Source organism: Collinsella tanakaei YIT 12063, from assembly GCF_000225705.1.
Taxonomy (GTDB): domain Bacteria; phylum Actinomycetota; class Coriobacteriia; order Coriobacteriales; family Coriobacteriaceae; genus Collinsella; species Collinsella tanakaei.
In genome coordinates this window covers 383,435-494,013 of sequence record NZ_JH126467.1, presented here as the reverse complement: position 1 = coordinate 494,013, position 110,579 = coordinate 383,435, and the positions used below count along the sequence as shown (strand labels likewise).

The following is a 110,579-nucleotide window of genomic DNA, read 5'->3' as shown; positions in this document are numbered from 1 at the left end:
AAGCTGGGTGGTATAGCGAAACGCTACCGTTTTGTGCGGTTTTATGGAAGGCGCTTCGTCCCAGCTTGCAGGGACGGGCGCCTTTTTGCGTCCGTGAGATGAAAGGGGTACTTGTGGCGAACGAGTACAAGAAGACCATGAACTTGCCCAAGACGGCGTTTCCCATGCGCGCCGGTCTGGCCAAGTCCGAGCCTGTCCGCCTGAAGGGCTGGCAGGACAACCACGTCTACGAGCAGCTCATGAAGAAAAACGAGGGGCATGACAAGTTTGTCCTGCATGACGGCCCTCCGTACGCGAACGGCCCCATCCACCTGGGCCACGCTATGAACAAGATCTCCAAGGACATCATCAACCGCTACCGCTCCATGCAGGGGTACCAGACCCCCTACGTGCCCGGCTGGGATTGCCATGGCCAGCCCATCGAGCACAAGGTCGAGGAGATGCTGGGAACCGAGAAGTTCAACCAGACCCCGGTCGATAAGATCCGCGAGCTTTGCAACAAGTTCGCCGTCGAGAACATCGACCTGCAGCGCGAGGGCTTCAAGCGCTTGGGCGTGCTGGGCGATTGGGATAACCCCTACCTCACCCTCTACCATCAGCACGACGCCGCGGACATCGAGGTCTTCAAGGAGATGTTCGATGCCGGTATGATCTATCGCGGCCACAAGCCCGTTCACTGGTGCAAGCACTGCCACACCGCATTGGCCGAAGCCGAGATCGAGTACGGCGATGAGACCAGCCCCTCCATCTACGTCCGCTTTGAGATGACCTCCAAGCCCGCCGGCCTTGAGAACTTCGACGGCCCCGTGGACTTCGTCATCTGGACCACCACCCCGTGGACCATCCCGTCCGACCAGGCGGTCTCGCTCAAGCCCGAGGCCATCTACGTCGCCGTGGAGCACGAGGGACGCGCCGAGATCATGATGAAGTCCTTGGCCGAGCAGGTCTGCGAGATCGCCGGCTGGGAGTACTCCCCGGTCATGGTCGACGGCAAGCCCTATGAGGTTCCCGCCGAGACTTTCGATCACCTGCATTACAAGCAACCCGTCTTCGACGGCGTCGAAGGCGTCGCTCTTCTTGCTGACTACGTCGGCACCGAAGACGGTACCGGTATCGTCCACAACTCGCCCGGTCACGGCGTGGACGACTATTACGTTTGCCTCAAGGAGGGCATGGACATCTGCATGCCCGTCGACGACGACGGTCGCTTCTACGTGGGCGAGGACTTCGGTACCGGCGGCCCGTTCAGCGGCATGGACACCGACGAGGCCAACCCGCACATCATCGAGTTCTTGCGCGAGCGCGGTACCCTGGTGGCAGAAAAGAAGATCACCCACAGCTACCCGCATTGCTGGCGCTGCAAGAATCCCGTGCTTTTCCGCGCTACCGACCAGTGGTTCGTCTCCATGGACAAGACCGGCCTGCGCGAGACCGCTTTGGACCAGGTGAAGAACCACGTCGCTTGGTATCCCGAGCACGCTTCCAACCGCATCGGCGCCATGGTTGAGCAGCGTCCCGACTGGTGCATCTCTCGCCAGCGCAACTGGGGCGTCCCCATTCCCAGCTACACCTGTGCGGACTGCGGCGAGAAGATTATGAATGACGACACGCTCGACGCGGTCATCAGGCTCTTCCATGAGAAGGGTTCCGACGCCTGGTTCACGGATACGCCCGAAAGCTATCTTGGCGACGCTTGCGTTTGCCCCAAGTGCGGCGGCCATCACGTCAAGGCCGATCGCGACATCTTGGACGTGTGGTGGGATTCCGGCGTCTCCTGGAAGGCCGTCTGCGAGTTCCGCCCCGAGCTCAAGTACCCGGCTGATGTCTACCTGGAGGGCTCCGACCAGCATCGCGGCTGGTTCCAGAGCTCGCTTCTGACTAGCGTGGGCGCAAACGGCGTCGCTCCGTACAAGGCCGTCATCTCCCAGGGCTTCACCCTGGACGGCCAGGGCCGCAAGATGTCCAAGTCTCTGGGTAACGTCATTGACCCCAACAAGATCTGCGACGAGATGGGCGCCGACATCGTGCGCCTGTGGGTCTCCAGCGTGGATACGTCCACGGACGTCGCCTGCGACCATGAGATCCTCGCCCGTACCTCCGACGCGTACCGTCGTTTCCGCAACACCCTGCGCTTCCTGCTCTCCGTTCTGGAGGACGATTTCGAGCCCGAGCGCGACGCGGTCTCCATCGCAGACCTTATGCCGCTCGACAAGCTCATGCTCGCCCGCTTGACCCAGGTGCAGGCAGAAGTCGATGCCGCTTACGAGCGCTATGAGTTCAACCGCGTTTATCGCGTGCTCTATGACTTTGTGGTGACCGAGCTCTCCAACGTCTACCTGGATGCTCTGAAGGATCGTCTGTATTGCGACGGCGTCGACTCCGTGTCCCGCCGCAGCGCCCAGACGGTGCTCGCCGAGCTGCTCTCCATGCTCATGCGCGACTTGCAGCCCATCTTGTCCTACACCGTGGACGAGGCCATGGCGTTCGCTCCCAGGAGCCTGGTGGACAATCAAACCTACGCCGCCATGCTCGATTGGTACCGCTCACCGCTCTCCATGGACGAGGCTTCTCACCTGCTTCCCGTCCTCGAGGCGGCTATCGAGCTTCGCGGTGTGGTCACCAAGGCGCTTGAGGATGCACGCGCCGACGGCTCGTTTACCAAGAGCCAGGAGGTTCGCGTGAAGGCTACCGTTCCCGCCGAGGCTTACGCACTCCTCACCGGCGAGCATGCCTGCGATCTTGCGGAGTTCTACATTGTTTCCGAGGTCGATCTGGAGCAGGGCGAGGACTTCTCCGCCACCATCGAGGCGGCGCATGGTGAGAAGTGCGATCGCTGCTGGAACTTCCGCGAGTCCACCGGCGCCCACGGAGGACATGAGCATATCTGCGATCGCTGCGCTGCGGCCCTGGGTTTGTAATCTCATAGTCGATACGGCGAATCGTTAGGGCTATTCTCCAAGATTCGTACGTGTTTTGCGCGGCGTCTCCGTGCTCCTCTTCTGGGGTTTCGGGGGCGCCGCTTTTTGCACCGTTTTATTCGGGTACCCTATAGTCCAGTTCGCGGTTATAAGGAAAGAGGCAGATGGAATCTACCCGTTCTAACAATAAAGGCTTTTCTAGCAAAGGCGCGCTTGTTCCCTCCATGGTATGGCGCCTGCTTGTCTCCGGGGCCATGGCATTGGTGTTCCTGGTGGTTGATCAGGTTTCCAAGATGATTGTTCGCCGCGCCGTCATGACGGGCTTTTTCAGCGTGGAGGTTATTCCCGGTGTGCTCGGCCTGGAGTTTGTCGCCAACCGAGGCGCCGCTTTTGGCCTGGGCGAGGGCATGGGTTGGGTGTTCGTTCTGCTCGCCGTGGGTGTTACTGCTTTTGTTCTTGTTTACCTTCTTCGCGCGCCTAAGATCTCACGGCTCGAGGTGCTAGGTATGGGCATGGTTGTGGGCGGAGCTATCGGCAACGCAATCGACCGTTTGGTTTTTGGCTTTGTGACGGATTTCTTTGCGACCCGCTTTATCGATTTTCCCGTTTTCAATGTGGCGGATATCGGTATCACGTGCGGCGTGGCGATTGCGTTCATCGGCTTTATGTTCTTCTCGCCCGCCGCGCGCGAGCACAACGATAACAACCTGCAGGCTGGTGCTGAAGACGGGAGTGATCGCTAATGGCAATGGATGCCCACTACCTTGTTGATGCTTCCGATGTAGGCTGCCGTCTGGATGCCTATCTGGGGTCACAAGACGGTATGCCCTCGCGCAGTGCGTGCGCGCGGCTGATTGAAGGCGGATCGGTGGCGCTTAATGGCGAAACGGTCCTGTCTAAAAAAGAGTCTGTTCAGGCGGGTGACAGAATTTCCGTCGAACTTCCGGACGAGCCGGAGCCTGGAGTTGTTGCAGGCGAGCCCATTCCGTTGGATATCCGCTATGAGGACGATTATCTCATCGTCCTTTCAAAACAGCGCGGCCTGGTGTGCCATCCGGCTCACGGGCATGACTCGGGCACGCTCGCAAACGCTTTGGTCTACCACTGCGGCATCGAGCATTTGGGCACCTTGCAGGGCGAGGACCGTCCCGGCATAGTGCATAGGCTCGACCGCGACACGTCCGGTCTCATGCTTGCCGCCAAGGACGATGATACCCAGCGCGCCCTTCAGGACCTTATTCGCCTGCGTACGCTCGACCGCCGCTATATCGCTTTGTGCCATGGCTACATCGCGCATGATGCGGGCACCATCAATACCGGCATCGCGCGTTCAACGCGTGACCGCGTCAAGATGGCCGTGACGGACGACCCCTTTGCACGTCAGGCAATCACCACGTTCAAGGTACTCGAGCGCTTTGAGGCCACGCGCGGCAACGATGGCTACACCCTTGTTGAATGCCATCTCTATACGGGGCGTACGCACCAGATTCGCGTGCATATGCGTCATATCGCGCATCCGCTTGTGGGTGACCCGCTCTACGGAAAGGGCAACGACCGCGCCAACTACGGCCTGCAGCGCCAGTTCCTCCATTCCTGGCGCGTCAAGTTCGCCCATCCGGTTACGGGGGAAGAGATCGAGCGCTTCGATGAGCTTCCTTGGGATTTGGCGGCGGTCTTGGACGAGCTCGCGCCCACCAGCCTTGGGCGGACCGAGGCGGGTGAGCGTATAGTCCCCATGCTTGGCTTGCTTGAAGATTAACAATTTGCATCCTTTGCATGTTGGCTTGCTCTGCGAGCGCAGCTCACGCGGCCTTGCAGTACACTGAAATGAATGTATCGATTCACCTAGATGATCGGGAGAGACCTTTGGCGCCCATCGTTGTTTTCAATTTTGTGATCGGTGTCCTGTTCACCGTCTGCTTCCTCTACCAGGTCATCTATATGCTTGTCGGGCTGTTTCACGGCGAGGTCAAGGTGCCCAAGGCTGCAAAGCAGCACCGCTATGCGTTCTTTATCGCGGCCCACAATGAAGAGCCCGTGATCGCCAACCTAGTTCAATCGATCAAGGACCAGGATTACCCTGCAGAGCTGATTGATATCTTTGTGGTCGCTGACGCCTGCACGGATAACACCGCTCAGGCCGCGCGAGACGCCGGTGCCATTGTCTATGAGCGCAACGACCTCGCTCGAAAGGGAAAGAGCTGGGTTATGGATTATGGTTTTGACCGTATCTTGCGTGAATACCCCGGCAAGCACGAAGCGTTCTTCATCTTTGATGCGGATAACTTGTTGTCGCGCGACTACGTATCGATTATGAACGATGCGTTCGACCAGGGTTATCTCGCACTTACCAGCTACCGTAATTCCAAGAACTTTGGCAGCTCGTGGATTTCGTCCGCTTACGCGACCTGGTTTTTACGCGAGGCCCGTTATCTCAACAACGCTCGTATGATCTTGGGCACCTCATGCGCGGTATCCGGTTCCGGCTACCTTGTTTCTTCCAAGATTATCGAGGGAATGCACGGCTGGGACTTCCATACGCTTACCGAGGATATCCAGTTCTCTACGTTCTGCGCCGTGCACGGCGTTCGCATCGGCTATACCCCCGCTGAATTCTATGATGAGCAGCCGTTGACGCTTTCCGCTTCTTGGAAACAGCGCATGCGTTGGACTAAAGGCTTTTATCAGGTGTTCTTTACGTATGGCAGACACCTGCTCAAAGCTATTAGCAAGTTCCGTCGCTTCGCGGCCTATGACCTGCTTATGACCATCGCCCCCGGCATGCTCTTGACGTTGATCTCCCTGCTTGCAAACGGCACCTTTATCATCGTCGGCATGATGTCGCATGGGTTCTTGGCTACAGATGCCGAGATTGAAATGTGCGTAGGCTCGCTTTTGCTTACGCTTGGCTTTATGTACATCACGTTTTTCGCCATGGGTCTGCTCACAACCATCACTGAGTTCAGGCATATCCATTGCCCTGCGAAATGGAGGATCGTGGCTAACTTGTTCACGTTCCCGCTCTTTATGTTTACGTATATTCCGTTGACGGTTGCAGCCTTGTTCCTCAAGGTCGACTGGGTTCCCACGCCGCATGATGTCTCCGTTACACTCGATGAAGTCATCCAGGGCGCACGCTAGCGCGGAATACATTGGGTTTTTCGAGCGCAAGCCGCACCGTGACGTTCTTTTGCTCATGGTGCGGGCGCTGAATCATTCTTCTAATCTCACTTAGAGGGCTTCATCTGCCATCGGAATCGATTGCGCCATTTGAGGCGTTTGCTGAGCGCTGAGCTTCTTGGTTTCGCTTTTCCCTTATGAGTTCATAGCGGTATCGCTCATGAAGCCATAGCCATCGTCAAAGGCGAAGTCATCCTCGTCCCATTGCGGGCCCCATGCGTCATGGTCATCCTCTTCGTAGAGATATCTGGGCACGTCAGTCGAGAAATAATAGGTGGAGAACGCGGTATAGATAAGCAGCGTGATCGCGAGCGCCAGCAAGGAGATAAGGCCCAGCACGGAAGCCGTGAGAATATATGCGAAGCGCGAGGAATTGGTTTGGGGTAGGGTGGAAGCGCTCGCGCTTTCCACGGTGCGCTGCGCGGTGATAGTTTGATACGGGTGCTCGGTCGCGTTCACGGCGCTTTGCCCCTTTCGCGATACTTAGTGTGAATGGGTACTCGACCATTATAGGCGCTCTTTATTTGGGTAACGATACATTTACGTTCTACATGCCTATGGCGAGAGGGGGAGCCATGGAAGGATTGCGCGGTATCGTTGTATTTGCGCTGGTAGGAGTGTTTGCGGCATCCATGATAGCTGCTGCGGCTATCGATGTGCGCTCGCGCAGGTTCCCCAATATCCTCGCTGCTTTCATGTCGCTTGTCGCCGTTGGCCTTGCATGGTCGCTTTATTCCGCGCCCGTCTTTTTTACCCACGTCTGTTGCAGCATTGCCTTTCTTTGCGTTCTCGTTGGGTTCGAACTTGTTTGGCGACGGGCGTCTGGACGCTCGGGCTTGGGAATGGGAGACGTCAAGGCGCTGGCGATATTGGCTTTGCTTTCGCCCTTGGCGGCGTTTGCCGCGTTTTGCATTTCCATGTTGCTGCTTTCGATTATCTGCCTGGTGCGAAGGCTTGAATCTTTGCCTTTGCTACCCCTGCTCTTGCCAGCGTTTGCATTTCTCGTAGTAATTTGCCCCTCCGTTTGGTCACGTTTGGATGGCAGCATGGTGTTTTAGGCCCCCGTTGTCCGCGCTTTGTGCGATTATGGGCAAAAGAGCTTACGAGAGGACTAGGATCATGACTCTGGTAGACAACTCCCTGCGTGCCGGGCTTGATGGCATGCCCTCCTCCCTTTCCGACGCGCTAGTCCAACGCATGATTGACGACCGCCGTCGCGGTTGGACCAACCCCTGCAAAACGCAAGACGCCGATGCCATAAGGCGCGTCGACCGCGTCCAGGACCACGGTAGCCTGTGGCGCCCCGCCTTTGTCCGAGATACCGAGAAGATCCTGCACCTGCCAGCCTATAACCGCTACGCCGGCAAAACGCAGGTGTTCAGCTTTAGGAGCAACGATGATCTCTCGCGTCGAGGCCTGCATGTCCAGCTGGTCGCGCGCATCGCAAGGGATATAGGCTACGCGCTGGGCCTCAACTGCGATCTTATCGAAGCGATAGGGCTGGGACACGATTTAGGGCACACCCCGTTTGGCCACGCTGGCGAGCGTTTCCTTAACGACGTGTATCGCGATCGAACCGGCAAGTGGTTTTTCCATAACGTTCATTCCGTTCGCGTGATGGATCGCCTGTATGGACGAAACCTCACGCTTCAGACGCTCGACGGCGCGCTATGCCACAACGGCGAGTATGAACAGCGGGTTTTCGAGCTGTCGGGTCTTTCTTCTTTTGATGAGCTCGATCAAGCGGTCGAGAATTGTTGCGAGCTTGGTGGCGCCGCTATCGGCCATCTTCGTCCCATGACGCTCGAGGGGTGCGTGGTCCGCATCTCCGACATCATCGCTTATGTTGGGCGAGACCGGCAGGATGCTATCGAGGCGGGGCTTTTGGACGAGGACGCATTCGACGACGGCCTTGGTGGCAAATATAATTCCTGGATTTTGACGCATGCGTCAGTTGACATCATTGAGAACAGCTACGGCAAGGATCGCATCGAGATGAGCGAGGCGATGTTCAAGGAGATTCGCCGTGCAAAAGCTGAAAATTACAAGAAGATTTATCGCTCAAGCGGTATCGAGGGGGAGCGCGAGGAGGTGCTGGGTCGTGCGTTCGCACTTATGTACGACTATTTCTTGCGCGATGTTTTGGACGAGGATCGCACGAGCTTCATCTTCCGTCACCATATCGACCGCATCGAGCGAGCGCTCGCCCATTACGGTAAAACCTATCGGTGGCGAGAGGATCCCCATCAAACCGTGGTGGACTACATCGCAAGCATGACTGACGGCTATTTTGCCGAGCTCGCATCCAAACTCTTCCCTGATTTAAAGTTCCCTCGCAGGACGTACATCAACGAAGTCTGCTAGGGTGTAGTGTCTCTTGTTGGGGCCGTATGTTCGATCACCCCTTTGTGAAGAATGGTTTGTATGGATACTTTGTTTTCTGAACATGAGCGTGCCACCCAGCTGCGCAACGCGCCGCTCGCCGTACGCATGAGGCCTACCAGCCTTGATGATTACGTCGGTCAGGAGAAGGCCGTCGGCCCGGGGTCGTGGCTGCGCTCCGCCATCGAGCACGACGTTATGTCGAGCGTGATCTTGTACGGTCCGGCGGGTACGGGCAAGACCACGCTCGCCCATATCATAGCCGCGCATACGCGCAGCGAGTTTGTCGAGGTATCTGCCGTGACCGGTACGGTAAAGGACCTGCGCCGCGAGATCGATGAGGCTAAGCGACGCCTGATGTCCTTTGACCGTCGTACGATATTGTTTATCGACGAGATCCACCGTTTTTCGCGCTCTCAGCAAGATGCCCTGCTCCACGCGGTGGAGAACCGCACGGTCGTCATGATCGGAGCTACCACGGAGAATCCTTACTTTGAGGTGAATTCTGCTCTGCTGTCGCGTAGTCGCGTGGTGGAGCTAGAGCATCTGCGCAACGATGACGTCGAGAAGCTCATCCGGCGCGCGTTGCAAGATCCGCGGGGGCTTGCGGGCCGGTTCACCATGGACGACGAGGTGGTGAACGCCGTCTGCATGCTGGCGGCGGGGGATGCTCGAAGTGCGCTGACCACGTTGGAGCTTGCCAGCGAGATTGCGATTACCAGGGGAGACGGCGATGGCGGCGCCATTACGCTAGAGGATGTCCGCGTCGCCAATCCTCGCCGAGGTTTGTCCTATGACAAGTCCGGGGATATGCATTACGACATTATCTCCGCCTTTATCAAGTCGATGCGCGGTAGCGATCCGGACGCCGCCGTATACTGGCTGGCTCGCATGATCGATGCGGGTGAGGATCCCAAGTTCATCGCCCGTCGCATCCTTATCGCCGCTTCCGAGGACATAGGCAACGCTGATCCCCAGGCTATTCTGGTGGCCGAAGCTGCCTTTAAGTCCGCCGAGGTCATTGGGTATCCGGAGTGCAGGATCAATTTGGCGCAAGCCGCTATTTATAACGCGCTCGCGCCCAAGTCGAATGCGTGCGAAGCCGCGATAGATGCCGCGCTGGCGGATGTGCGCTCGAGCGGTCAGCGCGAGGTTCCGGTGCATCTGCGCGACCGGCATCGTCCCGGTTCCGATGAATACGGTCCTTACCTGTATCCCCATGACTATCCAGAAGGATGGGTGGAACAGCGCTACCTTCCAGAGGGGCTCGAACGCGGGGCGTTTTGGAAGCCCGCCGGCAGGGGCTGGGAAGAATGGCGGGTGGAGCAGTCTGCCCGCGACCGTAGCGGACGCGCGCCGAAAGTCGACTAAGGACTGTTCTCCGCCGCCCGCGTTGCCGGGATCGCGGTCTTGGTCCTTCCCGTGGAGCTGGTATTGGGGTTAGGTTAGCCTGCCCTTGCATGGGGTACCATACACAGCGTATGTCGCTTGGCGGTATGCACCTGAGTATCAACCGTAACTTCTTGGAGGCAACATGGAGCCTATCCAAATCGTCCTGATTGTACTTGTCGCCGCAGGTATCTGGGCCGTGGTCGAACTCGCACTGACCATTCGCCGCGCCCGCACCACCGTCGACACTCTCGACAAGACCATGAACGAGGTTAACGAGGCCATTGGCGAGGCGCGCCCCGTCATCGCCAAGCTTGACGGCGTCGTCGATGATTTGCAGCCCGCGTTGTCCCAGGTGGAGCCTTTGCTCAAGCAGGGGAGCGTCGCTATCGAAGCGCTGTCTGCGGACTTGATTGAGATTAACGGCGTGCTTCGCGATGTCTCGCAGGTAACCGGTACGGTTTCTACTGCGTCGGACGCCGTCTCCGGGATCGCCGACGCCGCGACCGAGAAGGTCCAGCGGCTTCTGGGCAAGAAGCATCGCACGGCCTCTGCCAAGCGCGCGCTTTCTGAGTCTGCAGAACCTAAGGACGCCGACGCTTCCGATGCGCTCGCCGCAGAGGATGCGGACACTCGTGCGGATACCGAGCCCGCTCCTATCGAGGCTCCCGCTAACCGTTACTTCACCTATTCCGATGGCACCGCCGGGGAGGACTCCAATGACTAATTCGTGTCCAGTATGCTTGACCGTTCAGGCCGACCCCTCTTTTGCACGCCTGGTGCGTATGACCGCCTCTAACGTCGCTATGCTCTCGTCCATGTCCGTGGACCGCATCGAGGACATTCGCATGGCTGCCGAGGAAGCGTTCATCTACGCCTGCTCCACCGAGCCCGGTGCGGACCTTTCGATTTCCTTTGATGTTGATTCCGAACACGTGGGCATGACCTTTGAGCTTGGCGACGTTGCGTTTGCAGAGCCCTCTGAAGAGGATCCCACGTCAGCGTACGTCGACCTGATCCTTGGTGCCGTTTGCGACTCCTATGAGAAGCGGGAGGACCCCGCAACTCTAGTGCTTATGCTGAAGGCTGATGTGTAATGGCAGATACCCAACGCGCAACAAAGTCTGGAAAGGCGGCGTGGGACAAGGAAAAGACCCACGAGCTTTTCCGACGCTATAAAGAGGAGGGCGATGTCGAGGCACGCGAAAAGCTCGTGATGTCCCACATGAACCTCGTCCGCTTCCTTGCAAACAAGTTTAAGAACCGCGGCGAGCCGCTCGACGACCTTATCCAGGTGGGTTATCTTGGCCTGCTCAAGGCGATCGACCGTTTTGATCCTAGCCGTGGCCTTGAATTCACCACGTACGCAACGCCCACCATCATGGGCGAGATCAAGCGACATTTTCGCGATAAGGGTTGGAGCGTTCGAGTCCCCAGGCGCCTTCAAGAGCTTTCCGCAAAGGTAAACCAGGCTACGGACGTGCTTACAACCGAGCTTCAGCGATCGCCCAAGATCGAGGAGATCGCCGAGTATCTGGATGCGTCTGTGGACGAGGTTCTCGAGGCGATGGAGTCTTCCTCTGCCTATAGCTCCGTACCGCTCGAGGGCACCGGCAACAACGATAACGACGACGCGCCCAGCGTTCTCGATCGCTATGCTACCGAGGATTCCGCTCTGAACTTTACTGATGACCGCTTGATTATCGAGGAAGCTCTCAAGGGGTTCTCCCCGCGCGAGCGCGAGGTCATCGACCTGAGGTTCTTGCAGGGAATGACGCAGATAGAGATTGCCGAGCAGCTTGGTATCTCCCAAGTCCAGGTGTCTCGCCTGTTGCGCCGTACTCTCAAGAAGATTCAAGATAAGATCGACCCCGAAGGGGTTATGAGCAAGTAGCGCGGTTGTTCGCGCGTTTGGAGATACATGGTTCGCACACCGTCGCGCGATGACCGCGGCCGCTCTCTCAAGTCCGCATTTCTCAACGTGTGGACCGTCATCGGCTGCGTCATCATCTTCCTTATCGTATTGAACTTGTTGGGCTTGCTGAGCGGTACGCTATTGTTCCTGGCAGTCGGGTGCATCTCGGCGTTCATCGCCTCGCCCCTGGTCAACTGGCTCGAGCGACATCGCGTGCCCCGCGGCGCCGGCGCCCTGTTGGGCATCCTGGTCGTTATCGTGGCGGTCTTGTTGCTGTTCGTCATCGTTATCCCGTTGATGGCGAGCCAGCTTCTTGAGCTGCTCAGCCATTCGTCCTCCTGGCTATCCGCCTTGGGGCGATGGCTTGTCGACCTGGAGCAGCAATATGCCGTTTTCGAGCACTTCTTTGACACCGTCAAGCTCGATTCGCTCATGAGCTCTTTGGGCGACTTGTTCAACCGGCTCGCCTCCGGTCTGCTCGCATCTATCAAAGATGGAATCGTCCCCATTGTGAACAATATCGCTTCCACTACGTTTACCGTGTTTTTGGGTCTGGTGCTGGCGTACTGGCTGGCGCTCGATTACCCCAAGATCAACGAGGAGATCTGCGGTCTTCTGGGCGAGGATCGCGCGCTTGATTACCGTCTTATGGTGGCCGTGGTATCCAGCTCCGTGGGCGGCTACCTGCGTTCCACGCTCATCAACTCCCTTATTCAGGGCTTCTTGGCGTTTCTCGGCTTCGCCCTTGTGGGCCATCCGTATGCTGCGGCGATGGGCGTTCTTTCCGGCGTGCTCAATATCATCCCGGTGGTCGGCCCCAGCATCTCCGCTATCATCGCGTCGCTCATCGCGTTGTTCTATAGCCCTATGATGGCGGTATGGACCATGGTTATGGCCATGCTGTCCCAAAACGTCACGGACAACGTTATCGCGCCCAAGATCAATCAGTCCACTATGCAGGTTCATCCCGTGCTGTCGCTGACCGCGTTGGTCATCGGCTCCACTCTTGGCGGCACGGTTGGCATGATCATCGCGCTGCCCATTGCCGCCGTTCTGAAGAGCCTGTTTATCTTCTATTACGAGAGCCGCACCAACCGCCAACTTGTGTCCTATGCGGGCGCGCTGTTTCGCGGAACCCCCTTCCTGGATGAGAAGGGCGATCCCGTGCCCGCTTTCGACGCGCTGGGTAACGATATCTTTGTCGCTGACTCACAGATCATCGATGACGAATCGGTGCCCAAGGCGGAGGCGGTGCCCAAGCCCCATCTTGATAACCCTTGGTCTACCTTAAATATGTTTGAGAACATGGGTGCCACCGGCGTTTTCAAGAACCCCTTTGCATCTATGGATGAGAAGTCCAAGAAGCATAGCGATGCCGCCGCGGACGAGGATGACGGTAAGTAGACCGCCCTTCCCTTCCCAGCGCCCTTTCGTATCTTAGCTCCCTCTCAAAATTGACCCCTCATCGACTTCATGCGGGCTACTGCTGAAAACGCGGTCCAGTTGGACTTGGCGCTCTGCTGAAAACAGGCTCCAGTTCACCTCTAACGCTAAAAACGGCCTCCGGTTGGAGTTGGCGCCACCGGAGGCCGGATACGCTAGTTCCTTATCCAGCACTTTTTCTCGCGGCCTTTCGGAACCCTCCGGGCTCAAGTTCAACTGGACCGCGTTTTTAGCGTCTCCAAGTCCAACTGGACCCAAAAAGTAGATGGCGGGTGCAAACGGAGGCTGTTTTCAGCAGAAACCCCAAGTCCAACCGGAGGCCAAAAACAGAGCGTAGTCAATTCGTGCGGCTTGGTGTCCACCTTCTCCATATTCCATATGATTGGTGCCTTGGTGCGCAACGTGTTGAGCGCGCGGACGGTATTGTTGCCGCCCGCGCGCTTGTTGTTATTCTCTGACCAGCTCGATTGGCTTGTGACGCGCAGCGTAACTATAGGTATACTTATCTAGTTTGAGAAATACTGCACTACCACAGGAGACGCATCTCATGACTGCTGATTATCCGACTATGACAACCGCCGAGATCCGCTCGGCGTACCTTTCCTTCTTTGAGGAGCGCGGCAACAAGCTGTACCCCAGCTCCTCGCTGGTCCCCGATGATCCCTCCCTGCTGCTCGCCAATGCTGGCATGAATCAGTTTAAGGAGTACTACCAGGGCAAGAAGACCATGAAGGAGATCGGTGCCTGCTCGTGCCAGAAGTGCGTGCGCACCAACGATATCGACATCATCGGCGCCGACGGCCGCCATGCTTCCTTCTTCGAGATGCTCGGCAACTTCGCCTTCGGCGGCGTCACCAAGCAGCAGGCATGCGCATGGGCCTACGAGCTCATCACCGAGGTCTTTAAGCTTCCCAAGGAGCGCCTGCATTTCACCGTCTTCACGGATGATGATGAGACTTATGGCGTGTGGCGCGAGCTTGGCGTTCCCGCCGACCACATCACGCGTCTGGGCGAGGACGACAACTTCTGGGCAGCCGGACCCACCGGCCCGTGCGGCCCGTGCTCCGAGATCTATTTCGATTTGGGTGAAGAGGTTGGCTGCGGTCGCCCGGATTGCGCCCCCGGCTGCGATTGCGACCGTTTCCTCGAGTTCTGGAACCTGGTCTTTACCCAGTTCGACCGCCAGGAGGACGGCTCCATGCCCGAGCTGCCCCATCGCAATCTGGATACCGGCATGGGCCTGGAGCGCATGGCTGCCATCATGCAGCATAAGAGCTCCTTCTTCGATGGCGACGTTATGCAGAGCCTCATCAAGCTGGGCGAAGACATCTCTGGCAAGACCTACGTGGACAACGACTATACCGGGGCTTCCCGCTCCTTGCGCATCATCGCCGACCACGCTCGTTCGGTCGACTTCTTGATTTCCGACGGAGTGCTTCCCGGTAACGAGGGTCGCGGCTACGTCCTGCGCCGCCTGCTCCGCCGCGCCGTCTTCCATGGTCGCCTGCTGGGTATCGAGGACGCGTTCCTGGGTCGCTTCATCGATACCGTCAACGATGTTATGGGAGAGGCATATCCCAACCTTATCGAGAACGCCGACCTGGTCAAGGGTATTGTGAACGCGGAGGAGGAGCGTTTCTCCACCACGCTCAACAACGGTCGCGTTTACCTTGACGAGCAGCTTGCTGCCCTGAGTGAGGGAGACGTGCTTCCCGGCAAGGCCGCGTTCATGCTCCATGACACGTTCGGTTTCCCCATCGACCTCACCGTCGAGATCGCGGAAGGCTCCGGCCATGCCGTAGACATCGAGGGCTTCAATGCCGAGATGGCCGAGCAGAAGGCCCGTGCCCGCGCCGCCGCCAAGGGCGATGCCTGGGGTTCTTTCAACGACGTGTGGACCGAGCTCTCTGACGAGCTTCCCGCTACCGAGTTCGTTGGCTATGACAACGAGAGCATCGAGGGCGCTCGCGTTCTCGCCATCGTGGTTGATGGCGAGCGCGTCTCCCAGGCTTCCAACGCGGAGAAGGTCCAGGTTGTTCTCGACCGCACCCCGTTCTACGCCGAGATGGGCGGCCAGATGGGCGATCGAGGCCTCATCGACACCGATAAGGCACAGCTGTTTGTAAACGCCACCGTCTCCAAGGGTGGCCTGTATGTGCACGAGGGCACCCTCAACGGCTCGCTCTCCGAGGGCGATGTTGTCTTTGCGGGCTACGATCTTGAGTGGCGCTCCCTGCTGCGTCGCAACCACACCGCGACCCATCTGCTCGATGCTGCCTTGAAGAGTGTCCTGGGTGATCACGTCAACCAGGCTGGCTCCTTGGTTGCCCATGATTACCTGCGTTTTGACTTTACCCACTTCGAGGCCCTGAGTTCCGAGCAGATATCTCAGATCGAGAGCCTGGTCAACGCTCAGATCTTCGCCGCCAAACCGGTCGTCACCCGCGTGATGGGCATCGAGGATGCTAAGGCCTCCGGCGCCGTCGCGCTGTTTGGTGAGAAGTACGGTGACGTGGTTCGCGTTGTGTCCGTGGGTGAAGAGGACCAGCCGTTCTCCCGCGAGCTCTGTGGAGGCACCCACGTTTCCAATACCGCCGAGATCGGCCTGTTCAAGATCGTTTCCGAGTCCTCGACCGGTTCGAACATCCGCCGTATCGAAGCCGTGACCAGTACCGGTGCCATTGAGTGGCTCGAGGGTCGCGCTCAGATCGCTCTCGATGCGTCCGCTGCGCTCAAGTGCCGCCTCGAAGAGGTTCCCGCCCGCATCGCCAACCTTCAGTCCGAGCTTCGCGAGGCGAAGCAGAAGCTGAAGGCCGCGCTCACCGGCGGTTCTTCCGATGCCATCTCCAGCGCTATCGAAAACGCTGTCGATTGCGGTTCCTACAAGCTCGTGATCGCTCAGCTCGAGGGCCTTGAGGCTGCCGACCTACGAAACGTATGGGATACCGTTCGCCAGAAGGGCGGATCCGCTGTTGCTTGCGTCATTGCGACCGTGACCTCTAAGGGTCAGCCTGCCCTTCTTGCCGCGGCTACCGATGAAGCCGTCGCGGCGGGTTTCAAGTCCGGCGACGTCATCAAGAAGATCGCCCCCATGGTTGGCGGCGGCGGCGGTGGCCGTCCGCAGATGGCCCAGGCAGGCGGTAAGGACGCTTCCGGTATTCCGGCCGCGCTCGAGGCCGCTCGCGAAATGGCGACCGCGTAACGAATATGGTTGTGCTCGCGCTTGATATCGGCGAGACCAGGATCGGCATCGCCGCTTCCGACCGCTCCGGTCGCGTGGCGATGCCCGTTAAGGTCATGAATGCGGACGAGGTCATCAACCTCGCTCGTCCCTTCCGCATGCTCCTTGAAGACTACGAGCCCGAGCTTTTGGTCTGCGGGCTCCCTCAAACCATGGCGGGAGAGGAGGGCCCTCAGGCGGAGCGCATCAAGGGCGTTGCTCAAAAGCTCTCCGATGCCACTGGATTGCCCATAGCATTTGCTGATGAGCGTTTAAGCTCGCGTGAGGCGAAGAGGATCTTGCGCGAGGAGGGTCTCAGCGAGCGGCAGATGCGCGGCAAAGTCGACATGATCGCCGCATCCCTGTTCCTTCAGGCTTGGCTTGATGGACACGATAGAAAGGAATCTCGTGGCTAACGACCGACGCGACATCCGAGGCGCTAACGGCGCCCAGCCTTCATCGCGCCCCGCGGGAAAGCGCTTTAAATCCGGGGCCCCCGTGGCATCTGGAGTCCAGCGTTCCGCTTCGTCCTCGCAGGCCCGTCGGTCAGCCGTGCGCCCCCAGCCCGTTCGCCCCGCTAGACATGATTCCGGTCGAGGCGCGGCTCGCCCCTCGCGATCTCCGTATAACTCGCCCCGACGCGGACCCTCGCCGCTTATCGTCGTTATCGCGATCGTTGCCGTTGTCGCTGCCGTTGCCGGCGTGCTTCTGTTCGTGGTTCCCACGGTATCCAACTTCATCTCGCCCTCTACCTCGTCTGTTCCTGATGGACAGGAGGTGCAGGTGACCATCCCCGAGGGTGCTTCCGGCGATGTGATAGCCAGTCGCTTGTCCGAGGCCCATATCATCGATGATCCCAAGAAGTACTACGCTGCCGTCGAGAAGCTCGACGCCGCCATGTCGCTCAAGCCCGGCGACTACGTTCTCTACACGGGTATGGATCCGGAGGACGTTGTTCGCCAGCTTGTAGAGGGGCCCAATGTCGAGGGCGTGAAGCTCGTCATCCAGGAGGGCCTCACGGTTCAGCAGACCGCTGCCAACGTCGAGGCCGCCTACGGTATTTCCGTGGACGAGTTCCTCGCCCAAGCGAAGGCGTCGAATTACGTTGCCGACTATCCGTTCCTCAAGGGCGCCTACAACGACTTGCTAGAGGGATACCTCTATCCCAAGACGTACTCGCTGGGAGACGCCCCCACTGCCGATGATATTATCCGCGCCCTCCTGAATCAATTTGTGGCCGAAACCGCCGATATCGATTATTCGGCGACCTACAACGGCCTTACGTTCCAGCAGATAATGTGCATGGCCTCCTTGATCGAGCGCGAGACCGCCGTGGAAGACGAGCGCCCCCTTGTGGCGAGCGTTATCTACAATCGCCTTGATGCCGACATGCCCCTGCAGATCGATGCCGCCATCGTCTACGCCCGCGGCGGCGGCAGCCAGGGTGTTACCTACTCCGACCTCGAGATCGACTCGCCCTACAACGTGTATAAGAACAAGGGCCTTACCCCTGGTCCCATCTGCTCGCCCAGCATCTCGTCCATTAAGGCCGCGATTGACCCTGCGGATACCGATTACCTGTATTATGTGGCATCTTCTGCTATGGATGGCACGCATAAGTTCAGCAGCGATTACGACCAGTTCCTCAAGGACCGTGAGGAGTACTCGGGGTCCGCGTCATGACGTTCCTCGCCCCTAAGCGATATGTGGCCTCGGTCGATTGCATCGATTTGGACGAGCTCTATCGATCCGGTAAGCGCGCGTTGCTGGTGGATCGAGACAACACGCTCGTTCCCCGCGACGCCGCCTGCGCCCCTCCCGAGGCTCGCGATTGGCTTGACCGGGCGCGCCGACTTGGTTTTCGCGTTTGTCTTGTGTCTAACAACTGGTACCGCAGCCAGGTCGAGGCTTCTGCCCGCGAGCTTGGTATAGACCATGTTATCTGGTGCGCTATGAAGCCGGCACCCTTTGCTTTGTGGGCGGGGCTGCATAAGCTCTCGGCAACGCGCTCGGAGTCCCTTCTTGTGGGCGATCAGCTCTATACGGATGTGTTCGCTTCGCGCTTGGCGGGCATTGATTCCATTTTGGTGAAACCGCAGACGCATGTTGATATGTGGTACACCTACGCGTTCCGCTTTTTCGAGCGTCGTGCGCTTCGCGACCTTCCATGCGAGGAAGGGGGCGATGGCCTACGATGACCAAGGTTGAGAAACGAGGGTGCGACCACGTCTTCTTTATCGGTTTTCTGGGCGCCGGCAAGTCGACCCTTGCCCGTAACCTCGGCGGTATGTTCAACCGTAGGTTCGTCGATACGGATCGCATGGTCGAGCGCAAGATGCGCATGAGCGTCACCAAGATCTTCGAGACGTTTGGCGAGAAGGAGTTCCGCGCGCTGGAAACTCGAGCGCTCGAATCGCTCTCGCGCGACAAGAGCCTTTTGGTATCCTGCGGCGGTGGGGTCATAGAGACTCCCGCCAATATCGAGATCATGCACCGCCTTGGATATTGCGTGTACCTTGACGGCGACATCGATGATTCCCTGCGGCAGATCCGCCGTAGCGACACCAGGCCGGATTTTCGCTCTGCCGAGCATGCGACAGCGCTTCTCGAGCACCGTCGTCCCCTTTATAAGCAGGCGGCCGATTTCACCGTCGATATCCGCGGCAGGTCTTTTACCGATGTGTCCTATTCCGTAGCCGAGCTTCTTTTGGAGTGTGGTCTTCTATGATTCGTCGTCAACTTATCAACTTCGGTTCGCGCAGTACCGACTTCCGCGTTGGCGAGGGCGTTGTCGAGCAGCTTGGTAAGATGGTTAAATGCCTGGTCGCTACCCCCAAGCGTGCCGTTATCGTTACAGAATCCTCCCTTGCGGAGAGCTACGGTCTAGAGGTCTCGCGCGCCTTGATCGATGCCGGTTTCACGGTGAGCGACCTGTCGCTTCCAACAGGGGAGAACGTGGCGACAATGGCCTATGCCGTCCAGCTATTCGATGCTCTCGACTCTTGCGACATCACGCGCGACGACGTAATCGTTGGCCTTGGCGGCATGGGCGTGTGCTCGCTGGTTAGCTTTTGCGCCCATGCTTGGTGCGGGGAGACCCCGTTCGCCCTGGTGCCCACCACGCTTGATGCGATGACCTCGTGTGCTACAAGCATGCGACCGCTGGATACCCGTTCCTCGTCTCAAATGATATCCGTCGAGCCGCGTGCCGCTTTGGTCGCTTGTGACCTCGACTTGGTGCCCCTGTGTCCGTATGACGAGCGCATGAACGGCTACGTGATGCTTTGCGCCTCGGCCTTTATCGACAGCAGGCGTCAGTGGGACCGTTTTGAGGAGCTGGTCGAGGGCGTCCTCGATAACGCCGAAGTTCCCATGGTAGATGCTCTCTGCATGGCTCAGACCGCCCGATCCTCCGTAATCAAGGCGGCCAATCCCTCAGCTCGCAACGCTTTGGAGTTCGGCGTCACCACCGCCCGCGCCCTTCGGTCGTGCCTCGGAGATTCGATTCCCGCCTATCACCTCCTCGCCGAGGGCATGCGCTTTGAAGCCAGGCTAGCGGTCGATGCGTTTGGCTTTGATATCGACGATGTCTTTTCACTGGATGACAGGCTCGATGACCTTGGGGTGGAGGAGCTTCCCTTCGAGCTTGAGTTCGATAGGTTCTTGACCGCTCTCAAGGAGACCCGCTTCAAGCGTTCGAATCGCTTCATGTTCTCGTTGCCCCGCCACGTTGGCACCGTTCGCTATGCCACGGTGGAGGACGATGTACTCGAGCGGCATGCTCGCGCCTACCTCGCTTCGCGCGCGGAGCTTATGGACGAGCCCGCCTAAGGACTACTCTAGCCTGCCGCGGTAGGGTTACTATCGTTATCGGTACGCACACGCATAGGAAGGACTACTTACATGTCTACAGAGATTTCTGGACCCGCAGCGCGCATCGCCCGCGTTCGCGAGATGATGGCTCAGCGCGGATATGATGCCGTGGTTGTTCGCGATGAGGCCAATCTGCGTTGGCTCACCGGCGCTATGGGCGTATTTGATTACACCTTCGAGTTCCCGCACGTTGCCTTTATCTCGCGCGACCGTTGCTTTCTGCACACTGATTCTCGTTATTTCAACTCTTTTGAGGAGAACCTTCCTGCGGGCAATCCCTGGGAGCTCGATATGGACCAGATCGCTATGCCTCGTTGGGTGGCCGATCGCGCCCTCGAAACAAAAAGCTCTGTCGTCGCAGTCGAGGACGACATGCAGATCTCTTTCTACTTTGGTATCCAGCGAGGTCTAGAGGACGTCTCTATCTGCGCCAGCCTTCCCCAGATGCATGGCGATATCCAGCGCATGCGCGCGGTCAAGGACGCCGAAGAGATCGAGTTGATGCGTCACGCCCAGTCGATTACCGACGCCGCCTTTGCCCACATGTGCGAGTTTATCCGTCCCGGCCTTACCGAGAAGCAGATTCGTACCGAGCTCGAGACGTTCATGTTCAACAACGGAGCGGACTCCCTTGCGTTCTCATCCATTGTGGCCTCTGGTCCCAACACGGCCAATCCTCACGCTATCCCAAGCGACCGCATGGTCGAGAAGGGCGACTTCGTCCTTATGGATTGTGGCGCGGGGTACCGCGACTATCGCAGCGATATGACCCGCACCGTCTGCGTCGGCCAGCCGTCTGAAAAGCAGTTCGAGCTCTACGCCCTGGTCCGTCGCACCCATGAGGAGTGCGCGGCGGCCATCCATGCGGGCGCTGATGGCCATGAGATCCACATGCTCTCGAAGAAGATCATCGGCGATGCGGGCTATGGCGACTATTATGGCCACGGCTTGGGGCATGGTGTGGGCATCGATATTCATGAGCTACCCAACCTTGGTCGCACCAGCAACGTGCTCGAGGAAGGCTCTGTGGTCACCGTTGAGCCCGGTGTCTACCTTCCCGGCGTTGGCGGCGTGCGCCTAGAGGACTACGGTATCGTGACCAAGGATGGCTTCGAGCCCTTCACCAAGTCCAGCCACGATCTGGTAGTCATCGACTGCTAAGTAGGTTTTCTGTAGCGCTCATAGCGTTATGGGTCGAAAGAGTATAATTAACTATCTGTATATGTATGTTTGGGTGGCGTCTATTTGACGTCGCATGAGGAAAGGTTTTCAATGGCAACCATCTCCACCGCCGACTTCAAGAACGGCATCGGCCTGCGCATTAAGGACAAGGTCTGCACTCTCGTCGAGTTCCAGCACGTCAAGCCCGGCAAGGGCGGCGCTTTTGTCCGCTACAAGACCAAGGACATCAAGACCGGTCGCGTAGTCGAGCAGACTTGCAACGCCGGCTCCAAGTTCGAGAGCGTCCAGCTGTTCACCAAGGAGATGCAGTATCTCTACAACGACGGCGCCGACTACATCTTCATGGACAACGAGACCTACGAGCAGGTTTCCGTTCCTGCCGACTTTGTGGGCGACAACTCCAAGTGGCTTCGCGAGAACGATACCTGCCAGCTGCTCTACGCCGAGGAGGAGCTCATGGGCGTGAACCCGCCGATGTTCATCATCGCCGAGGTCACCGAGACCGTTCCGGGCGCTAAGGGCGATACCGTCCAGGGCGCCTACAAGCCCGCGACCATCGATACCGGTGCCGTTGTTCAGGTCCCTATGTACCTCAACGAGGGCGAGAGCATCAAGATCGATACCCGCACCGGCGAGTTCGTTTCCCGCGCTTAGCCCCAAACCGTTACAGTCCGCATTTTCGTAGTAGGGGAGAAGACCATGACCGAAGAGATCAAGATTGCCGGTATAGGCATCGCACCCGAGGTCCTATCCGCCATCGTTTCTCGCGCTGTCGAGGAGGTCGAGGGTATCGCAACCGTTGGCGTGCGCGATATCGCCACCAACCTCGTTTCCATGCTGAGCTCCAAGAACGTTCCCGCGGGTCCCGCTGTCGAGTGCTCGGTAGTGGATGAGAAGCTCGCGATTACCGTTCACGTCACCGTGTTCTTCGGCTATCCCTTCAAGAAGCTCGCCGAGTCTATTCGCGAGGCTACCGCCAAGGCTATCGATGCACAGGTCGGCGTCGAAGTCGAGTCTGTGGACGTTTGCATCGACGGCCTCGTATTTCCCAAGGAGTAGCGCGTGAGCTTAAAGGTTGAACGCGGACGCACCCTCGCCCGTAGCCAGGCCCTGCAGATTCTGTTCCAGGCGGAGGCGCTCGATCTTTCGGTCGATACCGTTCTCGCCGGCGATTATCTGATTTCCAAGGGCCCGCTTGACGCCTATGCCGTCGAGTTGGCTCGTGGCTGCCACGACAATATCGATCGTATCGACTATGCGCTCAAGAGCGTTTCCATGAACTGGAGCCTCTATCGTATGCCCGGCACTGATCGCAACCTGCTTCGTCTTGCTGTATACGAGATGCGATTCCTTACCGGTGACGCCGCCATCGATGATGCGGTCATCATCAATGAGGCCGTCGAGATAGCTAAGGCTTATGGCACAGATGAGTCTTCTCGGTTTGTCAACGGTGTGTTGGGACGCATCTCCCGCATGGAGACGCTTCCCGAGCCTCCGGTCGAGCAGGGCGAGGGTCAGGTTGAGTCCGAGGACGAGGCGCAGGTCGATTCATCTGAGGGGGTATTCGATATCGAAGCCCATACGGAGTCCGACGTCGAGACGGAATCCGATGCCGATGTCGAGGAGTCGATTGACGCAGTCCTCGATTCCGATTACGTGGATGGCGAGTAGCCATGGCCGATACCACCATCAAGACGTTCGATGACATCACCGATCGCCTCGATGAGATCGTTGCCGCGGTTCGCTCTAAAGACACCTCTCTTGAGCGCAGCCTCGATTTATTCGACGAGGCTATCAAGCTCGGCAGTCGCGCCGTCGATATGGTGGACCAGTTCGACCTCTCTCCGCGCGAAGCCGATCTTCTCGATTCGGACCAACCCGTCAGCACCGCAGCGAGCGCTGAAGACGGCCAAGCGAAAGGTGTTACCGGCGAGGGTAGTCAATCCTCGTCCGCCAAAGCGTAGATTGGCAGCGATATGAAACGTGTCCGTCTTGATGACGAGCTGATTTCTCAGGGCATCTGCGATAATCGCGCGGATGCCCTGCGCACATTGATGGCAGGTCTAGTCTCTTCCGGCGGTGAACGCCTGACCTCGCCCGGTCTTAAGGTGCAGCCGGGAATCGAGCTTCATGTTAAGGGGCGTATTCCCTATGTTGGGCGCGGCGGCCTTAAACTCGCCGGTGCGCTCGATCATTTCAACGTTGATCCCAGCGGGCTTTCTTGCGTCGATGTTGGTTGCTCGACGGGTGGATTTACCGATTGCCTTCTCAAGCGCGGTGCCGCTCATGTGATCTCCGTCGACGTGGGTCGGGCCCAATTCGACTGGTCCTTGCGCCAGGATGAACGCGTTGTGCTTCTGGAGCGCACCAATATGGTTGATTTACCGTCGATGGGGTATGAATCTTGCTGCGACTTGGCCGTTTGCGATGTCTCCTTCACCAGCATCGCGACCGTTCTTCCTTCAGTGCTGTCTGTTCTTACGCCTTGCGGGCGTTTTCTTACCTTGGTAAAGCCGCAGTTTGAAGCACCTTCCCATTTGGTGGGCGAGGGTGGTATCGTAAGGGACCCTTCTGTTCATCAAGATGTTCTCGCATGGGCTATCCGCCTTTTTGCAGATTCTGGTTTGTATCCTGTTGATGTGTGCGCTTCTCCCATAACTGGCGCTAAGGGTAACAAGGAGTTTTTCCTGCTTGGCGATCGCAGCCTTTTTACCCGCGCCGATGATTTGGACCTTGCCAACCAAGTTGACATGCTCGTTAGAAAGACGGTGGAACTATGAAGGTCTTTCTTGTCCCCAACTATTACAAGACGGAAGCCGTTCAAAGCGGGCTTACCCTTGAGTTATGGCTGAACCGCCAGGGCTATGATGTAGCATGGGCGGCTGACCAGCGATCGAGCCTGAACGTGCCCGCAGATATCGAGGGCAGCGTTCTTGTCATCTCGCTTGGTGGCGACGGAACCTTGTTGCGCGCCGTTCGCATCGTTGGGGATCGGCAGATCCCCATCCTGGGTTTATCCTACGGTCATCTGGGCTTTCTCACCGCCGCGAGTCCGGAGGATGTCGATATCCTATCCGTGGTTACGGACGCGCTTGCGGGCGAGATGCACGTAAGCCGCCGCGCTATGTTGCGGGCCCGCGTGTATTCCATTCTTGAGGATGGTTCGGAGGCGGTTTTGGAGCACTTCGGCCTTAACGATATGGCGCTTGCCCGCGGTCCGCTTTCTGATATGGTGGAGTTTGATATGACCGTATCGGGACATCATATTGACAGGCTTCGTGGCGACGGCGTGGTTGTTTCTACTGCTACCGGTTCTACGGGATACGCGCTTTCTGCCGGCGGCCCCATTGTAAACCCTGACTTCCCCGGTTTAATCTGCGTTCCCATCGCGCCCCATACCATCCAGGCGCGCGCGTTCATGACGTCTCCTTCTGACGTGGTAGAGGTATCGATATCCAAAAATCGTCCCAGCATTCCCGCTATCGCGGTCGATGGTCAATTTCTGGCGCCCGAGGGCGAAATCGAGCGCGTCGAGGTGTCACGTGCTCCGTTTGATACGCTGCTGCTCGATTACGGTCCAGAGAGCTTCTACGCTTCCGTTTCCCGCGTGTTTTACGGAGTGAGGCGTCATGATTGATGAGATTCGCGTAGAGAACCTCGCCCTTATTCGAGAGGCGAGCCTTGTCCCTTGCAGCGGTCTTACCGTTTTGACCGGCGAGACCGGTGCCGGCAAGACCGCGCTGCTCTCCGCTTTGAAGCTTCTTATGGGAGAACGCGCAGATGCGTCGAGCGTGCGCGAGGGCGAGGCGGGCCTTGTAGTGGAAGGGCGTTTTTTCAAGGGCGCAGATGATCCCGAGGGTTTCGGTGTTGTCCGTAGCGTATCTGCCGATGGTCGTAGCCGCGTCAAAATCGATGGTTCCATCTCGAGCGTTCGCGAGCTCGCGACGCGCGTTGGCTCCATGATCGACCTATGCGGCCAGCATGAACATCAAAGCTTGCTCGATTCTGCCAACCATGTTCGCATGGTCGACTTATGGGCAGCAGATACTATTGCCCCCATATTGGACGATTACCGTGCGAAGCTCCACGTGGCGCGAGCCGCTGCCGCCGAGCTTGCCCGCGTTACCGAAGCTTCCCGTTCAAAGGGTGCGTTGCTAGACGAGGCACGCTTCACTGTCGAGCGTATTTCCGAGGTCAACCCCTGCTTTGGAGAATATGAGGAGCTAGAGGAGTCGCTTCCCCGAGCTGAGCACGCCGAGGCGCTTGCCAGCGCTGCCAATGATGCCCAGTCGCTGCTGTCTGAAGAGAACGCCGCGCTCGACTCGCTCAATGGCGCCATCGCAGAGCTGCAACGAATGGCGGGCGTTGATAAGAAACTTTCCGAGTTTGCAGATAGTTTAGCCGAAGCGTCGATTCTTATTGAGGATGCCGCTGCGGACCTTCGTCGATATCGCGATAGCTTTGACTTTGATCCTGAGGAGCTTGCACGCCAGCAAGACCGCTTTGCCCAGCTTAAAGGGCTGTTGCGACAGTACGGTCCCACTATGGACGATGTCTTTGCTCGTCTTGAGTCTTCAAAAGAGCTGCTGAGCCTGGTTGACGATGCTGAAGAGCGAGTAAAGCGTGCCCGGCTAGAGCTTGATGCGGCTGAGAGCGATCTTGTCCAAGCGGCTCGTGCATTGATGAAGGCGCGTTCGGTTGCCGGACCGCGGTTTTGTCGCGAGGTCGTAAGGCAGATGGCGCGCCTTGAGATGGGCGGAGCCGAAGTGCTGTGGGACGAGCGCGAGCTGCCTCGTGAGCGTTGGACCGACTCCGGATCTTCTATTTGCGAGCTTCTATATAGAAGCGGGTCGGGGCTCACCCCTCGTCCCCTTAAGCGCATCGCTTCCGGTGGCGAGCTGTCGCGCGTGTTGCTTTCGGCTAAAGTGGTAATGGGTTCTGCAGACCATGCGGGCACGCTTGTGTTTGACGAGGTCGATGCGGGCGTTGGCGGTGCAACCGCCCGTTCTCTCGCGACGGTCCTTGCAGATTTAGCCAAGACGCACCAGGTTATCGTTGTCACGCATTTGGCGCAGGTGGCCGTTGTTGCGGATGCACATTACGTTGTACGAAAGGCGGATACGGGCAGCGGTATTCCCGAAACATCGCTTGTTCCCGTTGAGGGGGATGAGCGCGTGGCTGAGATTGCCCGTATGCTATCAGGCGATAGCTCGCCTGAATCCCTCGCCCATGCGCGCGCGATGCTTGAATCTTTGTAGGAAAATGCCCCGTACGACTTTTTCTGGTCGCGCGGGGCATTTTGCAATTATAGGCAAATCGCAGGGTTTTCGAGCTAGGCCTCGCTTGAGAGATGATGGGCGAGGATGCGAATCGCGTGGGCGTATCCCTCAAGACCCTCTCCGGTGACACGCTCGAAGCAAGCCATGCCGGCGTAGGATATCTGGCGAAAATCCTCGCGATCTTCCACGGCGGAGATATGGATCTCTACTGCAGGAAGGGCCACGGCCTTGAGGGCATCGAGGATGGCGACGCTGGTATGCGTATAGGCAGCCGGATTGATGACGATGCCGTCAAAAGAGCCGTATGCCTGCTGGATCTTATCGACGATCTCGCCTTCATGATTTGATTGGAAGCACTCCACACGCGTAAAACCGCATGCGCTTGCCGCTTCCTCGCAGATGGCGACAAGTGCTTCGTAATTCTGCGTGCCGTAGATGCCGGGCTCGCGAATGCCGAGCATGTTGATGTTGGGTCCGTTGATGACGAGTACATTCATAGGATGCTGTCCAATCGTGTAGGCGTTTAGAGTGCCTGGGGCTCGCCGAGACGGCGGGCGACCTCGCGCGCCGTCGCTTCAGCGCAATCAAGGGAATCGACCACCATATCCGCCCAGGCACGGTACAGCGGCATGCGCTGCTGCGCGAGCTTGTCGACGCCGTCGCGCGCGGTGATGGGTCTGCCCTTATGGGCCAGCTCGTCGATATTCCTATTGAGCATGACGATGCGACTGTTTTGGTGAAGGAGGCTGTAGTTTTCCTCGCGCGTGACCACGCCGCCTCCGCAAGAGATGACAAGCCCGCTGCGAGCGGCAACATCGGCGAGGACCTTGGTCTCTTGCTCGCGGAACGAATTTTCGCCGCGTTCAAGGATAAATTCTGCGCAGGGAGCGCCGACCATCTGCTCAAAAGCGTGGTCGAGGTCGATATGCTCTCGACCTGTGATTTGCGCCAAGCTCTCGCCAACGCGCGTCTTTCCGGATCCGGGCATTCCAATGAGGGCGATGTTTTGCTCGGTGAGCGACAGGGCATTGGTGACTTCCACGATGCGGTCGCGTGATACGGTTTCGCCTGTGTAGCGCTCTACTGCTTGAGCCGCTTGGGCTACCAGCATGAGCAAGCCGCCTACGTATGGGATGTCGCGTTCTTCAGCTTGCAACATAAGGCCCGTGCGCGCGGGGTTGTAAACGATATCGACCACAGCCTCAAGTTGAGTGAGCTCATCAAGGCTGCAGACGCTTGCGGGGCAATTGGGGAACATGCCCACGGGCGTGCAGTTGACCACCAGCGCGGCATGGCTCCATTGGGCAAGATCGCTGTAGGTAATCTCCCCCTGTCGGCTCACTACATGGGCTTCGACGCCTAAATCTTCAAGCACTTTCATACAAGTGGATCCGGCTCCTCCGTCTCCGCCAAAGACCAAGGCCACTTTGCCTGCCAGCGGTACGCCCACGCTTTCAACCAGCACTTTGAAGCCGTAATAGTCGGTATTGTCGCCACGGAGCCTGCCGTCTGCAAGGCGTGTGATGGTGTTGACGTTGCCCAGGCGTTCGGCGACGTCTGAGAGCTCGTCCAAATAGGACATGACGTCGCGCTTATATGGGATGGTCACGTTGACGCCCTCCCATTCGTCCCCTTTAAGGAAACTCTCGATGTCTTGGGGCTCGCGCTCGAACTTTCGGTAGTCGAGACCGGCGAGAGCGTGGTAGATGACGGGGGTATAGCTATGACCCAATACTCGTCCAAGAACCCCGTACGGACGCTTAGCTTCCATTTAGAGCACCTCCTGATAGCTGCCAAAATACGTGTACTGCTCGCAGACATCGTCCAAAGAATCCAGCAAGGTCATAAACGGCTGTGAACCCACCGGGCAGATGAGATCGAAATAGAACATGAAATCGAAGTCATGTCCGGGGATGGGACGGCTTTCCAGCTTGACAAGGTTGATATCCAGGGCGTAGAAGCGTTCGAGGACGCGATAGAGCGATCCGGGCTGATGGGGGAGCGTGAGCATAAGCGAGGTACGGTCCGCCCCCGGATAGATGACGGCATCTTTGGTGATGACGACGAAGCGGGTGTAGTTGTTGTCGGAATCCTGTACATCTTCTTGCAGGATTTCGAGGTTATAAAGGGCTTTGCAACTGCGGGAGCAAAGTGCTGCGATGTCGCTGCGCTCAGATGATGCGACGAACTCTGCTGCCTGCGCGGTATTGCTGGCCGTTGTCGCTTTGACGCCCATAGATTCAATGAAATCGGCGCATTGGGCAAGCGCTTGCTCGTGAGAGATGACCTCGCGGATATCTTCACGACGCGTACCGGGCTTGGCGACCAGGTTATGGTCGATTTTAAGGCGCAGCGAGCGGACGATGGAGAACCTGTACTGCGCCAACAGGTCATAGACGGCGTTGACCGAGCCCGCGGTGGAATTCTCAATGGGTAGCACACCGTAGTCGCACAGGCCGTCGCGTACCGCCCTGAACACGCCCTCGAATGTATCGAAAAACGTGATGGAAGGTACCTTGAAGAGCTTGGAGGCGGCGAGCTGGCTATAGGCGCCCTCGACCCCTTGGCACGCAACGGATGCGGTGACGGGGAACTGGGCGTCTGCGGGCAGTAGCGTGTTGATAGCGCGCTTGGATTGGGGCTTTTGATCAAGCGATGCCAGGTAGCGGTTCTGCTCGATCTTGTTCATATTCATTAGAAGCGAGAAGAGCGAGATGAGCTGCGCCTGCCTGTCTTGAGGGGCCGCCTGAGCGATACCGGCGAGTTTATCGCGCTCGCGGCCGGGGTCGAAAATGGGCTTGCCCATCTCGAGCTTCGCGTTGACAACGTGGGGGGCGAGGTCGAGTCGCTCGTTGAACAGCTCGATAAGCTGGGCGTCGATGCGATCGATATGCTCACGTACTTCTTCTAGATTCATATGCTGGGCTCCTGGGCGGGATTGGGTTTAGCGAAAGCGGGCATCGGCTTGGCAGGGCAGGACGAAAGCACCGTCTTCGAGCATGGCATCGAGTAATGCGACCGCGCAAACGGCTTCTGCTACGGGGACTGCTCGCGGAACGATGCAGGGATCGTGGCGACCGTGGATCTTGAGTTCCGCGTTCTCATGTGCTTCAAGATCCACGCTGTCTTGCTGCTGTCCGATCGACGGCGTGGGTTTTACCGCCATGTGCCAGATAACGGGCATACCGGTGGTGATGCCGCCGACGATACCGCCCGCATTGTTGGTTTGAGGTAGTACTTGGCCATCCTGCATTCGGTACGAGTCGTTGTTCTGGCTTCCCATCAGACGGGCCGAGGAGAACCCGGCGCCAAAGTCCACGCCCTTGATTGCGGGAATGCCGAAGGCGAGGCGGGCGATGCGGTTCTCGATGCCGTCGAACATTGGGTCGCCGATGCCGGCGGGAACGCCATACGCGACGCATTCGATCACGCCGCCCACCGAGTCCATATGAGACTTTGCATCGACTATGCATTCGCGCATAGAGGCCGCCGCGTGCGCGCTTACGCAGGGGAGCGGGTTAGTGGATATGGCTTTGAGCTGAACTTGGTTTGGCTTCATGGGGTCGAGCGGCGTATCGCGAATATCTCGCGGACCCAGCGCGGCGATGTGGGCGGCAATGCGGATGCCCTGGGTCTCGAGGGCCTGTAGCGCGATGCCGCCAGCGATGCACAGGGGTGCGGTGAGGCGACCGGAGAAGTGACCGCCGCCCGCGACATCATGGTTGTTCTTGTATTTGATATACGCTGCATAATCAGCATGACCGGGGCGAGGGATTCTGCGCAGGTTGGAGTAGTCTTGCGAGCGCGTGTCGGCATTTTTGATAATGCCGGATATGGGTGCCCCGCAGGTGCGGCCGTCGACTATGCCGGAGATGATATGTGCCGTATCGGTCTCCTTGCGTGCGGTCGCGGTCTCATTGCGGCCCGGCGCGCGTCTATCGAGAAAGAGCTGGAGTCGCTCCAAGTCAATGGGAACGCCGGCCGGGATGCCGTCGAGCGAGCAGCCGATGGCAGGCGAGTGGGACTGACCGAATATGCTGAGCTTGAGGACGTTGCCGGTGAAAGAAGACATGCAGACAGCCCCTATTCTTGCGTGAGCTCGACCATGCCGCCAAGCTCTTGATAATGATCGAAGAACAGCGGGTAGGACTTGTTTACGGCTTCCGCGCCCTTGATGTAGACATCGTTTTCGCAACGGGAGGCGGCGATGGCAGCCATCATGGCGATGCGATGGTCGTTGTGGGAATCGACCGTGCCGCCGATCAGTTGGGGGACGCCGTCGATGATGAGCGCGTCGCGTTTGATTTGGATCTGCGCTCCCAGGTTGCTAAGTTCTTTGGCGACGGTGGCGAGCCTATCGGATTCTTTGATGCGCAGGCGAGCGCAGTCGGTGATCACCGTGCGGCCCTCTGCAACGGAGGCGACCGCGGCGATAATGGGGACCAAATCCGGGATGTCCTTGGCACTCATCTCGAAGCCGCAGAGTTTGTCTGGACGAGAAATGGCGGCGTCGGTGGAGCGGCCTATGCGGGCACCAAAGCGCGACAGGGCTGCGAGAACGTTGCGATCGCCCTGGGCGGAAGAAAGCGAGAGCCCGTCGACCTTGATGGGCAGCCTGCCCAGAGCGCCTGCGCACAGCCAGAAGGCCGCATTGGACCAGTCACCCTCTACGGTCGCCTCATGCGGGGTGCGGTAGGTGTCGTCCTCGGTGGTGAAGACGGTGACCTCTGTGCCATCGCCCGGGGTCCTGCGATCAACGTAGACGTCGACTCCGAAGGTTTGCATGGCCTGTATGGTGAGGTTGATATAGGGCCGGCTCTCGATGCGCCCGTTCACAACGATCTCGCTGGGGTGGTCGAGCAGCGGCGCTGCGAGCAGAAGGCCGGTAATGTACTGAGAACTCACATCGCCGGGAAGCTCGAATCGTCCAGGGCGAATTCGACCAGATGTTTTGAGTGGGAAGCCGCCGAGACCCTCGAGTTCGCATCCGGCGGCGATTAGCTCCTCGGAAAGCGGGGAGAGGGGCCTTTCGCCCAAACGACCGCTTCCAATAAAAGTCGCCTCTGCACCCAGCGCGCATGCGACGGGAAGCATGAAGCGAAGCGTCGAGCCGGATTCGCCGCAGTCGAGGGTGGCATGATGCAGCGCCCTCAGCAGGCCGAAGGCGACGCTTTTGGGCATAGGCTTTACCATTAAGCCATCGTCGACCGCATCTATCTTGGCGCCAAGCGCCGTAAGGCAGCGGATGGTGGCGTCGATGTCGGCGCACGTGGTGTTGCACTTGATGTGGGTGTCGCCATTAGCGAGCGCGGCGACGATGATGAGGCGATGTGCAACCGACTTCGAGGCGATGGCCGGAATGGTTCCGGAAAGCAGGGTCGGATGAATATGGGCAATCATACATGCTCCCTTGATGCTGCGAAATGTATGTGCTGGTTACTCGTCTTCTATGTCCCCGGCGTAGGCGTGCACGCAGGCAAGGCCCACCTCAAGGATCTTTTTGAACTCATCGAGCGGTGTGGGTGCTATCGAGACCGCCCCGATTGCGCGCGGAACCACCAGATCGATCGAATTGCCTGCGCGCTTCTTATCATGAAGGGCTTCGTTATAGATGTTCTGGGCGTCGGCTTGGAAATGAAGTGAAAGCCCGTGGTTGCGTAGGAGCGCGGCAATTCGATCGGGAACATCGGGTTCGCACACTTCTGCGGTGACAGAGGCGCTGGCGATGGCCACCATGCCGATACCGACGCATGTTCCGTGTCCCAGGCGGTAGGATTCCGCCGCTTCGACGCCATGGCCGATGCTGTGACCAAAGTTGAGGAGCTTGCGCATGTTGGACTCGCGCTCGTCCGCCTCGACAACAGCTCGCTTAATATCGATGTTACGGGCGATGAGGTAGGCGACGCGAGAAAGATCCTGCTTGAGGAGCTCGGGCGTAAGCGGCGTCTTCTCGAGCTCCTCGAACAGCTCGCTGTCCGCGATAACGGCATGCTTGATTACCTCTCCGCAGCCGTCGGCGAATTGCTCGTCCGTTAGCGTGCCCAGGCAGCCTACATCGGCGAGAACCGCACGCGGCTGCCAGAATGCACCGGCGAGGTTCTTTCCCGCCTCAAGGTCGATAGCGGTTTTTCCGCCAACGGAGGAGTCGACCATGGCCAGCAGCGTGGTGGGAATCTGGATGAAGTCGATGCCTCGCATGTAGGTCGCCGCGACAAAGCCCGCGACATCTCCCACCACGCCGCCGCCAAGGGCGATGATGAGGTCGGAGCGCGTCATCTCAAAGGACGCGGCCTTCTCGAGGAGGCTGATGTACGTCTCCGCGCGCTTGTGCTCTTCACCGGCGCTGAATACGGCGAGCTCGCAGGTGTAGCCGGCAGCCTGCAAACCGGACTTCACGGGTTCCGCATAGAGCGGAGCGACGTTGGAGTCGCTGATGATGAGGGTGCGCCGTCCCGCGTTGAGCGAACGCGCGATCTCACCTGCGCGTTCAAGCAAGAAGGTGTCGATCAGCACCTGGTAGGGCTTAGATGCCTGGATATCAAGAGAGTACATGGTCCTGCCTTTCGCAGATCTTAACGCGGCATGTCATCGAGTGCGCGCTTGATCTGGTCGCCCTCTGCAAGAAGTTCGCGAAGCCCTACCCGATCGCGGTTGATGAGGGCGACGCGGTATTTATCGAGCGCGTTGATGATGATCTCGATTTCATCGGCCAGGTAGTCGGCGTCTTGGATCATCAGCTCGCTCCACATATCGGGGTTGAGGTGCGCCACCCTTGTGAGGTCCTTGTAGCTGCCGGCGGAGAAGCCATGATGGGCTTGGGCCGTGGGGCTCTTCACATACGCGTTGGAGACCACGTGGGCCAGCTGGCTGGTAAAGGCGATGACGCGGTCATGGTCGGCCGGCGTGGTGACGCTAAAGCGCCCGAAGTGGCAGGGGGAGAGCAACGTATGGGCCCTGTCGAGAAGCTCGAGGCGGGCGACATCGTCCAGCTGGGGCGGGACGAGAACCATGGGAGCGCCGACAAACATATCCGCGCTACCGTAGGCGTATCCGGAGTGCTCGGTACCCGCCATGGGGTGCGCGCCGCAGAAGGTAAATCCATAGGTACTCGCCAGGTCGAACGCGCGATTGCAGAGCGCTCCCTTGACGCCGGCGCTATCGATGACCAAAGGACCTTCCGCGCCCAGCTCGTCTAGCGTTTGGGCGCGGGACTGAAGCCATGCGATGCAGGCCTCGGGGTATGCGGAGAGAATCACCAGGTCGCAGTCTGCGAGCGAGGCATCGTCCAAGACCGTATCAACCGTGTCGATCATGGCTATAGCAAGCGTGTCCGCATCGGTATCGAATGCGGCGACGCGCCAGCCGGCAGCGTGGTAGGCGCGGGCGAAACTGCCGCCGATAAGGCCCAGGCCCAAGATGCCTACGGTGGGATTGTTTGAAGTTGCTTCTGCAGGGGTAGAGGTGTTGTCCATGGTTCCTTACGCCTCGCAGCTCTCAGTGTCGCAGATGACGGAGCGGATCTGGCGGATGCGCTCCATGGTCTGGTCGAACATATCGGGAGTCAGGGCCTGAGCGCCGTCGGACCAGGCGCGGCTGGGGTCGTCGTGAACCTCGATCTCAAGGCCGTCGGCACCCGCTGCGGTGGCGGCAAGCGCCATGGGCTCGACGTAGCGCGTGTAGCCGGTGGCGTGGCTGGGGTCTGCGACCACGGGAAGGTGGCTTAGGTAGTGCAGGACGGGCACGGCGTTGAGGTCGAAGGTGTTGCGGGTACGCGTCTCGAACGTGCGGATGCCGCGCTCGCACAGGATGACGTTTTCGTTGCCCTCGCTCATGATGTACTCGGCCGCCATCAGCAGCTCGTCGATGGTACCCGCCATGCCGCGTTTGAGTAGGATGGGGGCCTTGGTCTTACCCACCTCTTTCAGCAGGGGGAAGTTTTGGGCGTTACGTGCGCCGATCTGCCAGACCTCGATGTTCTTATTGAGGAACGTTTGGACGTCGCGCTGGTCCATAATCTCGGTGACGATGGGCATATCGAGCTCGTCGGCAGCTTCGCGCAGCAGGTCGAGGCCCTCGGGGCCCATGCCCTGGTATGCGTACGGAGAAGTGCGGGGCTTGTATGCGCCGCCGCGTAGCATGGTGGCGCCGGCAGCCTTAACACGCCTGGCGATTTTGATGAGGTTCTTGCCTTCGACCGAGCAGGGTCCGGCGATCACCTGGAAGTGGCCGCCACCGATCTTGACACCGTGTCCGCAATCGACGACGGTGTCCTCGGGATGGAACTTGCGGTTGGCCTTCTTGAAGGGCTCGGAGACGCGCTGTACGCGTTCAACGATGTCCATCGACTCAAGCAGGAAGGGATCGATCTTGGTGGTGTCTCCCACCAGGCCGATGACGGTCTCGTTCTCGCCCTTACTATAGTTAGTTTGAAGGCCCTTCTTTTCGATCCAGCTGAGTAGATGCTCAACGGCTTCGGGCGAGGCGTCCTTGCGCAGGATTGCGATCATGTGGTCCTCCAAAAGTAACTCATGCGCGTGCAAATGTATAAGTTACAGAAGTGTATACCATCCTTATTAATATTGAGGGCCATAACTCATGTCGTTACAAATGCGATAGAGGGTTTGCCTCAAAACGCCGACCTGCTTTTGGCGTACGTACAATTTCGTAGCCCGCTATTAGCTCTGAGCTAATGAAATTGAGCGCGGTGCAAACCATACTTGAGTACATGTTGCTCCAATCACTATTGAAGGGAAATTAGATATGGATGCTTCGCGGTCACATGCACCCCGCTCGGTAATGGGAATAGTCGGTCTGGTTCTTGCGATAATCGCAGCAGCTACCTCGTTCATGCCAATCGTCAACAACTTCTCGTTCTTCCTCGCCCTCATCTCGGCTATTCTTTCGCTGGTCGCCGTTATTTCCTGTGCGCGCGGTAAGAAGTCTGGCAAGGGTGTCGCCATTGCCGGGTTGGTTGTCAGCATTATTTCTATCGTGGTCGTGCTCGCCACGCAAAGCATGTATTCCGCCGCCATTGACGATGCGGTCAACGGCCCGGATGTCTCGGGAGTTAGCACTCAGCAGGGTGGCGACGATCCGTCTAAGGAAGACGATGGGGCAGGCGATGCATCCAATACTCAGAATCTCGCCGTCGGCACTTCCATTGATCTTGAAAGCGGCCTTTCGGTAACCGTCGATGCGGTCGATACCTCTATCGTGAACTACGATGGTTCCGCGCTGGTGGGCGTTCAGGTTACCTACGTGAACAATTCTGATAACTCCGCAGAATACAACATGTATGATTGGAAGGGTGAGGATGCTCAGGGGGCTCAGGAGAATTCGACGTTCTTCTCTGATGACGGCAAAGAACTCAGCTCTGGTTCGTTGGCGCCTGGCGGTACAAAGACCGGATTCCTCTATTTCAAAGAGGGAACCGTAAAGGCTCTGTATTTCTCTTCCGTCCTAAGCGATGATGCTTCCGCGTCGTGGTCTCTTGCTTAGGTGTAAAAAAAGATGGGTGCATTGAATGTCTGAGAAGCTGACAGAGGAGTTGTTGGACGAGCTGCTGGGGTCTTCTGGCGTGGACGGCTTTCTTCGCGACCGTACGGAACCAGCTATAACCCTCGCTTCCTATCTTCAGCAGCTTTTGGACGAGAAGCATTTGAAGCGCGTCCAGGTCGTGCGCATGGCGGACCTCAACGAGACCTTTGGATATCAGATCTTTACGGGCGCCCGTCATCCCAGTAGGGATAAGGTGCTGCAGATATGCTTCGCGATGGCCCTTTCGCTGAGGGAGGCCAATAGGGCGTTGGGCTACGCCGACGCCGGCAGGCTCGACTGCAGGAGCAGGCGCGATGCCATCATTATCTACTGCCTCGACAAGGGTTGTTCTCTTCAGAAGGTGAACGAAGAGCTCTATCGTTTTGGAGAGCGCACTATTTGCTAGGTCTTAGAATCCTTGTTCCCGCGTTCCGCTCGGATACCGTTGTTGTGTCCGGGCGGTTTGCTATAGTTTGGAGCTATGGATACAGATGAATTGACAGACCAGCTTGAATCGATGCTAGCCAGCCGTGAGGCGGGCTTGGATTATCGTGTCGAGCGCGTCTTAAAGGATGGCTCGCGCGAGCGCACGCAGGTGGTATATCTGCTTGGCGCGGGTGGGGGAGAATACGGTCCGTTTGTCCACAAGGTTATCGCGGCGGACCGCGGCTTGGGCACCGTATATCGCACGCTTCATGACGCCTGGCTATCAGGACGAAGGTTCGCCCACCTTCCTGAGATTTTGAACGTTAGCAGTCAGGGCGATGAGCTTGATGTGCTTATGGAATACGTAGAAGGCCCTACGCTCGAGACGTACCTCACGGCAGCCGGCTTTGATCGGGGCGTTGTTCTTCAAGCTTTTGAGGACGTGTGTCGCGCTTGTATCGAGCTGCATGCCTCTTTCGCGCCGCCCATCATCCACCGCGACCTTAAGCCCTCAAATATCATCATGGCTCAAAGTAGGTTCTCGTCCCAACCCACCGCTGTGCTCATCGATTTTGGCATCGCCAGGCAATGGCGCGAGGGAGAGTCGTCTGATACGGTTCATTTTGGGACCAGGGAGTTTGCTCCACCAGAGCAATACGGTTTTTCTCAAACCACGGTTAGAAGCGACGTGTATGCGCTGGGCATGTTGCTCGCGTACTGCCTTATCGGCTCGACCGTGCCTCGTGAGCAGCTTGTCTCTTCGCTGACGGGCGCGCACGCGAGCGCGGGGCTTATACGCGTGGTCGAGCGCGCTTGCGCATTCGATCCAGCCGATCGCTATGATTCCGCGCAAGCGCTGCTGAATGCGTTTTCTGCTGCGGTGGGCGCTGGCGACCTTCCTTCCAGCAGGCAGCGTGGGGATGCATCGAGTGGCAAAGCTGCCAAAGACTCCCTCTTTATGGCGCCGTCTTCCACCCTGACGCCGCAGGTTCCGCAGGCCCCGCGGACCGTTCGCGCGCGCTTTATCGATAATCCGATCGTACGCATACCTTGGAACATAACGGTCCTTTTCGTTGCCGTCGTTTGCGTGCAGGCGACTTTAGAGCTGGTCGCTCATCCCACGGAATCCATGAGAGATGCTTCGATTCCCGCGCTTGTCGTCATTGCTTACTTTATGGTGCTGCCGATATTTCTATTCGGCTGTTGGCTGCTTTACAATAAATCGTGGCTAAGAAAGAGATTCGCTTTCGTGGATTGGGCCATATCGATCGGTTTGCCGAGGCTTATTGCTCGTTTTGTTGCCTTGGAAGTTGCTGCTTTGGTTGCCGCGCTGCTTCTGTGGTCCGTTTAGCAGATGGCTTTGCGCGTGCCGCGGTGTATTTGATTAAGAATGAGCAGGGGGAGGACTTCTTCTTGTATAGCGACGGTGAGCTTGAATCAGCCTGTTTTACAGGTCAAATTCCGCTTCGTGCTACGTTTATTGGCGGAGATCTTGATGCGGCTAACGCGTTCTCCCTGTGGGGCATGCGGTGGGCGGAGCACCTTGGCGTCCATGAAGACAGAGGCAGGCTACCTGCTCCCAGGCCCGTGATCGAGCTCTTTGTATATTGTCCGGAGGAAAGCGTGGAGCTTGCTTACGCCGTTGCGTATCTATGTGAGTGCACCTGGGCTGATTACGGCTTTGCCGGCATGGCGCATGTTGCGACCGATCGCATCGATGCCCTTCGCGACTCTCGGGTGATTGTCGATAGCACTTCCGCGCCGTCCCATTCCAAGAGCGTCTTCAGTCTCGAGGCATATCGTTCTTCTTCGCGTATGGATGCGATGATGTTTGCGCCTCAGGCAGATCTGTATTTCATCGATGAGGGTTCGGACCCTTGGATCGCTTTGCCACACTACGATTGATTTTCGTCCTTTTTAATCCTTTTCCCTATTCGCTTCAGTCCGCAAACGGTATAAATTCATCTGTGAACGGTATTTGAAAACAAATACTTACAATTTCGCCATTGTTAGGCTATGCTTTCAGCCATAGCAAGGTTGTTACTCCTCGGGAGGCATCACTTGTCGATACGGATGTTTCCCGTAAAAGGGGACCGTCCGATTCGATCAATGAGATGCTTAGGGGAGTTTTTCATGATCATAGTTAAGAAGATCAACAACAACGTTGCCATGGCGCGCGATGATCGCGGCAACGAGTTGGTCGTTTTCGGTAAGGGGATCGGTTTTCACGAGACCCCGTATTATCTCGAAGACGAGTCGACGCTCCAAGCAGTCTTTTCAAATATCAACAACGGTATTCTCTCCATGGTTCGCACCGTGCCGTCCGAGGTTATCGATGCCGCCCTGCAGATCATCGATATGGCAAAAGCTGAGCTTGATTGCGAGCTTAATCCCAACGTTGTCCTTACCTTGGCCGATCACCTTCAGTTTGCGGTCGAGCGCCTTAAGGATGGCTGCGTTATCGAGAACCCGCTATCGGATACGGTCGAGTTTGTCTATCCGGTCGAGCATGGTCTGGGCCTTCGCGCCCTCGCGATCCTTAAGAAGGAGACCGGGTTTTCCATGCCGCGGACCGAGGCTTGCTCCATCGCCATGCACCTTGTGAATTACGAGCGCGCGGATGGTCGGGTTGACGATATGGACGAGGTCATGCGTACGCTTTCCTCAATTGACGAAGTTACCAATATCGTGGAGCGCGAGTTTGGCATCACCGTGGACCGCGCATCATATAACTACGCCCGCTTCACCACCCATCTTCGCTATCTCATCAAGAGGCTTAAGGCGGACAGGGCATCTTCCGATTCCAATGCCGATCTGTTCGCTCGAATCTCTCATGATTTTCCCGATGTCAGCGCTTGCGCCGACGCGATTGCCTCCTATTTGGAGGACCGCTTTGGCCGCGCGTGCTCCGAGGAAGAACGCCTCTATCTCATGATGTACATCAATCGGTTCCTCGCGAGCCGCTGATGGGATCTCTCGTCCAGGCGCCGGACGGGGCATCCGAACAATAGGTATTAATGAAACTATGCGGAAGGAATGATCATGGCTCAGAAAAACTATGACGAGCTGTCCCAGAGCATTCTCGACAACATCGGTGGCAAGGACAACATCAAATCCCTTGCTCACTGCATCACCCGCCTGCGCTTTAAGCTCAAGGACGTTTCCAAGGCCAATACCGAGGCCATCGAAGCGCTTCCCGGCGTCATCAAGGTTCTCGACGCCAATGGTCAGTACCACGTCGTCGTGGGTAACAAGGTTGAGGAGGTCTACGACAGCTTCGTGAAAGTATCCGGTCTACACGGTGGCGGCGAGGTCGCGGCTGATGATGACGATTCCAACGAGAAGAAGACCCCTGCCGCTATCCTCATCGACTTGATCTCCGGCATCTTCGCCCCCATGCTGGGCACCTTTGCCGCCGCAGGTATCATGAAGGGCCTGCTCGCCGCCGCGACGCAGTTCTTCCCTGAGTTCGCTACCGATGGCGCCTATACGCTGCTCTACACGGTCGCCGACGGCATGTTCTACTTCCTTCCTGTTGTGCTTGCGTACAACGCCGCTAAGAAGTTCCGCATGAGCGAGTTCAACGCCATGGCCATCGCGTTTGCTCTTGTGTATCCCACCATGGTCGCGCTGACCTCTGGTGAGGTCCTTGGTTCTGTTGACCTTGGCTTTGCGGGCACGTTCTCCTGGTACGCCACGTTCTTCGGCATTCCCATCATCATGCCCGCTTCCGGCTACACCAGCTCCGTTATTCCTATCGTGCTCATGATTGCCTTCGCTGCCTGGCTTGAGCACAAGGTCAAAAAGGTTATGCCTGCTTCCGTCAAGATGTTCTTCACCCCGCTGGTCGTCGTCACCGTCACCGTTGTTCTCGGCTATCTGTTCATCGGCCCCGTCGCTACGCTGATCACCAACCTGCTCGGCCTGCTCTTCCAGACCCTGTTCGGTCTTCCCGTCGTGGGTTCCATCCTCGGCTGCACCGTCGTCGGCGCTTTCTGGATGTGCCTGGTCATCTTTGGTTTCCATTGGTCGCTCGTCCCTATCGCGCTTGTTAACCTCACCACCCTTGGCCATGACTACATCCTCGGCGCCGTTATCGCCCACTCCTTCTCCCTGGGAGCCGTCCTGTTCGCCATGTACCTCAAGAATAAGGACCAGGATTTCCGCGGCATCTGCTTGCCCGCTATCATCTCATCCTTCTTCTTCGGCGTTACCGAGCCTGCTATCTACGGTGTCGCCCTGCCCGATAAGAAGGCGTTCGTGATCGCCTCTATCGGCTCCGCCGTCGGCGGCCTCATAATCGGCATCACCGGCGCTGTGGTCTACATCTCCGGTGGCCTGGGCGTCTTCAGCTGGCTGTCCTTCCTTCCCCCCGCGGGTGTCGAGGGAGCTAGCTTCATCGTCCCTGCCGTCATCGCCTCCCTGGTGGGCGCCGTCGTGGGCTTCGTCCTCGAGTACGTCACCTATAAGCCTGAGCAGAAGCTTGCTAAGTAGTAATCGCGTCAGCTCTTAATATGGGCTGCGCAAGATATGGGGCGCGCGGCCCGGAGCATCTCGCTTCGGCCCCGCGCCCTTTTGTTCCCTTCGTTTTCCTTCTTTGCGAAAGGATTCCCACTATGTCTTTCCCTAAGAACTTCCTATGGGGTGGTGCAACCGCAGCCAACCAATTCGAGGGCGGCTGGAACCTTGGCGGCAAGGGTCCTAGCGACGCAGATATGATGACCAACGGCACCCATACCACGCCGCGACAGATCACCCGTACGTGGGAAGAGGGCCTGTGCTATCCCAACCACTTCGCAAGCGACTTTTATCATCGCCATGCCGAGGACGCCGCGCTTATGGGCGAGATGGGCTTCAAGGTGTTCCGCATCTCCATCAACTGGAGCCGCATCTTCCCCAACGGAGATGATCTGGTGCCCAACGAGGAGGGCCTGGCGTTCTACGACCAGGTCTTCGATGAACTGCACGAGCAGGGTATCGAGCCTTTGGTAACCATCAGCCATTACGAGCTACCCTGGCATCTCACCGAGAAATACAACGGTTGGGCATCTCGCGACCTTATCGATTTCTATGTTCGCTACTGCGAGACCATCTTCACTCGCTATCGCGATAAGGTGAAGTATTGGCTCACCTTTAACGAGATCAATTGCGGTACCATGCCTCTGGGCGGCTATCTGGGCCTGGGCATCCTCAACGAGGGAACGCGTGACTTCCTCAACCAGGTGGATGACCCGCAGCTTCGTTTCCAGGGTTTACACCATCAGTTTGTTGCGAGCGCCCGCGCGGTCAAGCTCGCCCATCAGATCAACCCTGATTTCAAGATCGGTTGCATGATCGCCTATATGGCCAATTATCCGTATAGCTGCAACCCGGCTGACGTCATCGCATGCCAGCAGAAGATGGACGAGGGTAATTATTATTGCGGCGACGTTCAGGTTCGCGGCGAGTATCCTCACTTTGCCCAGAGGGTCTGGGATAAATATGGCGTTAAGCTCGATGTTGCTGAAGGGGATCTGGAGGACCTCGCAAGCGGTACCGTCGATTTCTACAGCTTCAGCTATTACATGAGCAATGCCGTGTCTACCGACCCCGCTCTCGCTTCGACCGGCGGGAACCTCATGGGTGGTGCTAAGAATCCGTATCTCAAGGCAAGCGATTGGGGTTGGCAGATCGACCCCGATGGCCTGCGTTGGACGCTCAACGAGCTGTACGGGCGCTACCGTATCCCGCTGATGGTTGTAGAGAACGGTCTCGGCGCGTTCGATACGGTTGAGGACGACGGAGCTATTCACGATAGCTATCGCATCGATTACTTGCGTATGCATATCGAAGCCATGAAGAAGGCCGTTGAGGTTGACGGGGTTGACCTTATGGGCTATACGCCGTGGGGTTGCATAGATTTGGTCTCCGCTTCAACCGGTGAGATGGGCAAGCGCTACGGCTTTGTGTACGTCGATGCGGACGACGAGGGTAACGGCACCTTCGACCGCAGTCGCAAGGATAGTTTCTTCTGGTATAAGAAGGTTATCGAGTCTAACGGCGAGGACCTGGCATAGGCCATCGAACGCGTTGGCGCTCATGTGCGAATGGCTGTGCGACGCGTGCTGCTTGCGTGCTCTTTGCGTGGTATTATTATGGCGTTACCTGCTGGTATGGCAGGTAACGTTCACTCATGAAGTGTTGTGTAAATCCTTGCGCCTTATGAGGTGGTGCGATGTTTGAATGGGGGATCCAATGGGATTTTTTGACAGGTTTAAGAAGGCGGCGGAGCCCGAGAAGCCCGCGGTGCCCGCATCCGTAACGGCTCAGGTTTCTGCTGATACGCTGTGCGCTCCCGTAAAGGGCCGCGTTTGCAAGATGGCTGATATCCCCGATCCGGTCTTTAGCTCCGAGGTCCTCGGCAAGGGTTGCGGCGTTTGGCCCGAGGGCGACGTCGTTTATGCTCCCGTTACCGGCACGGTGACCGTTACCATGGGCCATGCCGTTGGCATCCAGGGCGATGACGGCGTCGAGGTTCTGGTGCATGTGGGCGTTGATACCGTTAACATGCAGGGAGAGGGCTTTACCGGCTATGTTGCCCAGGGTGATCACGTAGTTGCCGGTCAGGCGATTCTGGGCATCGATCGCGGTAAGATCGCCTCTGCTGGTTATAAGGACGTTGTTGTGCTGGCTGTTTCCAACAGCGCTGAGTTCGCTTCTGTAGAGCTGTGCGCGGACGAGGATTCCGCTGTTTCTGCAGGCGAGGCCGTTCTTAAGGTCGCTCGCTAGCCTCCTTTTCGCTTATATGCGTGTAAGCCGCGTGCCCATTGGTGCGCGGCTTTTGTTTAGAGTTCGAGTGTGAAGCAAAAACGACGACGTCCCCTTGGAGACGTCGTCGTTTAAATTGGTGAGTTGAAGCTCTCTGTAAGCTATATCTTCTGCATCTAGACTATTTTGCATTTCCGCAGGTAGAAGGCTTGCATAAAGCGTCTGTATCCCAATTTATCCCAACGGGAGACCATTCCAACTCCACCGGATTCGCCGCGAAGGCGCGGTGGACTTCTTTTGCCAAAAGCTCCTTATCCATTTTCAAATAATGCCGTCCAGTCGTCCCAAGTCCCACGTGCCCCATCATCTTCTCAAGGATCTCGGGGCTGATTCCCCGCGTGGAGACCCAAGACCTCCACGAGCGGCGAAGCGCCCTCATCTGCTGGCGGGGGATACCGGCGCGGCCGAGCGCGGCGTAGTACTCGCGGCGCTCGATGCGCTGTGGGAGCGGGGAACCGGTGCCGTCATCGGACAAGTAAGTGCAGCCCTCAGATTCGCGCTCCGCCTTGATTTGCAATATGCGGTCGGCGAACGGCTGCGGCAGCACTGACGAGCGCGGAGACCATACGTTCTTGAGGTCTTGGTCGAGCGACACGGCGCCGCCGTCATCCACCTGCCGCATAAAGGGGACGGAAGCCATGCGGTAGCCCTCCACCTCCACCTCTTCGACCTCTGACAGCAGCGGGGCGAGCGCTTCGCCGGTGCGTGCGCCGTCGAACGCCATGAGAATGAACGCCGCTTCCGCGTAGCTCCCGTAGAGCTCGCGCCAGATGTTTGACAGCTGCCCGAGCGTGAACGTGCCATCGCCGTGGGACTTACAGGCGGTGGGCATGCGGTAGTCATATGCCGCCACGTTCTTGTCTATGACCTCGTTGAGCATACAGAAGTTGAGCGTCGATTTGAGAATCGAGATGCAGCGCTGCGCTGTCTGCTCGGTCTTCGAATCAAGCCACTGCTGCACGTCCGTGTACCGCACGTCCCCGATCGAGACGGATGCCCATCGCGGAGCGACGTGAGCCCTCCACGCGCTCTCGATCTGCCGCATGCTGGACGGCTTCAAGGTCTCGCCGCGCTTGCCCGGCTTGCCCGTGCGCTCGTACACCTCCAGCCTGGCGTGGCAGTCCGGGAGGTACCACAGCTCGTAAGCCTGTCCGACCGTCGGCATCGGAGCATCCGCACCGTGCTTCACGCGCAGCTCGGCGAGCTTGGCGTCCCCGTCGCGCTTGGTGCCCTTGATGGTCATCGTGTGGCGCACGTAGCCCCTGCCGTCGTGCTCGTCCGCCCAGTAGCGCAGGGTGCGGTATCCCTTGCGGCGCGCGGGGTTGTTGCTGCCCCATGAGTTACGAGACTGTGCCATAATCAAATCACCCCATAGAGACGGGAGGTTCCAACGTGGCCAGAGACGATATGCACGTCATCATGTACACGATCCTCAAATACCTGTACGAGTGTCTGAAATCGGGAATCGACCCTGACCCGCTCAAGTTCTCCGCCGAAGCGCTCGGCATCAACGAGAGGTACTGGACGGCCATCGTGGCAGACCTCGCCAACAGGGGCTACATTCGCGGCGTGGTTGTAGTGCATAAACCCTCTGGTGACGTGGTGCAGGTCGTGAACCCGAGCGTGACTATCGAGGGTGTCGAGTTCATGATGGAGAACTCCATGATGCAGAAGGCGCTCGATTTCGTTAAGGAAGCTAAGTCCGCCATCCCGTTCGTTTGATGGCATAATGGGTACGCCTCCAATCACGATGGCCCGTAGGCCGTTCTACAGCTGTTGTTGGTGGTGGTGACGGCCCCGTTCCCCTCGCCTGCAAGCTGATGGGGGAGCGGGGCTAATCATGTTTTCCCCGTTACTTCTGATGCTTCTTTCGCGCCGGCTTGTCCATGGGGTCCCTATCGGTGAACGATTCTTTGCCATCGACGTGTTCCATCAGGTCGCTGCTGATGGAGTTCCCCATAGGGTCAAGGATAAAGTCGATACCCTTTCTACGCGCTATCTTGGCGGCGGGAACGAAGTCGCTGTCTCCCGAAACGAGGATGATTTGCGAGACGATGCCTTCGTACGCGAGCGAGGAGATATCGAGTCCGAGTCGCATGTCCACCCCCTTTTGCGAGAACGAGATGTGGAAGTCGCGCTCATCGAGGTCTTCCACGCCGATCGCGCCCGAGCAAAGCCGCTTGACTTTTTCGGGGTCGAGTGCGAAATGCGGTCGAACGTCAGAGAGCTTGCCCATTCGCAGTGCCATCTTGCGCTTGCACTTGAGTTCATCGAAGAAATCGAGCGTCCACCGGTACGTTTCAGCTTTGCCGAAGTCGATGTTGCGCTTTAAGAGCGGATGATACACGGTCCTCTGAACCGGAGGGCAATCGTAATAGAAGATGCGGTACAGCTCGCGCTCCGATTTCCCGTCCGACTTTTCGAGGATGTGCCTGAAGACATAGCGGTTCAGTTCTTCGGCTCGCTCTTCGGGGCTCTTTTCTCCCCATAGCGCCTTCGCGCGCTTGCGGTAGAATCCGCCATCTACGAGTATCGCGGTCTTGGTCATATTTGGCTCCAAAAAAATAAAGGCCCTAGGCTTACGCACACCGCTTATCGTTGCGGGGCATCTCGCCTAGGGCCGAATCTGACACCAATTATTGTTCACTGGCGAGAAATGTCAAATTATTTTTACCAAAATACCAATAATTGAATGATGTCGCGGAGGATGCGACCGCTGGCACGCTTGCGCGATAGAAAACGACCCCGCCTGGTTCGCTCCACTTCCGTGGGTCGCGTGCGGGGTACTGTTGCTGTTCATTTAACCCCACCTTTCGGATACCGTCAACGCCATTCGCTTCCGACGCACATCATTAACACGAGCGCCCGCCAGCCATCCCCCTCCATCAGAACGATCCCCAAGCATGGTGGAGGGGGAGTTTTTTTATTTGATTCGCTTGCCGTTCGCTTTCAGATAGTCGAGCGCCATGTCGCGCGTTGCGACCACGTGTGTTACGTGTTTTCTGTCTCCGGTGGAGAACGCGAAGCGCCTGCGGTCATCGTCCACGTCTATGTGGACGCTCCACCCATCTTTTTTGTTCCTCTTCGCGTAATGAGACTGGCCGCCGTCAAATGAGACATCGCGCGTGCAGCCCTTTGACGAGCTGAGCGCCGCGCGCGCTTCGGTGACATCGGCTCCCTCGCGCTCTGCCAGATCTAGAAGCTCGGTGCCCAAGCGCTCGATTGACTCCACCGTGTCGTATCCGTCCGCCGCATGGAACGGGGTGCCCGTGACCTTGGCGGGTGCCTTCATGAAGCCTAGCAATCCCATCGCCATCATCCCTTGTCCTCAGGATCGTTCACGCGCATTTCAAGAGCCTTGCGCTCCACGTCGCGCCTAGCCTTCTCCATCGCTTCTGGCGTCATCTCCACCCTCGTATACGTGGTCTCGACTCGCTTCGTGCCGAACGGGTTGCCCGTGACCTTGGTCGGTGGCTTCTTGAACACGTCTAGCAGTCCCATTCCTATTCCTCCGATTTGTAGATCGCTGCCGCCTTCTCGACCGATGCAAGCGCCTTGTCGTTCGTGTTCACCAGCTCTACAAGCCACGTAGGAGGAGTGAAGACCATATCTCCGATTCCATTTCCCCCCGCGGCGTTCAGATACCCCTCCTTGAGCAGGGTCATGGCCTGGGCGTCAGTGCTCTTGGATGAGACGAATTCGCCGTTTGCTATGGCATGCAGGACTATCCTTTGGCGCTGATGCGGCATGTGCTCGATGGCGGCGACCATTTCCATGCGCTTTTTGAAAAGCATCTTCTCTTTGAGCTTTTGCTCCCGCCTGGCCCTCCATATGCTCTTCTGTTTCGGAACCCCGGCTTTGGATTGTCCGAAGATGTTTCCGAAAGCGAATCCTATGCTGAGCAGGACGAGCGATGCCGCGGCTGATTGCAGCGGGTATCTGATGGCGAACGCGATGACGTTGCCGTCCGCCATGAGCCAGTCGGCGAACTTCTGCATGACCCAATCGATCACGCGCTCACCCCCTCAGCGGCAAGTGGAGCAGATTCGGACACCTTTAAAGACTCGCCAGCGGCGGCAAGGGCGGTCATGGACACGTTGGTCTTCCACTGTGGCGTGCAGTTTCGGTAGTTGTCTACAAGGGTCAGCTCGTCTTGCGAGAACGGCGGAGCGTCCTGGCGGGGATGGGCGTCGTACCAGCCCATTAAAGTGTTTGGGTCAGTTCCAAGAACTACTGATATGTTCCATAGAGATTCTGCATTGGGAAACGATTCCCCTGCTTCCCACATCTTAATTGTCCTGACTGATTTGCCTATAGCTTTAGCAAGTGCCGTCTGGCTTAACCTTGCTTTATCGCGATATTCAGCGAGCGCCAACTTCATAATCAGGCCTCTTTCTCTATGTCCCAATGCAATAGCAATTATATAAAAAAATTACCCATGGTGCAAAAAATTATTGCCTTTACTATTGACGGTGCAGAAAATATCACTATAGTAAATGGAGCGGTGCAAGAAGTTGCACCATCACCAAGGAGGTGGTATCCGATGTACTTCGTCTCAACGGTGCTCATGGTCATCGCGGCGCTGTCGCCGGGGCCTTGGTCGTTCCCGATGTTCTCTATGGGCATCCTGCTCATCGGGTTCAAGCAGGGGACCGCTGCCGCGAGGAGACGGTGCGATGGAAGGTACGGGAGGCGCTAGATGATTGTCCGCTTCGTGCTGGTCTTCTTTCAGGTCTTTTGCACAGTCCTAGCGCTGGCGCAAACAGACCAGAAAGCGAGGGAGGCGCTTCTGCTTCTCTCGATGTTTCTATTCGGCACGTATCTGGGATCTATCGCGTACGACCGAACGAGAAAGGAGGCTGAACGTGAAATTCGATAACAGCGAGCTGGCGGCGAACATCCGCGGGATGCGCGGCAAGGCAGACATAACGCAGGGCAGGCTCGCGGAGCTGGTTGGGGTCAACATCACGACCATCGTGAAGTACGAGGACGGCACGACCGTCCCCGGCACGGACAAGCTCTTCGCGATGGCTGAAGCCCTCGGCTGCACGCCTAACGACCTACTCGGCTGGTCGTAAAGCAAGCCGAGGAATGCGTCCCCGAGACGCGAGAGTACCTTGAGAACAGCATCAGCCCATCGAGCACCGAACAGGGGGAGCCTGCGGGTTGCCGCCGATGGGTGGGGCTTGCCGCTCCCGTAGCAAAAGCGGCTGAAAACGAAGCATTGAGCGCCGGCAGCGCGCGGGGGTCGCACCGAACCCCTGTAGGCCGTGGATGGTTAGGCGAACTCCACGGTTATGTGTCTCCTCCATAACGCAGACGGCTCTAATCCCAACACGCGACCTTCGCGCGCTGGCGACGTGCAGTGCTTCATAAAAGTCCGCCATCGGCGCGGACTGCTCTCCGCCACCCTGGCGGGTGGTCGATTTCGCGTAAAGCCCCGTGAGACGGGAAATCCGCGACCTTTTGATTCCTGACATGCAATACCTCCATATGGCCTTCCCTTCTTTTAGTGCGACGAGATAAGACATTCAGGAGAGCAGCCCGAGCCGGTGACGGCGTGTGTATTACAAACGCAATACAAGGATGTCGGTTACATGACCTTCGACGAGATCGCGAGGGAGCTTGGCATCAAGCCCAAAGCCCTCTATCCCGTGGGCGAGGTAGCCAGAATCATGGGAATCCCGTACTCCACCTTGCTGCTGGAGCTGAAAGCTGGACGGCTGAAAAGCACGCTCCCAGCTGGTCGAAAGCGCGGCAGGCTTATCCGCCCCGAGTGGGTGGACGAATGGGTGGAGAAAGGGCGCGAAAGCTGAACATAAAAACAAAGCCCCGTCGATGCTGGAACCATCGGCAGGGCACGGTCATAGATTGGAGGACCTTATGACGAACAGAATCATACCATCCACCGACTGCTCGGACTACAAGCGTCCAACGCGCATGCAGGCCATCGCGGGATGCGCTGGGTTCGCGGCGCTCGCGTTCGTGCCGTCCATCATCGATGCGGCGCTGAACATGGTGCGTATACCAGATGCGGCGGTGCTGGCGCTTGTCGCGCTCATCCCCGTTGCGCTCATTGTCGCGGCGGCGAAGCTGTGAGCGGATTTTTCGGTTGGCAGGCGTACAGGAAGCAGGACGGCTGGTACGCGGTGAAATGCGTGGCCAAGGACGATTACAACACGACCAACTTGGTCTGGCGCAAGCATCCGCTCGACATCGACAGGGACGCGCCGAGAGACGCAGCCGAGCGGGAGATACGCAGACTGTACATGGTCGGAAGATTGAAGGACTAGGTATGGAGAACAACATCAAGGACATGCTCGCGCAGCTGGCACTCGCCGACGCGGTAAGCAAGGCGGTGGGAGAGATGACCTCCACCAAGCCAAATGACAACCTGCGAGCGCATGTGGATTCGGCGCTGCTGGATCTGTATGAAAACACAGGCGCCACCAAGATGCAGGTGGAGGTTAACGGCGAGGAGGTTGGAACGTTCTCGCTGACATTCACCAAGCCCGTCGATGAGACGGTCATCGTATGCCGCGACCCGCGCAAGCTGGTCAACTGGCTGCGAACCACCGACGAGGGCAAGGACACGCTGGACGCGGTCATCGGCAAGGCGATGGGCGATGTGCTGAAAGCGGCGAAGGGCTACGGCTTTTTTCCCGATGGCTGCGCGATGGAGCAGGTATGCGAGCCTAAGCGCGTCAAGGGCTCGGTGCTCAAGGTTGACAAGCTGAAAGTAGCGCAGGCCATGGGCAAGCAGCTGCCTAGCGCGGTCGCCGGGATGCTCGATGCAGGGGAAGTGGAGTAGATGGCCGACTACAACCAAGCCAACGGCTGCGACCTCACCATCTGCATCACGCTCGCAGAGTACCGCGGGCTTATCCAAGACGCTGAATGGCGGCGCAACCGCATCTCCGAGCTTGAAGCCCGCGTCGAAGCGCTCACGCAGGACAACCGCAGGCTGATGGGCATCGATGACGAATCGCTCGGAATCACCGACAGCGCCAAACGCGCGTTCGATGGATTGGTGGTGGAGTAGATGGGAGTAGCGGTTCTGATAATCGGGCGCTCGGGCACGGGCAAGTCCACGTCCATGCGCAACATGGATCCATCGTCGTTCGGCCTTATCAACGTGCTGGGCAAGCCACTGCCGTTCCGCGGCAAGGTGCGCTACGTGGCAACGACCGATTACGACAAGGTACGCGCCACGCTCAAGAGCGCCAAGGCGAACGCCCTCGTTGTCGATGACGCGGGATACCTCATCACCGACATGTTCATGACGCGCCACGCAGACGCAGGCAAGGGCAACGGCGTGTTCGCGCTCTACAACGACATCGGCGATTCGTTCTACTCGCTCATCCGCTTCATCGCGCAGGAGCTGCCGCCCGAGCGCGTGGTCTACCTGATGATGCACGAGGACACGGACGAGCTGGGCAGGCCGAAGCTCAAGACAATCGGCAAGCTGCTCGATGAGAAGGTAACGCTCGAAGGCATGGTGTCCATCGTCCTGCGCTCTGTATGCGAGGACGGCCACTACCGCTTCGTCACCAACGGGGACGGCATCACCAAGTCACCTGACGGCATGTTCGCGACCCAGCGAATCGACAACGACCTGCAGATCGTGGATGACGCGATTAGGGATTACTGGGGCTTCGCACCCCTCACCGATAACAAGAAGAACAAGGCCGAGAAGGCCGGAAAGGAAGATGCAAATGCGTAGCGTCAATTTCAACGAGGTAGAGGCCACTGCCGAGGGCAGCACCTACCAGCAGCTCCCCGCGGGCGCGTACGTCTGCTCCATCATGGCCATGGAGGACTTCGCAGAAAAGGAGTACGTCCGCATGATGGTAGACATCATCCAGGGCGAGCACGCCAATTATTTTTCCGACAAGTTCTACGCGGACAAGCCCTGGTCGCACTCTATCGTCCTGAGCTACAAGGACAAGGCGCTGGGCATGCTCAAGGGTCGCTTGCAGACCATCGCGGGATGCAACCCCGGTTTCGACCCCGAGGCGGCATGGAACGCCGGCAACCTCAACATGTTCGTCGGCAAGGCGGTCGGCGTGGTCTTCCGCGCCGAGGAATACCTCGACAAGAAGACGGGCGAGTTCAAGCTCGGCTCCCCGCGCCCCGACCGCATGTGCCTGCTGACCGACCTCATGGATCCTAAGAACGCCGACCCGCTGCCCAAGACGCTCAAGGACGATGTTAAGCGCCAGATGCTCAAGGATGCCGGTTTCAGCCCCGTGCTCGACAAGTCCGGCGGCGCGGCTCCGCAGGTCGATTTGTACGCCGAGGACGTGCCCTTCTAAGAGGTGGGCCATGGCTGACATGTCTAAAGAGATATGGAAAGAGGTTGCTGGCTTCGAAGGATATTACGAGGTCAGCAACCTTGGCCGCGTTCGCGGCGTTGAAAGAACGATTACTGCGACCATAAAAGGGCGAAAAGTACCTAGAAGAATCCCTCAGCGCTTGAGACCACAGCAGAAGCGCGGCAATGGTTACCTCTTTGTCGCGCTTTGCAAAGATGGAAAAAAGCACATGATGAGCACCCACAGGCTTGTAGCTGATGCGTTTATTCCAAATCCTGAAAAATTGCCGATGGTCAACCATATCGATGAGGACAAGACTAATAACTGTGTCGATAATCTTGAATGGTGCACGCCTTCATACAATTCTACTTATGGCACTGGTATGAAACGGCGAGCAGATAAGCGTGCGATACCTATTGTTGCAATTAACGATACCGGTACCGTAATAGCGCGGTTTAGAAGTGGCGCTGACGCAGAGCGAATGACCAATATTCTAAGAAGCGATATATCAAGCTGCATCCATGGCAGATCAAAGACTGCTGGCGGATATAGGTGGCAATATGACGCGAATTCAAATTGACACCAGACAGCAAGTTGGCAAGCACGCCAACATTGACAGCTGGTTCGACAGTCATGGTATCGAGTATTTCTACCAAAAACTTGACTTCGGCGATTACGCAGAGGTCGATAACGGTGGGAACATCGTTGTTGATTCAAAGCAGGACATGCAGGAGGTGGCGGGCAACGTCGGCCACGACCACGCGCGGTTCGTCCGCGAGTGCGACAGGGCGGCGGAGGCGGGGTACCGGCTCTACATCCTCGTTGAGGAGCATCCCGAATACGCCGACCGCGACCTCCTCGCCACATGGGTGAGCGGCGTGTGCCGAAGGTGCCGCAAGTGCGACCCGCTCGAAAGCAAGTGCGTGGCGCGGCGGTTCAAACCGCTGAACGGCCCGACGCTGCGCAAGATCATCGACCGAATCGAATACGACCACGGCGCGCGCTTCCTGTTCTGCGACAAGCGGGACACGGCGCGCGTCATCTGCAACCTTCTGGGGGTGAAGTACGAGGAATGAGCAGACAGACTCCGTTCGCGCGGGCCTTCGTCCCGTGGATAGCGGAATGGTCGCGCATGGGGCTTTCGGGAACGCAGGAACGCATTCTGCTTCTGTTCGTTTCCCGTATGGAGTCCGATGGGAAGGGGCGGTGGTACTCGTGGTATCCGCGAGTTGAGATGGCTGATGCGCTGGGCCTGAAAGAAGACACAGTGCGCAAAGCAATTATCTCGCTGCGGGAAAAGGGCGCATTGCAGACGTGCGGAAAGTCGTATAGCGGCAAGTGCCAGCGGTATCAACTCATGCCGAATGTAAAGGGGTGCCTGAGCGTACCCACCATTACGAAAAAAGGGGTCCCTACGGATGCCGAAAAGGGGTCCCCAGACGTGCCGAAATGGGGGGTATCTACAGGGACCCCCCTAAGAAGGAAAGAATGCGCTTCGGCTTCCTTAAGTCAGCCGAGCGCCAGAAATAGATACAAGCAGGCGGATGGAACGGACAACGCCGTCCTGTGATTGAAGGTGGTTTATGGAATTGGGAGCGCCAGGGCGTCCGCGAACCTCCTACTGGAACATCGCGGACACGATGCCCGATTACCTCGATTCGTACGAGAACGCCGTCAAGCCCGTGCCGAGCACCATCCCGGAGCTTGACGACCTGATTAAAGGCGGGTTCCGCCCCGGCATACATTTCATCGGCGGGAACACGGGCGCGGGCAAGACCGCCCTGTGCCTGTGGATGGCGCACCGCATGGCGTCTATGACGGACGAGGAGACGGGCCAGCCTACGGGAGTGACAATCATCTCGCTGGAGCTGTCAGCGGCGGAAGTCCGCGCACGCATGGGCTCGCGCTTGTCGAAGCACCTTGAGGGGTTGCAGCCGTTCGCATGGGCGGACTTCGAGGAGCACGGCGCGGAGTGCAAGGCGAAGATAGCGAGCGGAACGTACAACCCCGACGATGACCCCGTGTACTGTGCAGATCTTGAACTCGTCTCGCGGTGCCCGAACATGCGCATCGTGGACAACATCGCCAATTCGAAGGCCAACGACCTCGCCTGCATCCTCAACGAGATACAGATGACGGGTGCGGCTGGCGGCAGGGTCTGCTTCGTGGATTACCTGCAGTGCATCGATGCCGGCTTCGGTCTGGACGAGACGGAGGCCATGAAGGAGGCCGTGCGCAAGATAAACCTCGCGGGCATCCGCTACGGCGTGGCGGTCATCGTCATCGCGGCTGTCAACCGCGCCAAGGGCAGCGAGATGCGCAACAGCAAGAAGGGCGAGAACCCCGGAGCGGACATATTCCGCGGCTCGTCATGGATAGAGTACACGGGTCTCACGGCGATGGCGCTGGTACGCCATAAGAACGCGCGAAAGACGAGGAACTACGTCGAGGTCGAGCTATGCCTGGTCAAGAACAGGCGCGGGACATTCGGCGAGCCGATTGAGCTGGCTTACGACGGCGCGCACGGCGATTTCGTTACATGGGATGAAGTTACCAACTAATCGACAACCGAATAAGGGGGTTCGTTATGGATCTCGAATCAAACGGCGTGCCTACCGCCGCCGACTCGCGCTGCTGCGGCTGGTGCGAGCACTGGTCTGAGGGGTGCGGCGGATGCGGCATCTGCGCGGTGGAGGTCAGCCGACTGGACGGCGGCATAACCGGCATCAAGCTCGCCGACTGCATGACGATGTACGAGGACGGCGAGGACTGCGCGGACTACAGGGAGGTGGAGTGATGGCCGTCATGAAGAACCTCTGCTCCCTCGATGCGGTGGAGGGGAGCGCGTACGGCGCGGCGTGGCCGCGATTCGCGGACGGCGCGCCCGTGGTCATCGGCGATTGTGTCAAGGGCGTGATGTGCGATGTGCACGTGGCGTCAATCGTCTTCCGTTATGGCTGCGTACTGCTCTACGACTCGCAGATGTTCCATTACGTCAAGCTGAACGGCGGCGAACGCGCCCAGCGTCCAGACGGCACGCGGTTGGCGCTTGATTAATCGGCAAGCCCGTAGACGGCTCAAAACATGCAACGTGGGCACTGGCTAGGGGTCAACGCTCAAAACGCCCGTGCCGCCGTTGCTCTCCCTTAAAACAGCAAAATCGAATAGGAGGGTTCCCGTGAGAATCGGTAACTACGAGTTCCACCCCGCGAACCAATGGTGCTACCAGATGTACAAGGTGATGCCGGAGGGGTGGGACGGCAAGAAGAAGACCAAGACCGCATCGGACGGCAGGCGCCTGCTGACCATCGACTGCTACCCCAACGACCTTGCCGCCGCCATCCGCCGCGCAATCGAGTTCAACGAGAGCGACCAGGTGGCAATCGGCGCGGACGAATCGGAGCTGCTGGACGCGATCATCGCGATGCACGAGCAGGTTATGGAGCTTACGAAAGAGGTGGAGTAGATGGCATACACGGAGACGGAGCGGCGCATCCTCGACATGTGGCCTAAGTTCGAGGACGGCAACTACGTGCAGCTCGGCGATAAGGCCGTGGCGAACAGCGGCGAGAACGCCGGCAAGGAGTTCATCGTCCGCAACATCTACTTCGAGGGAGCACACGGCAAGCTGAGAAGCTCCGCGCTTGACGGCTGCTATTGGAACTGGAAAGCGGCAGACCCGTACGTCAAGCGCCCCGCGCCCAAGGTGCTGGACGCGGACGGCGCGCCCATCAAGGTCGGGGACGCGGTGTGGCACGAGGACGGAGCGATGCTGAGGGTCGATGGGTTCGGCGGCATCGAGGACGGCGAGACGATCGTGAACGTCCACGTCATCCGTGGCGCGACGCCGTGGAGAGAAGTGCGCAGCCTTAGCCTCACCCACACCCGCCCCGATTCATGGGAGCGCTTGAAGGCTGACGCAGCCGACATCGTCGCGAAAATCGCCCTCCACCTCGGGGACTACTCGCCGAGCGACTTCGAAGAGCGCGGGGACGGGGTGCAGGACAGGATTCTGTGCCTGGTGAGCCGCGCCAAGGCGCTCGCGGATAGGGAGGCGGGGCGATGAGCGAACTGACGGCATGCCCCATCTGCGGAAACGAGAGCTGGGACGAGACGAGCTGCAAGAACTGCGGATACGTGTGCACGACGGCGCTGGAGAACACCGTGAAGGTCAGGTACGTGACAAAGAGCGGAGAGGTTCTATACACGCGGTTCTCGAACGAATACGGATACACGTTCGAAGAGTTCTTTCGCGACCGCATGGAGCACGAGGGCGGCTTCTTCCCTTACAAGGGCGGCAGGATAAGCGTGGACGTGCTGGCGAGGATAGAGGTGGTGGAGGAATGAGCTACGACATCAACCTGTGCGACCCCGTGACGCGCGACGTGCTCGAGCTGGACGAGCCGCACGACATGCGCGGCGGCACGTACGCCGTGGGCGGCACCACGCTCTGCTGGCTCAACGTGACCTACAACTACGGCGACATCTTCCGCCGCGTGCTGGGAGACAAGGGCATCCGAACGATCTACGGCATGACGGGCGCGGAGTCAATCCCCGTGCTGCAACGCGCCGCCGACCAGCTCGGGGACGATGCGACAGGCAACTACTGGGATGACACCGAGGGCAACGCCAAGCGGGCGCTGTACAAGCTCATCGCGCTGGCGAAGCTGCGGCCCGACGGCGTATGGGACGGTGACTGACATGGGCGGCATATACCTGGACGTTTCAGCCTTCAAATGCCCTGTATGCGGCGGGGACGTGGGCGCGGAACTCGACATATGGGGCAAGCCGAAGGTGATGAGCGTCATCTTCAAGTGCCATGGGTGCGGGCGGTTTGCAGACATAGACGCGACAGACCTGCTGGGTGAAGCACAAGACTACTTCGATGACGAGCTTAAGAGGGTGGAGGGCGAATGACCGTTACAAACGTGACGATTCCGACCATCAAGGCGTTTTGCAACCTTGAGCCGAAAGCGCAGGCGCTCAAACCGCTGGAAGAGGCGGCGGAAACCTTTGCCGAATGGCAGAAATACAACTCATGCACCGACATGTGCCGGGTATGCGAGCATACGGACGAGAGCCGGGCGGCATACAACGGCCCTGCGAACAGGTACCCCGCGCCGTGCCCGTCTCGAGAATCGCTCATGGACGAGATCGCCGACTGCATCCAAGCGTGCGCGAACCTCGCCGCGATGGTGGGCGTGAGCGACATGACGCCGTACATGGAGCGCTGCGAACAGAGGAACAGGGAGCGCGGTCGCTATGGTGACTGATTACGAGCGCCGCGAGGTGGCTGGCTACATCCGGCAAATCGACTGCTCTGGCTTCACCGCGCATTCCATGGACGATGGGGACGGCAGGTCGCTTCTGTGCGCGTACATCGCCGAGGCGGCGGGAGTCGGCCACGCGCCGTACTACTTCGACGCCAAACCGCTTTGCGCCCGTCTCGCCGACCTCATCGACCCAGACCCTGACCTCACGTGCGAGCTTGAGCCGACCGCATCCGAGCGGACGAACGCGCCGGTGCGAGTGTACGAGTGCGACCATTGCGGGAGGTCGTGCGACTCGGTGTATGCGGAGGACTACGTTTACTGCCCTTATTGTGGCAGGCTCAACACAAATCGAGAGGTGGAGGAATGAGCGACCATTTCGAGGAATGGGCGGCGAACTGCACGCTCGGCCCGATGCTGACCCTGCGCAAGATGCACGGCGCCACGTTCACCGAGAGCGACCGCACAGCCATCACGGACGCGCTCCGCACGATCGAGACGGCGCTGGTGCAGCCGTTCGGGCCGACGTCTCGCGCGAGGGCGGCTGGCGGCGTTGACTGGCCAGCGTACCAGAAAGCGCAGATTATGCTGGCGCTTGGATGCTTTCAACTTAGAGACAGCGGCAAGCTCGCCGCATTGGAGGTCGATTCATATAAAGAAGCCTAGAGACCTAGCGGTGGAAGTCGTTAGCACCGCCGCACGCGTGCTCGCCGCATCGGACAGATTGGACGAGGTGCGCGGGTACTATTTCAAATCCGACTCAGCCATCGGGGGGGGGTGCTCTCATTGCTAATCGCGATAGCGGAGTGCGAGATGGCGCTTCGTGAGTTCGCGCATGCCGAGGGCTGCGATGACATCCAGGCCTACATCGATTCGATTCTAGAGACGCAAAAGGAATGCGAGGAACACGGATGGTAGACGATTCCAACGTGACCGCGCCCCCGCACTACGCCGGAGACGGCACCGTGGAGTGCCGCCGCGCCCAGCTCTCCATGAGCGCGGGATACGACCGAGCGGCATGCCCGAGCTGCGTGGCGCACTGGGCGCTGACCGCGGTCAAATACTTGTGGCGCGCACCACTCAAGAACGGCTTGCAGGATTACCGCAAAGCACGCGAGTACCTGGACTACATCATCGATTACATGGAGGATGAGCACTGATGCCACTACCTAAACGTACATCCGAGCAACGCCAGCTTGACCTTGCGGCTGCGGCTGCGGTACGCCAAGCCCGAAAGAACATCAAGCGCGACCTGAAGGAAGGCCGCATAGATCTGGAGCACGCCATCGCGCTGCCCGTCATGCGGCGCGTGCGCGTCCGCGACCTTATCCGCGCCCTCCCCGGAGTTGGCGAGGTGGCAACGGACGAGGTGATGACGCGTCTCTCAATCGCCGAGAACCGCCGCGTGCAGGGGCTGGGAGCCAACCAGCTCGCGGGGCTGCTCGAATGGTGGGACGGACGGCAGAAGAAATAGCAACGTATCGCGGGGGCGTCTAAAACGGCGCTCCCGTCTTATTTGGAGGTGGAGATATGAGCATGGAAGCGGTGATGGCGTCTCTAGCCGTGGGTCTGCTAGTCATCATCCTCTCGCCGTTCGCGCTCTTGGCGGTGGTCGCATGGATCATCTTTAGGGAGGGGCTGTGAGATGGAATGGAACGGAATCGCTGAACAACGGAGGTGGAGGATATGACGCTCGATGAATCGGTCTACCGTCTGTCCGAGTTGGCATGCGGCATGGAGATGGACGTCTACAGGCTCGGTCGCATGCCAGACGATTACAAGCCGAGGCTCCAGCAGATACGCCGAATCTGCAACAAATTGCTCATCGGCGAATACGAGGTGGAGGGCACGGACGATGCGGACGATTGAGACGTGGCTCGCCGCCAAGATCATCGCGCTCGACTTGAACCGCGCCATCGACAAAGCGGAGCGCCTGCCTTACAGCTACGAGCGGGAGAGAGTGCTGCACCACATCGCGGCGGCGCGTGACATGCTCCTCGACCTCTCTAAGAAGGCTGATACCGATGGCAGATAGGATGCGCGAGGGCGGGACTGGTGCGACCTCCGGCAAGCAGTACGGCTACGAGATGGTGGAGTACTACGCTTCCCGCATGCCGCGCTACGCGGACGGCTCGGCAATCCATCGCGGGGACACGGTGCATATAGCCGGTGATGGCGGCTGCACGATCTACAAGGTCGTGGCGCTGGACGATATAAACGGCGAGGTGCAGGTGGCCGACACGCTGAAGCGAGCCATGTGGATGCCGGCGACCGACCTTGAACATATCCCGATGACCGATAAGCAAAGGAGATAGACCAATGGCAGTAAAGAACCGCCAGATAGACCTCGACAACCACCTGTTCGCCGAGCTTGAACGGCTCGGTGACGAATCGCTCACGGACGAGCAGCTGGAAAAGGAGATAGAGCGCGCAAAGGCGGTGTCGGCGGTGGCGAAGCAGATAAACACATCGCGCGCCAACTCGCTCAAGGCTACCGAATACCTCGACAGGGCGACCGTCAACCATCCCAAGCTCCCCGAGGGCTTCTGATGGGTCGCAGGCGCAACGACCCCGCTGAGGATGAGTGGATTCGCGCGGTCTACCCCTACCACGAGGCCAAGGAGACCGCGCGGCTCTTCGAGGGTGTGTTCGGACGCCCCATCAAGCCGACCACGCTCACCGCTCGCGCCAGCGATCTCGGCGTGCACCGCGATACCGGCGCCGTGAGCTGGGCGGCGCATCCCGAGTGGTGCGAGTGGCTGGCGGCGTACATCCCCGGCCATTCCGAACAGGAGATAATCGCAGCATTCAAGGAGCGCTGGGACGTCGAGCTTCGCGTCCCGCAGGTTGCCAACTTCAAGACGCGCTTCGGCATAAAGTCCGGCACGGTCGGCGGTCGATTCTTCAAGGGTCAGGAATCATACAACAAGGGCAGGCCGCAGTCGGAATGGATGACGCCCGAAGCGATCGAGCGCACCAAGGCCACGCGATTCAAAAAGCACGGCATCCCGCACAACACCAGACCAATGGGCTACGAGCGCGTCAACGTGGACGGCTACATCGAGGTCAAGGTGCGCGAGCGACCGGATGCGGAGCACAGGTCGTGCTTCGACCTCAAGCAGCGTCTGGTCTACGAGCGGGCGCATAACGTCAAGCTGACCTCGGATGACATCATCGTGTTCCTGGACGGGGACAAGCTCAACTGCGACCCGTCCAACCTCGCGCGGCTCAGCCACGCAGAGCACGCGAAGATGACGACCTACAAGCTGACCTACTCCGACCGCGAGACGTTCGAGACGGCGCTCAAGATCATGCGCCTGAACGACCGCGTGCGCTCCATCACCGGGCGCGAGCGCGTCTGCCCCGTGTGCGGCAAGACCTTCAAGCCGACCAACCCAAACAACCCATCGCGATGCTGCTCGCCAAAGTGCGCCGGCGAGTTCAAGCGCGGAAAGCCTAGAAGCAGAAAGGAACCGAATGGAACTACACGTTAACATAGACGATGGCGCGGCTCTCCCCGCGTACTCCCGCGATGATGACGCGGCGCTCGACCTTTACGCGTCCGAGCCGTGCCGCATCCACGCGGGGCGCGTCCGCATGGTGGAGACTGGCGTACATATCGCCGTGCCGCAAGGGTACGCCGCGCTCGTCCTGCCGCGCTCGGGCATGGCGTGCCGCGACATGGTGACGGTCGTGAACGCACCCGGACTCATCGACCCGAACTACCGCGGCACCATCAAGGTCGGATTGATCAACCACGGCGACGCTGCCTACGACATCGAGCGCGGCGACCGCATCGCGCAGCTGCTAATTGTGCCGTCCCCGCGCGTGGACACGGTGGAGGTCGCGGAGCTGGACGCCACGGAGCGCGGCGCCGATGGATTCGGGAGCAGCGGACGATGAAGCGACACGAGCCATTGCATATGAAGCCCACCCCGACCGCCTTCCGCATCTTCCGCGCCTTCATAATCGGCATCACCGCCGCGCTGCTCCTCATCGCGTCCGCGCTCGCGCTCGTCATCGCCGACATCGCGATGGGGCGCATGGTCGCGGGGATGGGATGGTGAGACATGGACGAATTCATGCGGCTGGTCGGCAAGCTCATCGCGCTTCTCATCGCGCTCAACGCGCTGCTCTACCTCGCGCGCTGCACCGCTGGTCTTTTGGTTGTCTAGCTGGGCGTCCTTTGCATTACCCCCTTAGAACGTGGGATAATATGCCGACTAACGGAGGTGCGTCCATTTGACAGCAGAGGAATACTTCGAGATCGCGCGGGACACCGTGCGCCGCATCGAGCGCCACCCCTACATGGTGCAGGCGATGCTCTCGCGCGAGACGTGCAAGGCGCAGTCCTACGACTCAATCGGGCATGGCTCGGGCAGCACGGACGCACGCACGCTCACCGACTCGCGCATGGACATGGAAGAGCGCTTCCGCCGCGAGCGCGCCGACATGCTCTCCGTGGTGGAGGACGCCCGCGCCGTGTGCCGCGGGGTGCGCGCCGCCAACCCGCACCACTCGCTCTGGGGCGATGCGCTCGAGCTCTACTACATCGAGGACATGACCATCGACACGCTGGCCTGCGCGCTGTACATCTCGCGCAGCCAAGCCTACATCGAGCTTCAACGCGCCCTCGAATGGGTGGACTCCGTGGGCATCGCGCGGGCCAAGGACGGCATGGGGCAGGCGGCGCTGTTCTAGATCTATGACGGCGGCGATGGCTCCGAATTATGGAGATTACCACCGCCGCCGATATTTCTTTTTATTCGTTATTTGCATAAACCTATGCAAATGGGATTTTCTAATTGCTCTTACAGACTCTTATTCGAACTAACTAGAGTTACACGCGCTTAATCAAACATGAGCCTAAACATTTGGACGCTTCCCGCATTTGTGGAGCGCCGAAATACATCATTCTACATGGGCTTTCGTTCGATTATGGTTAAGACCAACAAGAGAAGGAGGTGAACGGAATGGAGACTCCGAAGCAGCGCTACGACAGGAAGACGCTCTACCGGATGAGCACCGTGCTTCATCGAAAGAAGAACGCCAGAGCGATAGAGCGACTGGACGAGATAGCGCGCGAAGGCGGCAGCCGTGGCGAGTTCATACGCCAAGCGATCATAGAAAAGGTCGAGCGCGAAGACCGCGCGAAGGCAGAAAAATAGGGCATCCGCCAATCCACCAAGATAATCGGATGCCCCCGTGGCAGGGTCTCGAAGACCCAGAAAGGAGCTGCATATGAATGCAGCGTCATCAATCATACCATTCGAAAATGAAGAGTTCGGGGTCATCAGGGCTCTGCGCGATGAGACGGGCGAGCCTTGGTTCGTGGCGAAAGACGTTTGCGATGCGCTTGAGCTTACCAACCCAACCGTTGCGGTCAATTCGCTTGATGATGACGAACGAGCTAAGTTCAACTTAGGGCGTCAAGGTGAAGCGAACATAATCTCAGAACCCGGCTTCTACAAACTGGTCATGCGTTCGCGCAAGCCGGAAGCCAAGGCGTTCCAGCGCTGGGTCACGCACGAAGTCCTCCCGTCCATCCGCAAGCGCGGCGGTTACATGGTGGAGGTTCCCGACGAGACGCCTGAGCAGACCATGGCGCGCGCCATCCTCATCGCGCGGGACACCATCGAGCGCTAGCGCGCTGACATCGACATGCTGGCTGGGGAGAACGCCGTCCTCGCCCCGAAGGCCGCGATGGCCGACGCGTTCCTCGATGCGGACGGAGCGTACACGATCACGCAGGCATCCGGTCTACTGCGCCAACTGGACGGCTCCATGTCGCGCCGCCGCCTGTTCCAGCTCCTGCGCGTAGACCACATGATGGAGCAGCGCACCAACCGCGCCACGGCAAGGGCGGTGGAGCGCGGCTACCTGACCAACATAGCCACGTCCTTCACCGCGCCGGACGGCGAGCGCCGCGTGCGCGACCCCTACGCGCTCGTGACGCCGAAGGGACTGGAGTGGATGGCGCGTCGATACTGCGCCCCGGCGTACCAACCGCCGCTGCAACTCGAAGTGGTCGGCTAGACCTCGCGCCCCGTGGGCATCTGCCTGCGGGGCTTTTTTGCTATCTAGCTGCGGAAATGTTGCAATTATAGCTTGCACATATAACGTCGCCGTTATATAATAGTGCCAACGGGGAGCGGAAGGCGCGACCCATGTTAGAAAGCAGGTAGATATGTGATTGAGTTTCTTGTAAGCACCGCGATAGGCGGTCTCATCGGCGGAATCTTCGGCAAGGTCGGTGAGCATCTGCTCGAATCCCTAATCGAGCGCGTCCGAAGAAGCAGGGTTCCGAGAACAGCCGGCAAGCATTTCAGGGAACCCTAGCAGTCGATGGGGGTGCCGTTGGCGCGGTGCCCCTGCACAACCATTCTAAAGCATGTATGGGGAGGAATCATGAGCATGTTCGCATTCGCCGTGGTCGCGGGCATATTCGGCGCCATCGGCTACAAGCTGGCGGACACCGTGTTGTTCAGGAAGCGGAGGTAGCCATGGCTCAATCGGAAGCCCAGCGCAGGGCGTCGGCCAAGTACGTTCGCGAGCACGTGACGCGCAAGATGGTGGCGTTCTACCCGTCCGAAGCCGACCTGTTGGCGTTCGCCGACACGCGCGGCGCGTTCGCCACATACGTCAAGCGCCTCATCCGCGAGGATATGGAGCGCGAGAACAAGAAGGCCTAGCCGACCGCCCCCGTGGAGACGCGGGGGCTTTTTTCATGCGCCGACACCGTGGCGCTGCGCGGCTATTCCCCTCCCCCCCCGTGGAGACGGGCGGGGCGCTGCGCGAAAAATAAATATTCTGGACGATTCTGAACGCGCTGGACGAATCTAGATAATCTGGCAGATGTTGGACGGCATTAAACGCGAATCGCTGATATAACTAAGGTGCGCGAGTAAGCGCGATGGTCAAAGGACGGGACGAACGGACGCACATCCGAGCCCGTCCTTTTCCATATACATAGGAGGTGGAGCTCGTGCCCGGTATCAAGTTGAGCGCGACGATAGACGTCAAGTCGCTGAGCAAGCAGCTCACCAAGAAGGGCGACAAGTACGCGCAGGCGATGAACCGCACCATCACCGACATGAAGCGCTCAGCGCCGAAGACCGTGGCCGACATCACCACGGGGCGCTACAAGATAGCCAAGGGCGAGATCAACCCCAACTCCAAGAGGTTCCAGGGCAGGTGCTCCATCACCGGGGGCGTGCGCGACTTTCAGATGACGTATCGCAGCCGCATGCTCACAGTGCTCCACTTCAAGCCCGCGCCCGCTGCGGCACCAGCGGGCGGGCGCCGATACACCATCAAGGTGGAGATCCTGAAAGGGCACAAGAAGGCGATGGCGCCAGTGGGCAAGCCGGGAAGCATGGGCGGCGCGTACTCCGCCAAGTCGCCCTACATGTACATGGGCGGCATCAAGCCACCTATGCAGCGAATCGGTGGAACGACTATGAGGGCGAAGGGCGGGAAATCCAACGGCCCCAAGGGCGGGCGCAAGTCATACGTCCATCCCGGTGCCGAGCACAAGGCCGCTACCACGCTGTCCATCCCGCAGATGGTCACCAACGAGAACATATACGGAACGACCCAGAAGGCGCTGGCGAAGCTCATGCAGGAGAAGCTGAACTACCGCTTGTCGCAATGCTGACCGTCGTTCTCGCAGGTCGATAGGTTCTGTCAGCGTGGTCGGCCCGTGCGGCGCTTTCGAGCGCAAAATAAATCGAACTTTCAAAAATTTGAAATACCCTGACTCCTACCTGCAAAGGGGGCTTTATGTCCGAGAAAGTCGGCGTGCGTAGGATCGCCCACGCGCTCGGCCTGACCGAGCGGCGGGTGAACCAGCTCGTGACCGAGGGCGTGCTGACCGCCGAGGGCAAGCCCGCCAAGTACGATTTCGATGAGACGATACAAGCGTACATCGCATTCGCGGTGGAGAACGCCAAGGGCAGGGGAGCGGGAGACGCCGAAGCCGAGAAGAAGAAGCTCCAAGCAGATGCTGACTACAAACGCGCCAAGGCAGACCAAGAAGCATTGAAGCTCGCCGAGCTGGAAGGTCGCATGCACAGCGCCGAGGACGTGGAGAGCGCGGTCACGGCGCTGGTGTACTCCGTGCGCTCGATGCTGTTGGCCGTGCCCGGGCGCGTGGCGGTGGACGCCGCGCGGTGCAAGACGGCGCAGGAGATTAGCGCGCTGCTACAGGCGGAGATGAGCCAAGTGCTCGACAGCTTGAGTGAATACGAATACGACCCCGAGGTGTACGCGCAGATGGTGCGCGAGCGGAAGGGATGGATCGCGGCGAACGATGAAGACGAGGAATCAAGCGATACGTGATTTAAACCGCACGATCTCCCGCGCGGTGCGCCACTTCGAACCTCCCGAGAACATCAGCGTGGACGAGTGGGCTGACAGACACCGTAGGTTGTCCGCCGAAAGCTCAGCCGAAGCCGGCCCGTGGAGGACGAGCCGAACCCCGTACATGCGCGAGCCGATGCGTGCGTTTTCCGACCCCAAGGTGCGCAAGGTAGTGATTGTCGCTGCATCGCAGGTCGGCAAGACCGAGGTGGAGCTTAATGCGCTCGGCTACGTCATGGATCAAGACCCCGGCACGGTCATCTTCGTCCATCCAACGCTGGATGACGCCAAGAAGTTCAGCCGCCTACGCATCGCGCCGATGCTGCGCGACTGCCCGCGCCTGAAACGCAAGGTGCATGACGTGCGCGACAGCAAGGCATCCAAGACGGTACTCCAGAAGTCCTTTCCTGGCGGCATGCTCATGCTGACAGGCTCCAACGCCCCGTCCGCCCTAGCCTCCACCCCCGCACGCTACATCTTCGGTGACGAACGCGATAGATGGGCGAAGAGTGCGGGCAAGGAAGGAGACCCGTGGGCGCTCGCCGAAGCACGACAGACCACGTTTTACAACGCCAAGAGCGTGGAGGTCTCCACCCCCACGATTAAAGGCGCGAGCAATATCGAGACCGCCTACGCTGGCGGCACGCAGGAGCGTTGGGTGGTGGAGTGCCCTCACTGCGGCGAATGGCACGACATAGATTTCGATTACATCCGCTTCGAGCCGTGGAGCGAGACGGTCAACGGCAAGAAGGTCTGGCATATCAAGGGCGGCGTTGACTGGTGCTGCCCGTCATGCGGATGCCTGTCATCCGAGCAGGAGGTGCGGGACGCGCCGCACAAGTGGAGGGCTGACAACCCGAGCGCCTACGAGGAGAAGGGCATTCGCAGCTTCTGGCTCAACGCCTTCGCGTCCCCGTGGGTGCCGTGGGAACGGATCGTTATACGTTTCCTCGAAGCCAAGGATGACCCGCAGAAGCTCCAAGTCGTTTACAACACCCTTCTCGGCAAGCTCTGGGAAGACCGTGGAGACCTCGCGTCCGATGACGAGCTGTTGGCACGCCGTGAGGACTACGGCACGCGCCCGGACGGCACGGAGGTGGAGCTGCCAGATGGCGTGCTGTGCCTTACGTGCGGCGTCGATACCCAAGACAACCGACTCGAATACGAGGTGGTCGGCCACGGCCAGTGGGGCGAAACGTGGGGCATCGAAAAGGGCGTCATCATGGGCAGGCCAGACACGGATGAGGTCTGGCAGCGTCTCGATGGCGTGGTGGAGCATGTCTACAGGTACAGGGACGGTGGAGGTATCCGCATCTCGATGACCTGCGTGGACTCAGGCGGACACTACACGCAGGAGGTCTACGAGCGGTGCCGTGCAAGGCAAGGCTCGCGCATCTTCGCCATCAAGGGCAAGGGCGGCGAGGGAATCCCATACACCTCCATCCCCACCAAGGTTGCGATACGCGACAAGCGCGCCACGTGCTGGCTGTACACCATCGGCGTGGACGCTGGCAAATCGTCCATCATGTCGAGCCTGAAGGTGCAGGAGCACGGCCCCAACTTCGCCCACTTTCCGCGCGGAAAAGGCTATGACGAGAACTATTTCAACGGCCTGCTCAGCGAACGCATGGTCTTGACCACTGGCTCCACGGGCAACCGCTGGCGCTGGGAGAAGATACCGGGGCACGAGCGCAACGAGCCGTTGGACTGCCGCAACTACGCGATGGCGGCGCTAAAGATTCTCAATCCCGACATGGACGCGCTCTTCCGCGCCCGTACGGAAACGAAAACAGACAATACGGCGCACCCCGCGCCCAGACGGAGACGGAACGGCAGAAAAACCCGCTCCGTGGATTGGTAGGTGGTGGAGGTGCAACGCGAAAGGCTGGAGAAGCGCCGCGAGGTCTATGAGAAGCGCTACGAAGCGTACCTGCAAAAGGAAGCGGACATCCTCGCTGGCGGCGTGCAGAGCTACGGAATCGGTAGCCGAAATCTCGCGCGGTACAACGCAGACCTCGCCGAGGTGCGCAAAGCGATCGCCGCGTTGGAGCAGGCATTGGAAGAGATGGACGCCCAGCTGGCTGGCGGTTCGCGCCGTAAGTCAGTCGGCGTTGTGTATAGGGATTGGTAGGTGGTGGAGATTTGAGCAAGCAAAAACGTAAACCGAACGTGCATGGCTCCACCGCCGCGCCCGTCCGCGCATCGGGCTACGGAGACAGCGGAGCCAGCGGCACGCGCCGAGCGCTCAAGGGCTTCCGCGTGTCGAGCGGCAGCGCCCAGCGCGACATCGATGACAACAACTACACGCTTCGCAACCGCGCTCGTGCGCTCTACATGGGAGCACCGATAGCCACCAGCGCCGTCCGCACAGCCCGCACCAACGTGGTCGGCACCGGCGTTGTCCCGCGCCCCCGCATCGACCGCGAGTACCTGCGGATGGATGACGCGACCGCCGATGCATGGCAGGATGCGGCGAGGCGCGAGTTCGCGCTGTGGGCTGAGGATAGAATCGCCTGCGACGCTTTGGGGCTTAACGATTTTTATGAACTCCAACAGCTCATCATGCAATCCCAGCTCATGAGCGGAGACGTGTTCGCGCTCATCAAGCACCGGAAAGCATCGCCGATGCGTCCCTACACGCTCAGGCTCCATATAATCGAAGCCGACCGCGTCTCCACCCCCGCGATGATGGGGGTGCCCGTGGCATCCTCCACCGAGGGGCGCAACCCAGACAACGGCAACGCGATCTATGACGGTGTGGAGGTCGATTCGACAGGCCGCGCCGTGGCTTACCACATCTGCAACGGCTATCCGCAGGAGTTCTATCGCGAACCGCTCCAATGGACGCGCGTGCAGGCCTTCGGAAAGAAGACAGGGCAGCCCAACATCCTCCACATCATGGAGGCGGAGCGCCCCGACCAGTACCGCGGAGTGTCCATGCTGGCTCAGGCAATCGAGCCTTTGCTGCAGACCCGCCGATACACGCAGGCGGAGCTTGACGCGGCGATCGTGCAGGCGTCCTTCTCCGCCTTCGTGAAAGTGGAGAACCCCATCGATAACCCGTGGAACGAGGTCGGCGGCGGCGAGGGCACGGACGGCGATTACGCCAGCGCCGAGCCTAACGAGTACGAGCTGGCACCAGGCACCATCAACTACATGGAGCCGGGCGAGGATGTTACGTTCGCCAACCCCGCTCATCCGAACGCTGGCTTCGATGTGTTCATGCGAGCCATGGCCGAGCAGATAGGCGCGGCGGTGGAGATTCCCGCTGACCTGCTGCTAAAGAGCTTCAATTCGTCCTACTCGGCGAGCCGTGCCGCGCTCATGGAAGCGTGGAAGGGCTTCAAGATGCGGCGCAGCTGGCTTGTCTCCGACTTCTGCCAGCCCGTGTGGGAGCTGTTCCTGACCGAAGCCGTGGCATCTGGTCGAATCTCCGCGCCGGGCTTTTTCGCAGACCCACTCATCCGCCGCGCGTACACCGCATGCGAATGGATTGGCCCGTCCGCAGGACAACTCGACCCGACCAAGGAGATAAACGCCGAGCTGTCCGCCATCGAAGCGGGCATTACCACGCGCGAAGCGGCGGCGGTGCGCATCAACGGAAGCGATTGGGATTCAAACGTGCGGCGTCTGGCGCGAGAGAACCAAGCGCTCGCGGACTCCGTCCCAACCACTGATTTAACAAAGGAGGGCGAGCATGCCCAGACTGTTCCAACCGAATAAAGCCAAGCCCATCACGCCCGTGTTCAACGTGGCGGACTTGGGCAACGGCGAAGCCGAGATAACCCTCTACGGCGAGGTGATGGAGGAATCGCCTAAGGACTACTGGTCTGGCGAATCACTCGATGGTGTCTATATCAGCGTCCAAGAATTCAACGAGAAGCTGGACTCCATCAAGGACGCGAGCCACATCACCGTCCACCTCAACAGCTGCGGTGGAGACCTCTTCGCTGGTCTGGCAATCCACAACGTCCTGAAAGCGCTTCCCGCCACCATCACCGTGAAGGTGGAGGGAATCGCCGCATCCGCCGCATCCGTCATCGCGTGCGCGGGTGACGAGGTCGTGGTCATGCCCGGATCCATCTTCATGGTTCACAGCGCCGCCGCGTTCCTGTTCGGCTACTACAACAGCGCCGACCTCACCACCATGTGCAGCCAGATTGACGCATGCAACAAGTCCATCGTCAACGTGTACGCCGCCAAGACGGGCCGCGACATCGCCGAGCTTTCCGAGCTTGTCGAAGCCGAGACGTGGCTCATCGGAGACGAGATCGTGGATGCTGGATTCGCCGATACGCTGGACGAGTCCTCTACCTCCACCACCGAGGTGGACGAGGACGGCGAGGGCATCGTGACCAACGGCCTGCACCATGACGTGAGCGCATTCCACAACCTGCCGACCGCTCGAATCGCAGCGGCCATGAAGGCAGGCAGGCCCGACACAGACAAGGTGACAACGGAGGTGGAGGGGGACAATCCCGCCGCCGCCGATGCACATATTTCAGCAGCGCCGCCACAGGCGGCAGAAAAGGAAGGAGAGGACATGGATTATGAATCCCTGACCCTCGACAACCTGCGCGCCGAGCGTCCCGACCTCATCCGCGAGGTCGAGAACGCAGCGGCCACCGCAGAGCGCGAGCGCATCGCCGCCATCGACGGCATCGCCGCGTCCGTCCCCGCCGACATGGTGGAGGACGCCAAGTACGCCAACCCCATGGACGCAGCACAGCTCGCCCTCGCCGCCATGCAGCGCGACGCCCAGGCGCGCGCGGCCTACGTGGCTGACGCCAAGGAGGACGAGGACGATAGCGGCGCGGAGGACGTTCCCGCCGCACCCGAGCCGTCCGAGGAAGAGGACGAGGAAGCCAAGGCGAAGGCTGAGGTCGCCGATGCCATCGCATACGTCAAGAAGATTGGAGCTTAACCATGGCAGCTACACGAATTGATTCCGTTGTCGGCACCCACAATTACGACGGCCTTGTCGTTGGCACCGAGCCCGCGCCGCTGACCTCCACCATCAAGGTCGCGGCCAACAAGACCCTCAAGCGCGGCACCGTCGTGTGCGCCGCCGCCGCTGGCGGTGACTGCGACGCCGTTGCCGCAGCGCTGACCAACGAGGTCGTGTACATCCTTGCCGAGGACGTCAAGACCGGCGCCGCAGCCCAGACCGCCGAAGCCTACAAGACCGGCTGCTTCGCGCGCAACAAGCTCATCACGGACGGCACTTACCAGCTCGCCGCAGCCGACATCGAGTACCTGCGCAAGTCCGGCATCCAGACCGAGGACGTTTTTTAATCAATAAACGAAAGGAGAGTGCAACATGGCACTTGACGTTTACAGCACCACACGCCTGCTCATGGCGGTGCAGGGCATCGACCCCGCCCATTCCTTCCTGCGCGACCGCTACTTCCCCGCGACCGCAGGCTCCAACTTCGCATCCGAGTCCGTCTTGGTCGAGTACCGAGACGGCGATATGCGACTGGCCCCCTTCGTCGCTCCCCGCAAGGGCGGCGTCACTTTGACCCGCGAGGGCGAGCAGATGAAGTCCTTCATGCCCGCCAAGGTCGCGCCGAAGCGCCCCGTCTCCATCGATGACATCACCAAGCGCGGCTTCGGCGAGTCCATCTACGGCGACCTCACCCCCGAGCAGCGCGCCCAGGTGCTGGCCGTCCGCGACCTCACCGAGCTCGACCACGCCATCACGCGCCGCGAGGAAGCCATGGCCGCCGAGGTCATGACCACCAACGGCTGCGTCATGAAGGCCATCGGCGATGACGCGACCAACACCATCGATTCCGAGATCCATTTCTATGACGAATCCACCAACCCCGCGACCATGACCTTCACCAAGAAGTGGGGCGCTTCCGACGCCACCATCATCGATGACCTCGCATCCATGGCGGACGCGCTGACCTCCAAGGGCCTGCCCGCCACTGACTTCGTGTGCAGCCCCGATGTGGCCGCCGCCATCATCAACAACGCGCAGGTGCAGAAGCTGCTCGACATCCGCCGCTTCGAGATGGGCAACGTCGCTCCCAGCTTTGATGACCCGAGCGCCGCGACCGTGGCCGTCCTCAACATCTACGGCCAGATGATCAACATCATCAGCTACAACAAGACCTACACCAACGATAAGGGCAAGGTCGCCCAGTACATCGCCAAGGGCACCGGTGTCATGACCGCCCCCGGCGCTGGCACCACGCTCTACGGCGCTGTTTCCCAGGTCGAGCAGGCAGACGGCGAGTTCCACACCTACACCGGCTCCCGCGTCCCGCAGTACATCTCCAGCGCCGAGGGCGGCGTCCGCACGCTGACCCTTACCGCGCGCCCGCTGCTGGTGCCCGTCAACAAGAACCCCTTCATCAGCGCCACGAGCCTGCTGGCCTAGTAAAGGAGGTGCGTGCATATGGTGCGCATCATCAAGGGCACGTTCATCTACTACGATGGTCGATTCCGCGTGCCCTATAAGGCCGGCGAGACGCTCGAATGCGACCCCGACCTAGAGCGCAGGCTGGTGGAGGTAGACCGCATCGCGGAATTCGTGAGCGCGGAACCCTCCACCCCCTCCACCACCACAGATGAGGTGGAGGAAGCGCCCGAGCAGGTGGAGGAAGCCATCGACCTCGAAGACATGACAAAGGCCGAGCTAATCGCTTACGCCGAAGCCAACGGCATCGAGGTAGAAGCGAAATCCCGCAAGGCCGAGATCATCGCCGCCATCAAGGCGGTGTAGCGCGATGTCGTTCAAGCTGGACGTGTACCGCGACCTTGCCGAGGTCTTTTTAGACATGGATGAGTTCGCGGACGTCCTGACCGTTGACGGCATCGAGATGGTCGGTGTGCTGGACGAATCCGAGCGCGATGACGGAGACCGCGATATGGGCATCCCCGCCGCCACGCATGTGCTGTACGTCAAGAGCGACCAGCTCCAACGGCGCACTCCCGTGGGCGGCAACATGGTGGTGGACGGCATCGCGTACGGCGTATCCAGCTACCGCGAGGACATGGGGCTGACCGCAATCGGCCTCATCCGTTACGAGTAAAGGAGTGGTGGAGACATGAGCGTGGTGCAGACGGTCAACACGTTGATGGACTGGCTCAAGACCGAGGTGTGTCCCAAGGTCACCCTCAAGGCCCCGCCCGACAACTCCACCAATCCCGCCATGCAGCAGAGCGCGGACGGCTACGACTACAGGCTCGTGCATCCAGCTGTCCTAGGGATGTACTGGCCCGCCGACCGCGCCCAGCTGCCACCCCAGGTGGAGACAACGCATCCGGGCATCATGGTACAAGTGCTGGACGGGGAAGAAGACGCCGCGAACATGCGGCAGACCCTCCACATCCGCCTGCACTTGGGCGTGTGGAACCCCGGCATCCACGGGCGCGACGTGTGGCATCCGTCCGAGGTCGGATACGTCCGCGGAGAGGACAGGGACTTCGCGCCGCGCTATGACGAGTGCTGGCAGGACGCGTGGAACTTCATGGACACGCTGCTCCGAGAGCTACGGACGCATGCCGCCTACGGCGAGGGCGTGACCCCCGTGCGCGGCGAGCCTATCAACTTCGGGCCATACTCCGAGCAGGGCGCAATCCTCGACCTATATCCCTACTGGTTTAGTTGGGTGGACGTGGCAGTGCAGCAAGCGACCGCCGAGAATATCGATTATCAAGACTATTTGTAAACATATATACACGCACAAGGAGGTGCGCAAATGGCAGATACCTATCTGCACGGAGCCTACGGCCACATCGATGCGAGCATCGTCAAGAAGACCGTCACGTCCGAGACGGTGCCGGTCTACATCGGCACTGCGCCCGTGGGTCTGGTGCGCGGCTACGCTGGTAAGGACGTGGTGAACAACCCCGTCAAGATTACCTCGCTGGCCGACGCCAAGGCCAAGGTCGGCTACAGCCAAGATTTCGCGAGCTACACGCTATGCGAAGCCATCGCCGCGCATTTTGACAACGGTGGAGACGGCGTAGGCCCGATCTACGTCATCAACGTGCTCGACCCCGCGCAGCACAAGAAGTCTCCCGAGACCGAGAAGACCATCGCCATGGCCAAGGGTCGCGCGAGCTTCACGAGCGACACCATCGTGCTCGACACGCTCAAGGTTAAGAACGAGGCTGGCTCAACCACGTACAACGAGGGCACGGACTACACCGTGGACTACCTCTACAACGCCACGGCGCAGACGGTCGTCATCAGCAAGGTCGGCGATACCATCGCTGACGGCAACATCAAGGTGACTTACACCGAGATGGACGGCTCCACCGTTGATTCCGCCGATGTCATCGGCATGGCGTCCGAGACCGGCGAGTACAGCGGCATCGCGGCTCTGCGTCTGGTCTACCAGAACCTGTTCGTGGTGCCCAACCTCATCGCCGCGCCCGGCTGGTCTCAGGACAAGGACGTGTACGCAGCGCTCGTGTCCGCCGCGCAGAAAATCAACGGCCACTGGGACGCCATGGTAGTGGCTGACCTTCCCGTGGTCGATTCGTCCAAGCAGGCAGTGGACACCATCGCGAAGGCGCAGGACTGGAAGGCCAAGAACGGATTCGATTCCGAGCGCTCCATCGTCTGCTGGCCCATGGCCGTGGACAAGTCCGACCGCCGCTTCCATCTGTCTTCTCTGGTCGTTGCCGCATCCCAGCAAATCGACCAAGAGCACAAGGGCGTGCCGTTCGAATCCTGCTCCAACAAGGCCGTTCCCGTGGTCAAACAGTTCTTTGGGGACAACTCCAAGAACCGCGGATTTGACCAGCAGACGGCGAATAGCCTGAACGAGCACGGCATCACCACCGTGGTCGGCTGGGCGGGGGAGTGGGTCTTGTGGGGCAGCCACACCGCAGCCTACGCTTTCGATGACCCCACCATGGACGCCCGCGCCATCTTCGCGACCTCGATGCGCATGCTCATGCACATCACCAACGGATTCCAGGCGGAATGGTCTCCCGAGATCGATGGCCCCATGACCCGCGCACTCAAAGACCGCATCGTGAACCGCGAGCAGGAGAAGCTGGACGCCTACGTGACGGTCGGCGCACTCATCGGCAAGCCGAAAATCTACTTCGAGGAAGCCGAGAACCCCGTGAGCAACCTCATGAACGGCGATTTCCGTTGGGACATGCAGGTCACGCCGACCCCGCCGCTCAAGTCCGCCACGGCCTACGTCTCCTACACGGACGAAGGCTTTTCCGCTTATTTCGGAGGTGAAGCATAATGGCATGGCTCGACATCGTAGGCGCTGTCGCTGCCAACACCGTCTACGTGGACGGTGCTCTGGTCGCGAAGAACGCCACCGTGACCCTGCCCGAGGTCACCCCCGTTACCTCCGAGCTCAAGGCTGGCGGCACGGTGGAGATCCCCATCCCCGCGCAGGTGGAGGCGATGGAGGCTACCGTGACCCTCGCTGGCCCCGACGCAGGTATGAAGAAGGCCGTGGCCTTCGGAACGCACAACGTGGAGGTGCGCTGGGCGCAGGACGTGCTATCCAACGATGGCACCTCGCGCACGGTCGGCTGCAAGGCGTTCATGCGCGCCACTCCCAAGACCATCCCAGGTCTATCCGTGGAGGTCGGCAGCGCACAGGAAAACGAGCTGACGCTTGGCGTCACCCGCTACCAGCTGTTCGTGGACGGCGAGGAGATGTTCCTCATCGACCAGCTCAACGACATCTTCCGCGCGAACGGCACGGACTACGGCAGCGCAGTGGTGGAGCTGCTCTAATCCCTCCACCACCTCATAGACCATCTGGGGCGTCTCACTTGTTCGGGACGCCCCTCCTTTTTTAAGGAGCTAATCGTGCAAACAGTCAAATTGTCCAAGCCCCTGGCCGTCAACGGCGCCGAGCGCGACCACATCGACCTCGACTTTGATTCGGTGACGGTGGAGGGCTTCTTGGCTGCCACCGATGCGGCGGCCAAGTGCCACAAGGGCAACATCGGCATCATCATGTCAGAGAACGATTCGGCGCTGCATCTGCAGGTCGCTTACCAAGCGGCCATGGCAGCCGACCAATCGCTCGACTCCACCGACCTCGACCGTCTGTGCCTTAAAGATGCGATGGCCATGTCGGCGGCTGGACGTTTTTTTACCTTGGGCGCCTTGGAGGGCCTGACGCTAGATCAGTCAGGCGAGGAGTCCGAGCCTACGCAAAATGCTTCAACGAAAGCCCCCGCGAAATAAGGCAGATGGGAATGCTCGACTTCTTCCGCGAGCTATCAGAAGCGGTGGAGGACGCCGAGGAGGAGCAGAAGCAAATCGAAAAGAAGATTAAGGCGGAGCAATCGCGGCAAAAGTTCAGGTCTCCGCGCCGCCGACATTGATAACAGCATAGGGGGTGGACGAGATGGGCAAGGGCAGGGAGCTGCAAGCCACCATCAAGCTGCTCGGAAAGATGGATCCGTCCGTTAGCGCTGCTCTCAACAAAGCCGAGAAGATGACCAGCTCGGCAAACAAGCGGCTGATGAACATGGGTGGGGCGGCGCTGAAGGTCACGGCACAGGCGGCAACCGCCGTAGCCGGAGCGGCAGCATCCGCCGCCGCCGCGATAGGCACCGCTTCTTTAAAGAGCTACGCGAGCTTCGAGCAGTTGTCGGGCGGCGTCAAGGCCATCATGGGTGACGAGATCTACCCGTATATCCAAGGGCTCGCGGACGATGCGTACGCAACCGCAGGCATCTCGTCAAACGCATACCTCGACCAGGTGACGTCCTTCTCCGCGTCGCTCATGAAGTCGCTCGGCGGTGATACGCATGCGGCGGTTGACCGTGCAGATATGGCAATCAAGGACATGTCCGACAACGCCAACCGCATGGGCACCGACATCGAGACCGTGCAGGCGACGTACCAATCGCTCATGCGCGGCTCGTACGCGATGCTGGACAACTTGCGCCTCGGCTACGGCGGCACGAAGGAGGAGATGGAGAAGCTTGTCGCTGACGCTTCGAAGCTTACGGGCGAAGCGCTCGACCCCGAGAATTTCGGTGACGTCATCAAGGCTATCCACGCGGTTCAGGAGAACCTTGGAATCACGGGTGCCACCGCAGACGAGGCGGCTACGACCATCGAGGGTTCCGTGAACTCGATGAAGGCGGCGTGGAGCAACTGGCTCACTGGTCTTGGCAACGAGGACGCCGACATGTCCCAGCTGACCGACAACCTCGTGAAGTCCATAGACAACGTGGCGAAGAACGTTCTGCCGCGCATCAACCAGATCGCGGGGCAGATGATGGAATCGCTTCCGGATATGCTCGCCGGGGCTGCTTCCAAGATAGCGCCCGTGCTATCCGAAGCGCTCGCGGGGGCTTGGAACATGGCCGTGTCGGCGCTCGGGTCTCTCGGAATACAGCTCCCGAACATCGACGCCGGCGGCGTCATGTCGGCCTTGTCCAGCGCGATGGAATCCATTAAGCCGGTCATAGAAGCCGTGGGACCTCCTCTTACGAATCTGGCTAATGCGGTTCTGCCCCCGCTATTCTCGGCCATATCGAACATCATCCCGTTGATTTCGGCGATAGCCACCGCGATACTTCCTCCGCTCATCAACTACATCACGCCTATAGCCTCCGTCATCGCGAACATCGCATCTGCCGTGCTCCCCATGCTCACGAGCGCTGTTCAGTTCCTCACGCCCGTGATCCAGGCGGTGCTGCCTATCGTCATGGGGCTGATAGGAGCTTTCAACGGCGTGCTCGGCGTAGTGAACAGCGTGCGAGGCATCTTCACAACGGTTGCAAGCCAGGTCATGCCAGCCGTCAACAGCGCTATAGCGTCCATGTACGGCCCCATCCAGTCCGCTGCCAGCTTCTTCATCGGCCTGTTCAACGCGATACAGCCGGTGTTGGGCGCTCTCGGCTCCATCATCAGCCTTGCTGGACGAGCTGCCGCGAAGCTCGCGGAAATCGGCGGAAGCATCATCGGAGGCATCGGCGGCCTGCTTGGCTTCGCAACCGGCGGATTCACGGCTGGCCCGTCCATCGCCGGCGAAGACCCGCGCTACCCAACCGAAGCGGTCATTTCGTTTAACCCCGCCTACCGTGCGCAAAACCTCAGGTACTGGGCGATGGCGGGACATATGCTCGGCGCTCGCTCCGGTGGCTCTTCCTCCACCTCCTCTGGTGGCGGTGGAGGTTCCGTCAGCTACGACCTCAGCGGTATGACGTTCTCGCCGAACGTGATAGTTCGCGGCAACGCGAGCAAGGATGACATCGTGGCCGCGATCATGCAGTGCGAGGGCGATTTCATGGACTTTGTTATGGATGCGCTCGCGCGGCGCGAGGAGGCTGCCTATGTCTAATCGCAAGGTGGAGGTCAAGGGCTACAAGGCCTACGTGTGCAGGCAAGGGGATTCATTCGACCTCTTGGCGGCGCAAGCCTACGGCACCGAGACGATGGCTCACGTCATCGCGCAGGAGAACCCCGACTACATAGACGTGCTGCTCTTCGATGGCGGCGAGACCATCCGCCTGCCGCTGGTGGAGACGGTGGAGACTCCCGACACGCTGCCACCTTGGCGGCGATAGCCTATGCAGGTCATATACGAGGGCGTGGACATCTATCCGGAGATTAGCGTAGGCCGCTGCTGGCACGACATGCGAGCATATGGCGCGATGGACAGCCTGCAAGTGGACTTCGGAGACATTAACGGCACATGGGACAAGTGGAACCCCAAGGCGGGTGACACCATCGAGATTAAGGACGGTGCCGCCCGCACTGGCAAGATGTACATCGCGCACGTCACGCCTAAGTCAAGCCAGATGCAGGTCACGGCGTACCCCGCGCCGCAGTCGATGCGCGAGCGCCGCAACAGATCGTGGCAGCGCGTCCGTCTGCTGCAACTGGTCAGCGAGATAGCGCGGACTAACGGCATGGAGTGGGAGAGCTACGGACTGGACAATCCAGAGTACGCCTACGTTGAACAGGACAACGAGAGCGATTTGGCGTTTTTGAACAGGCGCTTAACGCTTGAGAGCGCCGCGCTCATCATCTTCGACGGCAAGCTCATCGCTTACAGCGCACCGTGGATGGAATCGCAGGAATCGAACGGCGAGGTGGAGATACGCGCGGGACTTGATTACACGTTCCGCGATGACAGCAACCTCGCTTACGGTTCATGCACCGTCACGGACGGCTCCACCACCTCCACCTTCACGGTTGGACAAGGTAAGAGCCTTAACCGTGTCATCCAGGGACGGATTAGCAACGTTGCGGAAGCGTCCAGATTCGCCAAGGGTCTGCTCCGCGAAGCCAACCGCGATGCGGTGGAGATGACCATACGCACGGATAGCATGCTCAGGCAATATGCGGCTGGCTCCGTGCTGACCCTCCACGCCGACAAGGCGGCGAGCTGGGACGGCAAGGCATTCGTCAAAGCGATGCGGCACGACTACTACGACAGCCGCTGCAAGATTTGGCTCACTAAACCATTGGAAGGGTACTGATATGGCAGAAATCCCGCCCATCTTCAAGGCTCGCGTATCCACGCTGGACGGCTCGACCGCGAGCGTCCTGCCGCTGGTGGCCGATGGCGTGGTCACGCGACCGTTCCCCCTCCACTTCTCGATGCGCGGCGGCATGTGCCCGCTCAACGTCGGCGATGAGGTGGTGTGCGCCAAGTTCGCGGACGGCACGGGAATCGTCCTGTGCCGAGCGGACGGCGAGTGGTCGGCGAGCGTCCCCACGGACGTGACGATCGGCGGAGTGAGCTTCAAGGGACACACGCACTCGGGCGTCCACGGCGAGACCGGCACGCCGCATTAAACGCAACCAAAACAACCGAAATCAGCGGTTTAATCGCGTTTCAGGGCAAAAAACTGCGAAAAACGCAATTAAAACGTTCTGAAACGCCTATATCGCTTCGTTTTAGAAATCGGGAGGTGCCGCCATGGGCGTGCAAGCCGAATGGTCGGGCATACGGTGGGAGATTTCGCCCGACCAGATAAAACCGCTCGAATCAATAGCCGCCAAGCGCTCCGTGTCGGTCGAGCGCAACGAGGAGAAAGAGGGCGAGCCGGCAACGCAGACGGTGGCCTTCGACCTCATGACCATCGATGTGGACTACACCGTCAATCGCGGTGCCACGGGAGAAGACCCGCGCTCCGTGTATGGTGCATGGCGGAGGTTGGTCGGCACGTACGCGCCGTTCTATCTGGGCGGTCGCAAGTTCCTAGGCGATTTGTTCCTGCTGACCAGCGCCGATTGCAGCGACATCATCATGGACGGCTCGGGCAATTTCCAAGAGTGCAAGATTTCGCTCAAGTTTGAGGAATACGCCCAAGAAGCATCTGGACTTAAAGCCCAGAAGGGCGCGGCAACCGAACTCAAGCCCGGCATCTTCGAGCAGACCGCGACCAGCGCCGTGAGCGTAGGCCCCTCCACCTCTCAGGCGGCTGGCAAGATTCCGACCAACGCGGGGATGTGATGAGCATGCTTTCAACCGGTAACGGAAGGCCGCAGGTGTGCGCGTTGAACCTAGTCCGCATCGTGCGCGGCGAGGTGCCGTACGCGCGTGCCAAGGGCATCGACCGTGCGCTCATAGACCTGCCATCCACGGAGAGGTGGAGGGTGCGGCCTGACGCGCAGTGGGTGGTCGAATCTTACGAGCCGCGCGTTGTAGTCGATGACGTGACGCTCGATGTGCTGACCGATGGAATGGACGGGGACAACGCCGTCACGCTTTCAATCTCAGACTAAGGAGGTTTCGCATGGCAGACGAAATCAATCTCGTGGACGTGGATACCTCCACCATCTACAGCGATGTGCTGGTCAATCTGGAGCAAGGCGTTAGCGAAGCGCTCTACCCCGGTGACGAACGCCGAATCTTCGGCGAAGCGCTGGTGGCGGTTCTGGCAACGTACCTAGCGAAGGCCAATGACGCATCGCGCCAGACATTCCTGCGCTACGCTCGCGGCAAGGTGCTTGACGCGCTTGGCGAGCGCCTTGGCGTGGAGCGCATCGCGGCTACGCCAGCGACCACAACGCTCAAGTTCACGCTGAGTGCCGCGCAAACTGGAGCTATCACCATCCCCGCGATGACGCGCGTCACCACGGACGGCACGATCTATTTCAGAACCACGGCGGCATGCGTCATAAACGCGGGGCAGCTCACGGGAACCGCTCCCGCCGAATGCGAGACGGCGGGCGAGGTCGGCAACGGCATCCTCGTTGGAGATGTGGCTACGCTGGTAGACCTCCAGCCCTACGTCAAGGCCGTGCAGAACATGACCGTGACGAGCGGCGGCGATGACGGCGAGCCTTACACAACGGACGGCGATGACCGCTACCGCGAGCGCATCAAGCTGGCACCGAACAGGCTCTCCACCGCTGGCCCCGAGCAGGCGTACCGCTACCACGCGATGAGCGCCAACGCCGACATCGTGGACGTGGCTGTTTTCTCAGAGACCTACACCGACACAAAGACGTGCAAGCCGGTGAACAACCACGTGTACATAGGTGGAGACCTGCTGGAGCCTGACGAGCTTTTGACCGTCAACGGCAGGGCCACGGACTTCACGTACGTCTACGCAGATTCACTGCTAGACATCACGCTTACGGGTTCCCTCGCGTCTCAAAGCACAGTGGAGGTCGCGGTGCAGCGCCGTATGGACGGGCGAGTCAAGGTAGTCCCGCTCATGGAGGGCGGCAGGCAGCCCGATGATGACGTGGTGGAGCAGGTAGCAAACGCTGTCAACGACCGCACGGTGCGCCCCATGACCGATGTGGTGACGGTGGAGAAGCCGACCTACGTGGACTACGGAATCCAGCTCTCCTATACCACCACCGTGGAGGACGAAGCCACCGTGGTACAAGCGGTGGAGGGGGCTGGCGGCGCCATCGAGCGCTACAAGTCCGAGCAGTGCGAGGTGCTTGGTCGCGCCATCAATCCCGATGTGCTCAAGACGTACGTCATGCAGGCGGGAGCGTTGCGCTGCGACGTTAAGCAGCCCGTCCACACGGCGGTCGGCACCACGCAGGTAGCGCATTGGAACGGCACAACTAAAGCCACGCACACGGTCGAGCGCACGGCGGGGTGGTCGTGATGCGGCTCAGCGATCTAGAGATGCGGCGGCTGCTGCCGTCATGGATGCAGGCGGACGAAGCGGACATAGCGCTGGCGCAGGGTGTGGACGATTCCATAACCCGCGCCGCCCCGCAGCTGGCGAGCCTGACCATCTGGGACGCGCTGGACGTGCTGCCGGAGTCCGCGCTCGATGAGCTTGCGTGGGCGCTCGACATCCAGTGGTGGGAGGACGGCGCGAGCATCGCAACCAAGCGCGACCTCATCCGCAACAGCGACCTGGTACACATGCGGCTCGGCACGGTCGCGGCGGTCGAGAGCGTGGTCGCGTCCTACTTCGGCACGGGCAAGGTGCGCGAATGGACGGAGTACGGCGGTCTGCCGCACCACTTCAAGGTCTATACAACAGACCCGAGCGCGGTCGCGGAGAACCTCGACCTGTTCCTAACCATGCTCGAGAAGGTCAAGCGCAAGTCGAGCGTGCTGGACGGCATCGAAATTGGACTGATGGGGTCGCAGGTCGCGCACGTGGGAATCTCCACGCGCATCACGAGCGCGGACACCATCGACCTCGGTTATAGCAACCACAAGTAAAAGGAGGTGGAGATTTGAGCGGATTTGACGTCAACGCAATCACGGACGCTGGCAGCCTGCTAATCGCCAAGGTCATGGCGAGCAAGGGCAGCATCACGTTCACGCGCATCGTCATGGGTGACGGCTACATGCCATCCAGCCAAGTGCCCGAGCACATGACCGCCGTTGTGTCTCCTAAAGCGACCATGGAAATCACCAAGTGCGAGGTGACGGGCAACGGCGCGGCGGTGGTAGGCGGCAGGTACGACAACAGCGAACAATCGCAGGACTTCGAATGGCGCGAGCTGGGTCTATATGCCAAAGACCCCGACCTCGGCGAAATCCTGTATAGCTACGGAAACACCGGGGAGAGCGCCGAGACCATCCCCGCTGGCGGTGGAGCCACGGCTATCGAAAAGCTCATCGATGTGGTGACGTACGTTGGCAACGATGTGAATGTCACGGCGGAGTTCGCGCCGTACGTGGTTCCATCTGCTGACGAAATCACGATTACCAACAAAGACAACCGTCTCAGCGTCAAGGACGGCGGTCTGCAGCTCAAGCACGCCGCGATCGTTGACGCAACTGGCGGCTTCGTATCGTATGACGGCACGGATGAAAAGGTCAACGAGTTGATCGCGCAAGCCGAGGTCAAGGTTGACGGCACCACGATCTCGCGAAATGCGAGCCAGCAATTGCAGGTCAAGGACGGCGGTATCACCAGCGCGAAACTCGCGGCGAATAGCGTCACGGCTGACAAGATGGCAGACGGCAGCGTGGGCACCGCCGAGCTGGTGGCTGGCGCCGTCTCCACCGCCAAGCTTGAGAGCGGCGCGGTCACAACGGATAAGCTGGCCAATTCATCGGTCGGCCCCGCCAAGCTGATGCAGAAATCCGTCCAGCCACAGCATATCAGCGACCCCGCCGCTCACCGCAACGCGATGGGCTTGGGCAACACGCTAGCGGCGCTTGACGTGGCGCACGGCGGCACGGGGCAGACCACGATAGACGGTGTGCGCAAGGCCGTGTTCAATTTCCCAAGCAATGACGAGCTTCTGACCTACCTAGGTCTCAAATAAGGAGGTGGAGGTTATGGCGATTCAGGGTGACGAGCCGACCAGCTCTGCCAACGTCAAGGCGCTGACAGACAACCTCAAAACATGGGTGACAAGCCAAATCGACTCGGCGAAGACGTGGACGAGTTCGCAGATTACGACCGCGATTAACAACCTCAAGAAAACGACCCCGCAGGAAAAGCAGCTTTTCTACAACGCGGATGGAGCGAGCGAGGGCACGTACAACGCGAGCGGATGCAGGATAGCCCGCATCAGCTACGCAAATAAAATATCGAGCAAAACTTACCACTACTACGTTGTCGAGGTGCCGTTTACCAGCGGAGATGTGAAGATAGACGCGACCGGCATCACTACCACGCATATCACATTCAATCGTGCTGGATTCAAGTCAAGCGGCGTGAATGTTATCAGAGTTGTAGGAATCATCTAGGAGGACGCATATGCCAATCAGTGATGACCAGCCCGTATCGATCGGGAACTTGAAGGCTATTTTTGCAAAAGATAGCGGGGGGGGGTCTCATAAATAGCATGTACCCCGTGGGCAGCATCTACATGAGCGTGAACTCCACCAACCCCTCCACCTTGTTCGGCGGCACGTGGCAGCAGATTCAGGGCAGGTTCCTTTTCGCGGCTGATTCCAAGCATGCAGCTGGCAGCACTGGCGGCGAGGAGACGCATAAGCTGACGGTGGATGAGATGCCGAGCCACAGCCATACGATTAGAGGCTATTCGTTTCAAGATTCTGATTCGAGCACAATCTCATTCGGCAAGCTTAACAGTTCGGAATATCAGAGTACGGATAGCGTTGGTGGAGACCAACCCCACAACAACATGCCGCCTTATCTATCCGTGTACATCTGGAAGCGAACAGCGTAAAGGAGATATCAAATGGCAGTGTCAGACGCGCAGCCGATTAGCGCGGCTAATCTTAAAGCAGTCTTTAATCGTGGCGGGGGGGGTGCTCATAGCAAAGGAGCTTTACCACGATGAGACAGGCTCCCCAGACGTCACGCTGAGCGAGGACGTTAAAAACTTCAAGTTCATCCGCGTGTTCTTCTCGATCTCCACGAAGCGGACGGGCAAAGACCCAGACCCGTTCTACTTCCTCTCGCAGGACGTGAGCATGCCTGAGGGGGACGGCTGCGCGATATTCATCAACGGTTACAACCCTGCGGATGGTTGGGTCGCGAGTATCGATGGTAAGCGGGTCTACCACTCGACCTATTCGAGCAGCTCGAAAGAGTACGACCAGCTGCATATACACAGGGTCATAGGTTACAGATAGGAGCGAGCACATGCCAATCGCACCAGACCAACCAATCTCCACCTCCAACCTCAAGGCAGCCATGCAAGCGGCTGAAAATAAGTGGGGGGGGGTATCCCAGAAGCTAGAGTGCTCTACTACGGTGTGAAGAACAACACCTCCGGCACAATTACGAGCGGCACAAGCAGTACCGTGACGATTGATATGGAGGGGTACAGAGCCATCGTCATCGTGCCTGCAGACGCAACCATCGGAAGCGAGCTTGTCCTCAAATCAGATATGAAGGACGGCTACTACCAATGGAGGTACAACATCAATGACGGCGGATACAAGTTCACGCTGTTGCCAGACGGTAGATGGAAGATATTCAGTAACAACCGTTACGGCGGCGCTGGCTCCAAAATCGCCGCGATTATAGGAATTAAGTCATCCACCAAGATAACGGAGGTATCCACCATGTCTATCAATTCCGACCAGCCAATCAGCGCTGGCAACCTCAAGGCGGCGCTCGATGGGCTGACGGGGGGGTCGCTCCTGAAAGCTAAGCTACTAATCGAAGCCCCGAGCAACGCCGGCCGCAATTTCAGCGGGACGCTCTCCGACAGCATCGAGAACTACGATTTCATCGCATTCTTCAACATTTGTCAAAGAACGAGCAAGGGCGGCCACGACAACACGTTCTTCGCATTTCATCGCGGCAAGAAAGATATCAAATACACAAACACTGGCGTGGAAGTCACCGTTACCAACGGCACGCAGCTCACGTTCAAGGGCAGCGGGTCTAGCAGCGATTACTACTTCGTTGCCGCCATTGGCTTCAAACTCTAACCAACCAAACCAAACCAAATAAACCGGAGGTGCCAAATGGCAATCTCATCTGAGCAACCTATCAGCGCGGCGAACCTAAAAGCGGTGGTCGAGAAGCTGATGGGGGGGGGTATCTCCCTGAGACGTTGCTAGCGGACGGCAGCAACGCGTCTAGCAATGTCTCGCGCTACGGCAACTTGAGCGACTTTCAGCGGTTCGATGTGGACGTCCGTTGCATGATTGGAATGGGCAATTATAAAATCAGCAGAATGACGCTGCAAGCGAAAGTCGGAGCGACCGCGACCATTCAAGAAGACTACGGCAACGTCACCGTAACCATCAAGAACGACGTTATCAATGGATTCTCAATCGTGCTCGATGGGCAATATGCTGACATTATCCACGTTGTCGGCTACCGCTAGCACCTCCACCTCCACCAACCGAATACCTCCACCATCCGAAAGGAGCAACCATGAAACTAAACCAACTCACGCTCATCAGCTACGCGATCGACGGCGATTCCGCGTGCTTCATCCTCGACACCGACCTCGCCACGGCGGTCGCTTTGGACGGACAGGCGCTCAAGGTCACCACCGACGCGGGCGATGACGTGGCCGCGATGGACGGCCATAAGGTCGTTGCCGCCGTGAAGCAGGAGGACGGCTACATCGCGCTCCACACCGCGCGTGCCCTCGACCCCCAGACCGCCGAGAGCATCAAGGCGCTGGAGACCAACCTCGCCGTTGCAAAGAAGGCGGCTGACGCGGCGCAGGACACCGCCGACGCAGCGCAGCAGAGGGCCACCGACACCGAGGGCGCTGCCGCCGAGCTGGGCGTCATCGCGTCGCAGGCAATCAGCGACGGCACCGACACGCAGGCGGCTGTTGCCGAGCTTGGCGGCATGGTGGCTGATTTGACCGTCCGTGTAGAGGCGCTGGAAAGCGCCAAGGGATAGAAAGGATTGACCCATGAACATCGTCATCAACGCAAGCGATGATGCCAGCGTGGAGGTCTACGTTGACTCCACCGAGCGGTGCGGCGCGGACGTGGAGGGCGCGGTGGCCGAACTCGGAGCAGCCGTCTCCACCAACACCGACGCAATCGCCGAACTCGGCGCTCTGGCGTCCGATACCCAGACCGCCGCAGCCGAGCTGGGCGTGGCGGTATCCGATTTGACAAATTGCTAGGCATAGGGTCTGGCAAGCGATTTTAAGGAGTTAGAAATGGCAAAGCTCTACTACAACATGATCCACGCAGGCACTTGGACGATTGAGAAGGTGCCCAGCCTGTGGAAGAAGAAGGTCGAGGAGATGCTGGCGGCTGACAACGCCTAGCGCATCAACCAGCGACGAACGCATGCCCCCGTCATCAGCTTGGCGGGGGCTTTTTTTATCACCAACGACCCCGAGGGGAGGGATGCCAGTGGACATGGGAGACCTGGCATACCAAGTCCTGCTGATGGTGGTGTCGCTCGCGCTCGGTGCCGCCGCGCAGGGCATCCGCAACGCCAAGCGCGACCGTGAGGAGAACAAGCGCGAGCTGCAAGAAGCCATCGACGCCGAGCACTCCGTCCTGCAGCTGCTGCTCTACTACCGAATTAAAGACGAGTTTCACGTCCACATCGGCAAGGGCGAGCCTATGCGCCCAGCCGAGCGGCGCGACCTCGACCGCATGTACCACCTCTACCACGATGAATACGGCGGCAACGGCGGCGGCACGGCGATGTACAAGCGCCTGTGCGAGCTGCCGATTGAAGACTAGGAGGACATATGACTACGACTAAGAAGCAAGACCCCTCCACCACCACCAAGCTGGAGCTGCCGGACATCCCGGACGAGGTGGAGGTCAAGGACTACATGAGGTATTGGCTCCCCGCGTGGCTCTACGACGTGCTGAAGTGGCTGGGCGTGCTGGGCATCCCAGCCGTCGGCACGTTCTACGCGATGTTGGAGCTTCCGTGCGCGGACGAGGTGACGAAGGTGTGCCTGGCGCTTACCACGCTGTTCGGCTCAATTCTCGGACTCAGCGCCGTCACGGCGCGGAAGTAGGCGGAAAAGATGGCAGAGCTTACCAGCGAAGAGAAGAATCAAATCGAAGCGCAGGACTCAACGGACGTAGGAGACGTGGCAGAGGTGGAGGTGGTCGATTATGGCGAGCGCTAACAAGGTGCTGTCCATCGCAGCGGGCGAGGTCGGCTACTCCCGCTGGGATGACCCGCAGGCTGGCACCAAGTACGGGCGCGCCTTCGCCGAGAAGGTGGGCAACTCGTACTACGGCAACTCAGGCGTGCCCTACTGTTGCATGTTCGTGTGGTGGGTGCTCGACAAAGCGGGGATGACCGTCCCCGGCATGCCCACGGCGTCATGCACAACGCTCCGAAACGCGTGCGCAAACGCTGGGATGATCGTGTCCAAGATGAGCGCGCAGCCCGGCGATATCGTCATCTTCGACTGGCCCGGCTCGCGCGACGGCGCGAACGACCACGTGGGCTTCGTGGAGTTGAACAAGGGGAACTACATCCAGACCATCGAGGGCAACACGTCCAGCGGCGCATCCGGCTCGCAGGGCAACGGCGGCGTGGTCGCTCGCCGCACCCGCGATTGGTCTGTGGTACAGGACGTCATGCGCCCCGTTTACACGGGGGACAAGCCACTGCCCGACGCGCTGAAGAAGTACACCGACCTAGACGCTGAGGCATGGTACATCGACCCGCTCGACAAGGCCGTCCGCGCTGGCATCCTGAGCGGAAACGCCGACAAGCTGCGACCGAACGACACCGCGACCCGCGCAGAGGTGGCGGCGATGCTCGCGAACGCGCTGAAACTGTAGACACGATTCACCCCTCTCCACCATCGCGGTGGGGAGGGGCGTTTTTTTGTGCCGCGATTGGGTGAGCGGCATCGCGTATAATCTCCCTAGGCACGCGGCTCAACTACATGGGCCGCACCGCCACCGCCGATGACGCGCTGCGGTGGGGGCGGTAGAGCGCGAGGGTAGCAGGGACCCAGACCTGCATCGGTCGGTGGCAGACGTGCCATCGGCCGTTTTTTTATGCCGCGATTCGGTGCCGTGTTATCATCTAACCGCCGAATCCGTCGGCGTATCACCAGCCCCTGCGATGGTCGCTGGGGCTTTTCTTTCTCGCTCGATAAGTGGCGGTCGCATAAATTAAGCCCCTTCGCCGGTATGGTGGAGGGGCTGTTTTTATACATAACAGAATAGAATATATCCAAATCAACCGCCGCTAACTGGTATTAGATGTGATACCAATCAGCGGCGGTTCTAAACCTGAAAAATATCCCAAGCGTATCCCTAGCTGCTGTTTTAACTAGAGTTATACGCTCTTAAAAACGAATAACTAGAGTTAAACGCGCTTGTTGTTGTTGCGCGAACTTATTCATTAAATCTTCTGCATCTCGGAAAGCGTGTTGTTGTACCAATGGTACCAATTGGGCGGGCAGTACTTCTTAGCCGCTTGAACGCTAATCGTGTAGCCATAGCCGCGGGCAAGTCCGCGCACATGGGTATCGATGGCTTCTTCCCAGCTTGAGAAGTCGATTGCACCCCAGCCCCAGGCGTTATGCTCGCGGAAGCAATAGGCTCCCTTTGAGCTTTCGGTGTTGGAGATTGCGGGGGACCAGCGGGGGTCGACACCGTATTTCCAGGCAGCGGCTGCAAAGGTCGCGCCGTAGCCTTCGAGAGGGGAGCCTGCAAGGTAGGCATCGATGCGTGCAGACCACTTGGCAACAAAGCTGGCCTCGTCGGTGTTCCAGTTGACGCCGGACGTGTCGGGCAGGACCACTGATGAGCTCTCTTCGGTGCCGCCAGCAAGCTCACTGGATGCCTGCTGAAGCGCTGCAAGCTCGGAAGCGGCCTCCTCGTCTGCTTTCTTTTGAGCGGCCTCGCGGAGTTTCTGAGCCTCGGCAAGAGCGTTGGAGGCCGCCTTGGCCTCTGTGTCTGCCTGGGCCTTTGCCTGCTCGAGCTCTACCTTCGTCTGTTCAAGCTGCTTTTGGGTTTCATTGAGCTCTTCGAGCGCGCTGGTGTTGGAATCTTTGATCTGGTTCATGTAAGCCATCTGGGTGAAGAACTCGTCGAAGGACTGGGAGTTCAGGATGAAACTCATGAACGGATTGGATGCCTTTTCATACTTGTACATATCGCGCATGACCTGGCTGGCCTTGCGCTGCTGCTCGGGGAGCTTGGCCTCGAGCTCGGCGATAAGCGCATTGTTCTCATCAATCTGGGCCTGGAGCTTCGCGACATTCTCTGTTGCCTTGTCATAGGCGGCGGCGGAATCCTCAAGCTTTTTCTGGGTCTCGGTCAGCTGTGCCTCAGTCTCCTGGGTAACGGCCAGAGCGGTTGTAGGGCACAGCGCGGTACCCGAAAGCGCGAACGCCAACGCAGCGCCGATAACGAGAACCTTGTGAGTATGTCCATAATTGCGCATGTACGTATCCTTCGATAGCAGACAACGTGCGAAATCTTTTTGCAGGCCATAGTATATACCTGACTTCGAGTTGAACTTGAACCTTAGACTTCTTTAAGGGTCAAGTTGAAGGTTTAGGATAGTCAGCTACCTGCAAGTTTGATGAATTGTGAAGCAACTATAGAGTTTCAAGTTCACGTTTAAGGTTAGGCTCTTGGGTAGATTCTACCCTTGAGAGCGCTACAAAACCATGCGACAACCAGCGGATATCGTACATATGTCGCGCCTTGGCTTCATCCTAAATCGATACGCGCTGATACCATTGTTTAAGTGCGTGCAGCTTGGATGCAAGCGCGTGAGGATTGCGCTGCCTTCGCGGGCGAGGCTTAGTTGAAAGACAAGCGCGTGGATACCTTTTGAGATATCCACGCGCTTGAATGCGTCCTTGAGGATGCCCGGCTTATTCGAAGCCAAATGAGGTGTGGCTTGGTGATGGCCACGATGCCGGGGATTGTTATTAGTTGTTGCTGAGAAACTTCTTGCGTGAGAAGAAGTTGTACCACGTCACCAAAAACGTCGAGATGAGTTTCATTGCCTGGTAACCAATATTGAGCATGGTAACCCCGACAAACATATACAGATCGTTCAGGCCAAGCCCCACGGCTGAAAGGATGGCGAAGATAGTGAACTCGCGCTTGCGGCTCATGCCCTCGCGATGGTCGAAAACGTATCTCATACTCAGGACATAGCTGATTATCACGGAAACGATAAACGATACCGTGGTGCTGAAGAACAGGTCTGCCTCGCACGCTTCTACTAAAAACATGAGGAGCGCGTAGTCGACAGCCAGTGACGTTAGTCCAACAATGGCGAATTTGCCGAATTGCTTTGTATTTTCTTGAGTCAATGCAGCTCGCACCAAAACCCCTTACAACAGAGTGTATGTCAAGAACTATAAATATATTGTCAGCAAAAGGTAGGCTGCTCTCGGTGAAACTACAGGCGCACCACATATCGCCGCGGTGCGCTTGTAGGGTTTAGGGTGAATCTGTTGTTGCGGGATTAAGAGGCTTACTGTTTTTCTGCATCTCCTCCGGCATCTCCGCCGTCGAGGAAGATCTTCCTGGTAATGAAGTTCCATACCATCACGATTGCCGTTGCCGCGATCTTGACAATTCGGTAATCGATGGATGCGATCTCGGTGCCCGCCCACATGATTGCATCATTTATAAGCAAGCCTGCGACTGAGAGGGCGATGAAGATTGCAAACTCGCGCTTTCGACTCATATCGCTCTTGTGACTGAAGACATACTTCATGCTCGCGAGGTAGTTGAAAACAACGGAAACGATAAACGAGACCGTGGCAGAGGCGACGGGGGGTATGCTGAATACCTCAGTAAGCAGCACCATGACCCCATAATCGATGACGAAAGCGATAACGCCGACGACTCCGAATTTCATGATTTGCGTGATCAAATTCCTCATGAGTTGCTCCAAGCTTTGTAACAAGAATGGTTCAGTGATGTTAGGTGAACTCATGCTTTTACTAAGCGGGCGATGCCTGGCAAAAGCTCGATTTATATAAAAACAGCATGCCGCATGTTCAACAGCCGTAGATTTATTGAACCGCTTTCTGCAAAATATCGCTGTGCTACCATGTTTTGCGTATTTGACTGCATTTGCTCTTTGTAAGGGGTTCAATCGTGTCAACAAAGGCCAAGCTCGGAAAGAGCCACGCATCGAGCGCGCTTGCCAAAGACATCTTTATTCTCAAGCAGCTTGTAAGCAAGGATTTTAAGCTTAAATATCGACGCAGCGTCTTGGGCGTTGTCTGGAGCGTTCTTAACCCGTTGCTCATGATGGTTGTCATGAGTATTGTTTTCTCGTACATGTTTGGTGGGTCTGTAGAGAATTTCCCCCTGTACCTCATTGTCGGTAACGTTACGTTTTCCCTTATGAGCGACTCAACCAACGCCGCTCTTTGGTCGATTATCGATGCGGCTCCGCTTCTTAAGAAGGTTAAGGTCGATCGCTTTGTTTTTCCGGTGCAGAAGGTTCTCTTTGCGCTGGTCAACTTTGCGTTCTCGTTGATTGCGGTTGCGTTCGTTATGCTGTGGTTCAGGGTTGTTCCCACCTGGCATCTCGTCATGCTTCCCGTGGTTCTCGTCCTCCTCATGCTCTTCTGCATCGGTATCGGTCTCGCCATCGGTTCCCTTGCGGTTTTCTTCAGGGACATTATTCACCTTTGGGGAGTCATCATTTTGGCTTGGACGTATCTGACCCCTATCTTCTGGGATCTTCAGCTTTTGATCGATAAAGCCGCGCCCGTTTGGATCATCACGCTTGTTAAGGTGAATCCCATGTACAACTACATCACGTTCATGCGCGATATCTTCCTTTGGCAGCAGGTTCCCTCAGCTACCGTTTTTGGTCTTTGTTGTTTTTGGGCCGTTCTCGCCCTGGTTATTGGTTTGCTCATCTTCCGTAAGACCGAGCACAAATTCATTCTTTACGTTTAGGCGAGGTTTGCGCTCATGACAACTTCAATTCAAGACAATGACTACGCTATCGAGGTGAAGGATGTCTCTATGGTCTTCAATATGGCCAGCGAGCAGCTTAATAGCCTCAAGGAATATTTCATCAAGATCGCCAAGCGCGAACTATTCTTCAAAGAGTTCCGTGCTCTTGACCATATTTCCTTTAATGTGCCCAAGGGCGAGGTCGTGGGCCTTATGGGCACCAACGGCTCCGGTAAATCCACCATGCTTAAAATCATCGCTGGCGTTCTGGAGCCCACTGAGGGCGAGGTTGTTGTTCGCGGAAACATCGCCCCTCTCATTGAACTTGGTGCAGGTTTCGATCTCGAGTTGACCGCACGTGAGAACATCTACCTCAACGGTTCGCTTCTGGGCTATACCCATGAGTTTATCGACCAGCATCTGGACGATATCATTGAATTTGCCGAGCTTCGCGATTTTATGGACATGCCCTTGAAGAATTATTCGAGCGGCATGGTTGCGCGCATCGCTTTCGCTATCGCTACCGTCACGGAACCGGACGTTCTCATTGTTGATGAGACTCTGTCCGTTGGCGACGTCTTCTTCCAGGAGAAGTGCGAGCGACGCATTCAGAGCTTCATCGATTCCGGCAACGTCACCGTCTTGTTCGTCAGCCACAGCATCGACCAGGTCGAGCGCCTCTGCAAGAGCTGCGTGTGGATTGAGAAGGGCAGGCAGCGCATGGTCGGTCCGGTGGAGGAAGTCTGCAAGGCTTACCGCAACCAGTTCAACTAGCACGGCATTGCAATGGATACCCTAATAAGGGCGGGCGCGCCGCGCGTGTGCCGCAATGATCCCAATGCCGCCGCTACGACGTCCGTCGCGCCTTTTTTCTCCATCATCATGCCAAGCTATGGGGTGGAGCGCTATATCGAGGCGGCTTTGGACGATGTCCAGGCGCAAACGTTCGGCGATTGGGAGCTGATCGTGGTGGACGATGGCTCGCCGGACAACGCCGCCCAGCTAGTCCGCGAGCGCATGGCCGCTGATTGCCGCATTCGCTTGGTCCGGCACGATGCTAACCGCGGGTTATCCGCTGCACGCAACACCGGGCTTTCGCATGCCCGCGGTGCCTATGTGTGGATTCCCGATCCCGATGACAGGTATGACCGCACGCTGCTCGCGCGCGTTCACGCTGTCCTCACCGACACTGCCGCAGATGCGGTTGTCTTTGGCTGCACAGAGGAGTACTTCGACGCCAAGGGCAACCTCACCGGGTCGCGAAGCATCGTGCCTCCGGTTTCCGGCGTCGCGTCCGGCGATGCGTTGCATCGCAGCGTTCTCGACCTTGAAGAGGCGACGCTTTACGGCTACGCCTGGAACAAGGTCTACAGGCGCTCTGAGCTCTCAGACCTTGCGTTTGAAACCGTCCCGCTTATCGAGGATATCCTGTTCAACATCGCGTTCTTCCAAAACGCCAGCGTTTGCGTGTTTTTGGACGATGCCCCCTATCGCTACGCCAAACGGCTTAACGCCAACCTCACCAATAAGTTTGTGCCTGAGTACTACCAGGTTCACAGGCGCCGCATCGAGGCCCTTTTTAACCAACAGCGCGCGTGGGGGCTCGATAACCAAGAGGTGCGCAGCCGCCTGGGGTCGCTCTACGGTCGCTTTATCATGAGCGCCCTGGAGAGAAATTGCGATTCGCGCGCGCATCTTGACCGTGCGGGCCGCATCGCCTGGTGCCGCTCTCTTTTTGCGGACCCGCTGTTTTTGACCCTTATTCCCGGCGCCACCTCACGGGGTGGAAAAGTTCTTAGCTTGGGGCTTGCCGTATTGAAAACGCGCTCTGTCCTTGCTTGCTGCGCGCTCGGCAGGCTTATCCATCTGGTTCGCGGTTCTGGCTCCCGTATGTACGCGCAATTGAAGATGCAGAGGTGATGACGATGTCTTGTACGCAAACGGATGGATCCAAAGGTTACTCCAAGGTCCTTACCATCGCCATCCCTTCCTATAACGTCGAGCGCTACCTTGAGCACGGCCTTGCAAGCTACTGCTCGCCCAAGCTGGAAAGCGGGTTGGAGGTTATCGTCGTCGACGACGGTTCCACCGACGCCACCGCCCTCATCGCCGAGTCCTTTGTCAAGCGCTCTCCGTCGATCTTCACGGTCATCTCTAAGGAGAACGGCGGCCACGGATCCACCATCAACGCGGCGTTGCAGCAGGCTCGCGGCAAGTACTTCCGTGTGGTCGATGGCGATGACTGGGTGTGCACCCAGGGACTTATCGATCTGGTTGAACGTCTTAGCAGCCTTGACTGCGATCTGGTGATCGACAAGAAGCGCGAGGTCCACATGGTGACGGGGGAGAGCACGCTGTTCGAGCTTCCCGATGGCATCACGCCCGGGGACGTCCTTTCCTTTTCCTCGGTGTGCGGGGCCCATCAGGCCGCGTCGCAGATCATGATCCATACGCTCACCGCCAAGACCTCCTATCTGCGCTCTACCGGCCTTCAACTGTTGGAGCACACGTTTTACGAGGACTACGAGTACATTCTCAAGGCGAGCGCTCCCGCGCGCGATATCGTCTTTTACGATATCGAGGTCTACCAATACCTGGTGGGCAACGCCCACCAAAGCGTTAGTTTTGAAAACTACGTCAAGCGCTGGGGCGACCATACGCGCGTGGTGGATGAGGTGCTGGCCTACCTCGAGCGTTGCGAGAATGGAGAGGTCCTTGCATCCGGTACGGATGGCCCGTTGGGGACGCAGTCACTCGATTACGTACGCCACAAGGCGCATCTCATCATAGATACGCACTACAACATCGCGCTTTTGTTTGACGAGGACAGGGCTCGGGGCCGTGCTCGCGCCGCGGCGTTTAGGCAAGACCTCAAAAATCGCAATCCGGCGCAGTGGAAGTTGGGGGAGAAACGGTATAGGGTTGCATTGCTCTTCAATCGATTGGGTATCTCGTATACTCGCATGAGTAACATTCTCGGGCGCTAGGCGCGCAGGTGACATCGAAGGGACCATCATGGCTTCAAAGGGACGCATAGCGATCTTCAGCATCGACGCCAAGCTTGGCCGCGAGGTCAAGGGCGCTACTCGTTATGTCTACCTTGCCGAGCTTCTGCAGCAGTCGGGCTATGAGGTTGATTTCATCACGTCTCGCTTCCAGCATTGGGAGAAGCGCCAGCGCGATCTCGACGCGTTCGATTACTCCGCGCACTCCTTCAACATCAAGTTCATCGAGGAACCCTTCTATCCCAAGAACATGTGCCCTCAGCGTATCTGGGCTCATCATGTCATGGCGGGCCGCGTCGCCGAGTATTTCGAGAGCGACCACGCCTACGATCTCATCTATTCGCAGATTCCGCCTAACGACATCACGTTGGCCATCGGCCGGGTTGCTAAGAAATACAACATTCCCTTTGTCATCGACGTGAACGATTTGTGGCCCGAGGCGTTTCGCATCGCTCTGGACGTCCCCGTCCTCTCCGACATCGCGTTTTTCCCCTTCTACCGCCAGGCAAAGGCGGCATATAACCTCGCCGACGCGATCGTTGGTACCTCTGATGAATACGCCTCGCGCGGATTTAAGGACCGTGCTCAGGATATCCCCAAGGTTGTTGTGTACGTAGGTAACGACGTGGACGATTTCGACGCTGGCGTCGCCGCCAATGCGGACGAGGTCAATAAAGCGGACGATGAGGTGTGGGTGGCATACGCCGGCACCTTGAGTGCATGCTATGACCTTGGGACGCTTATTCGCGCCGTGGCGCGGATTCAGCGCGATAGGCCTTGGGTTAAGCTCAAGTTGCTGGGCGATGGCGTGGTTCGCGAAGATCTTGAGGTCGTTGCCCGCGAGGTTTCTTGCGATGTCGAGTTCTTGGGGTATCGCCCCCACGATGTGATGGCGGCCTATCTTTCTAAGTCCGACATTCTCATCAATTCCTTGGTCGGAAACGCTCCGCAAAGCATCCCCACCAAGATCGGCGACTATCTTGCCGCCGGTAAGCCCATGGTCAATACGTCTTTGAGTCCGGAGTTCTCGTCCAAAGTGGCTGCAGACGGTTTTGGCGTAAACGTTCAGCCTGAGGACGTGGATGCACTCACGGGCGCGCTCGTCGACTTGATCGACGACAGGTCCGTTATGGAGTCGATGGGCCAGAGGGCTCGCGCCGTGGCCCAAGAGCAATTCAATCGCAGGCGTTCCTATTTGAAGATTGTCGAGCTTATCGAACAGCTGATGAGATAAGGGCATTCCAAATCGGCAGACCATCGACCGATTTGGGCATATCTGACCAAAGAGATAGTAAAATGTTTCTAAGTGTTCGAATTGGTTTTCTGCTATCGACAGGGGGATGCCCATGAGTAGACGTGCTCGGGGCCTGCTGCTATCGACCTTCGCAGTGCTTATTGCGTTGGTGTGCGGGCCCGTATTTATCGCCGCTGGAGAAGATGTCGTTGACGGTGCGGTCATCGCATCGACTGACGAGCCTTCTGCTCTTGCTGTAGAAGGGGAGGGCTCGGCTGAGGCTACCGAAGATTCGGCGGAAGCGTCGAATGCCGTCTCGTCCAGCGAGGACGTTGCTTACTCCTGGCGCTATGAAGCCGGTGAGCTCGAGATCCAGGCCGGCGATTCCGATGTCATGCTTCTTTCTCGTCCAACGCTTCCCGAGGGCGCGGCCGAATGGGGCGTTGACGTAAGCTTTGCTCAGGGCGATATCGACTGGGCCAAGGCGAAGGCCGACGGCGTTGATTTCGCCATCCTGAGGCTTGGATACGGCGCTGGCGGTTCTGATAGGCGTTTTGTTGCAAACGTCCAGGGTTGCAAGGCTAACGGCATCAAGTTTGGCGTCTACCTCTACAGCTATGCCTGGAATGCTTCCACCGCGACCTCTGAGGCCGAGTGGACTTTGACCGTTCTGCGCAATGCCGGCGTTTCGCCAAGTGATCTTGGTCTGCCTGTTTATTATGACCTTGAGAACCAGAATCCCGCCACGGGCCGTCCCGCGGGCGTTGATGACAAGAACCAATACCATGAGATCGAGGGCGGCTCCGCAACGTTTGCCGCTATGGGCAAGGCATTTTGCTCTAAGATCGCTGCTGCCGGCTACACCCCGGGCGTCTACGCCAATCTTCGCTGGTGGAACAACTACCTTACCGATAGCGTCTTCGACAATTGGGACCGCTGGGTTGCTCAATACAACTCTACCTGTGATTACGAAGGCGACTACACGCTGTGGCAGTATAGCTCTTCCGGCTCCGTGGACGGTATTTCCGGCCGCGTGGACGTGAACTACCTTTACGATCCCGAGGGTACGCCGCAGTACATGGACAAGCTTGCTGCAGCAAATAAGGGCCTTTTCCAGGATGGCTCTTATGTAGTTGCCTTGGCTGCGGGCAATCGCCAGGTTCTCGATGTTTCCGGCGGCTCGCTCTATGCGGGCGCTAACGTTCAATCGTATGATGCCAACGCGTCCGTGGCTCAAACGTGGGTTGTGCAAACCGTCGACGGCGGATACCTCAAGATCTCCAACCTCGCCAGCGGAAAGGCGCTGTCCGTCACCCCGTCCTCTTCGCAGGTGGGAGCCAACGTTCAGCAAGAGGATTGGAGCGATACCCGTTCTCAAAAGTGGGTTGCTACCAAGCAGGGCGATGGCATCGTCCTTCGCTCTGCATTGGGTAAGCACCTTGTTCTTGATATTCCCCAGGGCGCCCATAACGGGGCGAACGCTGTGGTTGGCGAAGACGCCTCGTCCTCTTCTCAAACCTTCGTCCTCTATAGCGCCGATGGCGTCTCCTCTCAAAGCAGAACCCTGCCGGATGGAACGTATTCCTTTACCTTGAACGGACTTTCGCTCGACATCGCCGGCGCCAGCACGGCTAACGGCGCTGCCCTGCAGCTGTACACGTCCAACGGGACGGCGGCCCAGCTGTTCTCTGTAAGCTTCCACGAGATTTCCGGCGGTAAGGGCTACTACACCATCAGGCCGGCCCATTCGCAGAAGCTTCTGGATGCCGATAACGGAGCATGCTATCCCGGGGCCAGCGTTGCCCAATGGGGCGACACGGCAGGGGCTAAGCAGCGCTACTGGGTCATCGAGAAGAATAGCGACGGCACCGTCTCGATCATCAATGCCGCGAACGGCTATGCGTTGGCCGCGTCCTCTCGCGCTGCTGGTGCGCAGGTGGTCACGCTTCCCAAAACCGATAGCGGAGCCCTTGCGTTTACGTATAAGCGCTCCATTCTTCCTATCTCGCACGACGATATCGACGCCCTTGCCAAAGAGCACATCGACGAGCTGCCAGAAGGCACGTATGCGTTTGGCTCCGGTACGTCGTCCAGGCTTGTCTTTGATGTAAGCGGCGGTTCGACGGGTAGCTGCGCGAACATACAGATCTATTCGTCCAACAGGTCCGCTGCCCAGAAATGGTCGGTTGAGCGCGTCGATAAATCCAACGGTTACGTTCGTATCGTCAACGTGGGCTCGGGCAAAGTGCTGGATATCCAATCCGGTTCCAATACTCCCGGCGCGAACGTGCAGCAATATAGCTGGAACGGCAGTAGGGCTCAGCTGTGGCTCCCCGTTAAGCAGGCCGACGGCTCATATGTGTTCTATTCCGCCGTCGCGAACGCGCTGGTCCTGGATGTCTCGGTCGCTGGCGCCTACAACGGCGCGAACATCGACGTGTACACTTCTAACGGGACCATCGCACAGTCGTTTACGGCTTACAACCTTAATCCCAACGTGCCCAGCCAGGGCCGCGTTGTCGATGACGGCGTTTACACCATTGTATCCTCGTCCAATTCAAACAGTGCCGTAGCCCTTGGCGAGCCGCTTGATGCCAATGGAACGCTGCTGGGCATCGCGGACGCGAACGGCAGCTCCACCTCCCAGCAGTTCATGCTCACGTACGGCGATGACGGGTATTACAGGATTCGCTCCGTCTCCTCCCAAAAGGGCCTTGATCTAAAAGACGGCGATTTCCTTGCGGGCGCCAAGATCCAGCAGTGGGATTATTCCTCTGCCAATAAGAACCAGAAGTGGGTTGTCTCCAAGAACAGCGACGGCACTTATTCGGTGGTGTCTGCTTCCACCGGCCTTGCGTGGGATCTGTCCGGGAGCTCGCTGGTGTGCAATCCTGTCAGCTCCTCTTCGAGCCAGCGCTGGTCGCTGAATAAGTACGTTCCCGTTATCGAGGCCGGCGCTTACATCTTTAAGTCCGGCGTGGGCGATAACGTGCTTGACGTTGCCAGCGGCAGCATTCAGGGCGGCGCCAACGTTCGCATGTGGACCAACAACGGCTCCCTTGCCCAGCGTTGGTACGTTCGTAAGGTATCCGATGGCGTGTATCGCTTCCAAAATGTGCTCTCCGGGAAATATCTTTCTGCTGACAGCTCTGATAACGTCGTTCAGTCTTCGTTGACCTCACGTTGCGATTGGACCACCGAGGCTTCCCTGTTCGGCGTCGTCCTTAAGAACGTGGCGACGGGTAGGGTGCTCGACGTTTCCGGTGGCAGCAGCAAGGCTGGTGCGAACGTCCAGGTCTACTCGTCCAACGGCTCCAAGGCCCAGGCGTGGATGCTGCAGGCGAAAGAGCTTGTGAGCGAAGGCTTCTATCAGATAGCTTCCTCGATTAACTCCTCGTTTGTCTTGGACGTCCCCCAGGGATCAAGCGCTAATGGCGCCAATGTCCAGATCTATACGAACAACAGCACATCCTCGCAGAAATGGATGGTCAAGAGCGCCGGCAACGGGTGGTATAGCATCATCGCTGCCTGTTCTGCCAAGGCGCTCGATGTTGCCGGTGGATCTGCTTCCCCCGAAACCAACGTGGACCAATATGACCAAAACGGTACCGCCGCTCAAAAATGGACGTTCAGGATGGGGGAGAATGGCGTGGAGATCGTCTCCATGCTGGGTACCGTCCTGGATGTAAAGGGCGGCGAGGCGTACAACGGGTCAAATGTTCAGACTTATACGTCGAACCACAGTCGCTCCCAGCAGTGGCACCTTACGTCTATTGAGGCTCCCGGCAAAATCGGCTATCAAAATCCGTCTCAGTTCTTCCAGGTAAGCAGCAAGAATGTTCGGTTGGTGGACGCAGCGTACTCCACGCCGTATTGCTACGTGACACCTTCGAGGATCGATGTCGATGCCACGAGGGAGGAGTGCGTTGAGGCGTTTATTGCCCGTGCATTCGAGTATATCAATGCCCCCTATGTGTGGAACTACTCGCTTTCCCCCCAAAAGGGCGTGGATTGCGCTGGCCTTGTCATGCAGGCGGCGTACGCGTGCGGTATGGATTTGGGCGAGTACAACCCTTACGCCCATTGGTATGATCCCTGGCACAGCCACGATGCAAACAACATGAGCGTCGACCCGCGCTTCATGCATGTCAAGCTTGCCGACCGCAAGCGCGGAGACCTGGTCTTCTACCCCGGTCACGTTGCGATCTATCTTGGTAACGACCAGATTATCGAGGCGACCCCTCCGCGCGTAAGGACTGCGAGCGTCTTTTGGCTTGGAGCGCCCACTGCGGTGGCCCGCCCCTTTGTATAGGGACTGATTACCCTAGCGCCCGGCTGCTTCCACAGTCGGGCGCACTTGTAGTTACTGTGCTATTAGGCCCCTTGCATGGCTCATTGTATAGAATTAACTCTGTTCAACATCTGCCCGTCGCACACGCTGCGGTTGTATGCAACGTTAGGAAGGATCACCATCCCGATGACCGATACCCCGTCGATTTCACTTCTTGTACCAATCTGTAACGTCGAGCGTTACCTGCGCGAATGCCTGGACAGCGCTCAGGGGCAGACGCTGACCGATATCGAGATCATCTGCATCAACGATGGCTCCACCGACTCCTCGTTGGAAATCATCAATGAATACGCATCCCGTGATGACAGGTTCGTCGTTATCGATAAGCCCAATTCCGGTTACGGCGACTCCATGAACAAGGGCCTCTCCATCGCCAAGGGCGAGTACGTGGGAATCCTCGAGTCCGATGACTTCTTTGAACCCGATGCCCTCGAGCTTATGTATAAGGCTGCTAAGTCGGTTGACGCCCAGGTGGTTAAGGCGGACTTCTTCCTGTTCTGGTCTACGCCGGACGTAAGAAACGACCGCTTCATGTGGGTCGACTCGCGCATCGCCGGCCACATCAACCCCCAGGTTGAGCGCGAGGTCTTTTATCGCAAGCCTTCGATCTGGTCGGCTATCTATAAGCGTGAGTTCCTCATCGAGAACGATGTGACCTTCCTTCCCTCTCCCGGTGCCTCGTATCAGGATGCGGGCTTCAATTTCAAGGTGTGGTCTTCCTGCACTAATGCCGTGCTTATCGACAAACCCATCCTTCATTATCGTCAGGATAATGAGAAGTCTTCCGTCAACTCTCCGGGCAAGGTCTTTTGCGTTTGCGACGAGTATCAGGAGATGAATAAGTATCTCGATACCCACCATCTCGACAGGCCGTATCTTCGTGCCATCCTTTCCAGGATGAAGTTCGACACGTACGAGTGGAACTTTGACCGTCTTGTTCCCGAGCTGCGTGAAGAATTTGTTCCTCGCATGGTTGAGGATTTGAAGCATGATGAGGAGCTTGGACGCGTCGATCTTTCTATCTTCGATCCTGGTAAGAGGATCAATCGCGCCCTGTTGCTTCATGATCCCAAACTGTACGCCATCAAACGCGCGTCCGATGGAGTCCAGTCTCGCTCTGACCGCTTCAAAAGCTTGGTAAAGCACGGCGGTGTTCTTGCTGCGTTTAAGATTGCGCTCTTCCGCCTGACTCATTAACGATTGGTTATTGATGATTAAAGTAAGTATTATAGTTCCCGTTTACAACGTTGAGCGATATCTCGCTCCCTGCCTCGATTCCATTCGCAACCAGTCGTATTCGAATATTGAAATCGTTTGCGTCAACGATGGGTCCCGTGATCGCTCTCGCGACATCCTTGCTATGTATCAGTCGGTCGACGCCCGTATTAAGGTTGTTGATAAAGAAAACGGCGGTCTTTCATCTGCCCGCAATGCCGGCATCGCCGCCGCTACTGGTGACGTGGTGTGTTTTGTCGATTCTGATGATATGATTACCCGTGATGCTGCCGCGGTTATAGCTTCCATCTTTGAATCCACTTCCGCCGACGTTGTAACCTTTGGAGGCTCTGCGTATCCTTCGTTTAAGTCATATCCTTGGCTTGACCGAGTCCTGAGCCCTCGCGATGTCGTTTACGATACGTTCACTCCCGATATCTTTGAAAAGGAGCCATGCGATCCCTTTGCCTGGCGAACCGCCTGCCGTAGGGATTTCCTGCTTGCCCATGGGGTTGCGTTTGACGAAGAGCTTCGATTTGGCGAGGACAAGCTATTCCTGTACTCCATCTATCCGCGCTCCTCAAAGACCGTCTTCGTTTCCAACAAGCTGTATCTCTACCGGCTTGACCGCGAGGGATCTCTTATGAGCTCGCGCGCGGAAGACCGTCATCTCAGGCTCTATGATCACCTGAGGATTTTCCACGCCATTGTAAAAGACTGGTCGGATGCTGGTTTTGTCGAGTCGTATGGATCCGAGCTGCTGCATCTTGGGTGCGAATTCCTTATCGTCGACTTGCTGAGTGCTCCCAAGACTATTCGCGTGGACCTGCTCAATTTCCTTGCTGCCATTTGGACCGTGTATTTCTCTCGCGAGCAAATCGACGGCCTGCTTTCGGATCCCCAATACGGTTCCCTGGTCGATGCCGTTCTGGTAAATCGCAAGCGTGCATATGGCGTCTCTCACAAGATGATGTTCTATGCATACAGTCTGCACAGCGATCCTCGAGATTTTTTCTCCAGGGTATGGCAGCGCGTTAAGACTACCGGAATCATCGGTCGTGTCGGGCGCTCCGTCTCTTCCAGGTTGCCGCTATCCAGGCGCGCTGCTGCGGGACTTTTGGAGTCTGTTGTATTCGAACAACAAGATGCTTCGATGTGCTCACAGGCTCTCAAGATGATTCAGTTGGAATCATCTCAGGCGAATTATCGGTCTTAACAACTATCGGACTTTCACCAACCTTTGGGTGAAAGTCCGATTTCTTTTGATCGCAGCGGATTTACGGAAGCATCGATAAACTAGTGACGAAGCGCGTCGACCACTTTTCGATACGGCGTCGCAATCGATGTTCCAAATCGATACGCCTTCGAGTTAAGTATCGTTTCTATTTCCTCCTCAGCGCGCTGCAGCTTTCCCTCCACGTCTTTACGCGCTTCGGTTTCATTGTGAAGCTTTTCCTCAAGAATGGGTATCTGCGGAGCTAGCAGCGTATAGGCGTCGTAATACTTCCACCTTTCTCGTTCATTGGTACGGTTGGTTTTCCATGATAGGTCTCGCTGTGCGGTTACCTCTTGCAGCTGGGTAAAGATGAATTCATCAAAGCTCATGGCTATGGCGTTATTAATGTATGCCAGTTGGCTCGCGTTAAGGTATTCCGCCGTCTTAAGGCTTCCTAGTTCCAGCTCGGTGAAATAGCGTTCTGCAGATTCGAATACCTTAACAAAGGTTGCGAGTGTTTTTTGCGATGTGAGGTTGGCGTAGTACCCATCGATGGCATGGTTTACATAGCTTGTCTTAACGTTTTCAAAGAGGCCGAGCTTTTCCAGCTCTTCTTTAAGCGATCGAAAAGCTTCAAAGAACGCAAGCGGATCGACTTCGTTGGTCGAGGTGCTATTGGTGGTCAAGCTAATTCGGTAGTGCGGATAGGGGCGTTTGATCGTTGTAATCGAACGCGCCTTCACCAGCGCCAAGCAGGTAAAGAGAAGGTCGTCCGTTCTTTTTACCTGCTGATACCACAGCTGGTTTTCAACGATAAAGCTCCTTTTGTACATCTTGTTCCACGGTACGTTGGAGAATGTGTTGAAGATGGAGTCTTGCATGTCCCTATAGTTGAACACGTCTTTATCCGGGAGATTACCCGTCACAAAAGTCCAGTCGGTAAGATATTCCTCATGGGTGTCGTTTTCATAGGTATAGGACTGCGTAATAAGGAGATCGGCGCCGGTGGTGTCGAGCTTATCCGCCGCATCCTTGATAAACGTCTCATCGAAAAAATCGTCTGCATCCAGGCAGATGAGATAAGTTCCCCTTGAAGCGCCTATACCAAGGTTTCTGGCGGCTCCCGCACCAAGACCCTCCCCTTGAAAAACCTGGTACCTAGTGTCTGATTGCGAGCGTATCTCAAGGATTTCCGCCGTGCGGTCGGTCGACTTGTCGTTGACGCATATGATCTCAAGAGATTGCTCGGTTTGATTCTCGATGCTATCAAGGCATTCATCGAGATACGGGTCTGCATTGTAGATTGGGACGATAACGCTTACGCGCGGATCCGACATGAACTATCTCCTTGGAACAGCGTCTGGCAGCGATGAATCTGCTTGGGTTGGCATGGCGTACGGTAATTCTAGATGCGGAGATGCCGGCGGTCCGCTAAAAATCGATAACTGGCAGTCGGCATTCAGCAACATACGCTATATCAGCGTTTCAACGGCGTTTTTGACGACGTTGAAGAGCGTGGGACATTCGATATAGAGGGCTCCAAATCGGTCTGTCCCCAAAAACGTCCAGCAGTACAGGCCTATACCAACTATCGAAAGGAGCGCTATCGCCGGGTTGAGCTTCCCCTTTGGGCCATCGTTTGATGGCAGGCTCCAAAGAAGCAAGACGGTTGGGATGAGTAGCAGCCATGCGAAGTCTGCAAAATATCTCATATTGGTGCCGGACACATAGCTGGCAACAACGATGTCGAAAGAGGCGATGGCAAGGCAGGCTACAGACAACTTGAGACCTCCACGCTCCTTAAGGGCGTGGCGCGGCTTTTTTAACAGCAGTCCAAAGAGACAGAGCGTAACGGGCGTGAGGAACATGAATCCAGCGTAAAAGGGCTCGTTGGTGAATAGCATTGGGAAGCTTTTGCAGTAAGGGGGACGTATTGATGGTAGAGATGTAAGGGAAGGAGCTAATAAGCTGGAAGGGTAAAAAGAGGTATTCAAGGAATTGGATCATGATTTTCGCCGCGCTAAACGTGTACGAGGTCATGTCTCCGCCCGTGATGTTATATGAGGCTCCAAAGTTGGTCCAAGAGCCAAAGCGTGCCTGGTTGTACCATGCGATGGGGGCCAAAATGATGAGGAACGGCACGATGACAGCCAGTGTGTTCCAGATGCCGCGGACGGAGAAGAACTCACGTTGCTTAATCTCGTCAAAGAAGATGGGGAACGCCAACAAGCATGCAAGTACAAATTGCGGCCTGCAGCCCAGCGTGAGCGCTATAGAGAAGGAGCCTGCAACGAGATAGGCTTTGTTCCATGTTCGCGATTGGGCAAATTGGCGCTCCGCCTTGATCCAGAAGTAGAGGCCCATGTATGTAAAGAACAGCGCGGAGAGTATTGGGATGGGGTAAATTCTAGGTAGAAAGGCCTGCTCCAATACACCGCAGCTCAGTCCAAGCAATATAAAGCCAATAAGATACTGTCCAAGAGATATATCTTTAGCATACTTTTTAGCGAGTTCGACAAGAAGCAGTGCCGAAGCGGCAAGCGTGAGGCACGCGAACGCAACGACAACGATATCTGTGCGTAAGTGCATGCCTGTAAGCGCCTTGAAGGGCAGAAACGTCAGCAGACACGGTACTACGCCGAAATAGCAGTAATAGCTTCCGTCGTAATATGCGTAGTCCCAATAGATGGGTTCGCGAGCTTCCTTATTGAGCTGCGCTCTAAGAGCCGGGTCGTAGGGGTTTTCCATGCTATCCAAGATGGGTGAGGAGGGAAGATCAAGGCTGAGGCTTCCGCGGAGCAGCGCGTCGGCAAGGTGGTTATATTGGTTGCCGTCCTGGACGGCTTCGATTCCCTCATTGTAGACCGGGCCCTGTTCCAGCCATGCCGCTTGACCCGAAAGCTGGGAGAACGCACCCATACCCATACAGCTTATCGCGAACGCGATGCCAAGGGATACTTTTGCCCTAGCTCCCATGTCAAAAAACTTGATATTCCAGATGGCCGAGGAGGGTTTGAATATCTCGAACAGCACGTAGATAATCGCCATCACCGCAAGGCGGGCCTTAGAGATGAGAAACGGCCCGGGATTGCCAGAAATGATACCTGCCAGCGTAAGCCAATAGCGCCAATGGAATACGATGGCTTCGATTGCGAATATCGCTACGAGTGCCACGAGCACCTTCATGGCAAGCCTTGATGGAGAAGACTCGCATTTGGTCTTTATCGCCGGCATCGATTTCTTAGCGAAGTGATTGCCTGGTTTGTTCATACGATGATTCCTTTACGCCGTTCTCAAAAGTAGGACAAAGCCCGTGCAATACATGATTCTCACAATGGATGCGATTCCGTTGCTAAATGGCATTCCGATCAAGAACGGAAGCGAGCTCCATGCTATCCACCAATCGAGCGCATGCATGCAGTATATGGCCATTCCTTCTCGTCCATAAAAAAGCAGGGGCTTCTTTATGGAATAGTTAATAGCCGGATGGGAAGCTTTTGAGAGGACGGCGGCAGCCAGGCAGACCGACAGCGTTCCCGCGATGGCGGCGATAAGCGCAAGCGCTACGTTGTGATAGGCGCGCGTTGCGAGCTCGAGCGAGCTGTTGCTTGAGGTAGCGAGCCAAAGGACAACGGATATCGGCAGAGCGAGCCATTTGCTCTTGATCTTGCTAAATAGGTCAAGCTGCTTCGCCGCATATCCTACGTACATGAAGAAGATCGCCACAAGTGCGATGTCGAAGCTAAAGGGCAGGTAGATGCCAAGTCGAGCGCCCAGCGAATAGCCAAGTGCAAGGCTGGTCAAGCTGAGGATGCCCAAGGTGGCCAGCGGCTTCTTGGAGCGTTGCGCCGCGGCCGCCGCGATGTTGAAGAGGATTCTGGCGACAAAGAGGACCACGAGGAACCATGCCATTCCAACGGCGACGACCTTGGGCGTTTCCAGGTCGATGCCGGAGGCGAAGGTGTAGGTGAGTGCAAGGGACAAGATGCTTTGGTCCGTTATGGGGCCAGATTTGAGCGCGAGCATTCCGTGCCAAAGCAGAAAGACTATAGTGTAGGGAAGCAGTAGCCTTTTTGCCGACGACGCCACAAGCGGCATCAGGGGTTTTGGTTTAAACGTGTACCTAGCCAAAATGAAAAATAGGGGCATATGAAACGAGAATATGTGTCGATAGAGCGCCGACTCCGGTGATATCGTGTGGCCGACTATTACAAGAAGGCACGCGAAGCCCTTGGCGATGTCTATCCATTCGAGCCTTTGTGAAGGATGCGGAGGCACGCTGGCCGGCGTTATTACAGGGCTCGTTGTCGATTTGCTCATATCTAGTCCTTAGCAATTGCGTTTACGGTTAATTGTACTTAGCTAAGGCTCTTCTGTCATTTCCCGTTTGCATCGCGACGGTCGCTTTTTGACTGAAACGGGTGTTCTCGGTGTATCGGGGGACCGCGTGTTGGAGATTGGCCCCATCGCGCTACAATCATTTAACGTTCGTTACGGTAATGAGAGGAACATCATGTCTGAACTTGCTACAGTTGAAGACTCTCGCAATGTGATCGTTATCGGTGACCCCAATCTTGGTGTCCTGGCTCCTTCGTGGAGGCTTAAGGAGACACTTGAGATTCTTGGATATGGAGTGTTCTACTTCTCAGCACATACATGGCCGCTGCTCTTTCAAGGCGCATGGGTGCGCCTTGCGTTTTTTAAGAAACCTCATCAACCGTTGGGGCGTTAAGGCCCTTGTTCTGGCAGATGGCGTTCAGGTCGATGCAGAGCAGTCGGATGTCCTGGATAATCTTAGCGTGGTTGTCTACGCCCTCGATCAGCAGCAGTGCCGTTGCTCCCTCGATTCACTGAACACGACTGCGGATCTTGTTATCTGTGCCTCTGATATGGAGCACGAGGGTCGGTTTTCCAGCAACTTGTTGCTTCCGTTAGCTCCGGACGCGAAGCTTCGCTCCACCGTTCTTGCAAATGACATTGCCCTTTCAAGGGGATATCTTTGTTTGCAGGATTTCACGCCCGAGCGCCTTGCGTGCCTTCAGGGGCTGGCGGACAGAAACGACACCGTTGTGCGTTGCTTGGGCGACTCTTGGCCCGAGGAGATCAAGATCCGTTCGGATTATTCTTCCCTTGCTTATGCGATGGGCTTCTCCAATCTCCTCATTTACTTTGATGAGGGCGATGGCGAGCCCGCGCCACTTCAGCGTTATTTGATGATGTGCGGGTCCATCATAGGCGATGCCTCCATTCTGGTCCTTTCGAGAGACGATATGGGCTATCGCGTTGAATGCGGCGGCCCCATCTCCTACGGCGCTTTTCTGGAGCGGTATAAATGCGAGGTCGAGGATGCCGCGTTCGAGCAGTTTGTGGCTTCAGCGTTCGACAGCCTGTTCGATGGGGAGGCTTCTTTTAACCACTGCCGCATCGCGACCCTGTTTGGTTATGTTGGCAAGGGCAATTTTGGCGATGAGTACATCTTGACCACCATCGCCAAGCGCTTGAACCTAAGGTGCCCTGGAACGATTTTGCTCGCCGTGGGTGAGGATCCCTGGCATACGCTGGTGCATCGCGGCATCTACTCCATTGGACTTGAAGATTCGTTTGCGCTCGATCGGGCTCTCGAGGCCAGCTCGATTGCTCTTGTGATGGCTGGGTTGCTATTTGATCAAGGCGTTCGCTGGACCATGGGCAAGGGCGAGCTGGTTTCCACGCAGATGCATTCTGACTTGCCGGGTATCGCCTCTTTCTGTCAGGTCGCGCTGCTCAATGACACGCCGGTCTTCTTCTACGGAATCGGTGCGGGGCCTCTCGATCTAAGGGATGGAAAGCTCCTGGTTCGCTATATGGGCTCGCTTGGCGCGAGGTTCCTTGCCCGTGACGAGATGACCGCGAAGGCGGTTCTCGCGGCAGGCGTGTCTCCAGATCAGGTAGCCAGGCGCGCTGACGTTGCGTTTACCGCGACCTCTGAACCCAGTGCGTATGCTGATCAGTGGCTCATAGACCACGGTGTCGATTATCGAATGGAGAAGTTGATCGTGGTGTCGCTTCGCGATTACGAGAACGTGGTTCCCGGATTCGATAAAACCGTGGCTCGCGCTCTCGATTCCCTTGGCAAGCGATATCAAGATGCTCGTTTCTTGTTCTGCATTCTCGACCAGGACGATATCGTTCCGTCCCAAGCGGTTATCGATGCTATGGAGCTTTCCGATCGCGCCCTCATCTTTAATCCCGGCGACGACATCGATGCCATCGCGGGAATGCTCGTTCGTTGCTACGGCGGGTTGTCGATGCGCTATCACTGCTCGTTAATCTTGGCTCGAAGCGGCGTCCCCTGCGTTGGCTTGGGCTACCTACCCAAGGTTGTGTCGCTGTACCGCGAGTGCGGCCTTGGCAATCACATCCTTCGAATGGATGCTGATTCCGATGAGATCTTCAGGCATCTCGTCGATCTGTTCGAGAGGAGAGAGTTCCTTCTCTCGCGCATCGAGAAGGGCGTGGGCGCGCTTAGCGATCTTGCGAACGAGTCTGAGGATGAGGTCGTCGCGTGCTTGGAGGCCGGCACCTCGGCTGCTCGACTGCTTTCGCATGGATCCGAGCTGTATCAGCGTAATATCACTGGAAACAGCGAGCAAATCGATTACCTGCGTTGGCGCGCATGGGTTCTCGAAACCGAGCTTCAGGAAACTACGTTGCAGCTTGAGGAGAAGAATCGATATCTGGAGAAAAAATCAAGCGAGGCAGATGCGCTTCGCGCTGAAGTGGACGAGTTGAGGAACTCCACGTCTTTCAAAATCGGCTCCAAGCTCACGTACCTTCCCGGCAAGCTTAAAGCGCTTATCCAGAAGTAGCGTCTACGAGACGATATGAGTTGAACATTGGGAGCCCCTCCCCTTGCAGCTCTATCGTGGGTCGGGCGACAATGGTCGTAGCGCCAACCGTGGCCGCGCGCCACATGCGACGGAGAGGGGCCCGCCATGTCCAATTATGTCACAGCCATCGGTCTCGACGTCCACGCGAGGAGCATCTCCGCATGCGCCTTCGACCCCATGACCGGCGAGGTGTCCCGCGCAAGGTTCGGATACGACCCCGCGTCGGTCGCCGAGTGGGCACTGGGGTTCGAGTCGCCCAAGGCGGTGTACGAGAGCGGCCCGACCGGCTTCCACCTCTGCCGCGCCCTGAGGGCGCTCGGCGTCGACTGCGCCGTAGGCGCCGTCTCCAAGATGCACCGGCCGGCCGCCGACCGCGGGCGCAAGAACGACCGGCGCGACGCCGAGTGGCTCGCCAGGCTCCTCGCCTGCCGCAACGTCGTCGAGGTGTGGGTGCCCGACGAGCGCACCGAGGCCGCCCGCGACCTCTCCCGCGCCCTGGAGGACG

General features: G+C 58.3%; 135 protein-coding genes. 113 read left to right on the top strand and 22 right to left on the bottom strand.

Annotated elements, in window-relative coordinates; genetic code table 11:
• Positions 1–113: 113 nt before the first annotated feature.
• The 4 genes from ileS (at position 114) to HMPREF9452_RS02475 (ending at position 6,059) form a co-directional block, all read left to right on the top strand.
• Positions 114–2,918, top strand: a complete 2,805-nt coding sequence (gene ileS / locus HMPREF9452_RS02490) for an isoleucine--tRNA ligase (protein ID WP_009140528.1) — start codon at positions 114–116, stop codon at positions 2,916–2,918.
• Between the two features lie 164 nt (positions 2,919–3,082).
• On the top strand, positions 3,083–3,661 hold the full coding sequence (lspA, locus tag HMPREF9452_RS02485) for a signal peptidase II (RefSeq protein WP_009140527.1): 579 nt from the start codon (positions 3,083–3,085) through the stop codon (positions 3,659–3,661).
• Entirely contained in the window at positions 3,661–4,677 is a 1,017-nt protein-coding gene (locus HMPREF9452_RS02480) for an RluA family pseudouridine synthase (protein ID WP_009140526.1), read from the top strand. The genes lspA and HMPREF9452_RS02480 overlap by 1 nt, the downstream gene beginning before the upstream one ends.
• Before the next feature lie 107 nt (positions 4,678–4,784).
• Positions 4,785–6,059 carry a glycosyltransferase family 2 protein gene (locus tag HMPREF9452_RS02475; protein WP_009140525.1) on the top strand — a complete coding sequence of 425 codons (1,275 nt, stop codon included), beginning with the start codon at positions 4,785–4,787 and terminating at the stop codon, positions 6,057–6,059.
• A 174-nt stretch (positions 6,060–6,233) separates the two neighbouring features.
• On the opposite strand, the gene HMPREF9452_RS02470 is transcribed toward HMPREF9452_RS02475, so the two are convergent.
• Positions 6,234–6,557, bottom strand: coding sequence for a hypothetical protein (locus HMPREF9452_RS02470; RefSeq protein WP_009140524.1), 324 nt, complete (start codon positions 6,555–6,557; stop codon positions 6,234–6,236).
• 92 nt (positions 6,558–6,649) lie between these two features.
• Here HMPREF9452_RS02470 and HMPREF9452_RS11225 point away from each other — a divergent pair, with 92 nt between their 5' ends.
• The 21 genes from HMPREF9452_RS11225 (at position 6,650) to HMPREF9452_RS02365 (ending at position 26,760) form a co-directional block, all read left to right on the top strand.
• Positions 6,650–7,156 (top strand): prepilin peptidase, encoded by a 507-nt coding sequence (locus tag HMPREF9452_RS11225; protein WP_315968573.1) that lies wholly within the window; start codon positions 6,650–6,652, stop codon positions 7,154–7,156.
• A 61-nt stretch (positions 7,157–7,217) separates the two neighbouring features.
• Entirely contained in the window at positions 7,218–8,462 is a 1,245-nt protein-coding gene (locus tag HMPREF9452_RS02460) for a deoxyguanosinetriphosphate triphosphohydrolase family protein (RefSeq protein ID WP_009140522.1), read from the top strand.
• A 60-nt stretch (positions 8,463–8,522) separates the two neighbouring features.
• Complete coding sequence (locus HMPREF9452_RS02455) at positions 8,523–9,851, top strand: replication-associated recombination protein A (protein WP_009140521.1); 1,329 nt, start codon at positions 8,523–8,525, stop codon at positions 9,849–9,851.
• A gap of 163 nt (positions 9,852–10,014) precedes the next feature.
• Complete coding sequence (locus HMPREF9452_RS02450) at positions 10,015–10,596, top strand: hypothetical protein (protein WP_009140520.1); 582 nt, start codon at positions 10,015–10,017, stop codon at positions 10,594–10,596.
• A complete protein-coding gene (locus HMPREF9452_RS02445) occupies positions 10,589–10,966 on the top strand; it encodes an ATP-binding protein (protein ID WP_009140519.1) in 378 nt (125 codons plus the stop codon). The genes HMPREF9452_RS02450 and HMPREF9452_RS02445 overlap by 8 nt, the downstream gene beginning before the upstream one ends.
• Positions 10,966–11,763 (top strand): RNA polymerase sigma factor SigF, encoded by a 798-nt coding sequence (locus HMPREF9452_RS02440; RefSeq protein WP_009140518.1) that lies wholly within the window; start codon positions 10,966–10,968, stop codon positions 11,761–11,763. The genes HMPREF9452_RS02445 and HMPREF9452_RS02440 overlap by 1 nt, the downstream gene beginning before the upstream one ends.
• 27 nt (positions 11,764–11,790) lie before the next feature.
• Entirely contained in the window at positions 11,791–13,188 is a 1,398-nt protein-coding gene (locus HMPREF9452_RS02435) for an AI-2E family transporter (protein ID WP_009140517.1), read from the top strand.
• 586 nt (positions 13,189–13,774) lie between these two features.
• Positions 13,775–16,429, top strand: coding sequence for an alanine--tRNA ligase (gene alaS / locus HMPREF9452_RS02430; RefSeq protein ID WP_009140516.1), 2,655 nt, complete (start codon positions 13,775–13,777; stop codon positions 16,427–16,429).
• Positions 16,430–16,434: 5 nt separating this feature from the next.
• Positions 16,435–16,863 (top strand): Holliday junction resolvase RuvX, encoded by a 429-nt coding sequence (gene ruvX / locus HMPREF9452_RS02425; protein ID WP_009140515.1) that lies wholly within the window; start codon positions 16,435–16,437, stop codon positions 16,861–16,863.
• Complete coding sequence (mltG, locus tag HMPREF9452_RS02420) at positions 16,856–18,130, top strand: endolytic transglycosylase MltG (protein WP_009140514.1); 1,275 nt, start codon at positions 16,856–16,858, stop codon at positions 18,128–18,130. Before ruvX ends, mltG begins: the two co-directional genes overlap by 8 nt.
• Positions 18,127–18,645 carry a YqeG family HAD IIIA-type phosphatase gene (locus tag HMPREF9452_RS02415; protein WP_009140513.1) on the top strand — a complete coding sequence of 173 codons (519 nt, stop codon included), beginning with the start codon at positions 18,127–18,129 and terminating at the stop codon, positions 18,643–18,645. Before mltG ends, HMPREF9452_RS02415 begins: the two co-directional genes overlap by 4 nt.
• Complete coding sequence (locus HMPREF9452_RS02410; protein ID WP_009140512.1) at positions 18,642–19,175, top strand: shikimate kinase; 534 nt, start codon at positions 18,642–18,644, stop codon at positions 19,173–19,175. The genes HMPREF9452_RS02415 and HMPREF9452_RS02410 overlap by 4 nt, the downstream gene beginning before the upstream one ends.
• The gene (locus HMPREF9452_RS02405; RefSeq protein ID WP_009140511.1) at positions 19,172–20,278 is read left to right on the top strand and encodes an iron-containing alcohol dehydrogenase; all 1,107 of its coding nucleotides are present in this window, start codon (positions 19,172–19,174) and stop codon (positions 20,276–20,278) included. Before HMPREF9452_RS02410 ends, HMPREF9452_RS02405 begins: the two co-directional genes overlap by 4 nt.
• 72 nt (positions 20,279–20,350) lie before the next feature.
• Positions 20,351–21,481 (top strand): M24 family metallopeptidase, encoded by a 1,131-nt coding sequence (locus HMPREF9452_RS02400; protein WP_009140510.1) that lies wholly within the window; start codon positions 20,351–20,353, stop codon positions 21,479–21,481.
• Positions 21,482–21,592: 111 nt separating this feature from the next.
• Positions 21,593–22,156: an elongation factor P gene (efp, locus tag HMPREF9452_RS02395; RefSeq protein ID WP_009140509.1), complete on the top strand. Its 564-nt coding sequence runs from the start codon at positions 21,593–21,595 to the stop codon at positions 22,154–22,156.
• Positions 22,157–22,201: 45 nt separating this feature from the next.
• Entirely contained in the window at positions 22,202–22,561 is a 360-nt protein-coding gene (locus HMPREF9452_RS02390) for an Asp23/Gls24 family envelope stress response protein (protein ID WP_009140508.1), read from the top strand.
• Positions 22,562–22,564: 3 nt separating this feature from the next.
• The gene (nusB, locus tag HMPREF9452_RS02385; RefSeq protein ID WP_009140507.1) at positions 22,565–23,173 is read left to right on the top strand and encodes a transcription antitermination factor NusB; all 609 of its coding nucleotides are present in this window, start codon (positions 22,565–22,567) and stop codon (positions 23,171–23,173) included.
• A 2-nt stretch (positions 23,174–23,175) separates the two neighbouring features.
• Positions 23,176–23,466, top strand: coding sequence for an exodeoxyribonuclease VII small subunit (locus tag HMPREF9452_RS02380; protein ID WP_009140506.1), 291 nt, complete (start codon positions 23,176–23,178; stop codon positions 23,464–23,466).
• A 12-nt stretch (positions 23,467–23,478) separates the two neighbouring features.
• A complete protein-coding gene (locus tag HMPREF9452_RS02375; protein WP_009140505.1) occupies positions 23,479–24,282 on the top strand; it encodes a TlyA family RNA methyltransferase in 804 nt (267 codons plus the stop codon).
• Positions 24,279–25,139 (top strand): NAD(+)/NADH kinase, encoded by an 861-nt coding sequence (locus HMPREF9452_RS02370; protein WP_009140504.1) that lies wholly within the window; start codon positions 24,279–24,281, stop codon positions 25,137–25,139. Before HMPREF9452_RS02375 ends, HMPREF9452_RS02370 begins: the two co-directional genes overlap by 4 nt.
• Positions 25,132–26,760 carry a DNA repair protein RecN gene (locus HMPREF9452_RS02365; RefSeq protein ID WP_009140503.1) on the top strand — a complete coding sequence of 543 codons (1,629 nt, stop codon included), beginning with the start codon at positions 25,132–25,134 and terminating at the stop codon, positions 26,758–26,760. Before HMPREF9452_RS02370 ends, HMPREF9452_RS02365 begins: the two co-directional genes overlap by 8 nt.
• 74 nt (positions 26,761–26,834) lie before the next feature.
• On the opposite strand, the gene aroQ is transcribed toward HMPREF9452_RS02365, so the two are convergent.
• From aroQ to aroF, 8 genes are read right to left on the bottom strand one after another with little or no spacing between them, the layout of a single operon-like run.
• On the bottom strand, positions 26,835–27,278 hold the full coding sequence (gene aroQ / locus HMPREF9452_RS02360; protein ID WP_009140502.1) for a type II 3-dehydroquinate dehydratase: 444 nt from the start codon (positions 27,276–27,278) through the stop codon (positions 26,835–26,837).
• A 26-nt stretch (positions 27,279–27,304) separates the two neighbouring features.
• Complete coding sequence (locus tag HMPREF9452_RS02355) at positions 27,305–28,552, bottom strand: shikimate kinase (protein ID WP_009140501.1); 1,248 nt, start codon at positions 28,550–28,552, stop codon at positions 27,305–27,307.
• On the bottom strand, positions 28,553–29,698 hold the full coding sequence (pheA, locus tag HMPREF9452_RS02350) for a prephenate dehydratase (RefSeq protein WP_009140500.1): 1,146 nt from the start codon (positions 29,696–29,698) through the stop codon (positions 28,553–28,555). It abuts the gene before it with no gap.
• A gap of 27 nt (positions 29,699–29,725) precedes the next feature.
• Positions 29,726–30,853 (bottom strand): chorismate synthase, encoded by a 1,128-nt coding sequence (aroC, locus tag HMPREF9452_RS02345; RefSeq protein WP_009140499.1) that lies wholly within the window; start codon positions 30,851–30,853, stop codon positions 29,726–29,728.
• Between the two features lie 11 nt (positions 30,854–30,864).
• Positions 30,865–32,181: a 3-phosphoshikimate 1-carboxyvinyltransferase gene (aroA, locus tag HMPREF9452_RS02340; RefSeq protein WP_009140498.1), complete on the bottom strand. Its 1,317-nt coding sequence runs from the start codon at positions 32,179–32,181 to the stop codon at positions 30,865–30,867.
• Positions 32,182–32,217: 36 nt separating this feature from the next.
• The gene (aroB, locus tag HMPREF9452_RS02335) at positions 32,218–33,333 is read right to left on the bottom strand and encodes a 3-dehydroquinate synthase (protein WP_009140497.1); all 1,116 of its coding nucleotides are present in this window, start codon (positions 33,331–33,333) and stop codon (positions 32,218–32,220) included.
• Positions 33,334–33,353: 20 nt separating this feature from the next.
• Positions 33,354–34,253: a prephenate dehydrogenase gene (locus HMPREF9452_RS02330; RefSeq protein ID WP_009140496.1), complete on the bottom strand. Its 900-nt coding sequence runs from the start codon at positions 34,251–34,253 to the stop codon at positions 33,354–33,356.
• A gap of 6 nt (positions 34,254–34,259) precedes the next feature.
• Positions 34,260–35,288: a 3-deoxy-7-phosphoheptulonate synthase gene (gene aroF / locus HMPREF9452_RS02325; RefSeq protein ID WP_009140495.1), complete on the bottom strand. Its 1,029-nt coding sequence runs from the start codon at positions 35,286–35,288 to the stop codon at positions 34,260–34,262.
• 253 nt (positions 35,289–35,541) lie between these two features.
• On the opposite strand from aroF, the gene HMPREF9452_RS02320 reads away from it, so the two are divergent.
• From HMPREF9452_RS02320 to HMPREF9452_RS02285, 8 genes are all read left to right on the top strand, one after another.
• Positions 35,542–36,279 carry a DUF4352 domain-containing protein gene (locus HMPREF9452_RS02320; protein WP_009140494.1) on the top strand — a complete coding sequence of 246 codons (738 nt, stop codon included), beginning with the start codon at positions 35,542–35,544 and terminating at the stop codon, positions 36,277–36,279.
• Between the two features lie 25 nt (positions 36,280–36,304).
• Positions 36,305–36,724 (top strand): hypothetical protein, encoded by a 420-nt coding sequence (locus HMPREF9452_RS02315; protein ID WP_009140493.1) that lies wholly within the window; start codon positions 36,305–36,307, stop codon positions 36,722–36,724.
• A gap of 75 nt (positions 36,725–36,799) precedes the next feature.
• The gene (locus HMPREF9452_RS02310) at positions 36,800–38,095 is read left to right on the top strand and encodes a serine/threonine protein kinase (protein ID WP_040362125.1); all 1,296 of its coding nucleotides are present in this window, start codon (positions 36,800–36,802) and stop codon (positions 38,093–38,095) included.
• Positions 38,096–38,124: 29 nt separating this feature from the next.
• Positions 38,125–38,649, top strand: a complete 525-nt coding sequence (locus tag HMPREF9452_RS02305; protein WP_147568199.1) for a hypothetical protein — start codon at positions 38,125–38,127, stop codon at positions 38,647–38,649.
• A 228-nt stretch (positions 38,650–38,877) separates the two neighbouring features.
• Positions 38,878–39,711, top strand: a complete 834-nt coding sequence (locus tag HMPREF9452_RS02300; RefSeq protein ID WP_009140490.1) for a PRD domain-containing protein — start codon at positions 38,878–38,880, stop codon at positions 39,709–39,711.
• Positions 39,712–39,786: 75 nt separating this feature from the next.
• On the top strand, positions 39,787–41,238 hold the full coding sequence (locus HMPREF9452_RS02295) for a PTS transporter subunit EIIC (protein ID WP_009140489.1): 1,452 nt from the start codon (positions 39,787–39,789) through the stop codon (positions 41,236–41,238).
• Positions 41,239–41,360: 122 nt separating this feature from the next.
• Positions 41,361–42,800, top strand: coding sequence for a glycoside hydrolase family 1 protein (locus HMPREF9452_RS02290; protein ID WP_009140488.1), 1,440 nt, complete (start codon positions 41,361–41,363; stop codon positions 42,798–42,800).
• 178 nt (positions 42,801–42,978) lie between these two features.
• Positions 42,979–43,512, top strand: coding sequence for a PTS sugar transporter subunit IIA (locus tag HMPREF9452_RS02285; protein WP_040362122.1), 534 nt, complete (start codon positions 42,979–42,981; stop codon positions 43,510–43,512).
• 160 nt (positions 43,513–43,672) lie between these two features.
• On the opposite strand, the gene HMPREF9452_RS02280 is transcribed toward HMPREF9452_RS02285, so the two are convergent.
• On the bottom strand, positions 43,673–44,908 hold the full coding sequence (locus tag HMPREF9452_RS02280) for a site-specific integrase (RefSeq protein WP_009140486.1): 1,236 nt from the start codon (positions 44,906–44,908) through the stop codon (positions 43,673–43,675).
• Positions 44,909–44,943: 35 nt separating this feature from the next.
• Here HMPREF9452_RS02280 and HMPREF9452_RS02275 point away from each other — a divergent pair, with 35 nt between their 5' ends.
• Positions 44,944–45,273 carry a YjcQ family protein gene (locus tag HMPREF9452_RS02275; protein WP_009140485.1) on the top strand — a complete coding sequence of 110 codons (330 nt, stop codon included), beginning with the start codon at positions 44,944–44,946 and terminating at the stop codon, positions 45,271–45,273.
• Positions 45,274–45,403: 130 nt separating this feature from the next.
• On the opposite strand, the gene HMPREF9452_RS02270 is transcribed toward HMPREF9452_RS02275, so the two are convergent.
• From HMPREF9452_RS02270 to HMPREF9452_RS02250, 5 genes are all read right to left on the bottom strand, one after another.
• Positions 45,404–46,099 carry an NYN domain-containing protein gene (locus tag HMPREF9452_RS02270; RefSeq protein WP_009140484.1) on the bottom strand — a complete coding sequence of 232 codons (696 nt, stop codon included), beginning with the start codon at positions 46,097–46,099 and terminating at the stop codon, positions 45,404–45,406.
• Between the two features lie 375 nt (positions 46,100–46,474).
• Positions 46,475–46,861, bottom strand: a complete 387-nt coding sequence (locus HMPREF9452_RS02265) for a hypothetical protein (RefSeq protein ID WP_040362121.1) — start codon at positions 46,859–46,861, stop codon at positions 46,475–46,477.
• Positions 46,862–46,866: 5 nt separating this feature from the next.
• Positions 46,867–47,052, bottom strand: coding sequence for a hypothetical protein (locus HMPREF9452_RS02260; protein WP_009140482.1), 186 nt, complete (start codon positions 47,050–47,052; stop codon positions 46,867–46,869).
• A gap of 2 nt (positions 47,053–47,054) precedes the next feature.
• On the bottom strand, positions 47,055–47,564 hold the full coding sequence (locus HMPREF9452_RS02255) for a hypothetical protein (protein ID WP_009140481.1): 510 nt from the start codon (positions 47,562–47,564) through the stop codon (positions 47,055–47,057).
• Positions 47,561–47,932 (bottom strand): helix-turn-helix domain-containing protein, encoded by a 372-nt coding sequence (locus HMPREF9452_RS02250; RefSeq protein ID WP_040362120.1) that lies wholly within the window; start codon positions 47,930–47,932, stop codon positions 47,561–47,563. The genes HMPREF9452_RS02255 and HMPREF9452_RS02250 overlap by 4 nt, the downstream gene beginning before the upstream one ends.
• Positions 47,933–48,094: 162 nt before the next feature.
• On the opposite strand from HMPREF9452_RS02250, the gene HMPREF9452_RS11720 reads away from it, so the two are divergent.
• The 69 genes from HMPREF9452_RS11720 to HMPREF9452_RS01900 all read left to right on the top strand — a co-directional run bounded on the left by HMPREF9452_RS11720 (position 48,095) and on the right by HMPREF9452_RS01900 (position 88,068).
• The gene (locus HMPREF9452_RS11720; RefSeq protein ID WP_009140479.1) at positions 48,095–48,250 is read left to right on the top strand and encodes a hypothetical protein; all 156 of its coding nucleotides are present in this window, start codon (positions 48,095–48,097) and stop codon (positions 48,248–48,250) included.
• Positions 48,251–48,416: 166 nt separating this feature from the next.
• Complete coding sequence (locus HMPREF9452_RS02240) at positions 48,417–48,629, top strand: helix-turn-helix domain-containing protein (RefSeq protein WP_009140477.1); 213 nt, start codon at positions 48,417–48,419, stop codon at positions 48,627–48,629.
• 519 nt (positions 48,630–49,148) lie between these two features.
• On the top strand, positions 49,149–49,367 hold the full coding sequence (locus HMPREF9452_RS02230; RefSeq protein ID WP_009140475.1) for a MerR family transcriptional regulator: 219 nt from the start codon (positions 49,149–49,151) through the stop codon (positions 49,365–49,367).
• Between the two features lie 67 nt (positions 49,368–49,434).
• Positions 49,435–49,650: a hypothetical protein gene (locus HMPREF9452_RS02225; RefSeq protein ID WP_009140474.1), complete on the top strand. Its 216-nt coding sequence runs from the start codon at positions 49,435–49,437 to the stop codon at positions 49,648–49,650.
• A gap of 196 nt (positions 49,651–49,846) precedes the next feature.
• Positions 49,847–50,362 (top strand): hypothetical protein, encoded by a 516-nt coding sequence (locus HMPREF9452_RS02215; protein ID WP_009140472.1) that lies wholly within the window; start codon positions 49,847–49,849, stop codon positions 50,360–50,362.
• Complete coding sequence (locus HMPREF9452_RS02210; RefSeq protein WP_009140471.1) at positions 50,363–50,593, top strand: hypothetical protein; 231 nt, start codon at positions 50,363–50,365, stop codon at positions 50,591–50,593.
• On the top strand, positions 50,594–51,274 hold the full coding sequence (locus HMPREF9452_RS02205) for a DEAD/DEAH box helicase family protein (RefSeq protein WP_009140470.1): 681 nt from the start codon (positions 50,594–50,596) through the stop codon (positions 51,272–51,274). It abuts the gene before it with no gap.
• A complete protein-coding gene (locus HMPREF9452_RS02200; RefSeq protein WP_009140469.1) occupies positions 51,267–51,866 on the top strand; it encodes a hypothetical protein in 600 nt (199 codons plus the stop codon). Before HMPREF9452_RS02205 ends, HMPREF9452_RS02200 begins: the two co-directional genes overlap by 8 nt.
• 10 nt (positions 51,867–51,876) lie before the next feature.
• Positions 51,877–52,446: an NUMOD4 domain-containing protein gene (locus tag HMPREF9452_RS11505; RefSeq protein WP_187116485.1), complete on the top strand. Its 570-nt coding sequence runs from the start codon at positions 51,877–51,879 to the stop codon at positions 52,444–52,446.
• Positions 52,427–52,942 (top strand): ERCC4 domain-containing protein, encoded by a 516-nt coding sequence (locus HMPREF9452_RS11220; protein ID WP_009140468.1) that lies wholly within the window; start codon positions 52,427–52,429, stop codon positions 52,940–52,942. Before HMPREF9452_RS11505 ends, HMPREF9452_RS11220 begins: the two co-directional genes overlap by 20 nt.
• A gap of 507 nt (positions 52,943–53,449) precedes the next feature.
• On the top strand, positions 53,450–54,427 hold the full coding sequence (locus tag HMPREF9452_RS02180) for a DnaB-like helicase C-terminal domain-containing protein (protein ID WP_009140466.1): 978 nt from the start codon (positions 53,450–53,452) through the stop codon (positions 54,425–54,427).
• A gap of 26 nt (positions 54,428–54,453) precedes the next feature.
• Positions 54,454–54,663: a hypothetical protein gene (locus HMPREF9452_RS02175; RefSeq protein WP_009140465.1), complete on the top strand. Its 210-nt coding sequence runs from the start codon at positions 54,454–54,456 to the stop codon at positions 54,661–54,663.
• Positions 54,663–54,923 (top strand): hypothetical protein, encoded by a 261-nt coding sequence (locus HMPREF9452_RS02170; protein ID WP_009140464.1) that lies wholly within the window; start codon positions 54,663–54,665, stop codon positions 54,921–54,923. Before HMPREF9452_RS02175 ends, HMPREF9452_RS02170 begins: the two co-directional genes overlap by 1 nt.
• Before the next feature lie 121 nt (positions 54,924–55,044).
• A complete protein-coding gene (locus tag HMPREF9452_RS02165; protein ID WP_009140463.1) occupies positions 55,045–55,332 on the top strand; it encodes a hypothetical protein in 288 nt (95 codons plus the stop codon).
• On the top strand, positions 55,333–55,932 hold the full coding sequence (locus HMPREF9452_RS02160) for a hypothetical protein (protein WP_009140462.1): 600 nt from the start codon (positions 55,333–55,335) through the stop codon (positions 55,930–55,932).
• On the top strand, positions 55,929–56,213 hold the full coding sequence (locus HMPREF9452_RS02155; protein WP_009140461.1) for a hypothetical protein: 285 nt from the start codon (positions 55,929–55,931) through the stop codon (positions 56,211–56,213). The genes HMPREF9452_RS02160 and HMPREF9452_RS02155 overlap by 4 nt, the downstream gene beginning before the upstream one ends.
• Positions 56,210–56,566: a hypothetical protein gene (locus HMPREF9452_RS02150; protein ID WP_009140460.1), complete on the top strand. Its 357-nt coding sequence runs from the start codon at positions 56,210–56,212 to the stop codon at positions 56,564–56,566. Before HMPREF9452_RS02155 ends, HMPREF9452_RS02150 begins: the two co-directional genes overlap by 4 nt.
• A 1-nt stretch (position 56,567) precedes the next feature.
• A complete protein-coding gene (locus tag HMPREF9452_RS02145; protein ID WP_009140459.1) occupies positions 56,568–56,783 on the top strand; it encodes a hypothetical protein in 216 nt (71 codons plus the stop codon).
• Positions 56,780–57,139 (top strand): hypothetical protein, encoded by a 360-nt coding sequence (locus HMPREF9452_RS02140; protein WP_009140458.1) that lies wholly within the window; start codon positions 56,780–56,782, stop codon positions 57,137–57,139. Before HMPREF9452_RS02145 ends, HMPREF9452_RS02140 begins: the two co-directional genes overlap by 4 nt.
• Positions 57,129–57,506, top strand: a complete 378-nt coding sequence (locus HMPREF9452_RS02135; RefSeq protein WP_009140457.1) for a hypothetical protein — start codon at positions 57,129–57,131, stop codon at positions 57,504–57,506. Before HMPREF9452_RS02140 ends, HMPREF9452_RS02135 begins: the two co-directional genes overlap by 11 nt.
• A complete protein-coding gene (locus HMPREF9452_RS02130; RefSeq protein WP_009140456.1) occupies positions 57,503–57,802 on the top strand; it encodes a hypothetical protein in 300 nt (99 codons plus the stop codon). Before HMPREF9452_RS02135 ends, HMPREF9452_RS02130 begins: the two co-directional genes overlap by 4 nt.
• Before the next feature lie 245 nt (positions 57,803–58,047).
• Complete coding sequence (locus tag HMPREF9452_RS02125; protein ID WP_009140454.1) at positions 58,048–58,296, top strand: DUF3310 domain-containing protein; 249 nt, start codon at positions 58,048–58,050, stop codon at positions 58,294–58,296.
• On the top strand, positions 58,296–58,610 hold the full coding sequence (mihF, locus tag HMPREF9452_RS02120; RefSeq protein WP_009140453.1) for an integration host factor, actinobacterial type: 315 nt from the start codon (positions 58,296–58,298) through the stop codon (positions 58,608–58,610). The genes HMPREF9452_RS02125 and mihF overlap by 1 nt, the downstream gene beginning before the upstream one ends.
• A 212-nt stretch (positions 58,611–58,822) precedes the next feature.
• Complete coding sequence (locus tag HMPREF9452_RS02115) at positions 58,823–59,005, top strand: hypothetical protein (protein WP_009140451.1); 183 nt, start codon at positions 58,823–58,825, stop codon at positions 59,003–59,005.
• Positions 58,992–59,171 carry a hypothetical protein gene (locus HMPREF9452_RS02110; RefSeq protein ID WP_009140450.1) on the top strand — a complete coding sequence of 60 codons (180 nt, stop codon included), beginning with the start codon at positions 58,992–58,994 and terminating at the stop codon, positions 59,169–59,171. The genes HMPREF9452_RS02115 and HMPREF9452_RS02110 overlap by 14 nt, the downstream gene beginning before the upstream one ends.
• Positions 59,161–59,451 carry a hypothetical protein gene (locus HMPREF9452_RS02105; protein WP_009140449.1) on the top strand — a complete coding sequence of 97 codons (291 nt, stop codon included), beginning with the start codon at positions 59,161–59,163 and terminating at the stop codon, positions 59,449–59,451. Before HMPREF9452_RS02110 ends, HMPREF9452_RS02105 begins: the two co-directional genes overlap by 11 nt.
• 4 nt (positions 59,452–59,455) lie before the next feature.
• Positions 59,456–59,686: a hypothetical protein gene (locus tag HMPREF9452_RS02100; protein ID WP_009140448.1), complete on the top strand. Its 231-nt coding sequence runs from the start codon at positions 59,456–59,458 to the stop codon at positions 59,684–59,686.
• Entirely contained in the window at positions 59,686–60,630 is a 945-nt protein-coding gene (locus tag HMPREF9452_RS11215; protein WP_009140447.1) for an HNH endonuclease, read from the top strand. Before HMPREF9452_RS02100 ends, HMPREF9452_RS11215 begins: the two co-directional genes overlap by 1 nt.
• Positions 60,614–61,039, top strand: a complete 426-nt coding sequence (gene dut / locus HMPREF9452_RS02090; protein WP_009140446.1) for a dUTP diphosphatase — start codon at positions 60,614–60,616, stop codon at positions 61,037–61,039. Before HMPREF9452_RS11215 ends, dut begins: the two co-directional genes overlap by 17 nt.
• Complete coding sequence (locus HMPREF9452_RS11715) at positions 61,036–61,203, top strand: hypothetical protein (RefSeq protein ID WP_009140445.1); 168 nt, start codon at positions 61,036–61,038, stop codon at positions 61,201–61,203. The genes dut and HMPREF9452_RS11715 overlap by 4 nt, the downstream gene beginning before the upstream one ends.
• A 175-nt stretch (positions 61,204–61,378) precedes the next feature.
• Entirely contained in the window at positions 61,379–61,837 is a 459-nt protein-coding gene (locus HMPREF9452_RS02085) for a hypothetical protein (protein ID WP_009140443.1), read from the top strand.
• A gap of 272 nt (positions 61,838–62,109) precedes the next feature.
• A complete protein-coding gene (locus tag HMPREF9452_RS02080; RefSeq protein ID WP_009140442.1) occupies positions 62,110–62,304 on the top strand; it encodes a ribbon-helix-helix protein, CopG family in 195 nt (64 codons plus the stop codon).
• 73 nt (positions 62,305–62,377) lie between these two features.
• The gene (locus HMPREF9452_RS11210; protein ID WP_009140441.1) at positions 62,378–62,782 is read left to right on the top strand and encodes a BRO-N domain-containing protein; all 405 of its coding nucleotides are present in this window, start codon (positions 62,378–62,380) and stop codon (positions 62,780–62,782) included.
• 15 nt (positions 62,783–62,797) lie between these two features.
• Positions 62,798–63,172: a phage antirepressor KilAC domain-containing protein gene (locus HMPREF9452_RS11205; RefSeq protein WP_009140440.1), complete on the top strand. Its 375-nt coding sequence runs from the start codon at positions 62,798–62,800 to the stop codon at positions 63,170–63,172.
• Positions 63,173–63,639: 467 nt separating this feature from the next.
• Complete coding sequence (locus HMPREF9452_RS02070; protein ID WP_009140438.1) at positions 63,640–63,828, top strand: hypothetical protein; 189 nt, start codon at positions 63,640–63,642, stop codon at positions 63,826–63,828.
• A 293-nt stretch (positions 63,829–64,121) separates the two neighbouring features.
• The gene (locus tag HMPREF9452_RS02065; RefSeq protein WP_009140437.1) at positions 64,122–64,793 is read left to right on the top strand and encodes a hypothetical protein; all 672 of its coding nucleotides are present in this window, start codon (positions 64,122–64,124) and stop codon (positions 64,791–64,793) included.
• 125 nt (positions 64,794–64,918) lie between these two features.
• Positions 64,919–65,476: a hypothetical protein gene (locus HMPREF9452_RS02060; protein ID WP_009140436.1), complete on the top strand. Its 558-nt coding sequence runs from the start codon at positions 64,919–64,921 to the stop codon at positions 65,474–65,476.
• Complete coding sequence (locus HMPREF9452_RS02055) at positions 65,448–67,358, top strand: phage terminase large subunit family protein (protein WP_040362114.1); 1,911 nt, start codon at positions 65,448–65,450, stop codon at positions 67,356–67,358. The genes HMPREF9452_RS02060 and HMPREF9452_RS02055 overlap by 29 nt, the downstream gene beginning before the upstream one ends.
• Positions 67,359–67,367: 9 nt before the next feature.
• A complete protein-coding gene (locus tag HMPREF9452_RS02050; protein WP_009140434.1) occupies positions 67,368–67,628 on the top strand; it encodes a hypothetical protein in 261 nt (86 codons plus the stop codon).
• A gap of 11 nt (positions 67,629–67,639) precedes the next feature.
• On the top strand, positions 67,640–69,220 hold the full coding sequence (locus HMPREF9452_RS02045; protein WP_009140433.1) for a phage portal protein: 1,581 nt from the start codon (positions 67,640–67,642) through the stop codon (positions 69,218–69,220).
• Positions 69,195–70,421 carry a head maturation protease, ClpP-related gene (locus HMPREF9452_RS02040; protein WP_009140432.1) on the top strand — a complete coding sequence of 409 codons (1,227 nt, stop codon included), beginning with the start codon at positions 69,195–69,197 and terminating at the stop codon, positions 70,419–70,421. The genes HMPREF9452_RS02045 and HMPREF9452_RS02040 overlap by 26 nt, the downstream gene beginning before the upstream one ends.
• Before the next feature lie 2 nt (positions 70,422–70,423).
• Positions 70,424–70,792 (top strand): hypothetical protein, encoded by a 369-nt coding sequence (locus tag HMPREF9452_RS02035; protein WP_009140431.1) that lies wholly within the window; start codon positions 70,424–70,426, stop codon positions 70,790–70,792.
• Positions 70,793–70,817: 25 nt separating this feature from the next.
• Positions 70,818–71,885 (top strand): major capsid protein, encoded by a 1,068-nt coding sequence (locus tag HMPREF9452_RS02030; RefSeq protein WP_009140430.1) that lies wholly within the window; start codon positions 70,818–70,820, stop codon positions 71,883–71,885.
• Between the two features lie 18 nt (positions 71,886–71,903).
• Positions 71,904–72,230, top strand: coding sequence for a Rho termination factor N-terminal domain-containing protein (locus HMPREF9452_RS11200; protein ID WP_009140429.1), 327 nt, complete (start codon positions 71,904–71,906; stop codon positions 72,228–72,230).
• A 4-nt stretch (positions 72,231–72,234) separates the two neighbouring features.
• Positions 72,235–72,540, top strand: a complete 306-nt coding sequence (locus HMPREF9452_RS02020; protein WP_009140428.1) for a hypothetical protein — start codon at positions 72,235–72,237, stop codon at positions 72,538–72,540.
• Between the two features lie 15 nt (positions 72,541–72,555).
• A complete protein-coding gene (locus tag HMPREF9452_RS11195) occupies positions 72,556–73,179 on the top strand; it encodes a hypothetical protein (RefSeq protein ID WP_009140427.1) in 624 nt (207 codons plus the stop codon).
• 30 nt (positions 73,180–73,209) lie between these two features.
• Positions 73,210–74,721 carry a phage tail sheath family protein gene (locus HMPREF9452_RS02010; protein ID WP_009140426.1) on the top strand — a complete coding sequence of 504 codons (1,512 nt, stop codon included), beginning with the start codon at positions 73,210–73,212 and terminating at the stop codon, positions 74,719–74,721.
• Positions 74,721–75,227, top strand: coding sequence for a phage major tail tube protein (locus tag HMPREF9452_RS02005; RefSeq protein WP_009140425.1), 507 nt, complete (start codon positions 74,721–74,723; stop codon positions 75,225–75,227). Before HMPREF9452_RS02010 ends, HMPREF9452_RS02005 begins: the two co-directional genes overlap by 1 nt.
• 75 nt (positions 75,228–75,302) lie before the next feature.
• Complete coding sequence (locus HMPREF9452_RS02000) at positions 75,303–75,686, top strand: hypothetical protein (protein ID WP_009140424.1); 384 nt, start codon at positions 75,303–75,305, stop codon at positions 75,684–75,686.
• 163 nt (positions 75,687–75,849) lie between these two features.
• Positions 75,850–77,799: a phage tail protein gene (locus tag HMPREF9452_RS11190; RefSeq protein WP_009140422.1), complete on the top strand. Its 1,950-nt coding sequence runs from the start codon at positions 75,850–75,852 to the stop codon at positions 77,797–77,799.
• Positions 77,792–78,025 (top strand): tail protein X, encoded by a 234-nt coding sequence (locus HMPREF9452_RS01990; protein WP_009140421.1) that lies wholly within the window; start codon positions 77,792–77,794, stop codon positions 78,023–78,025. The genes HMPREF9452_RS11190 and HMPREF9452_RS01990 overlap by 8 nt, the downstream gene beginning before the upstream one ends.
• A 3-nt stretch (positions 78,026–78,028) precedes the next feature.
• Positions 78,029–78,943, top strand: coding sequence for a phage late control D family protein (locus HMPREF9452_RS01985; protein WP_009140420.1), 915 nt, complete (start codon positions 78,029–78,031; stop codon positions 78,941–78,943).
• 1 nt (position 78,944) lies between these two features.
• Complete coding sequence (locus HMPREF9452_RS01980) at positions 78,945–79,262, top strand: hypothetical protein (protein ID WP_009140419.1); 318 nt, start codon at positions 78,945–78,947, stop codon at positions 79,260–79,262.
• Positions 79,263–79,386: 124 nt separating this feature from the next.
• Positions 79,387–79,923 carry a hypothetical protein gene (locus HMPREF9452_RS01975; RefSeq protein ID WP_009140418.1) on the top strand — a complete coding sequence of 179 codons (537 nt, stop codon included), beginning with the start codon at positions 79,387–79,389 and terminating at the stop codon, positions 79,921–79,923.
• Positions 79,923–80,195 (top strand): hypothetical protein, encoded by a 273-nt coding sequence (locus HMPREF9452_RS01970; RefSeq protein ID WP_009140417.1) that lies wholly within the window; start codon positions 79,923–79,925, stop codon positions 80,193–80,195. Before HMPREF9452_RS01975 ends, HMPREF9452_RS01970 begins: the two co-directional genes overlap by 1 nt.
• A gap of 11 nt (positions 80,196–80,206) precedes the next feature.
• Positions 80,207–81,541, top strand: a complete 1,335-nt coding sequence (locus tag HMPREF9452_RS01965; protein ID WP_009140416.1) for a baseplate J/gp47 family protein — start codon at positions 80,207–80,209, stop codon at positions 81,539–81,541.
• The gene (locus tag HMPREF9452_RS01960; protein ID WP_009140415.1) at positions 81,541–82,113 is read left to right on the top strand and encodes a phage tail protein I; all 573 of its coding nucleotides are present in this window, start codon (positions 81,541–81,543) and stop codon (positions 82,111–82,113) included. The genes HMPREF9452_RS01965 and HMPREF9452_RS01960 overlap by 1 nt, the downstream gene beginning before the upstream one ends.
• A 14-nt stretch (positions 82,114–82,127) precedes the next feature.
• Positions 82,128–83,171 (top strand): hypothetical protein, encoded by a 1,044-nt coding sequence (locus HMPREF9452_RS11185; RefSeq protein ID WP_009140414.1) that lies wholly within the window; start codon positions 82,128–82,130, stop codon positions 83,169–83,171.
• A 13-nt stretch (positions 83,172–83,184) separates the two neighbouring features.
• Positions 83,185–83,598: a hypothetical protein gene (locus tag HMPREF9452_RS01945; protein WP_009140413.1), complete on the top strand. Its 414-nt coding sequence runs from the start codon at positions 83,185–83,187 to the stop codon at positions 83,596–83,598.
• A gap of 98 nt (positions 83,599–83,696) precedes the next feature.
• Positions 83,697–84,044: a phage baseplate protein gene (locus HMPREF9452_RS01940; protein WP_009140412.1), complete on the top strand. Its 348-nt coding sequence runs from the start codon at positions 83,697–83,699 to the stop codon at positions 84,042–84,044.
• A gap of 82 nt (positions 84,045–84,126) precedes the next feature.
• The gene (locus HMPREF9452_RS01935) at positions 84,127–84,453 is read left to right on the top strand and encodes a hypothetical protein (protein ID WP_009140411.1); all 327 of its coding nucleotides are present in this window, start codon (positions 84,127–84,129) and stop codon (positions 84,451–84,453) included.
• A 108-nt stretch (positions 84,454–84,561) separates the two neighbouring features.
• On the top strand, positions 84,562–85,260 hold the full coding sequence (locus HMPREF9452_RS01930) for a hypothetical protein (RefSeq protein WP_040362108.1): 699 nt from the start codon (positions 84,562–84,564) through the stop codon (positions 85,258–85,260).
• Between the two features lie 215 nt (positions 85,261–85,475).
• On the top strand, positions 85,476–85,661 hold the full coding sequence (locus HMPREF9452_RS01925) for a hypothetical protein (RefSeq protein WP_009140407.1): 186 nt from the start codon (positions 85,476–85,478) through the stop codon (positions 85,659–85,661).
• A 50-nt stretch (positions 85,662–85,711) separates the two neighbouring features.
• Positions 85,712–86,194, top strand: coding sequence for a hypothetical protein (locus HMPREF9452_RS01920; RefSeq protein WP_009140406.1), 483 nt, complete (start codon positions 85,712–85,714; stop codon positions 86,192–86,194).
• Between the two features lie 13 nt (positions 86,195–86,207).
• Entirely contained in the window at positions 86,208–86,426 is a 219-nt protein-coding gene (locus tag HMPREF9452_RS01915; RefSeq protein WP_009140405.1) for a hypothetical protein, read from the top strand.
• A 36-nt stretch (positions 86,427–86,462) separates the two neighbouring features.
• Positions 86,463–86,573, top strand: a complete 111-nt coding sequence (locus HMPREF9452_RS12250; RefSeq protein ID WP_009140404.1) for a CD1375 family protein — start codon at positions 86,463–86,465, stop codon at positions 86,571–86,573.
• Between the two features lie 94 nt (positions 86,574–86,667).
• Positions 86,668–87,000 (top strand): hypothetical protein, encoded by a 333-nt coding sequence (locus tag HMPREF9452_RS01910; RefSeq protein ID WP_147568197.1) that lies wholly within the window; start codon positions 86,668–86,670, stop codon positions 86,998–87,000.
• Positions 87,001–87,008: 8 nt separating this feature from the next.
• On the top strand, positions 87,009–87,287 hold the full coding sequence (locus HMPREF9452_RS01905) for a phage holin (protein WP_009140402.1): 279 nt from the start codon (positions 87,009–87,011) through the stop codon (positions 87,285–87,287).
• Between the two features lie 100 nt (positions 87,288–87,387).
• On the top strand, positions 87,388–88,068 hold the full coding sequence (locus tag HMPREF9452_RS01900) for a CHAP domain-containing protein (RefSeq protein ID WP_009140400.1): 681 nt from the start codon (positions 87,388–87,390) through the stop codon (positions 88,066–88,068).
• A gap of 571 nt (positions 88,069–88,639) precedes the next feature.
• On the opposite strand, the gene HMPREF9452_RS01895 is transcribed toward HMPREF9452_RS01900, so the two are convergent.
• The 3 genes from HMPREF9452_RS01895 to HMPREF9452_RS01885 form a co-directional block, all read right to left on the bottom strand.
• Positions 88,640–89,686, bottom strand: a complete 1,047-nt coding sequence (locus HMPREF9452_RS01895) for a coiled-coil domain-containing protein (RefSeq protein ID WP_009140399.1) — start codon at positions 89,684–89,686, stop codon at positions 88,640–88,642.
• Positions 89,687–90,182: 496 nt separating this feature from the next.
• Positions 90,183–90,584, bottom strand: coding sequence for a GtrA family protein (locus tag HMPREF9452_RS01890; protein WP_009140398.1), 402 nt, complete (start codon positions 90,582–90,584; stop codon positions 90,183–90,185).
• A gap of 152 nt (positions 90,585–90,736) precedes the next feature.
• Positions 90,737–91,150: a GtrA family protein gene (locus HMPREF9452_RS01885; protein WP_009140397.1), complete on the bottom strand. Its 414-nt coding sequence runs from the start codon at positions 91,148–91,150 to the stop codon at positions 90,737–90,739.
• Between the two features lie 218 nt (positions 91,151–91,368).
• On the opposite strand from HMPREF9452_RS01885, the gene HMPREF9452_RS01880 reads away from it, so the two are divergent.
• The 8 genes from HMPREF9452_RS01880 to HMPREF9452_RS01845 all read left to right on the top strand — a co-directional run bounded on the left by HMPREF9452_RS01880 (position 91,369) and on the right by HMPREF9452_RS01845 (position 103,205).
• Positions 91,369–92,184 (top strand): ABC transporter permease, encoded by an 816-nt coding sequence (locus tag HMPREF9452_RS01880; RefSeq protein ID WP_009140396.1) that lies wholly within the window; start codon positions 91,369–91,371, stop codon positions 92,182–92,184.
• Between the two features lie 15 nt (positions 92,185–92,199).
• Positions 92,200–92,958: an ABC transporter ATP-binding protein gene (locus HMPREF9452_RS01875; RefSeq protein ID WP_009140395.1), complete on the top strand. Its 759-nt coding sequence runs from the start codon at positions 92,200–92,202 to the stop codon at positions 92,956–92,958.
• Between the two features lie 12 nt (positions 92,959–92,970).
• A complete protein-coding gene (locus HMPREF9452_RS01870) occupies positions 92,971–94,104 on the top strand; it encodes a glycosyltransferase family 2 protein (RefSeq protein ID WP_009140394.1) in 1,134 nt (377 codons plus the stop codon).
• A gap of 5 nt (positions 94,105–94,109) precedes the next feature.
• Positions 94,110–95,171, top strand: coding sequence for a glycosyltransferase family 2 protein (locus HMPREF9452_RS01865; protein ID WP_009140393.1), 1,062 nt, complete (start codon positions 94,110–94,112; stop codon positions 95,169–95,171).
• A gap of 28 nt (positions 95,172–95,199) precedes the next feature.
• Positions 95,200–96,423 (top strand): glycosyltransferase family 4 protein, encoded by a 1,224-nt coding sequence (locus HMPREF9452_RS01860; RefSeq protein ID WP_009140392.1) that lies wholly within the window; start codon positions 95,200–95,202, stop codon positions 96,421–96,423.
• 112 nt (positions 96,424–96,535) lie between these two features.
• A complete protein-coding gene (locus HMPREF9452_RS01855) occupies positions 96,536–100,735 on the top strand; it encodes an RICIN domain-containing protein (protein WP_009140391.1) in 4,200 nt (1,399 codons plus the stop codon).
• Positions 100,736–100,900: 165 nt separating this feature from the next.
• Entirely contained in the window at positions 100,901–101,971 is a 1,071-nt protein-coding gene (locus HMPREF9452_RS01850; protein WP_050797605.1) for a glycosyltransferase family 2 protein, read from the top strand.
• A gap of 13 nt (positions 101,972–101,984) precedes the next feature.
• On the top strand, positions 101,985–103,205 hold the full coding sequence (locus HMPREF9452_RS01845) for a glycosyltransferase family 2 protein (protein WP_009140389.1): 1,221 nt from the start codon (positions 101,985–101,987) through the stop codon (positions 103,203–103,205).
• Between the two features lie 80 nt (positions 103,206–103,285).
• Here HMPREF9452_RS01845 and HMPREF9452_RS01840 read toward each other — a convergent pair whose 3' ends face one another.
• From HMPREF9452_RS01840 to HMPREF9452_RS01825, 4 genes are all read right to left on the bottom strand, one after another.
• Positions 103,286–104,542 carry a glycosyltransferase family 2 protein gene (locus tag HMPREF9452_RS01840; RefSeq protein ID WP_009140388.1) on the bottom strand — a complete coding sequence of 419 codons (1,257 nt, stop codon included), beginning with the start codon at positions 104,540–104,542 and terminating at the stop codon, positions 103,286–103,288.
• Between the two features lie 135 nt (positions 104,543–104,677).
• Positions 104,678–104,986 (bottom strand): hypothetical protein, encoded by a 309-nt coding sequence (locus tag HMPREF9452_RS01835; protein WP_009140387.1) that lies wholly within the window; start codon positions 104,984–104,986, stop codon positions 104,678–104,680.
• 19 nt (positions 104,987–105,005) lie between these two features.
• Positions 105,006–106,475 carry a hypothetical protein gene (locus tag HMPREF9452_RS01830; RefSeq protein WP_009140386.1) on the bottom strand — a complete coding sequence of 490 codons (1,470 nt, stop codon included), beginning with the start codon at positions 106,473–106,475 and terminating at the stop codon, positions 105,006–105,008.
• Positions 106,476–106,487: 12 nt separating this feature from the next.
• Positions 106,488–107,525, bottom strand: coding sequence for an acyltransferase family protein (locus HMPREF9452_RS01825; RefSeq protein WP_009140385.1), 1,038 nt, complete (start codon positions 107,523–107,525; stop codon positions 106,488–106,490).
• 293 nt (positions 107,526–107,818) lie between these two features.
• Between HMPREF9452_RS01825 and HMPREF9452_RS01820 the strand changes: the two genes are divergently transcribed.
• Positions 107,819–110,053, top strand: a complete 2,235-nt coding sequence (locus HMPREF9452_RS01820; RefSeq protein ID WP_147568196.1) for a polysaccharide pyruvyl transferase family protein — start codon at positions 107,819–107,821, stop codon at positions 110,051–110,053.
• A gap of 126 nt (positions 110,054–110,179) precedes the next feature.
• Positions 110,180–110,579, top strand: a 400-nt coding sequence (locus HMPREF9452_RS01815; protein WP_009140383.1) for an IS110 family transposase, incomplete at its 3' end; no start/stop codon positions are given.

Coding starts and splice junctions, on each gene's coding strand:
- lspA (WP_009140527.1), top strand. CDS start 3,083: ATGGAATCTACCCGTTCTAACAATAAAGGCTTTTCTAGCAAAGGCGCG.
- HMPREF9452_RS02480 (WP_009140526.1), top strand. CDS start 3,661: ATGGCAATGGATGCCCACTACCTTGTTGATGCTTCCGATGTAGGCTGC.
- HMPREF9452_RS11225 (WP_315968573.1), top strand. CDS start 6,650: ATGCCTATGGCGAGAGGGGGAGCCATGGAAGGATTGCGCGGTATCGTT.
- HMPREF9452_RS02460 (WP_009140522.1), top strand. CDS start 7,218: ATGACTCTGGTAGACAACTCCCTGCGTGCCGGGCTTGATGGCATGCCC.
- HMPREF9452_RS02455 (WP_009140521.1), top strand. CDS start 8,523: ATGGATACTTTGTTTTCTGAACATGAGCGTGCCACCCAGCTGCGCAAC.
- HMPREF9452_RS02450 (WP_009140520.1), top strand. CDS start 10,015: ATGGAGCCTATCCAAATCGTCCTGATTGTACTTGTCGCCGCAGGTATC.
- HMPREF9452_RS02445 (WP_009140519.1), top strand. CDS start 10,589: ATGACTAATTCGTGTCCAGTATGCTTGACCGTTCAGGCCGACCCCTCT.
- HMPREF9452_RS02440 (WP_009140518.1), top strand. CDS start 10,966: ATGGCAGATACCCAACGCGCAACAAAGTCTGGAAAGGCGGCGTGGGAC.
- HMPREF9452_RS02435 (WP_009140517.1), top strand. CDS start 11,791: ATGGTTCGCACACCGTCGCGCGATGACCGCGGCCGCTCTCTCAAGTCC.
- alaS (WP_009140516.1), top strand. CDS start 13,775: ATGACTGCTGATTATCCGACTATGACAACCGCCGAGATCCGCTCGGCG.
- ruvX (WP_009140515.1), top strand. CDS start 16,435: ATGGTTGTGCTCGCGCTTGATATCGGCGAGACCAGGATCGGCATCGCC.
- HMPREF9452_RS02415 (WP_009140513.1), top strand. CDS start 18,127: ATGACGTTCCTCGCCCCTAAGCGATATGTGGCCTCGGTCGATTGCATC.
- HMPREF9452_RS02410 (WP_009140512.1), top strand. CDS start 18,642: ATGACCAAGGTTGAGAAACGAGGGTGCGACCACGTCTTCTTTATCGGT.
- HMPREF9452_RS02405 (WP_009140511.1), top strand. CDS start 19,172: ATGATTCGTCGTCAACTTATCAACTTCGGTTCGCGCAGTACCGACTTC.
- HMPREF9452_RS02400 (WP_009140510.1), top strand. CDS start 20,351: ATGTCTACAGAGATTTCTGGACCCGCAGCGCGCATCGCCCGCGTTCGC.
- efp (WP_009140509.1), top strand. CDS start 21,593: ATGGCAACCATCTCCACCGCCGACTTCAAGAACGGCATCGGCCTGCGC.
- HMPREF9452_RS02390 (WP_009140508.1), top strand. CDS start 22,202: ATGACCGAAGAGATCAAGATTGCCGGTATAGGCATCGCACCCGAGGTC.
- HMPREF9452_RS02380 (WP_009140506.1), top strand. CDS start 23,176: ATGGCCGATACCACCATCAAGACGTTCGATGACATCACCGATCGCCTC.
- HMPREF9452_RS02375 (WP_009140505.1), top strand. CDS start 23,479: ATGAAACGTGTCCGTCTTGATGACGAGCTGATTTCTCAGGGCATCTGC.
- HMPREF9452_RS02370 (WP_009140504.1), top strand. CDS start 24,279: ATGAAGGTCTTTCTTGTCCCCAACTATTACAAGACGGAAGCCGTTCAA.
- HMPREF9452_RS02365 (WP_009140503.1), top strand. CDS start 25,132: ATGATTGATGAGATTCGCGTAGAGAACCTCGCCCTTATTCGAGAGGCG.
- aroQ (WP_009140502.1), bottom strand. CDS start 27,278: ATGAATGTACTCGTCATCAACGGACCCAACATCAACATGCTCGGCATT.
- HMPREF9452_RS02355 (WP_009140501.1), bottom strand. CDS start 28,552: ATGGAAGCTAAGCGTCCGTACGGGGTTCTTGGACGAGTATTGGGTCAT.
- pheA (WP_009140500.1), bottom strand. CDS start 29,698: ATGAATCTAGAAGAAGTACGTGAGCATATCGATCGCATCGACGCCCAG.
- aroC (WP_009140499.1), bottom strand. CDS start 30,853: ATGTCTTCTTTCACCGGCAACGTCCTCAAGCTCAGCATATTCGGTCAG.
- aroA (WP_009140498.1), bottom strand. CDS start 32,181: ATGATTGCCCATATTCATCCGACCCTGCTTTCCGGAACCATTCCGGCC.
- aroB (WP_009140497.1), bottom strand. CDS start 33,333: ATGTACTCTCTTGATATCCAGGCATCTAAGCCCTACCAGGTGCTGATC.
- HMPREF9452_RS02330 (WP_009140496.1), bottom strand. CDS start 34,253: ATGGACAACACCTCTACCCCTGCAGAAGCAACTTCAAACAATCCCACC.
- aroF (WP_009140495.1), bottom strand. CDS start 35,288: ATGATCGCAATCCTGCGCAAGGACGCCTCGCCCGAAGCCGTTGAGCAT.
- HMPREF9452_RS02320 (WP_009140494.1), top strand. CDS start 35,542: ATGGATGCTTCGCGGTCACATGCACCCCGCTCGGTAATGGGAATAGTC.
- HMPREF9452_RS02315 (WP_009140493.1), top strand. CDS start 36,305: ATGTCTGAGAAGCTGACAGAGGAGTTGTTGGACGAGCTGCTGGGGTCT.
- HMPREF9452_RS02310 (WP_040362125.1), top strand. CDS start 36,800: ATGGATACAGATGAATTGACAGACCAGCTTGAATCGATGCTAGCCAGC.
- HMPREF9452_RS02300 (WP_009140490.1), top strand. CDS start 38,878: ATGATCATAGTTAAGAAGATCAACAACAACGTTGCCATGGCGCGCGAT.
- HMPREF9452_RS02295 (WP_009140489.1), top strand. CDS start 39,787: ATGGCTCAGAAAAACTATGACGAGCTGTCCCAGAGCATTCTCGACAAC.
- HMPREF9452_RS02290 (WP_009140488.1), top strand. CDS start 41,361: ATGTCTTTCCCTAAGAACTTCCTATGGGGTGGTGCAACCGCAGCCAAC.
- HMPREF9452_RS02285 (WP_040362122.1), top strand. CDS start 42,979: ATGGGATTTTTTGACAGGTTTAAGAAGGCGGCGGAGCCCGAGAAGCCC.
- HMPREF9452_RS02280 (WP_009140486.1), bottom strand. CDS start 44,908: ATGGCACAGTCTCGTAACTCATGGGGCAGCAACAACCCCGCGCGCCGC.
- HMPREF9452_RS02270 (WP_009140484.1), bottom strand. CDS start 46,099: ATGACCAAGACCGCGATACTCGTAGATGGCGGATTCTACCGCAAGCGC.
- HMPREF9452_RS02265 (WP_040362121.1), bottom strand. CDS start 46,861: ATGGGATTGCTAGGCTTCATGAAGGCACCCGCCAAGGTCACGGGCACC.
- HMPREF9452_RS02260 (WP_009140482.1), bottom strand. CDS start 47,052: ATGGGACTGCTAGACGTGTTCAAGAAGCCACCGACCAAGGTCACGGGC.
- HMPREF9452_RS02250 (WP_040362120.1), bottom strand. CDS start 47,932: ATGAAGTTGGCGCTCGCTGAATATCGCGATAAAGCAAGGTTAAGCCAG.
- HMPREF9452_RS11720 (WP_009140479.1), top strand. CDS start 48,095: ATGTACTTCGTCTCAACGGTGCTCATGGTCATCGCGGCGCTGTCGCCG.
- HMPREF9452_RS02230 (WP_009140475.1), top strand. CDS start 49,149: ATGACCTTCGACGAGATCGCGAGGGAGCTTGGCATCAAGCCCAAAGCC.
- HMPREF9452_RS02225 (WP_009140474.1), top strand. CDS start 49,435: ATGACGAACAGAATCATACCATCCACCGACTGCTCGGACTACAAGCGT.
- HMPREF9452_RS02215 (WP_009140472.1), top strand. CDS start 49,847: ATGGAGAACAACATCAAGGACATGCTCGCGCAGCTGGCACTCGCCGAC.
- HMPREF9452_RS02210 (WP_009140471.1), top strand. CDS start 50,363: ATGGCCGACTACAACCAAGCCAACGGCTGCGACCTCACCATCTGCATC.
- HMPREF9452_RS02205 (WP_009140470.1), top strand. CDS start 50,594: ATGGGAGTAGCGGTTCTGATAATCGGGCGCTCGGGCACGGGCAAGTCC.
- HMPREF9452_RS02200 (WP_009140469.1), top strand. CDS start 51,267: ATGCGTAGCGTCAATTTCAACGAGGTAGAGGCCACTGCCGAGGGCAGC.
- HMPREF9452_RS11505 (WP_187116485.1), top strand. CDS start 51,877: ATGGCTGACATGTCTAAAGAGATATGGAAAGAGGTTGCTGGCTTCGAA.
- HMPREF9452_RS11220 (WP_009140468.1), top strand. CDS start 52,427: ATGACGCGAATTCAAATTGACACCAGACAGCAAGTTGGCAAGCACGCC.
- HMPREF9452_RS02180 (WP_009140466.1), top strand. CDS start 53,450: ATGGAATTGGGAGCGCCAGGGCGTCCGCGAACCTCCTACTGGAACATC.
- HMPREF9452_RS02175 (WP_009140465.1), top strand. CDS start 54,454: ATGGATCTCGAATCAAACGGCGTGCCTACCGCCGCCGACTCGCGCTGC.
- HMPREF9452_RS02170 (WP_009140464.1), top strand. CDS start 54,663: ATGGCCGTCATGAAGAACCTCTGCTCCCTCGATGCGGTGGAGGGGAGC.
- HMPREF9452_RS02160 (WP_009140462.1), top strand. CDS start 55,333: ATGGCATACACGGAGACGGAGCGGCGCATCCTCGACATGTGGCCTAAG.
- HMPREF9452_RS02155 (WP_009140461.1), top strand. CDS start 55,929: ATGAGCGAACTGACGGCATGCCCCATCTGCGGAAACGAGAGCTGGGAC.
- HMPREF9452_RS02150 (WP_009140460.1), top strand. CDS start 56,210: ATGAGCTACGACATCAACCTGTGCGACCCCGTGACGCGCGACGTGCTC.
- HMPREF9452_RS02145 (WP_009140459.1), top strand. CDS start 56,568: ATGGGCGGCATATACCTGGACGTTTCAGCCTTCAAATGCCCTGTATGC.
- HMPREF9452_RS02140 (WP_009140458.1), top strand. CDS start 56,780: ATGACCGTTACAAACGTGACGATTCCGACCATCAAGGCGTTTTGCAAC.
- HMPREF9452_RS02135 (WP_009140457.1), top strand. CDS start 57,129: ATGGTGACTGATTACGAGCGCCGCGAGGTGGCTGGCTACATCCGGCAA.
- HMPREF9452_RS02130 (WP_009140456.1), top strand. CDS start 57,503: ATGAGCGACCATTTCGAGGAATGGGCGGCGAACTGCACGCTCGGCCCG.
- HMPREF9452_RS02125 (WP_009140454.1), top strand. CDS start 58,048: ATGGTAGACGATTCCAACGTGACCGCGCCCCCGCACTACGCCGGAGAC.
- mihF (WP_009140453.1), top strand. CDS start 58,296: ATGCCACTACCTAAACGTACATCCGAGCAACGCCAGCTTGACCTTGCG.
- HMPREF9452_RS02115 (WP_009140451.1), top strand. CDS start 58,823: ATGACGCTCGATGAATCGGTCTACCGTCTGTCCGAGTTGGCATGCGGC.
- HMPREF9452_RS02110 (WP_009140450.1), top strand. CDS start 58,992: ATGCGGACGATTGAGACGTGGCTCGCCGCCAAGATCATCGCGCTCGAC.
- HMPREF9452_RS02105 (WP_009140449.1), top strand. CDS start 59,161: ATGGCAGATAGGATGCGCGAGGGCGGGACTGGTGCGACCTCCGGCAAG.
- HMPREF9452_RS02100 (WP_009140448.1), top strand. CDS start 59,456: ATGGCAGTAAAGAACCGCCAGATAGACCTCGACAACCACCTGTTCGCC.
- HMPREF9452_RS11215 (WP_009140447.1), top strand. CDS start 59,686: ATGGGTCGCAGGCGCAACGACCCCGCTGAGGATGAGTGGATTCGCGCG.
- dut (WP_009140446.1), top strand. CDS start 60,614: ATGGAACTACACGTTAACATAGACGATGGCGCGGCTCTCCCCGCGTAC.
- HMPREF9452_RS11715 (WP_009140445.1), top strand. CDS start 61,036: ATGAAGCGACACGAGCCATTGCATATGAAGCCCACCCCGACCGCCTTC.
- HMPREF9452_RS02080 (WP_009140442.1), top strand. CDS start 62,110: ATGGAGACTCCGAAGCAGCGCTACGACAGGAAGACGCTCTACCGGATG.
- HMPREF9452_RS11210 (WP_009140441.1), top strand. CDS start 62,378: ATGAATGCAGCGTCATCAATCATACCATTCGAAAATGAAGAGTTCGGG.
- HMPREF9452_RS11205 (WP_009140440.1), top strand. CDS start 62,798: ATGCTGGCTGGGGAGAACGCCGTCCTCGCCCCGAAGGCCGCGATGGCC.
- HMPREF9452_RS02070 (WP_009140438.1), top strand. CDS start 63,640: ATGGCTCAATCGGAAGCCCAGCGCAGGGCGTCGGCCAAGTACGTTCGC.
- HMPREF9452_RS02060 (WP_009140436.1), top strand. CDS start 64,919: ATGTCCGAGAAAGTCGGCGTGCGTAGGATCGCCCACGCGCTCGGCCTG.
- HMPREF9452_RS02055 (WP_040362114.1), top strand. CDS start 65,448: ATGAAGACGAGGAATCAAGCGATACGTGATTTAAACCGCACGATCTCC.
- HMPREF9452_RS02040 (WP_009140432.1), top strand. CDS start 69,195: ATGCCCAGACTGTTCCAACCGAATAAAGCCAAGCCCATCACGCCCGTG.
- HMPREF9452_RS02035 (WP_009140431.1), top strand. CDS start 70,424: ATGGCAGCTACACGAATTGATTCCGTTGTCGGCACCCACAATTACGAC.
- HMPREF9452_RS02030 (WP_009140430.1), top strand. CDS start 70,818: ATGGCACTTGACGTTTACAGCACCACACGCCTGCTCATGGCGGTGCAG.
- HMPREF9452_RS11200 (WP_009140429.1), top strand. CDS start 71,904: ATGGTGCGCATCATCAAGGGCACGTTCATCTACTACGATGGTCGATTC.
- HMPREF9452_RS02020 (WP_009140428.1), top strand. CDS start 72,235: ATGTCGTTCAAGCTGGACGTGTACCGCGACCTTGCCGAGGTCTTTTTA.
- HMPREF9452_RS11195 (WP_009140427.1), top strand. CDS start 72,556: ATGAGCGTGGTGCAGACGGTCAACACGTTGATGGACTGGCTCAAGACC.
- HMPREF9452_RS02010 (WP_009140426.1), top strand. CDS start 73,210: ATGGCAGATACCTATCTGCACGGAGCCTACGGCCACATCGATGCGAGC.
- HMPREF9452_RS02005 (WP_009140425.1), top strand. CDS start 74,721: ATGGCATGGCTCGACATCGTAGGCGCTGTCGCTGCCAACACCGTCTAC.
- HMPREF9452_RS11190 (WP_009140422.1), top strand. CDS start 75,850: ATGGGCAAGGGCAGGGAGCTGCAAGCCACCATCAAGCTGCTCGGAAAG.
- HMPREF9452_RS01990 (WP_009140421.1), top strand. CDS start 77,792: ATGTCTAATCGCAAGGTGGAGGTCAAGGGCTACAAGGCCTACGTGTGC.
- HMPREF9452_RS01985 (WP_009140420.1), top strand. CDS start 78,029: ATGCAGGTCATATACGAGGGCGTGGACATCTATCCGGAGATTAGCGTA.
- HMPREF9452_RS01980 (WP_009140419.1), top strand. CDS start 78,945: ATGGCAGAAATCCCGCCCATCTTCAAGGCTCGCGTATCCACGCTGGAC.
- HMPREF9452_RS01975 (WP_009140418.1), top strand. CDS start 79,387: ATGGGCGTGCAAGCCGAATGGTCGGGCATACGGTGGGAGATTTCGCCC.
- HMPREF9452_RS01970 (WP_009140417.1), top strand. CDS start 79,923: ATGAGCATGCTTTCAACCGGTAACGGAAGGCCGCAGGTGTGCGCGTTG.
- HMPREF9452_RS01965 (WP_009140416.1), top strand. CDS start 80,207: ATGGCAGACGAAATCAATCTCGTGGACGTGGATACCTCCACCATCTAC.
- HMPREF9452_RS01960 (WP_009140415.1), top strand. CDS start 81,541: ATGCGGCTCAGCGATCTAGAGATGCGGCGGCTGCTGCCGTCATGGATG.
- HMPREF9452_RS01945 (WP_009140413.1), top strand. CDS start 83,185: ATGGCGATTCAGGGTGACGAGCCGACCAGCTCTGCCAACGTCAAGGCG.
- HMPREF9452_RS01940 (WP_009140412.1), top strand. CDS start 83,697: ATGTACCCCGTGGGCAGCATCTACATGAGCGTGAACTCCACCAACCCC.
- HMPREF9452_RS01925 (WP_009140407.1), top strand. CDS start 85,476: ATGATTGGAATGGGCAATTATAAAATCAGCAGAATGACGCTGCAAGCG.
- HMPREF9452_RS01920 (WP_009140406.1), top strand. CDS start 85,712: ATGAAACTAAACCAACTCACGCTCATCAGCTACGCGATCGACGGCGAT.
- HMPREF9452_RS01915 (WP_009140405.1), top strand. CDS start 86,208: ATGAACATCGTCATCAACGCAAGCGATGATGCCAGCGTGGAGGTCTAC.
- HMPREF9452_RS12250 (WP_009140404.1), top strand. CDS start 86,463: ATGGCAAAGCTCTACTACAACATGATCCACGCAGGCACTTGGACGATT.
- HMPREF9452_RS01910 (WP_147568197.1), top strand. CDS start 86,668: ATGGGAGACCTGGCATACCAAGTCCTGCTGATGGTGGTGTCGCTCGCG.
- HMPREF9452_RS01905 (WP_009140402.1), top strand. CDS start 87,009: ATGACTACGACTAAGAAGCAAGACCCCTCCACCACCACCAAGCTGGAG.
- HMPREF9452_RS01900 (WP_009140400.1), top strand. CDS start 87,388: ATGGCGAGCGCTAACAAGGTGCTGTCCATCGCAGCGGGCGAGGTCGGC.
- HMPREF9452_RS01895 (WP_009140399.1), bottom strand. CDS start 89,686: ATGCGCAATTATGGACATACTCACAAGGTTCTCGTTATCGGCGCTGCG.
- HMPREF9452_RS01885 (WP_009140397.1), bottom strand. CDS start 91,150: ATGAGGAATTTGATCACGCAAATCATGAAATTCGGAGTCGTCGGCGTT.
- HMPREF9452_RS01875 (WP_009140395.1), top strand. CDS start 92,200: ATGACAACTTCAATTCAAGACAATGACTACGCTATCGAGGTGAAGGAT.
- HMPREF9452_RS01870 (WP_009140394.1), top strand. CDS start 92,971: ATGGATACCCTAATAAGGGCGGGCGCGCCGCGCGTGTGCCGCAATGAT.
- HMPREF9452_RS01865 (WP_009140393.1), top strand. CDS start 94,110: ATGTCTTGTACGCAAACGGATGGATCCAAAGGTTACTCCAAGGTCCTT.
- HMPREF9452_RS01860 (WP_009140392.1), top strand. CDS start 95,200: ATGGCTTCAAAGGGACGCATAGCGATCTTCAGCATCGACGCCAAGCTT.
- HMPREF9452_RS01855 (WP_009140391.1), top strand. CDS start 96,536: ATGAGTAGACGTGCTCGGGGCCTGCTGCTATCGACCTTCGCAGTGCTT.
- HMPREF9452_RS01850 (WP_050797605.1), top strand. CDS start 100,901: ATGACCGATACCCCGTCGATTTCACTTCTTGTACCAATCTGTAACGTC.
- HMPREF9452_RS01845 (WP_009140389.1), top strand. CDS start 101,985: ATGATTAAAGTAAGTATTATAGTTCCCGTTTACAACGTTGAGCGATAT.
- HMPREF9452_RS01840 (WP_009140388.1), bottom strand. CDS start 104,542: ATGTCGGATCCGCGCGTAAGCGTTATCGTCCCAATCTACAATGCAGAC.
- HMPREF9452_RS01830 (WP_009140386.1), bottom strand. CDS start 106,475: ATGAACAAACCAGGCAATCACTTCGCTAAGAAATCGATGCCGGCGATA.
- HMPREF9452_RS01825 (WP_009140385.1), bottom strand. CDS start 107,525: ATGAGCAAATCGACAACGAGCCCTGTAATAACGCCGGCCAGCGTGCCT.